The organism is Arthrobacter sp. NicSoilB11, assembly GCF_019977375.1.
Taxonomy (GTDB): Bacteria; Actinomycetota; Actinomycetes; order Actinomycetales; family Micrococcaceae; genus Arthrobacter.
Map to the genome: position 1 here is coordinate 3,820,286 of NZ_AP024657.1, position 113,299 is coordinate 3,933,584.

Here is a 113,299-nt window from a genome sequence, read left to right on the forward strand (position 1 = left end):
CCCGGGAGAGTGGAAGGACACAAGAATCCACCCCTGCTGAGAGAAGAAACAACGTGTTCCTGGCAATCCGCGATATCCGCTTCGCCAAAGGCCGGTTCGCCATGATGGGCGGCGTCGTAGCCCTGATCACCCTCCTGCTGGTCATGCTGTCAGGCCTGACAGCGGGCCTGGCCGAGCAGTCGACGTCGGCCATCGACAAGCTGGGCGCGGCCGGCACCAGGCCGGTGGATACCATCGTCTTCGGCGCTCCCGGTTCCGCCACCCCCAAGGCGTCCTACACGGAAAGCTCCGTGACGGCCGCCCAGGTGGAGCGCTGGAAGAACCAGCCCGGCGTCAGGTCCGCAGAGCCGCTGGGCATTACCCAGACCCGGGCCCAGACCGTCAAGGGGTCGGGCACGGCCAACGTGGCGGTTTTCGGCGTTTCCCCGGGAAGCCCGCTGGCACCCGTTGAGGTGTCCGCCGGCACCGCGGTGCTGGGTACCTCGGTTGCGGAGGCTCTGTCGGCCGGCCAAGGCGACAAAGTCTCCCTGGGCGGCGTGGAGCTTTCCGTCGCCGCGGTGGTGCCGGATCAGTGGTACGCACATACCAGCGTGGTGTGGACGGCCCTGCCGGCGTGGGCCAGGGCAGCGCACGTGTCCGACGGCGGACAGCTGGCGACCGTCGTCGCCGTCACCTACGCCCCGGGGGCCACGGTGGACGGCGCCGCCGTCGACGCAGCCGCGCATACGGTCAGCACCTCACGCGCCGGGTCCTTCCAGGCGCTGGGCTCCTTCAAGAGCGAGAACGGGTCCCTGACCCTGATGCAGGCGTTCCTGTACGGGATCTCGTCACTGGTGATCGTGGCATTCCTGACCGTATGGACCATCCAGCGGACCCGTGACATTGCCGTGCTGAAAGCCATGGGCGCGCCCGGTGCCTACATCCTCCGGGACGCCCTGACCCAGGCCGCGATCGTCCTCACCGCCGGTGCCGCCGTCGGTGGAGCCGTGGGCGTCGCGGCCGGTTCCCTTGCCGCCAAGGCTGCCCCGTTCCTGCTGAACGCGGGCACCACGGTGCTTCCCGTCGTCGGGATTGTTGCCCTGGGCCTGGCCGGCGCCGCACTGGCGGTCCGCCGCGTGACCAAGGTCGACGCGCTCCTGGCGCTCGGCGGCAACTAATCCACCCTTACGAAAGGAACGCCATCATGCCCTCCCCCACCCCCGCTCCCCTGAGCCTGGTCAACGTCACCCTCGAATATCCGGACGGCGGCGGAACCACCACCGCCCTGGACCGGGTCAGCCTCACGGCCCCGGCCGGCCAGCTGGTTGCCCTCGTGGGCCCTTCGGGCTCCGGCAAATCAAGCCTCCTGGCCGTCGCCGCCACCCTGGTCCGCCCCTCCCACGGGCAGGTCATGATTGACGGCACCGATACCGGTGGCCTCAGGGACAAGGAGCTCACCGCGCTGCGCCGGCACAAGGTGGGCATCATCTTCCAGCAGCCCAACCTGCTGCCCTCGCTCACCGCCGTCGAACAGCTCATCATCAGCGACCACCTGCGCGGAAAGCCTGCCAAGGCGGCTCGGACGAAGGCCGCGGAACTGCTGGACGTCGTTGGCCTCTCCGCAAGTGCGCGGAAACTGCCGCACCAGCTCTCCGGCGGCCAGCGCCAGCGGGTGAACATCGCCCGGGCACTCATGGGCAGCCCCAACGTGCTGCTGGTGGACGAGCCAACCGCCGCTCTGGACCAGGAACGCAGCGCCTCGATCATCGGGCTCCTCCGCCAGGTGACCACCGGGTTCGGGGTGGCCACCGTGATGGTCACCCATGACACCGAGTTCGTGCCGCTGACGGACGTGGTGGCCACCATGCGGGACGGCAGGCTGACGGCGCCGGTGCTGACGGGGGCGTAGGGGCCTCTGTCCTCACCCCTGTCCTCACCCCAGGTGGTGCACCGTAAACGCCGTCAGGAACCCCACGGCCGCGGTGAGTCCGGTCAGGTTGTGGTGCTCCTCGAAGGCCTCGGGAATCATCGTGTCCGCCAGCATGGCCAGGATGCCGCCGGCGGCAACGGAGGTGATGAATGCGACCAGCTCATCCGGGGCGTCCTCCAGCGCCACATATCCCAGCAGCGCTGCCACTCCGCTCAGGAGCGCAATGCCGCCCCAGAGCCCGAACACGTACCCCCTGCTCCGGCCCGCCTTCTTCATGCCGGCGGTGCCGGACAGGCCCTCCGGCACGTTGGAGATGAAGACGGCTGCCAGCATGGCAGGACTCACCGCTCCGCCGGCCAGCAGGCCGACGCCCAGGACCACCGATTCCGGGACGCCGTCCAGCAGTGCACCGACGGCGATGGCGGTGCCGCTGCCCGGATTGTCCTTTTCGGAGGGCTGCTGGTCCCCGGACCGCTTGCGGTGCTTGGCGCCGGCCCTGGCCAGGAGCACGTTGGCGCCCACGTACACCACTGCCCCCGCCAGGAAGCCCGCCACCGTGGGCCAAAGGCCACCGCCCTTGACCGCCTCGTCCACCAGTTCAAAGGCAAGGGCCGAGATCAGCACACCTGCGCCGAAAGCCATGACCGTCGAGACGATTTTGGAGGGGATGGACCACCGCCAGGACACGGCAGCTCCCAGGACCAGGGCAGCACCGGCACCGGTGCCCCATACAAGTGACATCAACCAGGTAGGCATACCTCTTCCGTCCCCAGCGCGGCGGCAATGAAACAAGGGGCAGCAGTGCACCCGGTCACCCTCCACGCGCAGAATTGATGGGATCTTGAGGCAAACCTTGCCATCCCTAGACATTGCAGGTCCACGCTTTAGCCATAGGACCAAACCAGCTTGTGGGGAGCAGGAAGTCATGGGAAGCAGAACAGCGTTGGACAACGAGGTCACAACCGTGGGAGGCGTGCTGACGGACAAGCAGCCGCTGGATTTCCACACGTTGGGACTGGCCGGGTGCATTGACCGGCTTACCGCCCCTCTGAGGCAGCGCGGGACCTCGGTCCACTGGGATACTCCGCACTGGGGCGTCGAGATCCCGGCGGACTGCGCGTCCCTCCTGTACCAGTCGGCCCGGGAGGCGCTCAGCAACGCGTTCAAATTCTCGTCCGCGTCCACGCTCAGCATCCAGCTGGCGGCTGTTGACCACGGCATCCGCTTGGTAGTGGCCGACGACGGCACGGGCTTCGACAGCATCCTCGCCAAGAGCGGGCGGCACCACGGCTACGGCCTGCGGCTCATGGCGGTCGCCGTGCAGGAAGCGGGCGGCGCTGTGGAGATCAGTTCCAGCCCCGGCCAGGGCACCAGTGTGACGGTGACGCTGCCGCTGGACTGACCCGCCGGCTCGCAATGCCGGCATAAAGACTCGGATGCCCGCCGTTGCTGGGACGGCGGGCATCCGTACGCCTTATGAAGACCCGCCAGGGAATCAGCGGGAAAGCTTGGCGGCGTCCGGTTCCAGGTCGCCGATGTGACCGGGCGCGTTGGCGGCCAGGACCCGTGCCACGAAGGCCGCATACTCTTCCATGTAGTGGCTGAGGAACTTGGCGGTGGACCCGTCCTTGACCTCGCCGTCGTCGCCGAAAACCTTGGGATCGTACTTGACGTAGGCCTCCGGCGCATTCAGCTGCGGTGCGTCCAGGAAGCTCAGGACGGCCCGCATGGAGGACTGCATCACGGCCGTCCCGATGCTGCCAGGTGAGGCGCCGATGATGCCGGTGGGCTTGCGGGCAAAGGAGTTGGTGCCCCAGGGCCGGGATCCCCAGTCGATGGCGTTCTTGAGGGCTCCCGGGATGGAGCGGTTGTATTCCGGGGACACGAAGAGGATCCCGTCCGCGGCCTCGATGGCTTCCTTGAGGGCCCGGCCCTCCGGCGGGAAGTCGGCGTCATAGTCGTAGCTGTACAGCGGGAGGTCCTTGATGGGGATCTCCGTGAATTCCAGTTCCCCGGGCGCGAGTTTGATCAGGGCCTTGGCCAGAACCCGGTTGATGGAACCGCTGGCCAGGCTGCCCACGAAATATCCGATCTTGTACGTTGCCATGAGTGGTCCTTTCCAACAGCCGGGCCGCGCCGGCTGGGTCGGTTTGGGTTGGAAATGGCGCCGTCCCAGCAGCCCGGAGGGGCGAAGAAACGGCGGTTGGTGCTCACTGCTTCACCAGTCCAGCACACAAGCCCTGCTGCGGCCAGAGTGCGTGGGAGGTCCTTGACACGTCATGGAGCGGAGCGCTGAATGAGGGGTACCGCGAACCAGCGCCACGAGGAGCAGCCATGACTGAAGATCGCTCACGGAACGACGACGACGACCGGGTCCACGCTGAATCGCCCGCCGAAGGCGATCCGGACGCCGACCCTGCCGACATCCGCGTCCACTCCCAGGACCCCGCCGAGGGAGCAGACGACGACGGGGACCCCGCCAGGAAATAGCCGCCCGGACGCCAGCCCCGGCCCAGCAGCCAACCGTCCCGCCTGGCAAAATCCCCTTGCACGCACGCCACCTGTCTACTACGTTGTAGGTCATCGAGAAAGCGCTTTCCCACTATCGGGACTTCCGCGCGCAGCAATCACCAGTGGAATTGGATGACATGACGGACAACACCCTCATCAGGTGGATCGACGGGCAGGCACCCGCAGAAATCAGCGGCGGAACCACGTGGGGGATGCCGTTCCCGCGCGGCACCGCGCAAGGTGTGGAGGCGTTGTCAGTTGCGGACGGCAGCGGCACGCCGGTCCCCAGCCAGGCCTGGCCCCTGGCCACCTGGCCGGACGGGTCCCTGAAGTGGGCGGGCATTGCGCTGCCAGCAACGGACACGCCCTCGGACACCTATCAGGTGAGGGCCGACGGCGGCACGGCCGCCGAACCCAGCCAGCCGTCGTCGGCCGGCGCGTCCGTCACGGTCACCGAAAGTGCGGACACCCTCACCGTGGACACCGGCGTCCTGCAGATGGTGATCAACCGCGGCGGTTCCACCCTGTTCAGCACCCTTTCCCGGAACGGGCGGGAAGTTGCCCGGGACGCCCGGCTGGTCAGCCTGCTGCAGGACAGCGTCCCCGAGGGCGCGGGAACGGTTGGCCGGGACGCCTTCACCGGCGGGGTCACCGCCGTCGTCCTGGAACAAAGCGGCCCCGTGCGGGCGGTGGTGCGGCTGGAAGGCAACCACCGTCCGGACACTCCAGAAAGCGGAAAGCGGGACTGGCTGCCGTTTGTGGTCCGCTTCTACTTCCATGCCAACGCCCGCAGCGTGCGGATGGTGCACTCTTTCATTTGGGACGGAGACGCGGACCAGGACTTCCTGGCAGGACTGGGCGTGCGGTTCACGGTGCCACTGGCGGCGGAGCTGCACAACCGGCACATCCGCATCGCCGGAGCCGACGGCGGGTTCCTCGCCGAGGCAGTCCGCGGCCTCACCGGACTCCGCCGCGACCCGGGCGGGGACGTACGGGAGGCGCAGATTAACGGCCGCCCCACTCCCCCGCCGGATACCTGGAACCCTGACGTCTCGACCCGCCTCCACCTGGTTCCCACGTGGGGCGACTACACCCTCAGCCAGCTCAGCGCCGACGGATTCGAGCTGCGCAAGCGCACCGCCGCCGGCCACGGCTGGGTGGGAATCACCGGCGGCACCCGCGCCGGCGGCTTCTGCTCCCTGAGCGATACCCGCGGCGGACTCGGGGTGGGCATCAAGGACTTCTGGCAGTCCCACCCGGGCCAGCTGGACATCCGCGGCGCCGCCACCGGAGAGGCCTCGCTCACGGCGTGGCTGTTCTCCCCCGAGGCCCAGCCCATGGACCTGCGTTTCTACCACGACGGCCTGGGCCAGGAAACGTTCGAGGAACAGCTCGACGGCCTGGAAATCACGTATGAGGACTATGAGCCGGGCTTCGGCAACCCCACGGGAATTGCCCGCACCCACGAGTTGACCCTGTTCGCCTACGATGCCACCGCGCCCACCGAAAGCCTCGCGGCCGACGCCGCCTCCGCTGCCACCCCGGCCCTGCTGCAGGCCACACCGGAGTATCTGCACTCGGCGGGCGTCTTTGGCGACTGGGATCCGGTGGACCGGAGCACTCCCGCGCGGGCCGTGCTTGAAGACCGGTTGGACTTCCTGTTCGATTTCTACGCCGGCCAGGTGGAACAGCGGCGCTGGTACGGCTTCTGGAACTACGGCGACGTGATGCACACCTACGACTTTGACCGGCACGTGTGGCGGTACGACGTGGGCGGCTACGCCTGGGACAATTCGGAACTGTCCCCCGACCTGTGGCTCTGGTACTCCTACCTGCGCTCCGGCCGGGCGGAAGTCTTCCGCTTTGCCGAGGCCATGACCCGGCACACGGGAGAAGTGGACGTTTACCACCTGGGTCCCTGGAAGGGGCTCGGCTCACGGCACAACGTCCAGCACTGGGGCTGCAGCGCCAAGCAGCTGCGGATCAGCACGCCGGCCTACCGGCGTTTCTACTACTACCTGACGGCGGACGAGCGCACCGGGGACCTGCTGACCGAACTGGTGGACAGCGACCAGAACTTCCTGGGTCTTGACCCCGTGCGCAAGGTCCGCCCGGATGCCGACACCTACCGCCCCAACCGCGGCGCACTTGGCGTGGGGCTGGGGACGGACTGGGGTTCCCTCGCCGCAACCTGGCTGACGGACTGGGAACGCACCGGCAACCCGCGTTCCCGCGACCGGCTGCTGGGCACCATGGCGGACATCGGGGCGCTCAAGTACGGCTTCCTCACCGGTGAAGCGCTGTATGACCTGGACAAGGGCCGGTTCGACTCCGGCCGCGAGCAGATCCAGGTCTCACACCTCAGCGCGGTGTTCGGCTTGGTGGAAATCTGCAGCGAGCTGGTGGACCTGGTGCCGGACCCGGAGTTCGAGCGGTCCTGGCTGCAGTACTGCCGGCTCTTTCTGGCATCGAAGGAGGAACAGGTGGAAGCCGTGGGCCAGCCGCTCGACGGCATCCATCTCACCCAGGCCCACAGCAGGCTGACGGCCTACGCGGCGGCAAGGTTGCAGGACCCAGAACTGGCAGCCCGGGCATGGGAAAGCTTTGCCGAAGGCGGGGAGCACCTGAACCACGAATCGGCCTTCACCCTGCGGAAAATCGAGCCGCCCCACGTGTTGGCGCCCGTGGACGAGGCGCCGACGGTGTCCACCAATGACACCGCCCAGTTCGGGCTGGCAGTCATCCAGAACCTGGCGCTCGTGGGCCGGTACCTGGACTGACACTCCTGCGTGGCACAAAACCGCGACGGCGGCACCTGGCCGGGTGCCGCCGTCGTCCGTTTTCCCCCATGACCAAGTTGGACTCTGGAAACATCCAAGATCAAAAGGTATGTTAGTAAGCATGCTGATGATTCTTCCCGAGTCATTGGTTTCCGGTAGCAAAGCGAAGGAGACGTTATGAGCACGAAGGTGGAAAAACGCATTCTGGTGAACGTACCGGTGAGCACCGCTTATAACCAGTGGACCCAGTTCGAGGAATTCCCGCACTTCATGGGCGGCGTCAAGAGCGTGACCCAGCTCAGTGACGACCGGCTGGAATGGGTGGCCGAGATCGGCGGCGTCCGCAGGCAATGGGAAGCCAAGATTTTGGAGCAGGTCCCGGACCGCAAAGTTGCGTGGGCCGCGACCGAAGGTGCCACGAACGCCGGCGCTGTGGAGTTCGAGGACGTGGGAGGCGGCCAGACCTCCACCCGGCTGAGCCTCGAATACGAGCCCGAAGGCCTGATCGAGAAGGTGGGCGACAAGCTCAACGTCGTGGACCGGCAGGCGGAATCGGACCTGCAGAAGTTCAAGGAATTTATTGAGGACGAAGGCTACGCCAGCGGCGCCTGGCGCGGATCCGTCAATGCCGGCTCAGCTGTGGGCACGCCCGGTGTTGAACATGCAGGGGGCTCCCGCGGCGATTCCGGCAAGGCCGGCGTCTCCGGCAAGGTTGCGGCCGGCGTCGGCATCGCAGCGGCTGCGGGCGCAGCAGCGGCCATGGCTGCCAGCGGCAACAAGGAAGACACCGAAACGCGTGACGTGACGGTTACGCAGACCACTCCCGCGGTCCCGGCAGAACCGGTTGTGCCCGCGGAGCCCCTCACCACCGGCGCCACCACCGGCAGCGCCTACCCGGGCACGGGGACAACTGACACCACAACCCCAGGCACGACGTCGGGGGCCGGCTCCACCGGCTCGGTCGCCGACCTGGGCGATGACAGGATCGGCCACGCTTTTGACCAGACCAACGGCCTCGTGGACACCACCGGCGAGTCCGATGACACGGTTGCCGGCGAAAACCTGAGCGCCGGCGAACGGCGCGAGGACGACCGCAACGCCGACGGCGGCCTTCCGCCTGTGGGTGGCAACCTCGGCGGCCACTGACCCGTCCCAACCGAAGAACCAGCGCCGCCCGCCTTTCCCCCAAAGGCGGGCGGCGCTTTGCCGTCACTGGTGGCGGCTTACCTGGCCTTGCCTGCGTAGAAGACAGCCGGTGAGGCCGGCGTCTGCATGCCCTCACCGATGAAGAAGCTGGGGTGCGGAGGCTGGTTGTAGCCGACCGTCTCGCGGGCCACGCCGGTCCGGTACATGGGGTCGTGCATCAGTGTGCGGAGCCGGACCTCGGTGGGCGAGGTGGTGGTGTAGATCCGCAGCTCGGTGCTGTCGGCGGAGGGGAACACCAGTTCCTCGCGCCAGTCACCCAGCAAGTCGGCCTGCAGTGACGGGTTGCCCTTGGTGCCGTTGTTGGTCCTAGCGCCGGTGGCTGTCAGGAGCCGGTCGCTGGTTTCGGTTTCCCAGTTCCACTTGGAGATGGTGGGTACGCCCACGCCTGCCTCGGCATTGAAGTCGTGGTCAACGATTTCCCGCAGCAGGTCGCCGTCCCACCAGGCCATGAAGTTGGCCGCCGGGATCTTGTCCGAAATCCGCTCGCCCTTGGCCGACATCAGGAACCCCGCCGGTGAGTTCCAGGCAGCGTCACCGCCCACGGCCCAGCTTTCCGAGCCTGGGAACCGGGGGTCGATGTCGCCGGTGGCGCCTCGGCCGGTGTCCTTGACAGCGGGAATGCTCCAGAGCACTTCACCGGTGGCGGAGTCGCGGAAGGTGGCACCGCGATTGCCGCTCGCGGACATGCTCTCGTGTACGGCGAACGTCTCAAAGCCCGGCCGCGAGGGGTCAAGGTCGCCGGTGTGGATGGCGTCGCCGTGGCCCAGCTTGGTGTTGTACAGCGGCGTGCCGTCGTCGTCGATCGTCATGGAGCCGAAGACGAACTCATCCTTGCCATCCTGGTCCACGTCCGCCACAGACAGGTTGTGATTGCACTGGCCCTTGTATTCGGCCCCGGCCACGTCGGAATCGAACTTCCACCGCTTGACCAGTTTGCCGTTGACCAGGTCGTAGGTGACCAGGACCGTGCGGGTGTAGTAGCCGCGGCTGAACATCATGGACGGGTGCTCACCATCGAGGTACGCCACTCCGGCAAGGAAACGGTCCACGCGGTTGCCGTAACTATCACCCCAGGCGGCTACGCTCCCGCGCGGCGGATCATAGGGAACCGTGTCCATAATGGTGCCGCTGGCACCGTTGAACACAGTGAGGAATTCCGGCCCTGACAGGACGTAGCCGGCGCTGTTGCGGTAGTCAGCCGCAGCATCGCCAATGACGGTCCCCGCCGCATCGGTGGTGCCGTCCGCAGTCTTGAAAGCCACTTCGCCTGTGCCGTCGCCGTCGAAGTCATAGGCCAGCATCTGGGTGTAATGGGCGCCGGCACGGATGTTGCGGCCAAGGTCGATTCGCCAAAGCTTGGTGCCGTCCATCTTGTAGGCGTCCACGTACACATTGCCGGTGTAGCCGGACTTGGAGTTGTCCTGGGCGTTGGACGGGTTCCAGAGCTGGATGATTTCGTAGGCCCCATCGCCGTCCAGATCCGCCACACTCGAATCGTTGGCCGTATAGGTGTACGGCTTGCCGTCCTTGCTGACGCCGTCGGCGGGCTTGTCCAGTTTGATGGGCAGGTAGTTCTGCGCCAGCGGACTGAATTCGGCACTGAGCTTGTCCTGCCCGTTGCCGTTCCCGACCGTCTTGATGACGTACTTCGAGGCCGCCGTTCCCGCAGGATCCACATAGGTGGTGGTGCTGCGGATGGGCTCGTCGGTGATCTGGACGCCGTCACGGATGACGTGGAAGCCCACGCTGTCCTTGTCCAGGCCGAGCATCCGCCAACCCAGGGTGACGCCCCGGTCCGTGAGCACAGCCACGGGGGCACGGTCCAGGGTTTCCACCTGGCGGGTGGGCCCGGACGGTGCCGGGGCGGCGGGGCTGGCCTGGGCGGCCGGCCCGGCCTGGCCGGGATCAGCAGCAGCAAGCGGGACGCCAGTGAAGGCCAGTGCTGCGGCGAGCGTTGCCGCCGCTGCGGCCGGCGCGGCCTTCCAGGCCCTGCCCGCTGGGGATTGCGGGGAACACATTGAGGGTTGTGCCAAAAGAACATCTCCTTTGATGCGGCGGCAGCTGAGTCTGCCGCACGTCAGTTTGGAACGTTTCATTCACGCCAAGGATCTCCCTCCCGAGTGATGTGGAGGAGGGATGGAAGCCGCGGGGAAACGCTTTCTGCCCTTTAGGTTTATCAGCGCATGACAAATATGGTCAATAGTGTGACGGAAGTAATTGGGAGATTTTGTTCCATTGCGTTTGTTTCCCACCTCGTTGGATTCACTGCTTCCCCGTCGCCGCCTGCAGCAGCGGCAGGGTGCGGGTGGGCATGACTTCCACCAGGGACATGGCCGTGCTGGTGCGGACGACGCCGTCAATCGCCAGCATCGCGTTGGTGATCCTGTGCAGGTCGGCGGGGTCCCTTGCGGCCACCTTGGCGAGCAGGTCCGCGTCCCCGGTGGTGGCATGCATCTCGATGATTTCCGGAATGGTCTGCAGCGCTGCCACGGCAATGTCGCTGGCGGACTGGCTGATGGAGATCGAGATGAAGGCAATCAGCGGCAGGCCCAGCGCTTCCGTTCGCACCCGCTGGCTGAAGGGCGCCAGGCTGCCGTCGTTGACCAGCCGGCGGAGCCGGGCGTGCACCGTATTGCGGGCAACGCCCAGCGTCCTGGAGAGGGACAGGACCGTGGCCTGCGGATCCCGGTCAAGTGTGAGGAGGATCTCAGCGTCAAGGGCATCAATGCGGTGCATACTGAGCATTTTGCCACCCCTGCAGTCCCTGCGCACCGGATCTGTCCTCCTGCACACAGTTGTGTTGCGCAAACGTCCTGCGCTCCGGGAGCATGCTCTCCATGACCAGCACCCTTCCCGAAACCCAGGCACCCGAGGTCCGTACCGCCGTCGCCCAACTTCCCGCCTACTTGGCCGGCAAGAGCGCGCAGTCTGACCTGACCGCCGCCCTGGCCTCGAATGAAAGCCACTTTGCTCCCCTGCCGTCCGTCATTGAGGCAATGTCGGCCGAGGCGGGCAGGATCCACCGTTACCCAAGCATGGGTGCGGTGGAGGCGCGGGACGCCATTGCCAGGCAGTTCGGCGTCAGCGCCGGGGAAGTCGCCGCCGGACCGGGGAGCTCCGGCGTCCTGCAGCAGATCATTTCCGCAGTCTGCGGCCAGGGCGACGAGGTGGTGTACGCGTGGCGCTCCTTCGAGGCCTACCCCATCCTGGTGGCAGTGGCGGGCGCCGTTTCGGTCCCCGTGCCGCTGCTGGCCACCGAGCAGCACGATCTCCACTCCATGGCCGCGGCGATCACGGACCGCACTCGCCTGGTCATCCTGTGCTCACCCAACAACCCCACGGGTGTGTCCATCAGCCCCGCGGACCTTGCGGAGTTCCTCCGCTCCGTTCCGCCGCGGGTGCTGGTGGTACTGGACGAGGCCTACGTCGAATTCCAGCGTGGACCAGGCGTCGACTCGCTCGATTTCTACCGCCGCTACCCCAACCTGTGCATTCTGCGCACCTTCTCCAAGGCATACGGGCTGGCGGGCCTGCGGATCGGGTACGCCATTGCCCGGCCGGAAATTGCTGAGGGCCTCCGCCGGACGGCCGTCCCCTTCGGCGTGAACAGGATGGCGCAGGCGGCCGCGGTTGCTTCGCTGGCCGCCGGGGACGAAATTCTTGAGCGGACCGAGGCGGTGGCCCGGGAACGCACCCGGGTCATCGGCGCGCTACGGGACTATGGCTGGGATGTGCCGGACAGCCAGGCCAACTTCTACTGGCTGCGTGCCGACGATGATGTGCGTGTGCAGCTCGTGGACGCGTTGGCCGACGCCGACATCCTGGTGCGCGGCTACGCCGTGGACGGGGTCCGCATCACGCTGGCGGACCGGGCCACCAACGACAGGGTCCTTGCTGTCCTGGCCAACCGCGGGCGGTTCCTGCGTGAGGCGGCCGCGGCCCAGTGAGCACCACAACAGAAACACCGGCTGCCGCAACCCCTGCCCCAGCCCGGCACATGGAAGGGCCGACGGCGGCACCTTCAGCGCCGCCGTCGGCCGTCCGTCATTCCGTGGTTGAGGACGTCCTGGGCATCCTGACCGGCACCTTCGCGGCGTCGCTGGGGCTGTTCCTGCTCAAGTCGAGCGGGGCCGTGACGGGCGGCACCGCCGGCCTCGCACTGCTGCTCAGCTATTCGGTCGCACTGCCGTTTGGCGTCATCTTCTTCGCAGTGAACCTGCCGTTCTTCGCCCTGGCGGTGTGGAAGAAGGGCTGGAACTTCGCCCTCCGCACCGGCGCCGCGATCTCCCTGGTGTCCGTGATGGCCAGCCTGCACCCGGCGGCCCTGGGGTCCCTGCACATTGACCCCGTGTATGGCGTGCTGGGCGGAAACCTGCTCGCCGGCGTCGGCCTCCTGATCCTGTTCCGGCACCAGTCAAGCCTGGGCGGCTTCAACATCCTGGCCCTGCTGCTGCAGGAAAAGCTGAAATGGCGCGCAGGGTACGTGCAGATGGTGCTGGACGTGGCCATCGTCCTGGCGGCCCTGGCACTCGTTCCGCCCCTGATGGTGCTGCTGTCCGCGGCCGGCGCCACCCTCCTGAACCTGGTCCTCGCCCTGAACCACCGGCCGGGCCGGTACCTGGGAAAGTAGGCGGCTAACCGCCTATTTATTCCCTGCAGGCCGCTGAAATATCTGCGCGGGGACCTGCGTTGCCGCCCATATGACAACAATCGGAATCATCGGTGCAGGACATATTGGCAGCCAGGTTGCACGGAAGGCCGTGGAGCTGGGCTACGACGTAGTCATCAGCAACTCCCGTGGGCCCGAAACCCTCCAGGAGCTGGTTTCGGAACTTGGCCCCAGGGCGCGGGCCGCCACGCCGGCTGAAGCAGCAGCGGCCGGCGACTTCGCCGTGGTCACGGTGCCGCTGAAGAACTACAAGGACATCCCGGTGGAGCCGCTGGCCGGCAAGATTGTGATCGATACCAACAACTACTACTGGGAGCGGGACGGCAGGATCCCCGCCCTGGACAACGGCGAAGCCACCACCTCCGGTCTGCTGCAGGAGCACCTCCCGCAGTCAAAGGTGGCCAAGGGCTTCAACCACATCATGGCAAAGGACATCACCACGGACGGAACTCCGGACGGCACGGAAAACCGGCGCGCCCTGGCCACCGCCAGCGACTACCAGGAAGCCGCGGACCTGGTGACCCGGCTGTACGACGAATTCGGTTTCGACACGGTTAACGTGGGGCCGCTGTCCGAGAGCTGGCGCGTGGAGCGGGACCGTCCTGCCTACGTGAAGAGGCAGAACGCCGTTGAGCTGAAGGACAACTTGGAAAAGGCTACTCGGACTCTCTGATTCGTCCCGTCCGACAACTGGCTGGCAGTGCCTACTGCCAGCCAGTTCTGTGTTTAACGGTTCCAGGCCGGTACCAGCACCACTTCGAACGGGCTGGGCGGCTGGTTGAACTGGGCGTTGACCGCGGCGAGCGTATTCCCGAACAAGGCGACCGTTGTAGGCACATTGAAGTCGCTGCTCTTGATCGTGTCCCGTACCTCGCCGGAAGCCAGGTCGCCGGAGAGGTCGATGCGCGCTATCTGGTTCAGCTGGTTCTGGACGGCCCAAAGGTTGTCGCCGCGCACCAGGATGCCGTCAACATAAGGAACCTTGACGCCCTTGATCGCAGCGCTATCCCCGGTCCTGGGGTCCACCGTGTAGAGGGCTCCGTTGAGGGAGTGGGCCACGATGAGCATTTTGCCGTCCCGCACGGCCGCAATGCCGTTGAGGTTGAACCCCTGTTTGACGTCCGCCGCCGGGCCACTGAGCTTGAGGGTCTTCACTTTGCCCAGTTCCCCGTCCCCGCCGACCGGCAGGAAGTAGAGCTCCGCGGCGGCTGAGTTGGTGAACCAGGCCCCGTCACTGGTGAGGGTGACGTCGTTGATGAATCCCTGGGCCAGGCGGATATCGGCAACCGGCTTGCCCGTGTCGGTGTTGTAGACGAATGCCTTGCCGGTGTTGGCGCCCGCCACAAACAGCAGGTGGTGGCAGGTATCGGCCTTCATCCCGGCGGCGGCGCGGCCTGCCGGTGCATCGATGAAGCGGGTTGCCGTGCCCTTGCGGATGTCGCCGCGGAAAATATCGCCCGTGGTGAGTTCCCCTGCATAGAAAGTCCTGCCCTCCCCTGCCGCGATGCCTTCGGCGGAGGTGGCGCCGTCGAGCACTATCTCCCCGGACGGTGGAGCAGCCGACGCCGGAAGGGCAGTGGGAAGAAGCAATGAAAAAGAGGCCACGAGCCCTGCGGCGGCACCGTGGCGTACTGGATGGCGCATGCTTGTTCCTTAGTCTGGGTCGATGCGCGCGGGGCCCATCTGCGGAAGCTCCGCACGATTGGTGCTGCCAGTTTAAGCGCATGTATTGGGCTTGCGAAGGCATCGGCCTACCCAATCTGCTTACAATCGAAACCTCTGACCACTACTGAGGGACCCATGAAGAAATTCGCCACAGCCCTGTTTGCCGCCGGCCTCGTTGCCTCCGCCACGGCCTGCTCCGCCACGCACCAACTGTCCACCGCTGAAACCTGCGAGCGGATCCAGGCCGTTGTGTCGAACCCCGCCAACAACGCCGGCAAGACGGGGATGAACAACCTCGCCAACCAGATCCGACCCATCCACGCCGTTGCCTCGGACGATCTCAAGCCCGCCCTGGCCTCGATCCTGGCGTACACGGACGAGCAGGCCAAGGAAAACCCGGACAAGGACAAGCTGGCCGATCTGCAGTCGGGCTACCAGGAAGCCGGCAGCACCTACAGCAAGTTCTGCGGCCAGGCCGGCGGCTAGACAATCTTCTGAAGGGACCGGCCGCCTGCGGGACAGGCGGCCGGTCCTTTCTCTGTCTCCGGCCTATCTCTGTCTCCGGCCTAGAGCGTGGCCGGATCCGTGTTGGCGCCGCAAAGGATGACGGCAACGCGTTCGTCCTTTCCGGGCACATAGGCGCCGGAGGCGAGCGCGGCGTAGGCGGCTGCGGCACCGTGCTCCACCACGATCCGGTAGTCGTTCCACAGCGCGGAGCGGGCGGCGATGATATGTTCATCGGAGACCAGGACGCTCCCGACGCCGCAGCGGACCGCGACGGAGAAGCCGATGTCACCAACGCTACGGGCACCCAGGGAGTCCGCGGCGACGCCCGATACCGGGACGTCCACCGGTTCCCCTGCCGCCAGGGCGGCGTGGAGGGTGGGCGCAGTTTCCGGTTCCACAGCCACCACTTTGGCCAAGCCTTCGACGGCGGCGGCTACTCCCGCCATCAGGCCGCCACCGCCCACGGCCACCAGGACGGTGTCCACGTCCGGCACCTGTTCCAGCAATTCGGAGCCCACCGTCCCGGCGCCGGCGGCAATTTCCGGCTGGTCGTAGGCATGGCAGTAGATGGCGCCGGTCTTCTCTGCGTGCGCAATGGCGGCCTGGTAGGCGGCCGCGTACTCTGAACCGCCCTGGACCACGGTGGCACCGATGGCCCTGAGCTTGCCGACTTTGACGGCCGGTGCCGCTTCAGGAACGAAGACCGTTGCAGGCACCCCGAGCTGGGCCGCCGCATAGGCGTTGGCCAGGCCCGCGTTCCCGCCGGATGCAACAACCACCCCCACGTCCGCCTGCAGTTCACCCCGTTCCTTGCTGGCCAGGATCCGGTTCAGCGCGCCCCGGGCCTTGAACGTGCCCGTGTGCTGCATGAATTCGCATTTGAACCAGACCGGGCCGGCGGCGGTGCCCGCATCCGCCTGCAGGACGGGCGTCCTGCGGACAAGGCCCGCTGTCCGCTGCGCGGCCTTGTCGATGTCAGCGCGGGTGATCATTGTCAGACTTCGTCATCCCAGGCGCCCGGCTCCGCCAGCGCCTCTTCGGGCTTCTGTTCCGGGTCGGCCTCTTCGCCGCCCACATACGATGCCGGGACCGTTCCGGCAGCATGGCCCTGCTGTTCCTCGCGGATGTTGGATGCTCCCGGCTGTTCCAGGTGCTGGCCGGACTGCGGGGCCTTGGTGACGTCGTCCTTGGTTTCGTCCTTGGCCCCGTCCGGGTCGCCCGGCCCGCGGAGGTCTGCGGTGTTCTGGGGATCGTCGCTGGAAACGGTCATGGTCCTGCCTTTCACCTGGGAACTGCTGTACCGGCCGGGGAACCCCCGACCGGCTTCCAGCCTACGGTCTGGAGGTAGTCGCCGGCCCGTTCCCGCGCGATTTCCAGCAGTGTTGAGTGGAAGGCAACCTCCGCCGTCGTATCCTGCTGTGGGTGGTGGCCGGCCTGGCCATCCTGGGTGTGATTGCCCTCGTTGCCGGCGGCATGTTCAACCAGGCGGCCGCCACGGACCCGGAGCCGACCATGACCGCTGTCCAGATCATCCCGCTGGTGATCCTCGTGGTGATGTTCGTCGTCGCCACCAAATGGCCGCTGAACATCGGGGTGATGGGACTCGTCGCGTCATTCGGCGTCGGCTATTTCATGCTCGGGATGTCTGACAAGCAGATCCTCGAGGAGTTCCCGGCCACCATCGTCCTCACCATCATCGGCGTCACCTACTTCTTCAGCATGGCCCAGCGCAACGGCACCATCGAGATCATCGTCAAGGGATGTGTGCGGATTGTCCGCGGCAAGACGATGCTGCTGCCGTGGGTGTTCTTCCTGGTCGCCGCCGCGCTGACCTCGCTCGGAACGTTCTCCCCGGCCGCCATCGCGCTGCTGGCACCGGCCGCGATCGGGTTCGCTTACGAATCGCGCATCCACCCCGTGGTCATGGGCGCCTTCATCATCAACGGCGCACACGCCGGCGGATTCTCCCCGCTGTCAGTGGCCGGCGTGCTGGTCCACAACATCGCACTGAAGAACGACTTCCCGATTTCCCAGGGCGGCCTGTTCATTGCCAGCTTCGCCCTGAACCTCATCCTCTCGGTGCTGACCATCGTCCTGTTCGCCCTGATCGGCAAACTGCGCGACGGTGCCAGCGGGCTGCACGTGGACATCGACACTTCCTCCGCCGGACGCCCGCACGGCCAGCAGATCCTGACGCTGGCGCTGATCGCGGCAATGCTGGTGTGCACCCTCGGCTTCCACATGCCCATCGGCTTCGTGGCCCTCTCCGCCGGCCTCCTGCTCGCGTTCATCAACATCAAGGAACACAAGACCTTCATCGGCGGCATCTCCTGGTCCACCGTCCTGCTGGTGGCAGGCATGATCACGTACGTATCCCTGCTGGAGCACGTGGGCGTCATCGACACGCTTGCCGAGCACGCCCTGGCCCTGGGGGCTCCGCTGCTGATCGCCCTGGTCCTCTGCTACGTGATCGGTGTCGGCTCGGCCTTCGCGTCCTCCACCGCCCTGCTGACCGCCTTCATCCCGCTGGCCGGCCCACTCCTGGCCACCAGCTCGCTCAGCGCCTCCGGAACCGTGGCCGCGCTGGCCATCGCAGCCACCGTCGTCGACGTATCCCCCTTCTCCACGGACGGAGCACTCGTAGTGGCCAACGCCCGCGACGACGACCGGCAGCGCGTCTACAAGCAGCTGATGTTCTACGCAGGCGGCGTGGTGCTGGTGGCACCGGTACTGGCGTGGGCCCTGCTGGTACCCACCGGCATCATGTAGGTCCTTTTCCACCATCAGGCGGCCCGTCAGCATCTAGCGGCCCGCTTTGCTGTTCACTTCCTTGACCTGCCGCCCCGGACTCTGTCCCCCAGCTGTGAATTGCAGCTCACCCGGGACGTTGCGCCCTCCCCCGGCGTTGAACAAGGCGGCGGGAGGAGGCCGGATGATCATTGTGCTGACGGGTATCGACGGATCAGGGAAGTCGACGGCGGCCCGCGCCTTGGCGTCGTCGGTGCGGGCGGAGGGCGGCCGTGCGCTGCTCCTGAGCAACCACGCGGGCCGGCGGGTCATGTCCCTGCTGTCCGCCAGGCTGGGAGTGCGCCTGCCCGCCAAACTGGCCGACGCCGTCGAAACCGCCCTCCGGGTGGGCAACGTACTGGTATCGCACCTGCGCGCCAGCCGGTTCGACGGCCTGGTAATCATGGACCGGCACCTCCACTGCCAGCTGGCACTGCGGACCGCCAACGGATTGCCACGCGGCCGGTTCCTTCCGTGGCTGCTGGCCCGCCTGCCGGAACCGGACGCCATCTTCCATCTGGACATCGACCCCGTCGAGGCGCACCACCGCATCATTGTCCGGGGCACTGACTCAGAGAGCCTTGATGACCTCGCCGCATTCCAGTCGGGATACCGGGACCTGCCGGAGTACGCGCGCTTCGTGAAGCTGGACGCCTCCGTCCCCGCACAGCAGTTGATGGCCGAGTTGCGCTCACGACTCGACGGGGTCGCAGTCACAAACACTATTTAACATTCCACATAGCGGAATTTGGTTTTCCTCTTGCGGAATTAGTGTGACGAGGATTACGTTGGAAACGGCCCCGAAAACGGGCTGTTCCCGATTGATAGGCAAAGGTCAATGAAGATCCCAAACCCTGAGGCACTGAAGGCGAGTTCGGTGCCCGCGAAGAGGAAGCCGCTGTACAAGTCGCTCTTCTTCCAGATTCTGATCGCCGTCGTGGCAGGTGTCCTCATCGGGCATTTCTGGCCGGACCTTGGATCACAACTGAGGCCGCTCGGAGATGGCTTCATCAAACTCATCAAAATGATCATCGCGCCGCTGATCTTCCTGGTGATCGTTACCGGAATTTCAGCCGTAGGCGACGTCAAGGCGGTCGGAAGGGTTGGGGTAAAGGCCCTGCTCTACTTCACGGGAGCAACCCTGTTCGCCCTGGTCTTCGGACTCATTGTGGGAAACATCGTCCAGCCCGGAGCCGGCCTGAACATCGACCCGTCGACGCTCTCCCAGGCAGACCTGGACGCAAAGACCGGGTCCGCGGCACCCAAGGATGCAGCGTCCTTCATTCTGGACATCATCCCGGCCAGCGTCATCGGCGCATTTGCCAGCAACAGCCTCCTGCAAGTGCTCTTCTTCTCAGTGTTTTTTGGTGCTGCCATCGTAGTGATCGGGCGCGAAAAGTGCCTGCCGGTCATCAACGTCATGGAAACCATCCTGGAACTGATCTTCAAGATCATGGCATGGATCATGAAGGTCGCCCCGCTGGGCGCCTTCGGCGCCATGGCATTCATCATCGGCCAGTACGGGCTGGATACCCTGAGCACCTACGCGGTCCTGATCGCAGCCTGCTACGGCGCCGCTTTGGTCTTCATCGGCCTGCTGTTCGTCGTGGCCTGGGGGTTTGCCCGGGTGCCGCTCTGGCAGTTCCTGAAGTACACGCGGGAGGAGTTCCTCCTGGCCCTGGGCACCGCATCAACCGAAGCGGTGATGCCCAGGATCATGACCAAACTGACCAACGCGGGCTGCTCCCGTGCCACCACCGGCCTTGTGGTGCCCACCGGTTACTCCTTCAACCTCGATGGGGCCGCGATCTACCTTTCGATCTCCCTGCTGTTCCTGGCCCAGGCCTTCGGCCACCACCTTGACCTTGGCCAACAGCTGGCCGCCCTTGGCGTACTGCTGCTGACGTCCAAGGGCATGGCGGGAGTTCCCGGCTCCTCGTTCCTCGCACTTTCCGCCACTGCTGCAGCACTGGGTATCTTCCCGGTGGCCGGCGTGGCACTGCTCCTTGGCGCAGACCGGCTCATGGACTCAATGCGCGTCGTAGTCAACCTGCTGGGCAACTGTGTTGCCACCTTCGTTGTCTCGAAGTGGGAAGGCCAGTTTGACCGCAGCGTCATGCTGCGCGCCTTCAAGGGTGAGATCACCAACCACGACTCTGCGATCCTGCTGGGCAAGGAAGAGGATTTTGAGGGGCAGGAGCTGCAGCGGCTTACAGCGGGACAGGACCCATCACCGAAGTTCCGGGGCGCACCAACACGGGAGGTCGTCTCCGAGTTGCCGGAAAACACAAGCGCCAGCGTCGGCTTGAGCGGCAAAGCCAAGTAGGGCGCCGGGCAACGAGAGAACGGGGCGGGCCAGGACAGTAATTGTCCTGGCCCGCCCCGTTTCAATATTGCGGAGTTGGTGCCGCTACCGCGACGCCGTCGGGGAGGCCGACGACGAGGAACCGCTGCCCGAGGTCATCGTCGCCGACGAGGTGGACGAGGCAGTGGACGACGCCGAGCTGCCCGGCGATGACGTGCCGGAAGAACCGGACGAGCTGGTGGAGGTGGGGCTGGACGTTGCGCCGCCTTCGGCCTTCTTCAACACGTCGTTAATGAGCTCCTCAAGCTCCTTCTGGTCCTTGTCGCCCAGATCGGTGCCGCCCTTGGTGGCAACCACCAACAGGCGCCCCTGGGCAGCGGAAACCTGCATCAGCTTCTGCTGGTTGTCGCCGCTGCGGGTGCTGACGGTTGCGAAGGTCTCATCAGCGTCAGTGTCCGCCTTCAGCTCCTGGCTGGAAACGTCGTACTTCTGGCCAAGGGCGGAGACCGAGAATTTGGCGCACTGGTTCATCTTGCCGCTGATGTCACTCAGTGTCTTGACGGCGTCGGGGCCCTGGCTGCCGGACTGTGCTGACAGCGTGCGCGGCTGGTTGCCCTCGGAAAGCGCCACGGCTACGTCGCCGCTTTCCACCTTGTCCAGCAAGCCGGCGGTGGCGATGTCCTTGCAGTCCTTGGGGTCGATGGTTGCCGTGCTCATGAGCAGGTTGGCAATGTTTCCGCCCTGGTCAACCTGCTCCTTGGAGTACAGCTTGAGTTCGTTGCCGTCAGCGTCCTTCATGCCCGAAATGAGGTCGCGGAGCTCGTCCTCCGAGTACACCTTGGCGTTGGCGGTTTGGCTGGCAGAGGCGGATGCCGACGTCGTTGCCGTGCCTGACGGGCTGGCAGTTCCGCCGCCTCCTCCCGAACAGCCGGCCAAGGCCAGCATCGCCGCAGTTACCACTCCAAGCGCAGAAACTTTTCGCATCAGGGTTAACCTCCGAAATAGACAGCATGCTTAGTAGTTTCAAGCGTAAAGGGTGAAAGGCGGGACGCAAATAACGGAACGGTCTCAAAACCGGCGGGATTGGCGAGCGCCGGGAGGACGCCAAGTGTCAGGCCGGGGGGTGGCCCGGCTCCTGGAGCTGCGGGTGCCGCCATGCTCCGCTGGCCTTCGCCTGGTGGCCGAGGCTTCGCGAGATGGCCCGCGCGGCGGCCCTGACCAGCGGCACCAGCTCATGCGCCGGCGTCTGGGCATCCGGGACCACAATGGACAATGCAGCCACTACATCGCCGGCAGCCCCATGAATGGGTGCGGCGACGGAGACAGTGCGGGAGGGATGGTCCCGCCGAACCACTGCGACGCCGGATTGCCTTACGTTTGCCAGGACACCGCGAAGCCGGGCCGCCGGGAGACTCCCGGCACCCGAAACACTGCCCGGCACCCCTGGGGGCGCCGGCTGCGAAAGCAGTTCCTGCAGCAGCTCCGGAGCGGCGTGGGCCAGCAGGACCTGCCCGACGGCGGTGGTCCCCAGCGGCATGCGTCCGCCAACCCGGTAAGCCACCTCCGTCGCGGTCCGGGAAGAGAGCCGATCGATCAGGACCGCGTCCGTGCCTTCGCGGACGGCAAGCAGCACGTGATGCCGGGTGACCTCGTACAGATCCTCAAGGTAAGGCAGGGCGATTTGCCGCACCCCGTGGCCCCGCGGCGAGAGCGAGGCAATTTCCCAGAGGCGCACACCCACCACGTAGCGGCCGTCCTCGAGGCGTTCCAGCGCGCCCCACTCCGTCAGGTGCCGCACCAGCCGCAGGGCCGTGGCAGGGGCAAGTCCGGCCTGGCGGGAAAGTTCGGACAGATTCAGGGCACGGCGCTGTTCCGTAAACTGGGCAAGAAGGCTCAGAGCCCGCACCAGTACGGGCGTGCCCGGAAGACCCGTGGCGGCCTCTGTGGGCGCGGCGGCTGCCGCCCTGCCCGCTCCCGCCATCTCTGCCTCCATCCGTTGCGTCCTTCAAGACTGGGCGGTGTGGGCCCCGCCACAAAGAGGCTTTTCACCCAGTGAAAAGACCGTTCGCAGGGCTGCTGCAGCAGGCCAAGCTGATGGACGTCCCGCAGGCATACAGCCAGCGTCCCTTGACCCGATTGGAATCAATGATGAACTCCAATGCCCCCAGCAAATCCCTGGCCGGTATCTTCGTGCTGTGCTGGCTTGGCCTGCTCGCCGACGGCTACGACCTCTACGTCTACGGCGCCACCCTCCCCGCCCTGATCGGGCAGCCGCCCTTCAATGTCACGCCCGCCGCGGCAGGCGCGGTGGGCTCGTTGGCGCTGGTGGGGATGCTGCTCGGTTCACTCATCGTGGGTACGCTCACGGACCGGCTTGGCCGCCGCCGGATCTTTGTGTCCGCCCTGGCGTTGTTCTCGCTGGCCATGCTCGCCTGCGCCATGGCACCCAGCTGGGAGCTCTTCGCAGCGTTCCGCTTCATCGCCTGCTTCGGCGTGGGCGGCCTGCTGCCGACGGCGGTAGCCCTCACCAATGAATTCGCGCCGCCGGGGAAGAAGTCACTGGTCCTCGGTGCGGTGCTGACCGGGCCGGCAACGGGTACTGTTGCCGCTTCGCTGACGTCCCTCGCTGTCCTGGAGTCCAGTGGTTTCCGCCCGGTGTACGCGATCGGTGCCGCAGGGCTGCTGATCGTTCCCTTCGCCTGGTTCCTGCTGCCGGAGTCACCGTCGTTCCTGCGGACCCGGTCCCGCACCGCAGAGGCCGACAGCATCGAGGCCGCCTACGGGCTGCCCCGCACCACGGAAGTCCCGGCCACAGCCGTGCGGGTCTCTCCCACGCGCGCCCTCTTCGCCAACGGCACCGGCAAGACCACAGTCCTGCTGTGGGGCATCACTCTCCTGAGCCTGCTGACCATCTTTGGCGTCAGCACGTGGCTGCCGCAGATCATGCGCACTGCCGGGTTCGGCGTCGGATCCTCTGTGTCATTCCTGCTGGCCTACTCGGTGGGTGCCGTGGTCGGCACCGTCCTGGCATCTGTGGCCAGCCAGAAGTTCGGGCCCGGGCCGCTGGTGGTGGTGGGGTTCGCCAGTGCATCGGCAGCCCTGCTCCTGATGTCCGCCAACCCGCCGGCCGCGCTCATGACGGTGCTCGCCGCCGTCGCAGGTTTCGGCGGCCTGGGCACGCAGAACATGATCAACGACTACATCGCCCAGTTCTACCCTGCCGCCACCCGCGCCACCGGCCTTGGCTGGGCACTTGCTGTGGGACGCATCGGAGCCATCGCAGGCCCAACCTACGGCGCACTGCTGGTGGGCTTAGGCGGCGGCGTCCCCGTAGCCGCCATTGCCTTCGCGGCGCCCGCCCTGCTGGGTGCGGTGCTCATGCTCGCACTGCGCACCAGGGCAGTACGGCAGCCTGCCGCGCCCCGCGATGCGGAACTGGTGCGCTAACGCCCGGCCCGGCAACAAAGGTGGCCGGGCGGCCCCCCGCGGCCCGCGCCTGTGGAATAATCCAAGCAGGTGGTCCGGACCGGACTTATCCAGCAGCAGGAGGGGCCTCAATTGTCCGCCACATCAAGGAGCACCGCCGGAGCGGCGGCCACGGCCATCAATAACACCCAGGTCCCCAAGCACGAGCAGCTGCGGTTGATCATACTCAAGCTCGCCAAAGAGGAACTGGAGCCCGGCGCCCGGCTTCCCAGCGAGCGGACGCTCATGGACTCCTACGGTGTCAGCCGCATTACAGTCCGCGCCGCCATCGGCCGCCTGGTCAACGAGGGGCACCTGGTCCGGGTTCCGGCGAAGGGTACTTTCGTGGCGGATTCCCCAGTGCAGTCAACACTCCACCTGGCCTCGTTCACGCAGGAAATGGAGGCGATGGGACACGTGCCCAGTACGGTGGTGCTGGTGGCCGAAGCGGGCGCTGCCCCCGCGGATACGGCAGAGGCGCTCAGCCTGCCGCCGGGCTCCGAGGCCATCCACTTGAAGCGCCTCCGCCTGGCAGACGGCCGGCCGGTCAGCGTGGATGACGCCTGGTACAACCCCGAACATGCCCGCGGCCTTCTGGACATCGACCTGACCGGCTCGGTTTACAAAGCCCTCGCCGCGCAGTTCGGGCACCAGATCGACAGGGCACGGCAGAGCGTGCGGTCCGAGGGCGCCCCCGCGGATGTGGGGGCGCTCCTCGGAACCGGCACGGGGGCGCCGGTGCTGGCCTTCGACCGGGTGTCCTATTCAGGCCCCCTTGCCATCGAACATTCACGTTCGTGGTACCGCTCCGACCGCTACTCGCTGAACATGGAAGTCCGGCTCTAGAAGCCAACCCCTAGTCCAGCGAGAACAGCTCCTGGCCGGCGGTGACCGTGCCGGCTCCAGTAAGCGTTGCCACGTCCGGCTTGGTATCGAGGACGACGACGGGACTCACCATCGAGTAACCTGCCGCAAGGGCGGCGGTGGGATCGACACGCATGACGGCAGCGCCGGCGTCGACAGTGTCGCCTTGGGCAATCAGAAGCTTAAAGCCTTCGCCTTTGAGCTTGACCGTATCGATGCCCACATGGGTGAGGACGCCGCGCCCCGAGGACTCAACCACAACAAAGGCGTGCGGCAGCAGCTTGACCACCTTTCCCGCTACGGGGGACACGACGTCGAACATCTCGCCCGCCGGCGGTTCCACTGCGGCCCCGGAACCCACCATCTGGCCGGCGAACACAGGGTCCGGGACTTCGGCAAGGCGAATTACGGTACCCGCGATGGGTGCCAGCACCACCAGGGACTGACCCACTAGAGGAGGTCCTCGATGTCTTCGGCCAGGTTGTCGGCCTCCGGGCCAACAATGACCTGGACAGCCGTGCCGGAGGTCAGCACGCCGTGGGCTCCGGCGGCCTTCAAGGAGGCCTCGTTCACGAGGGAACCATCTTTAACCTCCGTGCGAAGGCGGGTAATGCAGGCTTCAATCTCCACGATGTTGCCGGCGCCGCCCAGTCCTTCAATGATCTTTTCTGCTTTGGACATGGTTGCCCTTTCTGATGGTGCCCGCTGGGAGCACTGCTTCCTCACCGGGGCCGGCGGCCCAAGTGCGACCAATTATGGCTTCCACCACCGGCCTTTTGAATGGCCCGGCGGGATTTCCCATTGCCTTGACAGGTACTCGTGGGATGAATCACACTGAACTGGTCATAACCAGACAGTACCGGCTGGAACCCCTCCTTTACAAGCCCCACCCGAACCCGCAGAGGTGCAACCATGTCAACATCCGAGACCGCCGCCTTGGCTCCCGAAAAGAAGCCAAACAAGGCGTTTGCCACACTGCAGCGCCTGGGCCGCACCCTGATGCTGCCCATCGCCGTTCTTCCCGCCGCAGGCATCCTGCTGCGCATTGGCCAGGCCGACCTGCTTGGCGCCATTCCTGGATTCGAAGGCGGCGCCGCCGTCATCTCCGCAGCCGGCAATGCGGTCTTCACCTGGCTGCCGCTCATTTTTGCGGTGGGCATTGCCATCGGCTGGGCCAAGAAGGCTGATGGTTCCACTGCTTTGGCCGCCGTCGTTGGCTACATGGTGATCGACGGCGTCTTCAAGGCCATGTCCCCGCTGGTCCTGGCAGGACAGGTTGACCCGGCCGGCAAGCAGGCGATGATCAATTACGGCGTCTTGGCCGGCATTGTGGTGGGCCTGCTTTCCGCATCACTGTGGCAGCGCTTCTACCGCACAAAACTGCCGGACTTCCTTGGATTCTTCAGCGGCCGCCGCCTGGTGCCCATCCTGACCTCCGTTTCCAGCCTGGTAGCCGGCGTCGTCCTTGCCTTGGCCTACCCGCTCTTCAACGCCGGCCTTTCCGCGGTGGGCCAGGCCGTGGCCAGCAATGCTGTTGCCGGCGGCGGGATCTACGGCTTCGCCAACCGCATGTTGATCCCCGCGGGACTGCACCACATCCTGAACTCCGGCGTCTGGTTCCTCATCGGCGACTACACCGACGCCTCGGGCCACCTGGTCCGCGGTGACCTCAACCGCTTCTTCGCCGGAGACCCCAGCGCGGGCATCTTCATGACCGGCTTCTTCCCCATCATGATGTTCGGCCTGCCTGCAGCAGCGCTTGCCATCTGGCGCCACGCCAAGCCCTCGCAGAAGAAGATCGTCGGCGGCATCATGCTCTCCACCGCACTGACCGCCTTCTTCACCGGCATCACCGAACCGCTTGAGTACTCCTTCATGTTCGTGGCCTTCCCGCTCTACATCGTCCACGCCGTCCTGACCGGAACGTCCATGGCCCTGGTCAACGCGCTGGGAATCCATCACGGGTTCACATTCTCTGCAGGCCTGATCGACTTTGTCCTCAACTTCGGCAAATCACAGAACGGCTGGCTGCTCATCCCCATAGGACTTGGCTACGCGGCGATCTACTACTTCCTCTTCTCCTTCGTCATCAAGCGCTGGAATCTGCGCACCCCCGGCCGCGAGGACGACGAAGTCACCGTGGAGACCGACGCCGCCAAGTAGCGCCACCCCGTTTTCATCCCCATCTCCCGCAACTGCAACCGGAAGCACCCAGAGCGCATGGAAATCATCATCCTTCCCACCCCTGACGACGTGGCCCGCACGGCCGCTGATGCCATCGAGGACCAGGTCCGCCGCGGCCCGTCCGTCCTGGGACTGGCCACCGGGTCCACCCCGCTGGGCACCTACCAGGAACTTATCGAACGGCACCGCAGCGGCGGCCTGAGCTTCGCGCAGGCCCAGGCGTTCCTGCTGGACGAGTACGTGGGACTGCCTGCCGGGCATCCGCAGTCATACCACTCGGTCATCCGGGAGGAATTCACGACCAGCGTGGACTTCGGCGACGGCGCGGTCCGCGGACTGGACGGCATGGCCCGGGATCCGCAGGCGGAGGCCGCCGCTTACGAGGCCCGGATCGCCGCCGCGGGCGGCGTGGATATCCAGATTCTGGGCATCGGGACGGATGGCCATGTGGGCTTCAATGAACCCATGTCCTCGCTGGCCTCCCGTACGCGGATCAAGACGCTCACCCGGCAGACGCGCCTGGACAACGCCCGCTTCTTTGATGCACCGGAGGAGGTGCCGGACCATGTGCTGACCCAGGGCCTGGGAACCATCCGTGAGGCCCGGCACCTGCTGCTGCTGGCCACGGGGGAGGCCAAGGCAGAGGCTGTGGCTGCCGCCGTCGAAGGTCCCGTAGCGGCCATCTGCCCGGCGTCGGCCCTCCAGCTGCACCCGCACGTCTCGGTACTGGTGGACGAGGCCGCAGCCTCCCGGCTCGCCCACCGCGAGTATTACCACGACACCTTCGGCCGGAAGCCGGCATGGCAGGGACTCTGAGCGGCAGGCTTGTGTCCGTGGAAGGCACCGCGCCGCAGTTTGAGCTGGCCGTGGAGAATGCCGACGGCGTCCGGCTGGCCGCCGCCGTGGGCGCGGCCCGGGTTGAACTGTGCGCCGCCCTGGCGGAGACAGAGGGCGTCACGCCAAGCATCGGCACCATCGGGCAGGCGTGCGGCCTGGGCCTTCCCGTCCATGTCCTGGTGCGTCCGCGGCCGGGCAACTTCACCTATTCGCCCGGCGAGCTCGATGTCATTGAGCGCGATGCCGCTGCGGCTTTGGGTGCCGGAGCCGCGGGCGTGGTGGTTGGTGTCCTGGCATCCGACGGCGGCCCGGATGTCCAGGCAATCCGGCACATTGTGGCAGCAGCGCGGGCCGTGAGGCCGGATGCCGAAGTCACGTTCCACCGCGCGTTCGACGCAGCCCTGGCCGCCGGCCTGGACCCTGCCGGGGCGCTCTCCCGGCTGGAGCACGCAGGGGTGGACCGGGTCCTCACCAGTGGTGGGGCCCCCGACTGCGCCGCGGGGCTGGAGATGCTGCGCAGGATTGTGCGGCAGGGACGCCGGAGTGCTCCCTCGGTCCAGATCATGGCCGGTGGGGGTGTCACCCTGGCGCTGGTACCGTCGCTCCTTGAAGCGGGAGTCCATGCCGTGCACACGTCGGCGCGGCCCCGGCAAGGGGGCGGGGCGGGCGGGGACCGCGCCGGCGCCGCGGACCACGGACTGGCCGCCCGCATGGCTGCCGCCGTGGCGGCCGTGCCGCTGCCCCAACCGACGAACGAAGGACGGTAAACGATGGGCAAGGAACTGTTTCTTCGCGGCCGCATCGTCACCGCCTCGCTGGATATTGCGGACGGGGTGGTGGCGGCCGACGGCGGCCTGGTCACTTTCGCGGGCCCGGCGCAGGACTTCCCCGGGGTACTTCCGCCGGACGCACCCGGCGGACGCATCCTGGTGCCCGGACTGGTGGACGTGCACTGCCATGGCGCCTACGGTTCGGATTTCTCGGAGGGCGATCCCGACGGCGCCGAGCGGGCGGCACGCTACCTGCACAGCCGCGGGACCACCACGCTGCTGGCCAGCCTGGTTACCGGAGAGCCCGGGGACCTGGTCCGGAACCTGGAGATACTGCGGGAGCTGGCAGGCCTGGGGCTGATTGCCGGATCGCACCTGGAAGGTCCGTTCCTCTCAGGCCAGCAGTGTGGCGCGCACGATCCCGTCCTGCTCCTGGAACCGGATCCTGAGGTGGTGGCCCGCATGCTGGCCGCGGCAGGGCCAACCCTGGCCTCCATGACCTTGGCGGCCGAGCTGCCCGGCGCCTCCGAACTCGCCGCCCAGCTTGCGGCCCGCGGCATCATCCCATCCCTGGGCCACACCGCCGCGGACCATGCGACGGCGGCAGCCTTCCTGGCGCGCGCGGCCGCGGCTTTGGACTCGGCCGGCAATTCCACCGGCAGGAACCGCCCAACGGTAACCCACCTGTTCAATGCCATGCCTCCGCTTCACCACCGCTCCCCCGGGCCAGTATCGGCGAGCCTCAGCGCAGCCAAGGCCGGGCAGGCTGTGGTGGAGCTGATTGCCGATGGCGTGCATCTGGCACCGGAAACCGTGAAGTTGGTGTTTGACCTTGTGGGGCCGCACAACATCACGCTGGTGACCGATTCGATGGCCGCCACCGGGCTGGAGGACGGACAGTACAGGCTGGGGTCCCTCTCCGTCACAGTTGCCGGCGGCGTAGCCCGGGTTGACGCCACTGGCGCCATTGCCGGCGGCACCAGCACGTTGCTGGACGTCATCCGCTCCTGCGTTGCTGCCGGAGTTCCGTTGCGGGATGCCGTCACCTCCGCGTCGGCAGTCCCGGCATCGTTGCTGGGTCTCTCGGCGTATGCGGGCGACCTGCGCGCCGGAATGCAGGCCGACGTCGTCGTTCTTGACCAGGACCTGAACCTGAAGGCAGTGCTGCGAAGCGGCGAATGGGTCACCGCACCCGGCTGAGCTGCATTGCGGCGATGGGCGTCTGCTGCCGTGGCCTACCCACGACCTATTATTGTCAGTGCCTCGTAGGACGATGTTTTTATGGAAATCAGTACTGACCTGGCGGCGGTGATGGAGGGCGTTCGTGCCTCCGTTGCTGCGTTGGATGTACTGGTTCTGGAAGACGCTTCCCTCGATTCAGCTGGTTTGGGGGCCGTCGCAGGTGCCGCTGTTGATGTGTTGCAGCGGCGGTACGAGTTGTGTCTGGAGCGGTTGGCGGCCGTGTGGCGGTTGGAGGCTCAGCTCGCGGCGGTCAAAGCTCGTGATGCCGTGGAGTGCGTCGGTTTCCAGCAGGCACTCCTTGCCCCCGACGCCCCCGCCCAGGACCGCACCTACGCCGAGATGTCCGCGGTGGAGGAGATCGCCGGTGTCCTGACCGTCAGTTCCGCGGCCGCAGGCGGGTTGGTGGAACAATCCCGCCGGGTGTGTTCCCTGCCGCCGCTCCTGGGCGCCCTGTCAGCCGGTGACCTGTCGTGGCAGCATGCCAGGATTGTCGCCGACGAAACCGAAGGGCTCACCCCTGACGGGGCTGCTGCCTTGGTGGCGCACTTCTTCGACCCCGACGCCCCCAACCCCGCCCGCGGCGCCGCGCCCGGTGAACTCGTCCCCGCCCGGTTCCGCGCCAAGGTCCGCGCCTGGCGGGAACGCCACCACCCCGAAACCCTCGAAAAACGCCACGCCAAAGGCGTCGCGGACCGGCGGATGGAATACACCCCGGACCGCGACGGCATGGCCTGGCTCTCGCTCTACCTCCCCGGTGACACCGCCTGCGCCATCTGGAACCGCACCACCGCCACCGCCCGCGGCCTGCAGGGCCCTGACGAGCCCCGCACCCTCACCCAACTCCGCCCCGACATCGCAGCAGCACTCCTCCTCGGCACCGGAAACGCCACGGCCACCGGTGAGGCTGCTGTGGGTGGGGCTGCACGGGCTACTGGTGATGCTGCGGGAACGGGCGCAGGCAGCGTTTCCGGCATAGGGAGCACTGGTGGTGTTGGCAAGGTCCCCACCCCGCGGGCCGATGTCCTGGTCACCGTCCCGGTCTTCGCCCTGCTCGGACTCACCGATGAGCCGGCGGTGCTGGACGGCCTTGGCCCGATCCCGGCGTCGATGGCGCGGAGGCTTGTCGCGGACGGGGCGGAGTCGTTCTACCGCGTCCTGGTCGACCCCCGCGACGGGGCACCCCTGGAGATCGGACGCACCCGCTACCGGCTCCCCGAAACCATCAAACAATGGATCCGCATGCGGGACGGAAAATGCACCTTCCCCGGCTGCAGCAACCACACCCCCGACAACCACACCGACCATGGCACAGCCTGGGACCACGGCGGCAGAACAGACGTCCGGAACCTGGCGCAGCTTTGCCCCAAACATCACCGTTTGAAGCACGCCCGCGCCTGGAACCCGGATCCCGCGACGGAACACGGACCACCCGGCTGGACCTCACCCACAGGCCGCCACTACAACCCCGAACACCAAGACCCCCAACCAACCCACTGGCCGCCAGGCACCCTCCCGGGGCAACGAAGCCTCCTAGAGGAAGCGCTCCTGGAGCGCCTCGCCGTCTAAGACTGGCCACGTAGGTTGAGACTGACCGTCAGGCTGCGGCGGAGCAGCGGTTACGCATGCCTGGTTTACTGCCGACGCCCATGTGGCTATGCAGCCTCGGGCGCTCCCCCAAGGCGGCGACGAAGTGGAATCCGCAAGGCACGCTCCCTGGCGGCCAGGGCCCGGAGCCGGGGCACCACCCCCATGGCCAGGGGCGGTCCGTGCCCGGGTGCCAGCAACCGTGGGCCCAGCTCCGCCAGGCGCCTGGCTGATTCCATGGCCAGCTTCCAGTTCCACGTGGTGTACCAGGGAGGCCCGGACAGATCCTGTCTTCCCGGCAGGAGCCCGCGAATCGAGTTCAAGTTGACCGTCACAACAGCATCACCAGTGATCAGGACACCGTCGCGGGATCGCCAGTAGGCCACGTGTCCGGCGGTGTGGCCGGGCGTTGGGACGGCGACCCACTCGGGTAGACCTGGCATTTTTCCGTCCCGGGGCAGGCTCTGCACCACGTCGGTGATGTCGCCTGCGGCTTCAACCCGCCGGCGTGCACGGGCCGGCAGGGACCACAGGAACGGGGCGATGAGCCACCGGTCCAACGGCATGGAGAACTCAGGGATGTACCGCCCGGCAGCCATGGGCAATTCAGCCTGGTGGACGAACACCGGGATGTCCCACCGCCGTGCCAGGGCCCCGGCAGCGCCCGAGTGGTCGGGATGGATGTGCGTCAGGAAGATGGCTGCGGGCGCAGTCCCGGATCCGAGCATGTCTTCCACAGCCTTGCGGACCGGCTCCGCACTGGCCGCCCATCCGCAGTCAACCATCACCCACGCGGAACCTGACCTCACAAGGTAGAGATTTGAGGCCATGGGCCCTGAACCGGTGGTCATGAGGACCACTCCGGAGGCAATCTCCCGTGGTTCTGAAATCCGCACCATCATGAATCACACCACTGGGTGGCGAAGCAAAGTGCGCAGCTTTTCCGGTGCGCTGCGTCGCGGATCGCCGAGGTAGATCTCATGGTGCCGCCCCCGGACCTTCAATCCGGCGGCCGTGATGGCCGCGTCCAGAAGGGCGATGGTCTGGCCTTCATCCGCGTAGGGACCGATATGGAGCGCCTGCGCGCAGCGGCCCTCTTCCCAACGCTCGAAGCGGACCAACTCCAAACCGGGAAGCCCTTTGGGACGGGATTCTTCCACGGCCCGCTCAAGAAGGGCTTCATCGATCGGTTCAGGCTGCACCATCATGGCCTGCCAGCGCCATGACTCCCGGGCAAAGCCCCCGAGTCCCGTGAAGCCTGCGCTCACGGCTTCCGTCGGCTCCGTGTGGTCCGGGTCCTCGAACCACCACAAGGCTTCGAGGGGCATCACTTTTGTCACCTCACCGGACTGCTTCTTAAGACCAAAGTGTGCCGCGTAGCTAACGGTAAACAACGCCTGCACCGCCCCGGCGAATGCTGGCCCATCAGGGTCCCCTTGACCCTGGACGACAGCAAAGAGCAGCGGAGGAACGTCCACGAAGTCGACAGTTCCTTTGCGGGTTTTGTAGAGAGACGCAATGTCCTGCCGGAGGTCACTCACCGTACACGCAGCCAACCCATGGAGCCAGTTTTCCCCGGCGTGACAGCAGCCAGTAGGGCCGAATGTCCTTACTACCCGTCCGCCCGCACTACCCGTCGGCCCCGGGCAGGCACACTTCTACGGTGTCCCCGGTGACGCGCGTTTCGAAGACCGGCTGCCTGGACGTGGCGGGACCGGCCTTCACTTCACCCGTGCGCAGTGCGAACGTGCTCCGGTGCCAGGGGCAGACCACGCATGCGTCCCCGCCGACGTCCTTGATCTTGCCTTCGTGAAGCGGTCCGGAAAGGTGGCTGCAGACATCGGACAGCACATTGATGGTGGTGCCCTCGCGGTGGACCAGCAGCGGAATACCGGCCGCGACGCGCTTATGGAGGCCGCCCTCCGGCAGTTCAGCCAGCGGGGACAGCGGATGCCAGCCGGACGGAAAACGGTGCGGAATCTCCTCGCTGTGGTTGACCCCTGCGGCTTGGCGGTAGGTCAGGTGCCCGCCAAGGAACCCGCCGGCGCCCACGGTGGCGAGCCCCAGGTACGCAAGCACCTTGCCGCCGCCCTGGCCGCCCCTGGCCCGCTGGACGAGTGATGCAATGTAGAGGCCGGTTGCCGTGACGTTGGCCGCCGCGTGCACCAGGCCCACCCGCTGCTGCTGCGGGTGCAGCTGCGACCAGTCCATGAGCCCGGCCAGCGCGGACGGAAGCACGCTTGCGGTGCCCACACCGATCAACAACCTGGCAGCTTTTTCGCCACCGGGAACGGCATCGAGCACGCCCGCCGAGACCCAGGCGCCAATCGGCACCTGGACAGCGAGGGGGTGGACCGGGTGGCCGATGGGGACGCCGTGCAGGATGTCCCGGGCCCACTGGGGCTTGATGACTTTCTTGACGGCTTTCCGGACAGTCCTGGCCAACGGGTCAAGCCATTCGGCATCTTCGAAACGGGTGACAAGCTCAAGTGCGGGCAACGGTTTCATGTGTCCTCCCTTACCCCAATCGCCGCAATCCACTCATCACAGAACACCCTGTCCAGGAGACCCGTTTATTGGGCAGGCTGCCTCCGGCGCCGTCAGCGCAGGGGTGACCCCACAACGGCAAACCGGTGGCCTCCCATCTCCCCTGAGAGCAGCGGCATCGCCTCGGCGATTGCGGCGCGCGTGCTGGCCAGTTCCAGCGACGCCTGGTGCGCTTCCGCGGATTCCCAGAGTTCGGAAACAAAGACGGTGTCCGGCAGGTCATCGTTGATGCCCACCTCATAGAGAAGGCAGCCGGCTTCCTTCATCCCGGGCTTAGGCCGGAGCAGGATGGCCACGAGGGCGTCGCGCTGGCCTGGCTTGGTTCCAAGAAGTCCCACATTGGCAAACGTCATGGGGACATTGTGCAGCATGGGGCTGAAGGAGGTGGTGAACCTACGGGACCACCGCCGGCGCGGCGGGCTCCGCAGGGACGCCGCCTGACACGGCGCTTTGGTGGGCAGGCCCGACGGCGGAGCGCGGCGCTTCCTCTTGCGGCACCTTGGTGGGGGCTGGCTGCCCGGCCGCTTCCGCCGTCGTACCTTCACCGGCAAATGCACGCAACATGGCGGCGCGGTCGAACTGCCCTTCCCACTTGGCCACGACAAAGGTGGCCACGCAGTTTCCCAGCAGGTTCACCACGACGCGCATGGAGTCCATCAGCCGGTCGGCGCCCAGCAGCAGCGCGACGCCGGCCACCGGGAAGATGCCCAGCGCCCCGGCAGTGGCGGACAGGGCCAGGAAGGCGGAACCGGGAACGCCCGCCATGCCCTTGGATGTCAGCATCAGGACTCCCAGGGCCGCCAACTGCTGGCCCAGGTCCAGGTTGTAGCCAAATGCCTGCGCCAGGAAAAGCAGCGAGATGGAGAGGTACAGGGCGGCCCCGTCAAGGTTGAAGGAGTAGCCGGTGGGAACCACCAGCCCGGTGGTGGCACGCGAGCAGCCGGCGTTGGTCAGCTTGGTCATGATCCGGGGCAGTACGGACTCCGTGGACGCCGTCCCCAGCGCCAGGAGGAACTCCTCGCGCGTATATTTCATGAACTGCCACAGCGGCACCCGCGGGTAGGCCCACGCCACCATGAACAGCAGCCCGATGAATGCCACCGCGGCGCCGTAGCAGGCCGCAATCAGCACAGCGTACGTCCCCAGGGAATCGAGGCCGTACTGGCCGATGATGAAGGCCATGGCACCGAAGGCACCCACCGGCGCTGCCCGCATCACCCAGGCCATGATCTTGAAGAACAGTTCCAGCACCGTTTCCATCAGGGTGATCACCGGCAGGCAGCGTTCACGTCCGACGACGACGATCGCCGCCCCGAAGAACACGGAGAAGCACAGGACCTGCAGGAGGTTGTTGCCGGCGAAGGCGCCAATGACGCTGGTGGGGATGATGCCCAGCAGGAAGGCTCCGGCATCCTTGGGCGGGGCGGTGGCGGTTTTGGCATTGAGGGCATCCTGGGACAGGGTTGCGGGGTCGATGTTGAGCCCGGCTCCCGGCTGCACCAGGTTCCCCACCACCAGCCCGAAGACCAGCGCGAACAGGGTGGCACCCGTGAAGTAGGCCAGGGCCTTGATACCCACCCGGCCCACGGCCTTCACGTCGCTGACCGCGGCGATGCCGGTGACGATGACCAGGAAAATCAGCGGCGCGATGATCATCTTGATCAGCTGGATGAAGCCGTCGCCCAGCGGACGGAGCCCTGCGCCGAGGTCCGGCCAGAAGTGGCCCACCAGGATACCCGCCACCACCGCCGCGAGGATCTGGACGAAGAGGGACCTGTACAGCGGTTTCGTGCGTGGCGCGGATGCCGGAACTTGCGGCTGCGGTGCGGGCGCGGTGGTCTTCATGCGGGGTGCCTGTTCGTTAGGGAGGACGCCATCCAGGAGGACGCCTGCTTCGGACGGCGGCGCCATCGGACGCCGCAGGATCACCCCAACGGTAGGAAACGGATGTTTCCGGAAAGATAAATCCGTAATGCGGAACAATTAAAGATGAAGCGTGCTATCCAGGGGACGTGTGCGCTGTTGCGGCGCAATGCCCGCTCACTCCGCGGCACCCAGGCTTCCGGCATGCACGACGGCGCCACTCGCCGTCGTGTCTTCCTTCAGCATCCAGCCCACCCGCTTGACGGTGCGCAGCATCACCGCACTTTCCACGATCTCGATGCCCGGCACCTTCTGCTGCAGCGCCAGTTCGGCGGACATGACATCCGCCAGCGTGTGGAGCCACATGATGATGACAAAGTTGGTGGGCCCGGTGGTGGAGGCACTCAACCGGACATTGCTGATGGTGCGGATCCCGGCGGCAGCCGCCTCATGCTGGCCTGCTGGTACGTTGACAAACCACTGGCAGGTCACCGGAAACGACGAATACCGCTGGGCGATCTCGCAGCGGAACGACAGGATGCCGCTTGCCAGCACGCGGTTCAACTGACGCTGCACGGTTGCCGGGTGCCGTCCGAGGGAGCGGGCCATCCCAGCCGCCGTCGCGCGGCCGTCCCTGGCAAGGAACGGCAGCAGGTCGAGGTGGCTCTGCGGAAGGTGGCCGGGCCGAGCGGAATCCGGAACAGCCGGGGAGCCAAGCGTGCGCAGCGTGGCCAACTGTGAACGGCTCAGGACATTCAACCGCCAGTCGTCGCCACTGCTGTGCAGCCGGGTGCACAGGGCCACCTGGTATTTTGTGAGCCCCTCAACCGCTTTGAGGCGGGTAATGATCTTGTCGCTGAACTCCTCCAGTGAACGTGTGATGACGGTCAGCATCAGGTCGCGGTTGCTGGCCGCCTCCTCCACCGTCACGATCTCGGGAACAGCAGCCAGTTCCGCCGTGACACTGTCCCGGCGGTTCATCTCGCAGTCCACCGCCACGTAGGCCAGGAGCATCTGCTTCGGGTCACCCGCCAGGTGCGCCGTCACCCACGCCGCCCCGCTTTCCGTAAGGCGCTCCCAGCGGGCCGCCAGCGTGGTGGCATGCTCGTCCAGTACCTTGGCAGCGTCCGTCCACCCCAGGCGCGGCGCGGCCTGCAGGACCTGGATCAGGGCAAGGTCATCCTCACTGAGCTCCATCGGACCACCTTTCTTTGATGCGCGAATTCCGCCCGCAAACGGCATTCCACGAATAATTCCAGCGCTTTCGTCTGATGTGAACCACGCCACTTCAGAATAGTCCACAAGCCCTGATGCCTATTTCCAAGGAGTGACACGTGCCCATAACCGACGACGCCAAGGACCTGCAGGAAGACCTCATCCGGCTCCGCCACGACCTGCACCGGCAGCCGGAAATTGGCCTGCACCTCCCCCGCACCCAGGAGCGGGTCCTTCAGGCGCTGGACGGACTTCCCTACGAGATCACGCTGGGCAAGGACACGACGTCGGTCACCGCGGTCCTGCGCGGCGGGCACCCGGGCGGGGAGCAGGGGAACGGCGGCAGCAGTGCCGGGGACAGCCATGCCGGGGACAGCGCGGTCCGCCCCGCCGTCCTGCTTCGCGCCGACATGGACGGGTTGCCTGTCCAGGAGAAGACCGGCGTGGACTTCACCTCCCAGGCTGACGGTGCCATGCACGCGTGTGGCCACGACCTGCACACCTCCATGCTCGCCGGTGCCGCCACCCTTTTGGCCGAGAAGAGGCACCAACTCCGTGGCGACGTCGTCCTCATGTTCCAGCCGGGTGAGGAAGGGTTCGACGGCGCCAGCTACATGCTCCGGGAAGGTGTCCTGGACGCCGCGGGCACGCGCGTCCAGGCGGCCTACGGCATGCACGTGTTCTCCTCACTGGAACCGCATGGCACTTTCTGCACCAAGCCCGGCGTCATGCTCAGCGCCTCCGACGGGCTTGAAGTCACGGTGCTGGGCGCCGGCGGCCACGGCTCGGCCCCGCACTCGGCGAAGGATCCGGTGACCGTGGCGGCAGAGATGGTGACTGCCCTGCAGGTCATGGTCACCCGGCAGTTCAACATGTTCGATCCCGTGGTCCTGTCCGTGGGCGTGCTCCATGCCGGCACCAAACGGAACGTCATCCCCGAATCGGCCCGCATCGAGGCCACCATCCGGACGTTCTCCGAAGCATCGCGCCTGAAGATGATGGACGCCGTGCCGCGCCTGCTCAAGGGAATCGCCGCCGCGCACGGGGTGGAGGTCGCCGTCGACTACCTGCAGGAGTATCCCCTCACCATCACCAGCGAGGACGAAACCCACACCGCCGAAAAGGTGATCACCGAGCTCTTCGGCGAGCGCCGCCTCTCGCGCTGGGCCACCCCCCTCAGCGGCTCGGAGGACTTCTCCCGGGTCCTCGAAGAGGTACCGGGCACCTTTGTGGGGCTCAGCGCCGTGGCCCCGGGCGGCGATCCGGCAACCTCGCCGTTCAACCATTCACCCTACGCAACGTTCCACGACGGCGTGCTGGCTGACGGGGCCGCCCTCTATGCGGAACTCGCCATCTCCCGGCTGGCCGCCCTTTCGCAGGCCTCCTAGCCCGGCAGCACCGCCACCATGCCCCAACCCACCAGGAAGAAGACCATGTCCGTTGCAGCAACCAAGCCACAGACTGGACGCATGTCCACCGCCAAGACCGTCGTCGGCACCGGCATCGGCAACGCCGTTGAGTGGTACGACTGGGCCATCTACGCCACGTTTACCCCGTTCATTGCCAGCCAACTGTTCAGCAAAGCGGACCCGGCATCGGCCGTCCTGTCCACGCTGGCGATCTTCGCCGTGGGCTTCGTGGCCCGGCCCTTCGGCGGCTTCCTCTTCGGCTGGATCGGCGACCGGGTGGGCCGCAAGACGTCGATGACGCTCGCCGTCGGCCTCGCGTCGCTGGGCAGCCTGATGATCGGCGTCGCCCCCACCTTTGCCAGCGTCGGGGCGTTCGCTTCCCTGATGCTGCTGGTGGCCCGGCTGGTGCAGGGCCTGGCGCACGGCGGTGAGCTGCCGTCGTCGCAAACGTATCTGTCTGAGATGGCTCCCAAGGAGCACCGCGGCTTCTGGGCCACCCTGATCTACACGTCGGGGACGGTGGGCATCCTCTTCGGCACGCTGCTGGGAGCCGTGCTGAACATGGCCCTGAGCACCGAGGCGATGAACGCGTGGGGCTGGCGAGTGCCGTTCCTCATCGGTGCCGCCATGGGCCTGTACGCGCTGATCATGCGGTCGCGGCTGCACGAAACCGAGGCCTTCCAGGGCGAAGCCGTCACCGAAAAGCGCGCGCGGATCTGGCCGCAGATTGTCCGCTACCGCAAGCAGGCGCTGCAGGTCATCGGCCTGACCGTGGGCCTCACGGTGATTTACTACATCTGGGGCGTCGTGGCACCGAGCTACGCCACCACCGCCCTGAAGATCGACCGCGGCGAGGCATTGTGGGCCGGCGTCATCGCGAATATCGTCTTCATCGCCGCGCTGCCGGTATGGGGCAAGCTGTCCGACCGCATCGGCCGCAAGAAAGTCCTCTGGGCCGGCGCCATCGGCTCGGCAGTGCTGCACTTCCCCATGACCTGGCTCCTGAAGGATTCGGCCTGGCAGCTGGCGGTGTCCATGTCCGTGATGCTGGTGTTCATCGCCGCGAGCGCAGCCATCGTCCCCGCCGTGTACGCCGAGCTGTTCCCAACGTCCATCCGCACCGTAGGCGTGGGCGTCCCCTACTCCATCTGCGTGGCCCTGTTCGGTGGCACCGCCCCTTACCTGCAGCAGTGGCTGGGTTCCTCGCTTGGCGCGCCGCAGGTGTTCAATGCGTACGCAGTGCTGCTGCTGGTGGTCAGCGCGGCATTTGTGTTCACCATCCCTGAGACCAAGGGCAAGGACCTGACGCACTGACCGTCCCGCTGCCAAGAGGTCCCCGGCGAGCATTTGAACTGCTCCCCGGAAGTTGGACTGAGAAATTCAGTTCCGACTTCCGGGGAGCAGTTTTATGCATGCACGTAGTTCGTTGTCTGAGGTTCAGCGTGAGGCCGCTGTAGCGTGGTTTGAGAAGGGCATCGCGGATAGTGCGGCGGCGACGTTGCTAGGGGTGTCCCGCCCGCCGATAAGGGTTCTCTATCGGCGGTGGAAGATCCATGGTCGAGGAGCGCTGGTGGCCAAGCCGACGAAACAGGTGTACTCGTTCGAATTCAAGCTCGCGCTGGTTGAACGGTTTATCGCCGGTGAGACTGCCCCGGATCTCGCGGCGGAGGTGGGTTTGTCCTCGCCCACGCTACTGAAGACGTGGGCCCGGGCGTATCGCCGCGAGGGCCCGGACGCATTACGTCCCAAGTCCAAGGGCAGGCCTAAGGCACCTGATGCCCCGCAGCCGGCCGAGGTATCGGAACTGGAGCGGTTACGGCGGGAGAACGAACGGTTGCGGGCGGAAGTGGCTTACCTGGGAAAATTGCGGGCCTTGAGGGCGCAGGAACGACGGTGAAGGTCCAAGCCCTCATCGCTCTCAAGGCTGACTTCCCGCTTCCGGTCCTGCTGCAGGCAGCATCTCTTGCCAGATCGACGTTCTTCTATCATCAGGCACGCATCCAAGGCCCTGATCCGCAGGAGTCCATCAAGGCCGCTGTCAGGGAAATTTTCGAGAAGAACCATGGCCGGTACGGGCACCGGCGGGTCCACACCGAGATGGTCAAGCAAGGGTGGACGGTCGCGAAAAAGACCGTTCTGAAGCTCATGCGGTCCCTGAATCTGGTGTGCAAGGTCCGGCGGAAGAAGCGTTATAACTCCTACCAGGGCGGGCAGGGCCGGGTTGCTCCGAACGTGTTGAACCGGGAGTTCGAGGCTGATGCCCCGAACCGGAAGTGGGTAACGGATGTGACGGAGTTCAGCGTCGGCGACCGTAAGCTCTACCTTTCGCCGGTTATGGATCTTTTCGACCGGCAGATCATCTCCTACTCGATCAGCCCGTCTCCGAATCTGGAGCTCACCAATAATTCGCTGCGCCAGGCCCTTGCCTGCCTTGAGGATAACCAGCAACCACTCGTGCATTCGGACCAGGGCTTCCAGTACCAGCACGTCTCGTGGCGAAAACTCTTACAGGAAGCCGGCGCGAGCCAGTCGATGTCACGCAAGGGCAACTGCTACGACAACGCCGTGATGGAAAACTTCTTCGGCCACCTTAAGGAAGAGCTCTTCCACCACGTGCGATACCTCAGCACCGACGCCTTGGCAGGGGCACTGCACGAATACATCCGCTGGTACAACACCGAAAGAATCTCGACAAAGCTCAAGGGCCTGAGCCCGGTGCAATACCGGACCCAGACCCTCGCGGCTTAGGCTCTTATTTAGTCAGTCCAACTTCCGGGGAGCAGTTCACATTCCGGCGCCGGGGACCTCTTGTCGTTGTCAGCCGGCTTGTCGTTGTCAGCCGGCCGTTGGGGTGGCCCTGACGGCATTCGCGGCCCTGTCAGCGCTGATTTGGGCGTCAGTTCCGGAATCAAGGATGGTGTTCCGCGTTGACGCGGAATCGACCACGACGGCCGTCACGGCGAGGCCGTCGGCAGCGCCAGTGGCCAGCAGGGCGCCCACCTGGGCCTCGAAGCAGGAGTCACTCGACGAGGCATTAACGTCAAGGGCCACCACATGGTTGTTGGAAACGAAGTTGCCCGCCCCCTCCATCAGCCGGATGATGACCGGCGTGGCGCCGGCCGGCCGGACGCTGTGCGCGTCGATGACCTCGGAAAAGTGGTTCCCGATCACCGAGTTGCTGTTGCCGCTGACGCAGAGAAGCCCTGTGAGGTCGTCCAGTCCGTTCCCGACTCCCTGGAACGGGGTCCATGGCTCATGGTCGCGCAGGAAGTGGTTCGTGGCCACGAGGTTTTCCGAACTGTTCGCTTCGAGCACCACCATGCCGGGGTAGAACGAATGCAGGCGGTTGTTGGTGACGCTTGAGCGCGTGACGCCGTTGAAACGGATGCTGCTGGCACCCCGGGGGAAGACGTTGTTTGCGGTGACCAGGAGGCCGCCATGCTTCTCCGCGTAGATCGAGTGGCCCTTGAAGCCTGCCCCGATCAGGTTGTCAGTGATGTTTGACGCCTGCCCCCACCCGCGCAGTTCAATGCAGCTTCCGCATTCGGCGATGAAATTGTCGTGGATGGAAAGCGCATCAGCGTTGTAGATGGTCAGGGCGTTCTCGAGGTACACGAATCCCATGCCGTTGACGCGGAACGAGTCATTCGCGTTCGCCACATGGATGCCGGTCTTGCCGTTGACGTACGTGTTCTCCGGATGCATCCCCGAGCCGTCCGGGCTGAAGTGCAACCCGTCAATGCAGAAATTGGAGAACTCCACCGAGCTGATCCGCGGGCTCCCGGTTCGCTCCACGTAGAAGGCGGCGCCTTGGGATTCCCCGCTGCCGCCGCTGAGGGGAATGTCCACCAGGATGCGGCTGCCGCCGGGCCACAGCTCGTGCAGGTTGGGCCATTCGTCTTCGGGAACGTTGAACCGGATGCTGGAGGACGTAAACCCGTGCCCCGATCCCTGGATCTTGAGGAAGCTGATGTCGATCAGCACCTGGGTACGCAGCCGGTAGTCCCCCGGCGGTATGTAGATCACCGCGCCGGGTTTTCCTCCGCTGTTCGCATCGGTGGCGGCCTGCCGGTGCTTGATGTCATCGATGATGCTGTTGATGACTTCACCGACGTCCTCGAACGGGTCTCCGGCAGGCCACGTCGTCACGTCGTAGTAGTTGTTGCTGGACATGGCTTCTTCCCTTTGTGTTGTGGTGTTCATGGGGCCACCGGCTGATGCTCGGGAAGGTCCTCCCGCAGTTCCTCCAGTGTTGGAGGGTGGGCCCCTGGGCGGCGCACCGTGATGGCCGCTGCCTTGGATGCCATGCGGCCCAGGGACTCCAGCACCGACGGTGCCAGCCCGTCTGCTCCGCGCATAAGCAGTCCGTAGATGAGGGCAGCCATGTACGAGTCGCCGGCCCCGATGGTGTCCACCACCGCCGACCTGACGGACGGTACTTCCACCCGTGCGCCACCTGTTGAGAGCAGGGATCCTTCCGCGCCCATGGTGACGGCGACGAGACCGGCCCCAAGCCCAACGATTCGCTGTGCGATGTCATCCACGGCCAGCCGCGGATAGAGCCAGCGGGCGTCCTCATCGCTGAGTTTCACCACCTCCGTGAACGGAACAAGTTCCTCGAAGACGGTCTTTGCCTCAAAGTGGCTGCCGAGCAGGGCAGGGCGGATGTTGGGATCGTAGGTGACCACGCAGCGCTCGTGGGACTGCTCAAGGAGCTCCCTGACTCCTTGCGCTCCCGGTGCCAGGAAGGAGGCGATCGAACCGGTGTGCAGGATTTTGGGAAGGACCGCCGGGGCGGTCCGTGGGAGGTCCCACCGTATGTTGAAGTCGTACTGGGCGGAACCGTCGGACGCCAGAACCGCGGTGGCCGTAGAGGTTGCGCCGCGGACCCGGGAACCCGGCAGGAGTTGGACTCCCGCGCTTTGGAGGTGCTGTTCGATGGCGGAGCCGTGGTGGTCGTCGCCGATCGAGGTGAACAATGCCGTGCTTGCCCCCAGCCGCCCGAGCCCATAGGCCACGTTGGCCGGCGACCCGCCGGGGTGCTCCACGGTGCCCCGCGGCGTGACCACGATGTCCATGAGGGCTTCACCGACAACAACCACGTCGATGCCCTGCCTTGGGTCGGCAGTCTGCTGGACTGTTGGCATCTTTTTGGACCTTTCGTTGGGCGAGGGCGAACCGTTAAGCAAGTTCACTGACGGCGAGCTTGAGTATTGTTGCCGGGCCTCCGTCGATCGTCAGCCGGTTCTCCGTGTTGCCGGGGCCTGGGAAGATGAGATCGGTCAGGACCGTCCTGCCGCCCTGGGCGAAGACTTCGACCGAGCAGTGGTCCACGACAATCAGCAGCTTCAGGACACCGTTTTCAAGGTGGACCGGCGCGGACTCAACCGAAGCGAATTTCCCGTGAAAGCCAGTGTTTCCCGACTGCCCGCGGTCAAGGATGAGTTGGGCAGTTGCTGGGTCGTAACTGAGGATGGCGCCGGCGGTGCCGTCGCTGTTTCCGAAGAATTGGAACCCGATCCGGTCCGCCGTGCCGGGCAGTATGTCAGCCTCGATGACCTGGGCACTGCCGGGTACGGGGTCCGGCAGGCGGAGGGCTTCGTTCCGCAGCTCAACCGTTTCCACGGTCAGGTGCTCCCCTGCGGCGGGCAGTGCTCCCCCTGTGCCGGGTTCCGGCAGGACCGGCTGTTGGACCAGGCGGGCGCAGCCATCGACTGCGGTGAGACGCAGTTCGCGGGCCAGGGTCATGGAAGAGCGCCATGGGGCTGTGGGCAGTTCGTTGGCGTAGTCCCAGTTGTTCATCCAGCCGATGATGATGCGCCGGTTATCCGGGGCGTTGCTGAACGAAACGGAGGCGTAGCAGTCGCGTCCCCAGTCAAGCCACAGGCACTGCCGCAGCGCGGCCGAAGCCTCCGAGGGGTCCGGGACGGTACGCAGCCCGGCCGGAGCCACGAGGGAACCTGCGTCCGGAACGAACCGGGCGCCGTCGAACTGGCCCACGAAGTACTGGCCGCCGGATCCCCCAGCCACTGCGCCGGGGTTGACGTTGACGATCAGGACCCATTTGGTGTTGGCCGGGTCCCCGTCCACTGCGAGGGGAAAAAGATCGGGGCACTCCCAGTCACCGGCGTCGGCGTTGGCCGGGCCGAAATCACTCAGGAAATCCCACGACTTGAGGTCATCCGAACGGTAGAAGACCACCTGCTGGTGATGCGCTTCGACCGCGACCATGACCCAGTACGCGCCCAGCTCCCCTTGGTAGCGGAACACCTTGGGATCCCTGAAGTTCGCCGAATTCCTGGTGAGGACAGGGTTTCCGTCGTATTTCTGCCACGTCATGCCGCCGTCGGTGCTGTACGCGAGGGACTGGGCCTGCGTGCCGTTCAGTTCTGACGCGGCTTTGAAGGCACTGGTGTAGATGGCTACGAGGGCGGGTTGCTCCGCAGAGCCAAAGCCGGCCGTGTTGCCGCGGTCCACCACCACGCTGCCGGAGAAGATGTCCTCTGTCTCGTCGCACGCAATCGCCACCGGGTGTTCCGTCCAGTGCAGCAGGTCACGGGAGGTGGCGTGGCCCCAGGACATGTTGCCCCAGACGCTGCCATAGGGGTTGTTTTGGTAGAAGAGGTGGTACAGGCCGTCGTGGAACACCAGGCCGTTGGGATCGTTCAGCCAGGTATCCCTTGCCGTGAAGTGGATGGCAGGCCGGAACCTGGAGATTTCTGCCGGAGCTGTTTCCGGGCGGGCGGCATCAAGGCAACTGGACATGTCTGGTGTTCCCCTTGGGAAGTGGAAGGAGCTGGCTGCCTACTGGCGGGGCGCCGCGATGGAGTCGCGGCGCACCAGGGGGCAACTCAGGATGGTCGGGTGAAGGGCCATGAGGGAAAGGTCCGTCTTCCCCTCGACGGCGTCGATCAGGTGCTCGGTGGCCCAGGCACCCATCTCGTAGTGCGGCAGGGCCACGGTGGTGAGGCCCGGATAAAGGTTGGCGGCGATCAGTTCCTGGTCATCGAAGCCGACAATCGAAAGGTCGGCCGGGATGGACAGGCCCAGTTCGGCAGCGGCGCGATAGGCGCCCATGGCCATCCGGTCGTTGTAGCAGAACAGGCCCGTCGGCCGGTGGGCGCCTGCCAGGATGCGCCGGGCCGCTTCATAGCCGCCATGCACCTCGGAAACCTCGGACTCGACAGGTGCCGCGTCGCCGTCGAGCCCTGCTTCCGTCAGCGTGGCCCGGAAGGCCCGGAGCCGCTGACGGGTCGCGGGGACGTCGTCAGTGTTGTTGATGAATCCCACCCGGGTGTGGCCCGCTTCGAGGAGCGCGGTCACGGCCGCGCGGGCACCACCTTCCTCATCCGGGATCACTGCGGTGATGTTTCCGCCGGTGGCCACGGAGTCCACCAGCACGGAGGGCACGCTGCCGAGGTTGGGTGGCAGTTCCACGTTGCGGTGGTACATGGTGGCGTAGAGGATGCCGTCCACCCGGCGGTCCAGGAGGGCCTCGACGTCGGCCTCCCGGGACTCCAGGCTGGCCGAGCCGGAGGTGTTGATGATCATCAGGTTGTACCCGCGTGCTTTGGCGGCCTCGTCGGCGCCGAGGATGATCCGCCCGGCGTGCGGCGTGGTGGCGATATCCTCGCTGACCAGGCCCAGCATGCCGGTCCTCTGCGTGCGCAGCGCCTGGGCCAGGCGGTTTGGTCCGTACCCCAACTGCTCGGCGGCGGACCGCACCTTGTTCCGGGTTTCCGGACTCACCCTGGCGTATGAGACGTCATTGAGGACATGGGAGACGGTGGTGACGGACACGCCGGCGGCCACGGCCACGTCCTTGATGCCGATGTTCTTGTTGCTCATCTGTCTCCCACGTCCTTATGGTCAGTGATGCCCCTGGGGCTACCAGTAGGCTACTCGTTGCTGGTGATCTAGCCCTTGACGGCGCCGAGGGTCATGCCCGCCACGATCCTGCGCTGCAGGAGCAGCGTGAGGAGGATGACGGGGATGGAATACACGGCGGCGAGGGCCGTCATGGATCCCCAGTCCAGGCCAAACTGCGTCTGGAAGTTCGCGATCACCACGGGCGTTGTCTGGGAGCGGATGGCCGTCATCAGTAGCGCGAACAGGAACTCGTTCCAGGAGGCCAGGAAGGCGAAGATGGCTGTGACCGCGATGCCGCCGGACACCACCGGGATCACCACGCGCCACAGGGCTCCCAGCCGGCTGCACCCGTCCACGGTGGCCGCTTCCTCCAGGTCCTTCGGCACCGCTTCGAAGAAGCTGGACATGAGCCAGATCGAGAGCGGCAAGGAAATGGTGGTGTGGGCGATGGACAGTGCAATGGGAGTGTCGGCCAACCCCATTGAGGCCATCATGGACGCCAGCGGGATTCCGATGGCCACCGGCGGCACCATCCGGGTCACCAGCGCGGCCATGATGAAGATCCGGCCGCTGAGGGTCTTGTACCGGGTGATGCCGTATGCCGCCGGCACCGCCAGCACCAGCGAAAGCACGGTACTGATGATGGCCGTCTGGATGCTGTTGATGAACGACGCCGGCACGCCGCTGCGGCCCAGCGCATTGGCGTAGTTCTCCAGCGTCCACTCCCGGGGAAGGATGGTGGGCGGCACCGCGATGGTGTCGATCGGCGTCTTAAAGGACGTGAACAGCAGGTACAGGAACGGGAACCCGTACAGCACCATCGCTGCCGCCAGGAGGACCCACAGCAGGGTTCGGGTGCCGCGCCGGCCTGCTTCCAGCCCTTCCCGGTTCACACCGCGGCGCTTGCGTTCCTTGCCTGTGGCGACCGGCGCCGAAGGTGCCCCGGGCGCCATGGCCGTGGCCCCGCCGTCGTGCCTGACTCTTTCTGCGGTTCTCATCAGTTGTCCTTCCCTGGCCGCCAAATGGTCGATACCGCCACGAAGGCGACGGCAAGCATGGCCAGCAGGTAGAGGGTGCCCATGGCGCTTGCCAGCCCGGGGTCTCCGAACCGGATCATGGTCCGGTAAATCAGCAGGCTCATGGTTTCCGAGGCGGACTGCGGTCCGCCATTGGTTTGGATGAGGATGGTGTCAAAGGCGCGGGCTGCGTCGATGCCGCGGACCACCAGGGCGACGGCGATGACCGGCCGCAGCAGGGGCAGGATGATCCGGAACAGCAGTGCCGGTGCGCGTGCACCGTCCAGCCGTGCTGCCTCGATCAGGTCACCGGGGATGTTTTGCAGGCCTGCGAAGAGCACCAGGCACATGAACGATGTGGTCAGCCAGATGTCAGGGACGGCCACCGAGTAGAGCACGATGCCCGGGTCCGACAGCCAGCCGATCTGGTTGGGGTCGGACAGGATCCCCGCCTGGTGCAGGAGGGTTCCGATCAGGCCGAAGTTGTCGATCATCAGGAATTTCCACAGCAGGCCGGCCACGATGGGGGCGATCATCAGCGGATACATGAAGACGGTCCGCCAGATCTGGGAGCTCTTGCCCAGCATGGTGAACAGCAGCGCCATGCCCAGGCCCAGCGCGAATTCCAGCGTGACCACCACCAGGGTGTAGGCAAGTGTCCGCCACCCTGCGCCGGTGAAGGCCTCCGAGGCGAAGGCCCTGACGTAGTTGTCCAGGCCTACGAACTCGCGGGAGCCGCCGGCAATCGGGGAAATCTTGAAGAAGCTGTCCGCCACCAGGCGGAACAGCGGAAAGGCCACAAAAACTGCCAGGAACAGCGCCGCTGGTGTCATCAGGAACAATGCGAAGCGGCGATCGGAGATACGCACGGTTTTCTCTTCCGCTGGTTGGGGCCGCGGCCGGCGCCGGTGAGTCAGGCGCCGGCCGCGGGGGTCTTACTTAAGGAGGTCCTCGATCTGCTTTTTGGCATCGGCGAGGAGAGTTGCGGAGTCACCGCCGGCGACAGCCTTCTGGAGCATGGGCACCAGCACGGTGTCCACGATCTGCTGCCACTTTTCGGTAGCGGGGCGCGTGGCCGTGGCCTTGCCGTTGAGGGTCTGGATCAGGGGCTTGAAGCTCTCATAGCCTGGCTTGTCCTGGTATTTCTCGAAGGCGGAGATGCGTGCGGCCAGGCCAAGATTCGACTCGATGCCCTTGTCGTTGTAGTCGTAGGCGCACTTGACGAACTTCTTGGCGGCGTCCGCGTTCTTGGTGGCTTTCGGTACGGACAGGTACCAGGGGCCTGGCACGCCGCCGACGCCGGCTGAACCGGCGATCATGGGTGCAGCACCAACCTTGCCGGCCACTGCCGAGTCCTTGGGGATCTGGCGGTAAGCGTGGGCCCAGAAACGGGTCATGGCCGTCTTGCCCTGGTTGAACAGGTTCTGCGCGGCAGCCCAGTCAACCTGTGCGGCACCCGAGGGCGCGTCCTTGACGAGGCTGGTGTAGAAGTCCAGGGCTTCCTTGTGGGCGGCGTTGTCGATGACCACCTTGTTGTTCGCATCCAGGACCATGGGCGAGCCGGCCTGCAGGACGTGGGCAAGCCATTCGGTTTCCACACCGCCCTTGACGTCGGTTCCGTACATGCCGTCCTTGGTGAAGAACGCGGAAATGTCCTGGTACTGCTTCCATGTTGTAGGGGCGGCGAGCCCGTAGCCGTACTTGGCCTGGAAGTCAGCCTTGTTCTTGGCGTCCTCGAACAGATCCTTGCGGTACAGGATGATTTCCGCGTTGGTCCAGGCGGGCATCCCGATGAAATGGCCGTCCACGTTGGCTTCCTTGACCAACGCCGGGAAGATGTCCTTCTTTGCCTCATCGGTAAAGAGTTCGTCAATGGGCTGGACGGCGTCCTTGAAGCTGGGCAGCCAGACGGAGTCCAGGGCGGCGACGTCGAAGGAGACGGTGCCGGAGGAAAATTCGCTGGAGAGACGGTTGAACATGCCGTCGTAGGGCAGTTCGACGAAGTTGACGTCGACGCCGGTTTCCTTCTTGCATTGTTCCGCGACGCCCGTCAGCTCGGCGTGGCCGCCGGCTTCCACCAGGACGTTTACGGTGCTGGTGCCGGCGCTCCCGGACGATGATGCCGGGCCCCCTGCGCCGCACCCGGAGGCAGCCAGGGCGACGACGGTGCAGATACCGCCGATGGTGGCGAGCCTGTTGATGTTTTTACGAGTGGACATCGCTGTCGACTCACTTTCTCTTGAACGGAAACGGAGAGACTATCGGGGTGAAAAATCGTTTTGCCAAAACGACTTGGCATTTACTTTAGGTTTCACCGGGGAAAGGTGTCAAGTGTCACAGCGGAAGAACCGTCCAGGGAAAGAAATCCCAAGAAAGAAGTCCCGGGAAGCCGCCCGCAGGTTCAGGCAGTGACCGGCAGCACCAGGAGATAGCCGGTGGGGAGCCCGCTGCTCCAGCGGCGCGGCTCCCGCACCACGAACTGGGTGGCCAGCTCCTCGGGGGTCAGCAGGCTGTTGGGAACAGGCGACGGGCCCCACTGTCCACTGCCGTACGGGTACAGCGGATCCAGGACGCGGATGCCGGTCACGGCGAAGTCGGAGAATTGCCGGGGGTCGCCGAGGGATTCGAACCCGCTCATCACCCAGGCGTGCCTGCCGCTCCACATGACCAGTCCCACCGGCCGGCCCGTGTCGGTAATGGCCCGGGCCGCCGTCCTCACCGCTTCCGGATAGTCGGGAATGCTTACCACCCGGTACGGTCCCATTCCCGATTCGGTGAGCACCTGGGCCCAGCCAAAGGGGTTGGCACCGTTGAACGAATCAGAGGAACGGGCGCGCGCCATCTCCCACAGTTCATTCTGCTGCGCACGGTCAGCCCAGGTGCCCCCGCCCGTATCGTCAATAAGGTTGTGCGCCATCTGGATGCTCGCGGCAACGCACCAGTCAAAGGTGTACTGCGGAACGAAGTCACCCTCCCGGTAGAGGTTCAGGGCGAACGGCTGCGGCACCGGGGCAGGGACGGGTGCCGGTGCCGGCGAAGGCTCCGAGGCGGGGAGGGAAGCCTGGACCGGAGCCGCCGGATCACTGGAAACAGGCGGGGCAGTAAGGGCCGCACCACCTGCAGCGCCCCCCGGCAGGCCAGTCTCCGCGGAGGCCGAAGCCGGAGCGGGAGCCGTGGCGGCCTCCTGCAGGCCCGCCACGGGAACACAGGCCGCAAGGAATCCGGCCAGGGCAACGAGCCAGGCCAGGAGACGCAGGCGGGCACCGGTGGTCATCGCTCGAGTCCATTCCTGTTGAGCGGGCTTACCTCATACCAGTCTCCTGCCCCCGGCTCGCCTTGACTACCCCACCCCACCTTCCCTACACTTTTCATAAAGCAGAATCTAAATTCCACAAAGCGGAAACCGCAAGGGAGCCGGAAGCAAGGGAAGATAGATCAAAGCCCCTCCTCGGAAGGACCTACGATGACGTACACAGTGAACTGCTCCATCCTCCTCACGGAGCTTCCCCTGCTCGAGCGCCCTGCCGCGGCAAAGGCAGCCGGCTTTGACGCCGTCGAGTTCTGGTGGCCTTTCGAGACCTCCGTTCCGGCGGACAGCGAGATCACCAAGTTCGAGAACGCCATCACGGACGCCGGCGTCCAGCTCACCGGGCTGAACTTCAACGCCGGCAACATGCCCGGCGGCGACCGGGGCCTGGTCTCCTGGAAGGGACGCTGCTCGGAGTTCAAGGACAACGTGGACGTTGTTGCCGGCATCGGCGGGCGCCTGGGCTGCAAGGCCTTCAACGCCCTCTACGGCAACAGGCAGGACGAATTCACCCCTGAAGAACAGGACGAACTGGCTGTCAGGAACCTGGCGGCAGCGGCAGAAGGGGTTGCCCGCATCGGCGGCACCGTCCTCCTGGAACCGGTCAGCGGCGCACCCAGGTACCCGCTCTTCACCGCCGACGACGCACTCAGGGTCATTGCCCGCGTCAAGGCCGAGGCCGGCGCCGGCAACATCAAGCTCCTCGCCGACTTCTACCACCTGGCCGTCAACGGCGACGACGTCCCGGCCGTGATCGAAAACCACGCCAAGGACTTCGGCCACATCCAGATCGCCGACAACCCCGGCCGCGGCGCCCCCGGCACCGGCACCCTCCCGCTCGGCGAATGGATCGCCCGCAGCCGCGAACTCGGCTACGAGGGCTACATCGGTCTGGAGTACAAGGAACCGCAGGAGACGGCCTTCAGCTGGGCCATCCGCGAACGCATCGCCAAGTAGTCCCCACCCGCCCAACTAACTCGCAGTAGTTGTCGTTATGAGCGTTCAAAACGACAACAAATGCGAGTCAGTTGGGAAACCACGAACAGACTTTTCAGGAAAGAGAACCATCATGAGCAACGTTGCAGTCATCGGACTCGGAATCATGGGCCTGCCCATGGCCATCAACCTGGTCAAGGCCGGCCACACCGTCACCGGCTTCAACCGCAGCCAGGACAAGATCGACAAGCTGGTCTCCGAAGGCGGCAAGGGCGCCACCAGCATCGCGGACGCCGTCAAGGATGCCGACGTCGTCATCACCATGGTGCCGGACTCCCCCGACGTCGAGGGCGTGGTCAGCGGCAAGGATGGTGTCTTCGCCAACGCCAAGCAGGGCGCCCTCTGGATCGACGCCTCCAGCATTCGCCCCGACGTCGCCGTCCGCCTCGCGGCAGACGCCAGGGAAGCAGGCATCCGCCCCCTCGACGCCCCGGTTTCCGGCGGCGAACAGGGCGCCATCGACGCCGTCCTTTCCATCATGGTGGGCGGGGACAAGGCTGACTTTGACGACGCCCAGGACGTCCTGAATGCCGTCGGCAAAACCATCGTCCACGTGGGCCCCTCCGGATCCGGCCAGACCGTCAAGGCAGCCAACCAGCTGATCGTTGCGGTCAACATCGAAGTCCTCGGCGAGGCCATCGCCTTCCTCGAGGCCTACGGCGTGGACACCGACGCCGCCCTCAAGGTCCTCGGCGGCGGCCTGGCCGGTTCCAAGGTCCTGGAGCAGAAGGGCCAGAAGATGCTGGACCGCAACTTCGATCCCGGCTTCCGCCTGGCCCTGCACCACAAGGACCTGGGCATCGTCACCTCCGCCGCCCGCGAAGCCAACGTGGCCATCCCGCTCGGCGCCGTCGTCGCCCAACTCGTCGCCGCCACCGTCAGCCAGGGTGACGGCGCACTGGACCACTCCGGACTCTTCAAGCAGGTCCTCCAGCTCAGCGGCCGCAAGTAACCCTCACGCAGCCCAGCCGGCCGCCCCGAAAACGGGGCACATTGACACGGACACGCCGGCCGCCGTCGTAATTTACGACGCCGACACTCCCAAAGTGCCCCGCGACCGCCGGGCCTTCCTTCAGCACACCCAAAAACAGACTTCCCAAGCTTTCAAGGAGCACCCCATGAGCAAGATGCGTACCGTTGATGCAGCGGTGGCCATCCTGGAAAAGGAAGGCGCCATCGAGGCGTTCGGCCTGCCAGGCGCCGCGATCAACCCCTTCTATTCCGCAATGCGCGCCCACGGCGGCATCCGCCACACCCTGGCCCGCCACGTTGAAGGCGCCAGCCACATGGCCGACGGCTTCAGCCGCGCCAAGGACGGCAACATCGGCATCTGCATCGGCACCTCCGGCCCTGCCGGCACCGACATGATCACCGGCCTCTACGCCGCCTGGGCAGACTCCATCCCCATGCTCTGCATCACCGGCCAGGCCCCGGTTGCCAAGCTGCACAAGGAAGACTTCCAGGCCGTGGACATCGAGTCCATCGCCAAGCCCGTGACCAAGATGGCCATGACCATCCTGGAGCCGGGCCAGGTTCCGGGCGCCTTCCAGAAGGCCTTCCAGCTGATGCGCTCCGGCCGCCCCGGCCCGGTTCTCCTGGACCTGCCCATCGACGTTCAAATGGCCGAGATCGAGTTCGACATCGATACCTACGAGCCCCTTCCCGTCGAAAAGCCCAAGGCCTCCCGCAAGCAGCTGGAAAAGGCCCTGGACATGCTGACCGCGGCCAAGCACCCGCTGATCGTGGCCGGCGGCGGCATCATCAACGCCGGCGCCTCCGCGCAGCTGGTGGAACTGGCCGAAACCCTCAACATTCCGGTCATTCCCACCCTGATGGGCTGGGGCACCATCCCGGATGACCACCGCCTGATGGCCGGCATGGTGGGCCTGCAGACCAGCCACCGCTACGGCAACGAGAACTATTTGCAGAGCGACTTCGTGATCGGCATCGGCAACCGCTGGGCCAACCGCCACACGGGCGGCCTGGACACCTACACCGCCGGCCGCAAGTTCGTGCACATCGACATCGAGCCCACCCAGATCGGCCGCGTGTTCTCCCCGGACCTGGGCATCGCGTCCGACGCCGGCGCGGCGCTGGCAGGGCTGGTTGAGCTCGCCAAAGAGCGCAAGGCGGCAGGGTCCCTGCCGGACTACACCGCCTGGGTTGCCGAGTGCCAGGACCGCAAGGCCTCCCTGCACCGCAAGACGCACTTCGAGAACATCCCCATCAAGCCGCAGCGCGTGTACGAGGAGATGAACAAGTCCTTCGGCCGCGACACCATCTACGTGTCCACCATCGGCCTGTCCCAGATCGCCGGGGCCCAGATGCTCCACGTGTTCGGTCCCCGCAAATGGATCAACGCCGGCCAGGCAGGCCCGCTGGGCTGGACCGCCCCGGCAGCGCTTGGCGTGGTCCGTGGCAAGCCGGATGAGACCGTGGTGGCCCTCTCCGGCGACTACGACTTCCAGTTCATGATCGAGGAACTGGCTGTGGGCGCCCAGTTCAACCTCCCCTACATCCACGTGGTGGTGAACAACTCCTACCTGGGCCTGATCCGCCAGTCCCAGCGCGGGTTCAACATGGAGCAGAACGTGTCCCTGGCGTTCGAGAACATCAACAGCGCACACCTGTCCGAGGACACCCGCGGCTACGGCGTTGACCACCTCAAGGTGGCCGAGGGCCTGGGCTGCAAGGCCGTCCGTGTGGAGGACCCCAACGACCTCGCCGCCGCGTTCGACAAGGCCAAGGCGCTCATGGGCGAGTTCCAGGTTCCCGTGGTGGTGGAAGTGATCCTGGAAAAGGTCACCAACATCTCCATGGGCGTGGAAATCAACGCCGTCAACGAGTTCGAGCCCCTGGCCGAGACTGCCGCAGACGCACCCACCGCCATCCTGGCCCTGCAGGCATAACCATGCGCGTGGTTATCGCCCCGGACAAGTTCAAGGGTTCGCTGTCCGCGCCGGAGGTCTGCAGCCACCTGGAGCGGGGCCTGCAGCGCGGGGCCGGCGGGAACCTTGACGTGGTCCGGATTCCGGTGGCCGACGGCGGCGAGGGCACCCTCGACGCCGCCGTCGGCTCCGGCTTCACCCGCCGGAGCGCAACGGTCACCGGTCCCAGCGGGCAGCCCGTGGATGCGGACTTCGCCGTCCGCGGGCACGAAGCCGTCATCGAGATGGCCACGGCATCCGGGCTCGCGCTGATGCCGGGCGTCCGGAACGGCGGCAGGCCGGGCTCGGCTGACGCCACCACAGCCACCAGCCTGGGCACGGGCCAGCTCATCAGGGCCGCCCTGGACGCCGGCTGCCGGCGGATCATCCTGGGCGTGGGCGGCAGCGCCAACACCGACGGCGGCGCGGGGCTCCTGCAGGGGCTTGGTGCCAGGTTCCTGGACAGCAGGAACAACGAACTTCCACCGGGCGGGGCTGCGCTGGCAAACCTGCACAGCATCGACTTCACCGATTTCGAGCCCCGGCTGGTGGACACCCGCTTTGTGCTGGCATCCGACGTCGACAACCCGCTGCTGGGCGCCCAGGGCGCCCCGGCGGTTTTCGGCCCGCAAAAGGGAGCCACACAACAGGACGTCGGCATGCTCGACGCCGCCCTGGCCAGGTTTGTCGAAGTCCTGGCCAGGGAAATCGGATTCCGCGCCGTCAAGGCTGCCGAGGCTCCCGGAGCCGGGGCAGCCGGCGGCGTGGGCTACGCCGCCATCGCCGTCCTGGCCGCCACGCGGCGGCCGGGGATCGACGTCGTCCTTGAATTCACGGAACTGGAGCAGCGGCTGGCCGGCGCCGACCTGGTGATCACCGGCGAAGGCAGCCTGGATGAGCAAAGCCTGCTGGGCAAGACCCCCATGGGTGTTGCCCGGGCTGCTGCGGCGCAGGGCGTTCCGGTCATCGCCGTCTGCGGCCGGACCACCCTGGACCAGGGCCAGGCAGCGGCCGCAGGATTCGAGGATGTTTACGCTTTGACGGCGCTCGAAACCGATGTAAACAGGTGCATAGCAGAGGCAGGGCCGCTGCTGGAGCAGCTGGGCACCCAAATCAGTGCGGGGCTGGCAGCCAACAGGCCTGCCGCCGCAAGTACCAAGGAGGACCTCCGTGTCTGAAGAACGTTTCGACCTCGTCATCCGGGGCCGGCGCATCCTGACCACCGCCGGCATCGCGCCACGCGAGGTGGGCGTCCGCAACGGCAAGATCGTGGCCCTCGAACCGCTCGGCAACGGCCTGGCCGGCGCCGAGATCATCGACCTCGCCGACGACGAGACGCTGCTCCCGGGCCTGGTGGACACCCACGTCCACGTCAACGAGCCCGGCCGCACCGAGTGGGAGGGCTTCGCCTCTGCCACCCGGGCCGCGGCAGCGGGCGGCGTGACCACCATCATCGACATGCCCCTGAACTCCGTTCCGCCCACCACCACGGTGGAAAACCTCAAGCTCAAGCGCGAGGTGGCCGAAGACCAGGCGTTCATCGACGTCGGGTTCTGGGGCGGTGCCATCCCCGGCAACAAGGCCGATCTGCGCCCCCTGCATGATGAGGGCGTCTTCGGCTTCAAGTGCTTCCTCCTGCACTCCGGCGTGGACGAGTTCCCGCACCTGGACGCGGACGAGATGGAGGAGGACATGGCCGAGCTCAAGTCCTTCGACTCCCTCATGATCGTCCACGCCGAGGACTCGCACGCGATTGACCGCGCCCCGCACCCCGGCGGCGACCACTACTCCACGTTCCTTGCCTCCCGCCCCCGTGGCGCCGAGAACAAGGCCATCGCCGAGGTCATCGAACGGGCCCGCTGGACCGGTGCGCGTGCGCACATCCTGCACCTGTCGTCGTCGGACGCGCTGCCCATGATCGCCAGCGCAAAGCGCGACGGCGTCAAGCTCACCGTGGAGACGTGCCCGCACTACCTGACCCTGATGGCGGAAGAGATCCCGGACGGTGCCACCGCCTACAAGTGCTGCCCACCCATCCGGGAGGCCTCCAACCGGGAGCTGCTGTGGCAGGGCCTCCTGGACGGCACCATCGACTGCATCGTCTCGGACCACTCCCCCTCCACGCTGGACCTGAAGGATCTGGAAAACGGGGACTTCGCCGTGGCCTGGGGCGGCGTCTCCTCGCTGCAGCTGGGCCTGTCCCTGATCTGGACCGAGGCTCGGCACCGCGGCATCCCGCTGGAACAGGTGGTGTCCTGGATGGCGGAGAAGCCCGCCGGACTGGCCCGCCTCACCAACAAGGGCCAGCTGGCGCTGGGCTACGACGCCGACTTCGCCGTCTTTGCGCCCGACGAGGCCTTCGTGGTGGACGTGTCCAAGCTCAAGCACAAGAACCCCATCACCCCGTACGACGGCAAAGCCCTGTCCGGCGTGGTGCGCAAGACCTTCCTCCGCGGCGCCGTAGTGGACGGCCAGACCCCCACGGGCAGGCTGATCCGCCGCGGCGGCGTCTAGGGAGACGCCATGGCAGTGGAAGCGCACTATCCGGGGGCGGGGGCGCGGCCGGGATTTCCTTCACGCAAGGCCGCCGCCCGCGGTCTCGCCGTGTGGGTGGTTCCGGCCGAAGGAACCAGCCCGGAACTCCTGCGCCACGCCGCCCAAATGGTCCTGGCAAGGGCCCTCGAAACTGCTCCGGAGGCGGAAGTCCATTGGCCTGCCGCCGGAGCCCCCACGTCCGCCGCGGAAGGAGCCGCAGCCGACTCCTCTCCGGTTCCCTCCGCGGCGGAGAACCCCGGCGCAACTGATGACGACGGCGGCACCCGCCTGCCGCCGTCGGCCGGCCCCGTCAGCCGGGTCGCCGTGGACCTCGCCGCCGACACCGTCCTGCTGGACGGCAGGCCCGTGGCCCTGACCGGCGTCGAATACAAAGTGCTGCGCTACCTGGTGACCCACCTGTCACGGACGGTGGGCCGCGAGGAACTGCAGGAGTTCCTGGAGTCCCTCGATTTCCCCGGCGCCACGGCACGCTCCATCGACGTCTACGTGGGCAGGATCCGCAAGAAACTGGGCAACGCCCGCCATGCCGTGGCAACTGTCCGCGGCGGCGGGTACCAGTTTGTGCCGGGTCCGCACGCTGCAGTTCGTGGACCGGCGGAATACTGCATATGACGCGCTGGTTTGTATCAGTAAGCGGCAACCCGCTTCACTTGATGTTTGGCCATCACTGACCGAGTCTTACAAAGGAACGCCATGAGCCCCACCCTGACCACCAAGCTTCAGCCCGGCACCCCGGCTCCTGAATTCACCCTCCGGGACGCCCAGGGCCGGGAGACCTCCTTGGCCGATTACCGTGGCAAGAACGTCATTGTCTACTTCTACCCGAAGGCCGCCACCCCCGGCTGCACCACCGAGGCCTGCGACTTCCGCGACAGCCTCGCCTCCCTCCAGGGCAAGGGCTACGAAGTCATCGGGGTTTCCCCGGATGCCCAGGAAGCCCTGGCCGGCTTCAGCGGCGACTTCTCCCTGACCTTCCCCCTGCTCTCGGACCCCGACCATGCCGTTGCCCTGGCCTATGGCGCCTGGGGCGAGAAGCTGGTCAAGGGCGAAATCCACGAAGGCATTGTCCGCTCCACCGTTGTGGTGGACCCCGAAGGCAAAGTCACCCTGGCCCAGTACCAGGTGCAGGCCGACGGCCACGTCGCCCGCCTCAAGGAGGCCCTGGGCGTCTAGGACGATCCATCACCTGCTGCGGGTTTTCCCGGACGCTTCCGCACGTGCTGCGGGAGCGTCCGGGCGTTTAACCACCTGCCTTCGCCTCCGCCGCCACGTGGGCATACGAAGCCGAAACCCGGCGGTAAACGGGAGTCAGGAAGGCCAGCAGGGCGGCCGCGATCATGATGATGCCAGCCACCAGGAAAACCAGGGCGATTCCGCGGGAGGTGCCCCCGCCAAGCAGCGGGTCCAGTCGGGCTGCACCTTCCGCTGACCGTGCGTACGGGATGATCCAGAACTGGGCAATGGGCGCGATGACGAACGCGGTGACCGGTGCGGCAGCGGACTCGAATGCCATGGCGAAGCCAAAAACGCGCCCCTGCCGCTCCAACGGCACCACCCGTTGGATGACGGTCTGCTCGGCCGCCTCCACGAACGGGACCAGCACCAGGTACAGCCAGATCCCCAGGATGTAGAGCCACGCCCACTCCCGCAGCGTGAAGACCGCACCCAGCACTCCCATGGCCGCCACCGCAACCAGCAGGGTGCGCAGGGGGTTGGCGCCGAGCCCGAACTTGCCGATCAAGGCGCCGCCGATGATGAACCCGGTGGATCCGACCGCAAAGACAGCACCCCACATCTGCACTGAGAACATTTCCAGCCCGTACGGATCCATCAGCGCCATGTACACGCCGCCGATGAAGTTGTTGAACGTGGAGAACAGGATCAGCGCGAACAGCCCCGAAATGGCCAGCACTGCCGCGATCGAGCCCCTCAGGTCGAACCCGCCGCGGGCGTCTGTTGCCGCGGGCCGCACCTCCTCGGGCATCCGCAGGGTCAGCAGGTGGGCGAAGGCCAGCGCCGTGAGCACCAGCGCGACGGCGATGGTCCAGCCCATGCCCAGCAGACCGACGGACAATCCGGACAGCAGGGAGGTGACAATGAACATCAGCCCCTGCACCATCCCCACTAGCCCGTTGGCATTGGCACGGCGCTCCGGTTCGATGAGGATGGTGACGGTGGTGGACAGGGCAATGTTCCGCAGGTTCTCCACCACGGCGCCGACCAGGATGACCAGAGTGAAGATCCAGAACCATGCCTGCCCCAGGTCCAGCAGTGACGCGGCAGGCACCAGCAGGAACATCACCCCGGACAGCACAAACATGACCAGCGTGAAGCAGGCAGCGAAGCGCATCACGGCCAGCTTGCGGCAGCGGTCCACGAAGGTGCCGAAGCTGATGCTGGAGAGGGCAATCAGCAGCATGTACGCGCCGCCCACCACCCCGGTGGCAATCACGTTCCGCGTCTCCAGGTACAACCAAAAAGTCAGCGCGAACCACAAATAGCTGGTGGTGATGTTGGCCAGGGCTGTGTTCACCAGGATGCCGGTGAAGGTGCGGGAGCGCTCTGCCGGGCTCCGCAGGAAGGTGCCGGTGGAGTCGGAATCCGCAGCCGCCCTGCCCGGTTCCTGCTCGGTCATGCGTCCCAGTGTAGTGACGGCGCCCGCCTTTTGGTCCCCCCTGTTTCGCGCGTGGGTGTCAGGATAGTTCCATGGCGATCGAGGTTCGTCCGGCAACAATTTTCGAGGACGTGAAGACACTGGTGGGGCCCAAACGGCCGGATGCCACCGTCTGCTGGTGCCTGAGCTACCGCATCCCGTCCCGCCAGAACGTCTCCCTCCGTGGCGGGGAACGCGGGGAGCTGGTCCGCCAGTTGGTGGCCCAGGATCCCCCGCCCGGCATTGTGGCGTACGACGGCGGCGAACCCGTTGGGTGGGCAGCGGTCCATCCGCGGGCGGACACGGCCTTTGCCCGCAACAGGAAGATCCCGCATGTGGACAACCAGGACGTGTGGTCGGTGTGGTGCCTGCGCGTCCGTCCCGGCCACCGCGGCAAAGGCATCTCGCACGTTCTGCTGGCAGGCGCCGTGGAGATGGCCCGCTCCTATGGGGCCCCGGCCATCGAGGGTTATCCGGTGGACAACAACGGCCGCAAGGTGGACCTCACCATGGCCTACGTGGGCACCCGGAAGCTGTTCGAGGATACTGGCTTCACCAAGGCTGCGGACACCACCTCGGTGCTCAACGGCTTCCCCCGGGTGCTGATGCGGCTGCAACTGGAATAACTGCGCTACTTCCGGTGCCAGTACTTTCGCCAATCGACTTCCATGGCCCACAGCGCCAGCAGCATCGCGTCCATGGTCATGAGTCCAGCCATCAGGTACGACCAACCGACAAACAAACTCACAGCAATCTCCTGACTATCCCCAGCCAATCGATTGCTGCTAAGTGTGGCACCTAGAGCGCCGCTACGGAATGCCCTCCACCCGCAGTCTTGAAAAGGATTCCCAGCCTGTGGTGCGCCTCGGTCTCGAGCTTGAGCCGGCGGGTCAGTTTCTCCACGTGCCGGGACATCTCCTCCCCCACGGGGAGCCGGTCTCCGGGCCAGCTGGAAACTTCCCGCGATTCGGCCAGCGCGTTCTCCAGTTCCCTGGCCGCTGCCCGCACTTTTCGTGAGTGGAAATAGAGGCGAAGCAATGCCTTGGCCTTGTCCGCTCCCCTCTTTTTGACTTGTTCCATGCCGCTTCCCCGCTCTCCGCAAACCATGCAGCCCGCCGCGTGGCCCGTCGTCGGGCTTTTCCGCCTGCACGCTGCTGCGTTCCTTCGAGTGTGACGTCCGTTCCTCAACGTCCCGGCAAGCAGATGCCAAGATTTCCGCAAGATCTGCTGAGGGGGCCGCATACAACGTTTCTGTCAGCGAAGTCACCGGAAACTGTGGAGCCTAAGACATGCCCCGTGCGCCTTAATACTGTAGAAGTAGAGCTATGGTCTCTCCCCCCGAAACCCGCCGTGCCGTGGTCATCGAAGACGACCCCGACATCCGCGGGCTCCTGGTCCGCGTCCTGGTGAAGCAGGGTTTCGACGTCACCCAGGCCGGGGCAGGGCTCCCGGGGGTGGAGGAAGTCCGCCGCACCAGGCCGGACCTGGTAACCCTGGACCTGAACCTGCCGGACCTTGACGGGCTGGAGGTCTGCAAGCTCCTTCGTGAGTTCTCGGACGCGTTCATCGTGATGCTCACCGCCCGTGCGGACGAACTCGACAAGCTGACCGGCCTGGACAACGGCGCCGACGAATACATCAGCAAGCCGTTCAGCCCCCGGGAACTGCAGTCCCGGATCAATGCACTGTTCCGGCGCCGGCCCTCAGCCGCGGCGGAGTCCGCCGCCCGGGGCGAGCTGGAACGCGCCACCGAAGTGCAGCAAAGCCTCCTGCCCAAGGAAGACATCCGGGTTGACGGTTACGACGTGGCGGGCCTCTTCCGCCCGTCCCGAAGCGTGGGCGGCGACTTCTACGATTGGTACCAGACGCCGGACGGGCTCCACCTCACTTTCGCCGATGCCATGGGCAAAGGCATGGGGGCGGCGCTGATCGCGGCAACAGTCCGCGCAGTAATGCGTTCCACGGGCCTGCGGCAGGACCTCGACGCCGGGTTCGGCGCCGCCAGCAAGGCGATCGCCGCCGACCTGGACTCCTCCAACTCATTTGTCACCCTGTTCCATGCCCGCCTGGACGCGGCATCAGGCAAGGTCAGCTATGTAGACGCCGGGCACGGCCTTGCGCTGCATGTCCAGCCGGCCGGACCGGCGGACCGCCTCCCCTCCGGCGGACCACCGGTTGGCGCCTGGCCGGGGACCCAGTGGCCGCAGGCGGGCCTGGAGCTGGCCCCGGGCGACTCGCTGGTTGTGGTCAGCGACGGAGTGCTGGATGTGTTCGGGTCAGTGGAGGACTTCACCGAGGCAGTGCAGCACGCAACGCAGTCCGCAGGTACGGCGCAGGAAGCAAGCAACTCCATCCTGGCCCTGGCCCCCGCAGAAACCGCCGAAGACGACGTCACGGTGGTTGTGGTCCGCCGCCTGCCCGTGGAGGTGCCGGCTTGACCCGCTTCTGGACCCGCGTGGTGGTTGTCCTGACCGTCCTGACCGGCCTGAACTACATCGCGTGGCGCTGGATGGCGTCCCTCAACTGGGACGCCTGGTGGATCGCCCTGCCGTTGGTGGTGGCCGAAACCTACAGCCTCATCGACGTCATGCTCTTCGGCATGACCGTGTGGAAACTGAGGATCCGCAAAGGCGCTCCCGCGCCGCCGCACGATGCAACCGTGGACGTCTTCATCACCACCTACAACGAAGACCTGGACATGGTCCTCACCACCGCACTGGCGGCCCAGAAGATCCGGCACCCGCACAGCACCTGGATCCTGGACGACGGCGCCCGGCCCGAGCTCAAGGCCCTGGCCGAACAGCATGGCCTGGGCTACGTCACCCGCAGCGAAGACTGGACCAAGGACCTCCCCCGCCACGCCAAGGCCGGGAACCTGAACAACGCCCTCATGGTGACCCACGGCGAGTTCCTGCTGATCCTGGACGCGGACCAGATCCCGGAGCCGGACATCCTGGAAAAGACCCTGGGCTACTTCAACAACCGCCGGGTGGCCCTGGTCCAAACCCCCCAATACTTCAGCAATGTGCCGGCCGATGATCCGCTAGGCAGCCAGGCGCCCCTGTTTTACGGTCCCATCCAGCAGGGCAAGGACGGCTGGAATGCCGCCTTCTTCTGCGGCTCCAACGCCATCCTTCGCCGCGAGGCCCTGATGCAGCTGGGCCTGGTGGGCTACGTCAAGGAAACCGAGAAGAGTATCCGCCGTGCCCTGGCCGCATCCCGGGCAGCCATCAAGCAGGCCCGCAAGTCAGCAGACGTGGATTCTCCCCTGGTGGCCGAGGTCCTCGACGAGGTGGAGGCAGCCACCCGCGAGGCCCAGGAGGAAGTGGACGCCGGCAGGCCACTCAGCGAGGTCACGTACCGCGTCCGCCGCCGCGTGGATGCCGCCGTCCAGATTCTGGTCCAGGCCGACGTCGCCGCCCTGCAGGCCGACCTCGAAGAGATCGCCGCCATGGAACTGGCCCACGTGGGCGAGTCCGGCGTCCCGGTGGTGACGGACGACGCCGTCCAGCGCATGTCCGCCCGTGACTGGTCGCCGCTGGGCGCCCTGGAATCCGTCCAGGCCGTCCTGGATGCGCTGACCGTGGAGCGCAGCGACGAGGCCCAGCCGGTAATGCCGCTGGCCACCATCTCCGTCACCGAGGACATGGCCACCGCCATGCGCATGCACGCCATGGGCTGGGAGAGCGTCTACCACCACGAGATCCTGGCCTACGGCCTGGCGCCGGAGGACCTGAAGACCATGCTCACCCAGCGCCTCCGCTGGGCGCAGGGCACCATCCAGGTGCTGCTCCGCGAAAACCCGCTGGTCCAGAAGGGCCTCAAGCTCGGCCAGCGCCTGATGTACTTCGCCACCATGTGGACCTACCTCAGCGGGTTCGCCGCGGTCATCTACTTCGCGGCCCCCATCATCTACCTGCTGCTGGGCATCCTGCCGGTCAGCAGCCTGAGCTGGGACTTCTTCATCCGCTTCATCCCGTTCATGGTGGTCAACCAGCTGCTGTTCGCCGTGGCCGGCCGCGGAATCCCCACCTGGCGCGGGCAGCAGTACAGCCTGGCGCTGTTCCCCACCTGGATCAAGGCATGCACGACGGCGGCCCGTAACGTGTGGTTCGGCCGTCCCCTTGGGTTCGCGGTCACCCCCAAGGCGCGGCAAAGCGGCGGACCCAGCTGGAGCCTCATCCGGCCCCAGATCGTGGTGTCCATCCTGCTTGCCGTCGCCGCCGTCGTCGGAATCATCCGCCTTGCCGCCGGGCTGGCGGAACCGCTGGGCACCCTGGTCAATGTTGTCTGGGTGGTTTTCGACCTGGTGGTCATGAGCATCCTGGTCCGCGCCGTGCTCTACAAGGGGTACGAACCGGCCGCAGAACCTGCAAACAGAGAGGAACCCTGATGGAGTTCAGTTACGAGGTCAAAGATTCGTACGCGGAAGTCAAGGCGGACGGGCGGCTCAACATGGTCTCCGCGCCCAAGCTGCGCGAGTTCGTCACGGATGTCATTGTCGGCGGGTCCAACCGGATCGTGGTGAACCTGGAAAACACCGCCTTCATGGATTCCTCCGGGCTGGGCGCGCTGATCGGCTGCCTCAAGGCGGCCCGCCAGGCCGGCGGCGACCTGCGGATCGCGGCGGTGCAGCCCCAGGTGAACATGGTCCTGAAGCTCACCAGCATGGACAAGGTCCTTACGGCGTATGCCACAGCCGAAGAGGCGTTCGGCAATGACTGAGGTCCTGGCCTCGCGCAGCTTCCGGGGGCCTGCTGCCGAGGACGCCATCGAAGCGGTCCACAACGACCTGGACAGCCTCTGGCTGGACGTTCCGTTCGTCAACGACATGGACCAGATGACGTTTACCACCGCAGTCATCGAGTCCGCCTCCAACATCGTCCAGCACGCAAGGCCCGCCGGGGACCGGGAGGTGGAACTGGGGGTGGAGACCACCGTGCAGCCCACGCTGCTGCAGGCCCGGGTGAGTGCCTACAACGCCAAGCCACCGTACGGCCCCATGGAGCCGGCCACGCCCGGCGACGACGCCGAGTCGGGCCGCGGCCTGGCGCTGATCGAGGCGCTGGTCACCACGGTGACCTTCGAGCGCCAGGGTGCCACCAACACCTGGGTCCTTTCCAGGACGTCCTCCAAGGATTAGGACTGCCCCTGCCGGAGCTGCGCGCCGCCGCTTGACACGGCCACGCGGCTGTTCTTGAATATTACGTATGCTGAAATAACAGTTCCATGATGCGGAAGCCTTGTTTGGGGAAATCCCCGAACAGGCGCCGGGTTCTCCGGCATCCGCATAGCCGTCACCATGGATGCCAGCATGACCATCGAGGAATACGCCAGCATGAAGCTTGCCGAATTCAACGCCGCCGGCTCCGCCGCGGCCCAGGCCACCCTCCGGCCCTGCATCGACGTCAGCCGCTGGGTGGAGGCGGTGGCAGCAGCCCGGCCGTTCGCCAGCCGGGACCAGCTGCTGGAGTTCGCCGCCCAGGCAGCCAACCCCTTCACTCCTGCGGAGGTTGACGCCGCCATGGCCCACCACCCCAGGATCGGGGAACGTCCGACGGCGGCCAGCACCGAGGCGTCCATGTCCCGTTCCGAGCAGGCCGGGGTGGATCCGGCCGATGCTGCGGCAGCAGAAGCCCTGGCCCGGGGGAACCGCGAGTACGAGGAGAAGTTCGGCCGCGTCTTCCTGATCCGGGCCGCCGGACGCACCGCTCCGGAAATCCTGCAGGCCCTGAACCAGCGGCTCGGCAATTCCCCGCAGGAGGAAGACACCATCGTGGCCCAGCAGCTGCGCGAAATCGCCGTACTGCGGCTTGAAGGACTGATCAGCGAATGAGCGTTTCCCACGTGACCACCCACATCCTCGACACCGGCGCCGGGCGCCCGGCGGCGGGGGTCGCCGTCGTCCTTTTGAAGAACGACGGCGGTACCTGGCGCGAGCTGGCCACCTCCAGCACGGACGCCGACGGCCGGGCGAAGGACCTGGGGCCTGAACAGCTGGAGCCCGGGCACTACAAGTTGAACTTCGCCACGGGCACGTACTACGCCGGCCTGCAGACCGCGACGTTCTTCCCTGAAGTGGACCTGGTCTTCGAAGTCACCGGCCCGGAGCATTACCACGTTCCTTTGCTCCTGAGCCCGTTCGCGTACTCCACCTACCGCGGCAGCTAGGCCGGCCTGGGGGCGCCCGGGTGTCAAGCGCGTTAACCCAATGTCACCGCCGTCACAGTTTCCGGCATAGGATCAGGAAGTATGGCTTCGAATAGAGACCCTGAATCCGATACCGATGCCGAAGGCGGCCAGTCCGGCGGCGTGCAGTCCGTGGAGCGCGCCCTGACCGTCCTGGAGATCCTCGCCCGGGAAGGGCACGCGGGCGTGAGCGAAATAGCCGAGGAAATGGGGATCCACAAGTCCACCGTCTCCCGGCTGATGGGATCGCTGGTGACCCGCGAGATGGTGCACCAGAACAGCGAGCGGGGCAAGTACCAGCTCGGTTTTGGAATCCTGCGCCTGGCCAGTTCCATCCCCGGGCGGCTCAGCCTGGTCCGCGAGGCACGGCCCGTCCTGGAAAGCCTGGCCGACGAATTCAAGGAAACCGTCAACCTCGCGGTCCTGCGCTCGAACTACGCGGTGAATGTGGACCAGGCCATGGGCCCGTCCACCCTGGCCACCTACGACTGGGTGGGGAGCCTCACCCCGCTGCACGCCACGTCCAGCGGCAAAGTCCTCCTGGCTGCCCTGGAGGCGGACGACCGGGACCGTATCCTCAAGGAGACGGGCCTTGCTGCCCGGACTGCCCGCACCATCACCAGCCGCAAGGAACTGGACGCACAGCTGCTCGAGGTAGCCGCCAAGGGGTACTCCGTGGTGCACGAGGAGTTCGAGATCGGCCTGAATGCCGTGGCGGTGCCGGTCTACAACCACCAGGGCACCGTGATTGGCGCCCTCAGCATCTCCGGCCCGGCCTTCCGGTTCGACCCCGAGAAGATTCCTGGCCTGCTCGAATCGCTCAAGGAAGCCGGGCTCCAGGTCAGCGCCAATATGGGGTACACGCGGAAATGACACAACAATGGCCCCGGGCAGTGCCCGGGGCCATTGTTGTGTCCCCGAACGGTTGGCCTGCCCTTTCGCCTATGCGGGAGCCGCTGCCGGCGCACTGAACCCGGACGCTGGAGCGCAACAACAAGCGCACTATGCAACAGCTCGGTCCGGCGACACAATGCGCCCCAAGAGGTTCACGCTGCCTGGCATCCTTGACTTTCAAAGTGACGTACAGCACTCTTGTTGCTTAGCGCGAACTCTGTTGATCTTTGCGGAACACCTCCCCCATGGGGCTCAAGGCCCTGCCACCGCTGGCGAACGGCCACGCGGCAATTCACCCCCGGATTGCTCTGCCCGATTCCCAGCACTAAACGCAAGCCCATGGACTAGCCAAAGGACCCGCTTTCATGGCCATTAATAGTGATCTAACCTCCGCCAAGCCAAAAGTGCCGCCTTCAGATGGCGCTCCCCCCGAGCCTCTGGACACCGACCAAGAGGAATCGACAGCCGCCCTTCCCGCCGTCAACGAACACAAGCAGATTCTGGCCGAACTGCGGCTGAGTAACAGGGAGCAGGCCGTCTCCCAGCGCCGCGACCGGAAGCTGACGCTGGACAAGGCCACGTTCGGCATCACCGGCGCCATTGCCCTTGCCTTCGTGGTGTGGGGATTTGCCGACAAGGACAGCCTGGCCACCACTTCCAAGGACGCCCTGGACTGGGTCATGGAATACACCGGCTGGCTCTTCATGGTCCTGGCGTCCCTGTTCGTCGTGTTTGTCCTGTGGCTGGCCATGGGCAAGTTCGGCAACATTCCGCTGGGCAAGGACGGTGAGAAACCCGAATTCCGCACGGTGTCATGGATCGCCATGATGTTCGCCGCCGGAATGGGCATCGGCCTGATGTTTTATGGGGTGGCCGAGCCGCTGTACCACTTCGTTTCTCCCCCGCCCGGAACGGTTGACGGGCGCACCCCGGCAGCCATCCAGACTGCCATGGCCACCTCGATTTTCCACTGGACCCTGCACCCCTGGGCCATGTATGCGGTGGTGGGCATTGCCATGGCCTATGGCACCTACCGGCTGGGACGCAGGCAACTGATCTCCGCCGCCTTCACCTCGTTGTTCGGCATCAGGACCGTTGAGGGGCCGGTGGGCAAGGTCATCAACATCCTGGCCATCTTCGCCACCCTCTTCGGTACCGCCGCGTCACTGGGTCTTGGCGCCCTGCAGATCGGCAGCGGCTTCACCTCGAACGGCTGGACAGGCGAGATCGGAACACCCGTGCTCGTGGCCATCGTGGCCATCCTGACAGCGTGCTTCATCGCCTCCGCCGTGTCCGGCATCAGCCGTGGAATCCAGTGGCTGTCCAACGTCAACATGGTCCTTGCAGTGGTCCTCGCCGCCATCGTCTTCGTGGCGGGCCCCACTCTTTTCATCCTCAACCTCATCCCCTCGGCGGTGGGCGACTATCTGCGCGACCTGGCCGAAATGTCCTCCCGCACCGAGGCCGTTGGCGACGAGGCGCTGCGGACCTGGATGTCCGGCTGGACCATCTTCTATTGGGCCTGGTGGATTTCCTGGACGCCCTTCGTGGGCATGTTCATCGCCAGGATCAGCCGCGGCCGGACCATCCGGCAGTTCGTCACCGGCGTACTGCTGGTCCCCAGCATTGTCAGCGTCATCTGGTTTGGCATCTTCGGCGGTACGGCCTTCCACATCCAGCAGGAAGCTGACAAAGCCGGCACGCCGGGCCTAATGACCGTCACCGACGGCAAGGCAACCATCGATTTTGACGGCGCCCTGTTCAACCTGGTGAAGAACCTCCCCCTGCCGGAGTGGATGATTGCGGCCGTAATTGTCCTGGCCATGGTCCTGGTGGCAATCTTCTTCATTACCGGTGCTGATTCCGCCTCCCTGATCATGGCGTCGCTGAGCTCCAACGGCAGCTCCGACCCCAAGCGTGCCCTGGTCATCTTCTGGGGCGCCCTCACCGGCGCCGTGGCCGCCGTCATGCTTTTGGCCGGCGGTGACCAGCCCTCCGAAGCGTTGTCGGGCCTGCAGCGGATCACCATCGTCGCTGCCCTGCCCTTCGTGATCGTCATGCTGTTGCTTTGTTTCGCCATCACCAAGGACCTGCGCAGGGACCCCCTTTCCCTGCGCCGCCGGCTGGCGGACTCTGTGGTGGAACGGGCTATCCGGGCGGGCGTGGAGCAACACCGGGGCGCGCAGTTCGACCTTGTGACAAAGCACGAGTGCGCAGAAGAGTGCGCCGATGGCCAGAGGTGCCCGGGCAAGGGGCAGGATCTGGAGAAGGCAGCCACACGTTAGGTAAACACCCGAATTTGGCCCCGGCGCATCATGCGCCGGGGCCAAATCCTTTAATGGCCCTGCGGCTAGGCCACCACCATGCAACCCTGCAGCTGGTAACCGGCCTCAGGCACCGGCTGCACTTGCCTGTCCGCGCACAAACGCCCCACGGTGGCCAGCACCTCACCGAAAACAGGGTCCGGCTGGAGGCGGCGGAGTTCTTCGGCGAGGCATTCGCTGAGGCTGCGGCGTGGGAGCGGGATCCGCTGGGCAGGGTGGCCGGGTTGGGTGAGTTCGGCGACGAAGCCTCCGGGGCGGAGAAGCTGAATCCGACCGTCGGCCAGCGTGAGGCTCACTCGGCCAAGGCCCGATCCTGCCGGTCCTGCAACCTTGTTCACAGGTACGTCCAGCGCGAGCTTGAGCCAGGCAGCCATCAGCAGCGGGCTGGGGGAATCCGGGGCGCCCTCCACCTCGGCGGCAAGCACCAAGGATGGGTCGACCTGGTCCAGGGCTGCTGCGAGCTGGATCCGCCAGTTGGTCAGTCGGGTCCAGGCGAGGTCGGTGTCGCCGGCCTTGTAGGTGCGGTGGATCCGTTCCAGTGCGGCCTGGGGGTCGGGTTCGTTCGCGGAGTCGGTGATCCTGCGGTGCGCGATCGCGCCGATGGAGGTCTCGCACGCGTTCGCGGGGGCGCCGTGCGGCCACCAGGCCACGATCGGGGCGTCCGGAAGCAGCAGCGCGGCCATCAGGGACCCGGACTCGTGGGCCAGTTGGCCATAGCCGCGCAGCACGATCACTTCCGAGGCGCCGGCGTCCCCGCCGACCCGGATCTGCGCGTCGAGCCGGTCTTCGGCGTACTTCCCGGCGTCGGCGAGGACGATGATCCGGCAGGGGTGTTCCCGGCTGGCGTCGTTCGCGGCCTCGATCGCTTCTTCCTCGAGCCCGGACTTGGTCACGACCACCAGGGTCAGGACCCGGCCCAGCGCGATCACGCCGCCCTGCTCGCGCAGGGCCATGAGTTTCTTGGACACCTTCGAGGTAGTGGTGTCGGGCAGGTTAACGATCATGGCCTTCTCCAGGTTCGTCCGCCACGGAATGGGCTCGATGAGGGCATGGCACAGCGGCGGCCCCACCCCGGTCCAGGTGGAGCCGCCGCCGTATGCCAGGGCCTAGTTGATGGCAGCCTGGAGTTCCTTGGCGGCCAGAGCCGGATCTGCGGCGCCGTAGATGGCGCCGCCGGCCACCGCCACGTCGGCTCCTGCGGCCTGGACGGCTGCGATGGTGCTGACGTTCACGCCGCCTGCCACGGAGAAGGGCACCTGCGATTCTTCGCCCGCGCGTAGCAGTCCAGTCAGGTCGAACCCGGGCTTTGCCTGCTCGTCCAGGCCCGCGTGCATCTCGACGAACTTCGCACCCAGGGCGCGCACTTCCCTGGCCCGGGTGGCCTTGTCCGCGATGCCGATCAGGTCAACGACGACGCCCTTGCTGTGTGCCTTTGCGGCCTTGACGGCGCCCGCGATCGTGGAGTCATCGGCGGAGCCGAGCACGGTGACCAGGTCGGCGCCCGCCTTGAAGGCGATGTCGGCTTCGAGTTCGCCGGCGTCCATGGTCTTCATGTCGGCGAAAACCAGCTTGTCCGGGTGGGCTTCCTTGATGGCCGTAACGGCGGAGAGGCCCGCAGCCTTGATGAGGGGCGTGCCCAGTTCGATGATGTCCACGTATTCAGCGACCTTGCCGGCCAGCTCGAGGGCGTCCTCGACGGTGAGGAGGTCAATGGCTACCTGAAGTTTCATTGCTTCTTCTTTCTGTTGGGGTTTTGTCCAAAGGACTGGAAAGTCGGGAAAGGTCTATTCGAGGTTGGCGTGGCGCAGCCACAACTGCTCGGCGGGGACGTCGGCGTTGTCCCAGAGTGTTTGGAACACCGCCTCCGTTGCCACGAAGAGCACCTGTTCGAAGAGGCTCCCGGAGTACTGGCGGGAGACGCCCGAGCCGTGGTCGGTCTTTTGCTGGGCCGGGAGCAGCACGACGGCGTCAGCCAGTCCTGCGAGTGCCGAACCGGGGTTGGCAGTGAAGGCGACGATCCGGGCCCCCGCCTTGGCGGCGGTCTCGGCGGCCTTCACGATCCCCGACGTGCTGCCGGAGCCCGATGCGACGAGCAGAAGGTCACCCTTCCGGATGGCGGGGGTGGTGGTGTCCCCGGCCACGTGGACCACGAGGCCGAGGTGCATCAGCCGCATCGCTGCCATCCTCAGCACCAGGCCGCTGCGGCCTGCCCCGGCCACAAAGACGCGGTCGGCGTTCTCCAGCATCGAGACCGCCTGGCGCAGCCTGTCCGGGCTGATGCGGGCCGCGGTGTCTGCGATCTCCCTTAACACCAGGGAGATATTGCCCGTGATGGCCCCGCCGGTTGCTTCCACCGCGGGAGCGGTCAGAACGGTTGAGTCCATATCTCCTCCTTCATCGTGTACCTGGCATCCATCGTGCCGAAACGGGCGGGTAGGTGATACGCCAATTCGGGATGGTTTTAACCACCCGTTCGGGTAGTTCAGGACGGGATTCTTCGCGTAATCTGTCGAGATGATTGAGAGCACCCCGCCCGTTCGGCTGGTTACGGACTTCCCCGAAACCGCCCTTCCCTGGCCCCTGCTCCGCGCGGTGGCCCGGATCGCGGAGGCGCCCCTCTCCGCCATTGCCGAACGGCTGCACGAAGCTGTCCGCCCCTACACTGGCGGCGACGCCCTGGTGATCTTCACCGAGGAATGCACAGGACGCCCGCAGAAGAAGTCAGGCGACGGGGAGGTGGTGGCCCGGGTATCGATCAGCGAACTCCAGCAGCTGCGCGAGCAGGTGGCCGCTGAGGGGCCTTGGGCGGGAACGGCACAGATCGCAGGCAGGCAACGGCAGGCCTTCGCCCTGAGGTACGCTCCCAGCAACGCTTTGCTGGTCATTACCTATCCCGGGACGGCCGGGGGCCGGCAGCAGGCCGGGGACATGGAGAACCTGGACCTCGTGTCCTATCTCTGGGTAATGGCAGCACGCCGGATCCAGGAGAAGGTGAAGGATGCGCCGCCGTCCTACCTGCTGGAGTCACGGGCAGCATCCGCGGAACGGATCAGGGTCACGGGCGAGCTGGTGGACCTTCATTCCACAACCCTGGAAACCATCCTGGCGGCCGCACGGTCAGGCTCCCTGGATGACGCAACGGCACGGGCCACCGTCAGTGACGCCGCGGCCAAGGCGCTGGTGGAACTGCGCACGCACAATGACCAGACGGCAGAACTGGTGAAGGAACCGGTGGCCACCGCCTTCGAACGGCTTCGCGAGGATCTGCGTCCGCTGACCCGGTTCAGTGGGATCGACGTGCAATTCATCGAACCCCCCTTGAATGGCCGGGCGCTGCCCGGCGAGGTAGCCATCGCGGCGCGGGCCATCGTGCGCGGGCTGCTGTTGGCCATGATGGAGCAACCGGAAGTCCGCAGGGTGCGGACCCAGTGGGACTGCGACGGCGAAAACCTGCTGATCAATGTCCGGGACGACGGACGGGGCGGACTCTCGGCTGACGCCCCGAACATGGAACGGCTGCAGCGCAGGGTCCAGGCACTGGACGGCCGCATGGAAGTCGATCTCATGCCGGGGTGGGGCGCGGACATTTCCGTCACGCTGCCCCTGGACCCGCCTGCTTCTCCGGCAGACGTCTCGGGCTGGAACCTCGCGGCCCGGGAACTCGAGGTCCTCCAACTGCTGGCTGCGGGCCAACGCAACCGAAGCATAGCCGCCGCGCTCAACATCAGCGAGAACACGGTCAAGTTCCACGTGCGGAACCTGTTCAGGAAGCTGGGCGTGGCTTCGCGGACCGAAGCCATTGCGCTGACCCACAGCCACGGACTGCGTTAGGACCTGCAGCGTCGAGGGCTAAGAACAGTCACACCCAGATCTGGTAGCCCGATTGCTTGTCGAAGATGCGCCGCGTGCTGATGCCCTCGGCGGCTATCCAGAGCACCGATCCATCCTCCGCAGCCTGGTCCACCACCCCGCTGGCCACGCACTCCCCCAGTAGCCACACCTCGACATTGCGGCCAGGCAGGCGCGCCCAGTCAGTCCGGAGGCCAAGGGCCTTTTTCGACGTGCCGCCGCCCTGGCCACGTTGTTGACGGTCAAGGCCGGTGGCTCTCCGCGGGGCTTCAAGGGTTGCCTGGGAATTCACTGGTCGCTCCGTTCGCCGGCGCCATCGCCGCTCATGGGAATCCAACTCTGATATTTGATTGATATATCAATCTGGATTCAGAGTATGGTGCAGGTCACACCCGATGTCAACAGACGCGCAGACCGGCCGGGACTAAGCCTTGAAGAGGGCCTCCCGGACCGCATGCTCGAATCCACTCACGTGGGCCTTGGCAAGCTCGGAGGCCCGCTCCTCATCCCCGTCAATGACGGCGCGGAGCAGATCGAGGTGTTCGCGCACGTGGTGGGACAGGTCCGGCAGGCGGTCGATGACCATGCACCAGATCCGCGTTGCCAGGTTGTCATAGCGGATCAGGATGTCCTCCAGGTGAGGGTTGGCAGCGGCGGCGTAAATGCCCTGGTGCACCCGGGCATCCAGCTGCAGCGTCTCGGTTACGGTTGCTGCGGCAACATCGAATGCCTCGACCTTCTCGAGCGTGGCACGCAGCCCGTCCCGAACCGCCGGGGATGCCACCCGGGCAGCACGTGCGGCAGCAAGGGGCTCGAGCTGGGCCCGGATTTCCGAGATGAAGGAAAGGTCGGTCACGTCCACCCTGGTGGCGAAGGTACCCCGCCGGGGGTAGGTCTTCACCAGCCGGTCCAGCTCCAGCCGCTTCAGCGCTTCGCGCACCGGAGTCCGCCCCACGCCCAGGTTCTTGGCAAGGAGCTCGTCATTCAGCAGCTCGCCGGGCTTGATTTCAAGGGTCAGCAACCAGTCGCGGATGCTCTCGTACGCGACGTCTGCCAGCGACTTCCTGCCGGCGTCGTCCGCCACCGCCAAAGCTTCGAATGCCATGCTGAGCCCCTTCTTCCCAACCAGAAAAAAACTATTGACCTCGCCTCGAGACCAGTATACGCTGACACCCAATCTAATATATCAGTCCGCAGCTTTTGAATATATCTAGAAGGAGGAGGGACATGACCCTCATTGAAACAGCTTCAGCAACCGCTACCCTGCCGGCGCTCAAGGAAGAGCAGGCGCAGAAGTTCGTGCTGACCTTGTCCTGCCGCGAGCAGGCAGGGATTGTGCAGGCCGTGACCACGTTCCTCTTCGAGCGTGGCTTCAACATCGAGGAACACCAGCAGTTCGATGACAGCCTGCGTGAGACCCTGCACCTGCGCACAGCGTTCTCCGGCTCCCCCAACTACACGCCGGCGATGCTCGAGGAAGAATTTGCGTCCATTGCAGGCCGGTTCGACATGAGTTTCAGCTTCCACGACAAGACCCAGCCGCGCGTTCTGGTGATGGTGTCCAAGTTCGGGCACTGCCTGAATGACCTGATCTTCCGCTGGCGCGGCGGCAGCCTTGGCGGCGAACTGGTAGCGGTCGTTTCCAACCACGAGACCCACCGTGCAATGGCGGAAGCCGCAGGGCTCCCCTTCATCTACGTCCCCGTCACACCGGACACGAAGGCCGACGCCGAACGCAGGCTGCTGGAGCTGGTGGAGGAGTACGAGGCCGACCTCGTGGTCCTGGCCCGTTACATGCAGGTGCTCTCCGACGATCTCTGCCGGGCGCTGGAGGGCCGGGCCATCAACATCCACCACTCCTTCCTCCCTGGCTTCAAGGGCGCACGCCCCTACCACCAGGCCTACGACCGCGGAGTCAAGCTGGTGGGCGCCACCGCCCACTACGTCACGGCGGACCTGGATGAGGGTCCCATCATCGAGCAGGAAGTCATCCGCGTGGACCACAGCTACGGCCCGGCGCAGCTGTCCACCGTGGGCCAGGACGCCGAGGCACTGGCCCTCTCCCGCGCCGTCCGCTGGCACTGCCAGCACCGCGTGCTGCTGGACCAGACCAGCACCGTGGTGTTCCGGTAAGCAGCCCTCGTCCGCAGACCTAACCCGTAAAGCAGCAGGAGAGACTTCCTTGGAATCGTCACCACGCATTGTCATTATCGGAGCCGGCATCGTCGGCACCAACCTCGCGGATGAACTCGTCACGCGCGGCTGGAACAACATCACCGTCCTGGACCAGGGACCCCTCAACATGCCCGGCGGCTCCACCTCGCACGCCCCGGGACTGGTCTTCCAGACCAACCCCTCCAAGTCCATGGCGCTGTTCGCCAAGTACACCGTGGAGAAACTGCTGTCCCTCACCGAAGACGGCGTCAGCTGCTTCAACCAGGTGGGCGGCCTGGAGGTTGCCACCACCGAGACCCGCCTCGCGGACCTGAAGCGCAAGCTCGGCTATGCGCAGGCATGGGGCATCGAAGGCTCCATTCTTTCCCCGGCAGAATGCAAGGAGCTTTACCCGCTCATCAACGATGAGGACATCCTCGGCGGCCTGCACGTCCCGAGCGACGGCCTGGCCAGCGCGGCGCGGGCGGTGCAGCTGCTGATCAAGCGCACCGAAGCGGCCGGCGTCAAGTACTTGGGCAACACCACTGTGACCGGCATCGAACAGTCCGGCAGGCAGGTCACCGGCGTCCAGACGCCCGACGGCGTGATCCCGGCAGACATCGTGGTCTCCTGCGCCGGCTTCTGGGGTGCAAAGGTGGGCGAGCTGATCGGCATGTCCGTGCCGCTGCTGCCCCTGGCCCACCAGTACGTCAAGACCACCCCGGTTCCGGCACAGCAGGGCAAGAACGAACTGCCCAACGGCGCCCGGCTGCCCATCCTCCGGCACCAGGACCAGGACCTCTACTACCGCGAACACGGCGACCGCTACGGCATCGGCTCCTACGCCCACAAGCCCATGCCCGTGGACCTCGACGAACTCGGCAGCTTCAAGCCGCATGAGATCAGCGAGCACAACATGCCGTCCCGGCTGGACTTCACCCTCGAGGACTTCCTCCCCGCGTGGGAAGCCACCAAGCAGATCCTGCCCGCCCTGCGCGAAAGCGAGATCGAGGACGGCTTCAACGGCATCTTCTCCTTCACCCCCGACGGCGGATCCCTCGTTGGCGAGTCCAGGGAACTCGACGGCTTCTTCGTGGCCGAAGCCGTCTGGGTCACCCACTCCGCCGGCATCGCGCGCGCTGTGGCCGAACTCCTGGTGGACGGCAAGTCCTCCATCGACCTGGGCGACTGCGACATCCACCGCTTCGAGGACGTGCAGCTGACCCCCGAATACGTCAGCGAAACCTCGCAGCAGAACTTCGTGGAGATCTACGACGTCCTGCACCCGCTGCAGCCCAAGCTCTCCCCGCGCAACCTGCGCGTCAGCCCCTTCCATGCCAGGCACAAGCAGCTGGGCGGCTACTTCCTGGAAGGCGGCGGCTGGGAACGGCCCTACTGGTTCGAGGCCAACGCCGAGCTCCTCAAGGAGATGCCCGCTGACTGGCAGCCGCCGGCCCGTGATTCCTGGTCCGGCATGTTCAGCTCGCCTATTGCCGCGGCCGAGGCATGGAAGACGCGCACCGCCGTCGCCATGTACGACATGACCCCGCTCAAGCGCCTCGAAATCTCCGGACCGGGCGCCCTGAAGCTGCTGCAGGAACTGACCACCGCGGAAATGAACAAGAAGCCCGGAGCCGTCACCTACACGTTGCTCCTGGACGAGCAGGGCGGGGTCCGCAGTGACATCACCGTGGCCCGCCTCAGCGAGGACACCTTCCAGCTCGGTGCCAACGGCAACATCGACACCGCCTACTTCGACCGGGCAGCCCGGCACCAGACAGCAAGCGGCAGCGCCGACGACTGGGTCCAGGTCCGCGACACCACCGGCGGCACCTGCTGCATCGGCCTGTGGGGCCCGCTCGCCCGCGACCTCGTCGGCACCGTCAGCAGCGATGACTTCTCCAACGATGGCCTGAAATACTTCCGCGCCAAGAAGGTGGTCATCGGTGGCGTCCCCGTTACCGCCATGCGCCTGTCCTACGTCGGTGAGCTGGGCTGGGAACTGTACACCAGCGCCGACAACGGACAGCGGCTCTGGGATGCCCTGTGGAAGGCCGGCCAGCCGTTTGGCGTCATCGCTGCCGGGCGGGCCGCGTTCAGCTCGCTCCGCCTGGAAAAGGGCTACCGCTCCTGGGGCACGGACATGACCACCGAGCACGACCCCTTCGAGGCCGGCCTGGGCTTCGCGGTGAAGATGGCCAAGGACAACTTCGTCGGCAAGGCGGCCCTGGAAGGCCGCACGGAGGAGAACTCCGCGCGGCGCCTGCGCTGCCTCACGGTCGACGACGGCCGCAGCCTGGTGCTCGGCAAGGAACCGGTGTTCTACAAGGACCAGGCAGTTGGCTACGTGACCAGCGCCGCCTACGGCTACACGGTCAGGAAACCGATCGCCTATTCCTACCTGCCCGCCGAAGTTTCGATCGGCGACTCCGTGGAGATCGAGTACTTCGGACGCCGGATCGTTGCCACGGTGACCCAGGACCCGCTGTACGACCCCACCATGACCCGGCTCCGCGGGTAGTGCCATGATCAGCTCAGAGACAGTCAGCAGCTACCTCACACGCCTGGCCGCAAAACAGCCCACGCCGGGCGGCGGTGCAGCCGCGGCCCTGCATGCGGCCCAGGGGGCAGCCCTGGTGGCCATGGTGGCGCGTTACACCACAGGCGCCAGGTACGAACAGCACGCACCCCAGGTGCAGCGCATTACCCAGGCAGCAGACAATCTCATTACCGAGGCACTGCGCCTGGCCGACGCGGACGAACAGGCCTTCCAGGCAGTCATCGACTCCTACAGGCTGCCGTCCGACACGGATGAGTCCAAGGCCGCGCGCGCGGCCGGGATCCAGTCGGCACTCATCCAGGCTGCACAGACACCCGCCCAGCTCATCAAGGTCTCAGGCGACATCGTGGACCTCGCCACGGAGCTGTTCGACGTGGCCAACGCGAACGTCATCAGCGACGTGGCAGCGGCTGCCGATGCCGCCCGCGCAGCTGCCGCCACCGCGCGCGTCAACATCGACATCAACGTCGTGGCGGTCAAGGACCCGGAGGCACGCGCGCTGCTTGCTCGGCAGACGGACGGTATTGAGGAAAAGGTAGTCCTGGCGGCTGAGGCCCTCTCGGCCCGCGTGCGGGAAAGGATCCTTGGTTGAGCACCGCAGTACTTTCCGGAAAGCCTTTGGCCGGTTTGTTCCACAAGGAAGTGCAGGAGCAGGTCCGGTCGCTTGAACTGGACGGCGTCCGCCCGGTCGTGGCGGTGGTCATGGCGACCGCCGATGAGTCAACGCACTGGTACGTCCGCTCCATCGAGCGGGCAGCGGAGCGGGCAGGAGTGGGTTGCCGGATCATCGACCTGGGCCATGACGCAACGGAACCGGTGCTGGCCAGCGTCCTGCGGGACCTGAGCGCCGAACCGTCCGTGAACGGCATCATCCTGCAAACTCCACTGCCGCCCGGTGTCCGGACGGACAACCTGGTGGGCCTTATCGCCCCGGAAAAGGACATTGACGGCGCAAATCCGTTGAGCCTGGGTCGCCTTGCCGTGGGGCAGCCGGCCTTTGCGCCCGCCACCGCGCGCTCCGTCGTCGAAATCCTGGATCATTACCAGGTTCCCCTGGCGGGCAAGGGCGTGGTGGTCGTGGGCCGGTCCGCCGTGGTGGGCAAGCCACTGTCCCTCCTGCTGCTGGCACGCGATGCCGCCGTGACGGTCTGCCATTCCAGGTCGGGCCCTCTTGAGCGCTACACGAAGGATGCCGACGTCGTGGTGGTCGCCGCCGGACGCGCCGGCCTGCTGACCGGCAGCCATGTCTCCTCCCGGACGGTAGTGGTCGACGTCGGCACGAACGTCCTTCCCGACGGCTCGCTGGTGGGTGACGTGGACGAAGCCGGCGTCACCGGGACGGCAGCGGCGCTCACCCCGGTTCCCGGCGGCGTGGGCTCAGTGACCACGGCATTGCTGCTGCTTCACACCGTGGAGGCTGCACGCAGGCAAGTGTCTTCCCTGCCGCTGGCGGCCGGGCCCCTGGAGTCCCAGGTCCTGGAAGCCGCGGGCTAGGAAAGGCACAGCGTTAGCAACGGGCGTCCCGTTTTCCGTGAAAGGTGCTTCGATGGGCCTAAGACCTGGGGAGGTATTCCTCATCGAAGCACCGTTTTCGGAAAACGGGACCCCGCAACCGGCATGGTGCCGGTGACTTAACAAGGAGGGGCCCCGGATGCCTGCCAATGGATTGACAGCCAGCGTTTCAAGGAGCACGGCTGCGCCGGGTCCCGTCCCGGAACGCGGGTGCATACCGTGGTCCGAAGCGCGCCATGTGGCCTTCGGTTCCGCCGGTCCGCTCCCGCCCGTGGCAGTCCCGCTCGCTGAAGCCAATGGACGCACGCTGAGCCGGGATGTCACCGCCCTCCAGGACCTCCCGCATTATGCCTCGTCCGCCATGGACGGTTGGGCCGTGAACGGGCCTGGTCCATGGCTGCTGGCCGGAGCCGGCCAGCATGGATCCCTGCCCGGTGAGGGCAACAGATTTTTATCCGCAAACAGTGCCGCCGTGATTGCCACCGGCGGCCTGGTACCGCACGGCGCCGACGCCGTCCTGCGCAAGGAAAGCGGCCTGGCCGTGCGGGACCCCAACGGCAACCACATCCTGGCGCTGCGTGCCGATGCGAAGCCCGGTGAGCCGTGCAGCGGCCAACACATCCGCCCTGCCGGGCAGGAAGCCCGGTCAGGGGACGTACTCATCCCTGCCGGCACCGTCCTTAATCCCGCGCACGTGGCCCTGGCTGCGGCGGCAGGGCACGACACCGTCCAGGTCCGCGCCCGGCCCGCTGCCGCCGTCGTACTCACCGGCGCCGAAGTGGTGACGCAAGGAATTCCGGGCCCGGGACAGGTCCGGGACACCTTTGGCCCGCAGCTCGGACACGTGGTTTCCCTGCTCGGCGGTGTTGCGGACAGCCCGCAAAGAATCGGTGACTCGTTCAGCGATTGGCTGGCTGCCCTGGCGAACCCGGTGATGCCCCATGGCGGGCACGCAGACGTGCTCATCACCACCGGCGGCACCGGAAAATCCGGCACCGACCATTTCCGTGCCGCCGTCGACGCCATGGGCGGGCAGTTGCTGGTGGACGGCATCGCGATGCGTCCCGGCCATCCGGCCGTGCTCGCCGGGCTTCCGGACGGGCGGTTCGTGATCGGTCTTCCGGGCAATCCGCTGGCGGCCGTGATGGCCCTTCTCACTGTCGGCGCACCCCTGATCGCCTCGCTTGGGGGCGCGCAGCTGCCTCCGTTGCAGCTCGTGATGTCCGGCTGCGACCTCGAGGGCGATCCGGGAAGGACACGCCTGGTCCCCTGCCGGTTCCTGTCCGGCCTTGCGTTCCCAGTCCAGCACACCGGGCCCGGCATGATGCGCGGGCTTGCCTGGGCGGACGCGGTCATGGCCGTTCCACCCCAGGGTGTTGACTCGGGAGGACCCGTTCCCGTGCTCCCGCTTCCGTGGGCAGCACCAGAAACCACAAGGACACCCGGAGCGGAGGCCACCATCCCACCCTGACGCACAGGTTTGCCCTGTTTACCCCCTCACCAGGCACTCGATATGGCAGAGGTCTCCCTGTCCCAGCGGTCAGGGCCTTTGGTGTGACCCGGAGTCCCCAGCAGGAGCGCCTACACACTTTGCCTTTAGGGGGTCACACTCTTGACATTGAATGTGAGCTAGCGCACGATTTTGTTGCATACAGCGAAGGTTGTTGATCATCACGGAACGAGGCACGCCCGGATACGCTCCTCCCGTCCCCCGGCTCCACCCGTGATGACTTTGGGGAACAGACGAACGAATTCATGATGGCCGATCCGAAAGGGGCCCTGGCCCGTGCATCGGCCGCACAACGCTGCCAGTATCCATGCGGCAGCGCCAGATCACCAAAGGAAACTGTCTATGACTATCAGGGATGGCAGCACCATCGATCAAAGCAGCGCGGGGCGCCGGAACCGGGGAACGACGCCGAAGCCTGTCCGTGGGTCCAGGAAACAGCGCTCTGGCACCTTCAGCGGTTTGCGCTGAAGCCGGAAGGGAACGAATCTCAATGATCAATCCAACCAAGACGACGGCCCCCGTCGACACCTCCTCATCAAAAGAGACCAGCTCCAAGTTCAAGCGCCGCTTCATGATGCGGCTTGTAGCGGTCTTCATAGGCGGGATGTTCCTCGACGGTTACATCCTCGGAATCATCGGCCCGGTCACCGGATCCATGCGGTCAGATCTCCAGCTCGACGCACTATCGCTGGGCATGATCGCTGCAGGCCCGCTGGCTGGTATATTCATCGGCTCCCCGCTGGCTGGCTGGGCTACTGACAAGTTCGGACGCAAGCCAATGTTCCTGGTGGACATGGGCCTGTTCCTGGTCGCCTCAGGAGCCCAATTCTTCGTAACCTCTGGAGACGGCGCCGTGATCCAGTTGGCCATCATCCGATTCATGATGGGCGTCGCGATCGGCGGCGAGTACTCAATCGGTGGGCCACTGCTGTCAGAGTTCTCCCCACCCAAGCTCCGCGGGCGGTTGCTCGGGCTGACCCTGATCGCCTGGTACGTCGGTTTCATGATGGCATTCATCATCGGCACGCTCCTGCACGACGCCGGCACCCCATGGCGCCTAGTACTCGGCACGAGCACGATACTGGCATTCGTTCTGTTCCTCGCCCGCATGGGCCTCCCCGAATCGCCGAGCTGGCTCATTACTAAGGGACGGCACAAGGAAGCACTCGAGATCGCACACCGATATGTCGAATCGCCGCAGATGCACGACAGCATCACCGGAGAGATGGATCTGAGGATGCTCCAGGAGGCCCAAGCCGCGGAGAGTGGGACCAAAATCAAGAACGCCTCCTTCGGAATGCTGTTCTCGAGGCAGTACTGGCGCGCCACTGTCTTCACTGCAGGTTTTTGGTTCTGCGCGGTCACTCCGTACTTCGCGATCGCGACCTTCGCCGACGAGGTACTCAACCAATTCGGCTTCGGCGGCGGCTGGGCCGGTGGAGTCGGCCTGTCCGCACTTGCGGTCGCGGGCGTTGTCACCAGCGTACTTCTGATTGATAAGCTCGGCCGCCGAATCCTCACTGTGCCCGGGCAGTGGCTCTGCGCGGGCATCCTGCTGGTCATCGGAGTATGGGGGAACGCACCAGCGATCCTCGTGCTCGTCCTGTTTCTCGCCTTCTCCTACTTCAATGCCGGCTACACCACGATGACCCAGGTCTATCCGGCCGAGGTATTCCCCGGCCACCTGCGCGGCGTCGGTATGGGCTTCGCCGCGTCCTTCAGCCGGATCGGAGCCGCACTCGGCACCTTCGCCCTGCCATGGGCGATCGCCAACATAGGCATGGGCGCAACCATGGTCGTAGCCGCCGCCGTCGCATTACTCGGCGCAGTCCTCTCGCAATGGCTCGCGCCTGAGACAAAAGGGCGCACCCTCGCCGAGATTTCAGCAGACTTCTCCCACTGACACCGGGACCGCACGGACACACGCCGCCGGATAACCGGAGCTGCACCAAAGAGGCCTTCGCCGCACCAGCGGCGGGGGCCTCTTTGCCGCCTGTGATCACAGCACCGCCCATCCCCGCAACAAAGCAGGAAACCCTTGACATCCTATGTGAGCTGAGACACCCTGTTGCATATAGTGATGCGCGTTGCTCATAGCGAAGCGAACTCCATCACCCCGGCCAGGCGGATTTCAGCACCAACCAGGAGAACCAAGAATTATGAGCGCATCACCCCGCGTCGTCATCATCGGAGCCGGCATCGTCGGCACCAACCTCGCCGACGAGCTGGCAAGCCGCGGCTGGAACGACATCACCGTCGTCGAGCAGGGCCCGCTGGAGCTCGCAGGCGGCTCCACGTCGCACGCCCCTGGCCTCGTGTTCCAGAACAACCCGTCCAGGACCATGACGGAATTCGCAACCTACACCGTTAACAAACTGCTCGCCCTGACCAAGGACGGCCAGTCCTGCTTCAACCAAGTGGGCGGCTTGGAACTGGCAACCACCCCAGAGCGCCTGGCCGACCTCAAGCGCAAGATGGGCCTGATGACCTCCTGGGGCGTCGAAAGCCGGATCGTGGACGCCGACGAATGCGAAAAGATCTACCCGCTGCTGAACACCGGCAAGCTTACCGGCGGCCGCGAGGTCCTGGGCGGCCTGCTTATCCCCACCGACGGTATCGCCCTGGCGGCCCGGGCCGTGCAGCTGCTGATCGAGCGGACGCGCGAACTCGGTGTCACCTACCTCGGCTCCACCACCGTCACCGGCATCGCACGGGAGGGCAGCAAGGTCACCGGCGTCGAGACCTCCTCCGGTGTGATCCCAGCCGACATCGTGGTGTCCTGCGCAGGGTTCTGGGGCCGTGAGCTCGGCCGGATGGTGGGCCTGGAGGTGCCGCTGCTGCCGCTGGCCCACCAGTACGTGGTCACCACGCCCCTTGCCGAACTTGAGGGCGTCAACGAGCTTCCGAAGGGTGCCAGCAAGCCGATTCTGCGCTACCAGGACAAGGACCTGTACTACCGCGAGTGGGGCGACCGCATTGGCATCGGCAGCTACGCCCACCGTCCCATGCCCGTGGACATGGCTGCACTGCCCAAGGTCCCGGCCGGGGAGATGTCCGACCACCGCATGCCCTCCCGCCTGGACTTCACCCTTGAAGACTTCGTGCCCGCGTGGGAGGACAGCCAGGACCTGCTGCCGGCACTGCGCAGCACCGGAATCCAGGACGGCTTCAACGGCATCTTCTCGTTCACCCCTGACGGCGGCCCGCTCATGGGCGAGGCGCCGGACCTCGACGGCTTCTTCGTGGCCGAGGCAGTGTGGGTCACGCACTCGGCCGGCGTCGCCAAGGCCATGGCCGAACTGCTCGTCGACGGCCAGCCGCAGACCGACCTGCACGGCTGCGAGCTGACACGCTTCGAGAAGGTGCAGACCTCCGACGCGTACGTCAGCGAGACGTCGCAGCAGAACTTCGTGGAGATCTACGACGTCCTGCACCCGCTGCAGCCCCGCGAATCCCCGCGCGACCTGCGCGTCAGCCCGTTCAACGTCCGCCAGAAGGAACTCGGGGCCTTCTTCCTGGAGTCCGCCGCCTGGGAGCGCCCGCACTGGTTCGAAGCCAACCGCGGACTCCTGGCCGAACTGCCGGAAGAATGGCGGGCTCCTGGGCGCGACGAATGGTCCGCCATGTTCCACTCCCCCATTTCCGCCGCCGAAGCGTGGAAGACGCGCACCGCCGTCGGACTTTTCGACATGACGCCGCTGAAGCGCCTCTCCGTCGCCGGCCCCGGCGCCCAAGCACTGCTGCACCGCCTGAGCACGGGCAATATCGCCAAAAAGCCGGGTGCCGTGACGTACTGCCTGCTGCTGGCGGACGACGGCGGCATCCGCAGTGACGTGACCGTCGCCAGGCTCGCCGAGGAGGAGTTCCAGCTGGGCGTCAACAGCAACGTTGACTTCGACTACCTCCGGGTGGAGGCCCGGAAGCAGTCGGCCGCTGATCCTGCCCAGTGGGTCCACGTCACCGACATCACGGGCAGCACCTGCTGCATCGGGCTCTGGGGCCCGCTGGCCCGCGAGGTCATCGGCAAGGTCAGCGGGGACGACCTCAGCAACGACGGCCTCAAGTACTTCCGCACCAAGGAAATCTCCGTTGGGGGCATCCCCGTTACGGCCATGCGGCTCTCCTACGTGGGCGAGCTCGGCTGGGAGCTCTACACCACGGCCGAATATGGGCTGAAGCTCTGGGACCTGCTGTTCGAGGCGGGCCAGGAGCACGGCATCGTCGCCGCCGGCCGCGGTGCCTTCAACAGCATGCGCCTTGAGAAGGGCTACCGGCTGTGGGGCACGGACATGACGTCCGAGCACCACCCCTACCAGGCCGGCCTTGGCTTCTCCGTGGCCAAGGACAAGACGGGCTTTGTTGGTGCCGAGGCCCTGGCGTCGCTCCGCGAACAGCCGGCGGCCAAGACACTGCGCTGCCTGACGGTCGACGACGGCACGTCCGTGGTGCTGGGCAAGGAACCGGTGTTTGTGGCTGGGGAAGCCGTTGGGTACGTCACGAGCGCGGCGTACGGCTTCACCATCCGCAAGCCCATCGCCTACGCCTGGCTGCCCTCGTCAGTGTCCGAAGGGGACGCCGTGGAGATCGAGTACTTCGGCCGGCGGGTGGCCGCCACCGTCACTGCGGAGCCGCTCTTTGACCCGGGCATGGAACGCCTCCGCGGCTGACCAGCCCCGCCCAAAGGGTGGGTGGACCTGCTTGAGACCGGCAGGACCACCCACCCTTTTTGGTGCCTCGGGGAGGGCACTGATTCGCGCGGCAAAACCGTGTCGTAGACTCACCGGAGCAACAACAAATTTGAGGGAACAGGTGTTTGGGGGAACAGCGTGCTGACCAGGGTGTGGCCAGATGACATTCTGGCGTCACTGCCGTGATTCAGCAGCGCCCGGGCCGCCGCCCTTGGACGGTCGCCGCGGTCTGCGTGATGGTGACCTCGCTGACGCTCCTGTTGTTCGGCCCGTCCCTGGGTCCTCCCGCTCGCCGTCGACATACGCGGGAGGGGCAGCGACGGCAGGACTCATGATTGCGTACTGGGCCTGGCGCCTCCCCCGCCGTTCCCGCCGGGTGCAGCGCCATGACGGAGCCGTCGTTTAGCTCCGATCTCCCCTGCCGGTGAAAGGTCCGGCCGCTCCTCTTAATGTCAGACCCTCCCCCGATGATTAGTTCATGGGGAAAGCAGCGGTGGCCAAGGCATATGCGGATATCCGTGGTGCCCTTGCTGTGCTTCATGCCGAGGTGGAGGGGCACGGTCCCGAGCCGTTCTCGCCGGCTGATCCCTTGGCGGGGCTCGCCGATGGTTGCCTTGATATTCTTGCCGGGGCCCGTCAAGTGGAGGCAGGGTTCGCGGCGATAAAGGCGAAGGCCGCGGTGACGTACTCGGACAGCGCCCATCGTGTTGCCGGGCCGGATGCTTCGGTGCAGGCGCAGGAGATGGCTGTCGCGGCTGAGGTCGGGTGTGTGCTGTCTCTGGGGCCGCGGGCCGCGTCGTCGTTCCTGGCCGCCTCCCACGCCCTGGCCACCACGCTGCCCCGGACGCTGTCGGCACTGGAAGCCGGGGACCTGTCGTGGCAGCATGCCCTGGCCATGGTTGACGAGACGGCCAGCCTTGATGCCGCCGGTGCCGCCGCACTGGAAGGGCACTTCCTGGACCCGGGCGCCCCGGACCCGGCACGGGGCTGCCCGGCCGGGCAGATGCCCGCGCACCGGTTCAGGGCCAAGGCAAGGATTTGGCGGGAACGCCACCATGCCGAGAGCATCGGAAAACGCCACGCTAAGTCCGTGGCGGATCGGCGGGTGGAGTTCCGGCCGGACCAGGACGGCATGGCCTGGCTCTCCGCACACCTGCCCGCCCATCAAGCCTTGGCCGGCTGGAACCGGCTCACCGCCCTCGCCCGGAGCATGCAGGGCCCCGACGAGCCCCGCAGCATGCCCCAGCTCCGGGCCGACACCTTCGCCGACGCGATTCTGGGCAGCGGCACCGCAACCGGGGATGTTGAAGTCGGTGAAGCAGCACATGTCCCATCGCCACGGATCCAAGCGCAGGTGCTGGTCACCGTCCCGGTGTCCTCGCTGATGGGATTGACCGATGAACCAGCCATGCTCGACGGCTACGGGCCCATCCCGCCGTCCATGGCCAGGCAACTCGTCGCCAACGGCGCCAGCTCGTTCTACCGGGTGTTGGTGGATCCGCGGGACGGGGCGCCGCTGGAGATCGGGCGGACCAGCTACAGGGTCACGGGCGCGATGCGGGCCTGGCTGCGGCTGCGGGACGGAAAATGCCCGTTCCCCGGTTGCAGCAACAATTCACTCGACAACGACGCCGACCACATCCTCGCCTGGAACAACGGCGGCACCACCGGGATCTCCAACCTGGGACAACCCTGCCGAAAACACCACAAACTCCGGCACAGCACCGGCTGGACACCCACCCCGGCCACCAGGAACGAACCACCCGGCTGGACCTCACCCACCGGCCGCCATTACACGTCCGAACACCAGGATTGGGAACCACCATGGTGGCCCCAGTGGTTCAAACGGATAGTGGGACCCCCCGGAAGGTCACTCGGCGGCCCACCGGACCTTGCGTTCATTCCGCTGTCCCCGGGAGAAGAAGCCTTGGAACGGTTCCTCCACGCCCCCGTATGAGGACTGCTGCACCCCGGTCTGCTTTGGACGTGCCCCACGGTTCTACTGGGCGGACTGTATGCCGGGAGCATGGCCGGAACGCGGCCCACGTTTACCCCTTGCCGCCGTTATGACCCAAGTGTTTGGTTGTTGGCATGGCTGATGAAGAGGTATCCAAGAACGTTCCTTCCGACGAGCACCTGCGGCAGGATGTCGCACCCGGGTCGGAGGGGGAAGCCCAGGACCCACAGGACGGGCAGTTTGCCCCCGGTCAAACGAACGCCGGCCAGCAGGTGTCGGGGCTTGCCTCGGCCAGCGGTTATGGCAAGGACCTGGATCCGGAGGCCGAGCCCCACGGAAACAACCCTGTTTAGGCCGTAAACGACGGAAGAGCGCCCCCGCCTCCCCGCTGTTATCCAGCCGGGGACGCAGGGGCGCTCTGTCGCGCCATCTACACGCTGGCCTGCAGCAATCCTGCCTCTTCGGCCACCGCGTCCTCGCCCTTGTGGGGTTCGAAGCGGACGAACATGGCCTTGAAGCCGGGGGTGTTGGAGATGCGGGCCACGTTCTCCTTATGGACCAGGGCGTTGGCCTCGGGGAAGTACGCCGCGGCGCAGCCCTTGGCAGTCGGGTAGGCCACCAACCGGAACTTGTCCGCGCGGCGGTCCACGCCCTGGAAGGTGCTGACCACGTCCACGAGCTCCCGGTCCTGGAAGCCGGATTCGGCGAGGTCGTCGGGGTGGATGAGGATCACGCGGCGGCCGCCGGAGATGCCGCGGTAGCGGTCATCCAGGCCGTAGAACGTGGTGTTGTACTGGTCGTGGCTGCGGATGGTCTGCAGCACCAGGTGCCCCGGCGGCGGGGTGAGGTATTCCAGCGGGCTGACCGTGAACCGGCCGCGGCCGATGTCCGTGGCGAAGGAGCGGGTGTCGCGCGGCGGGTTGGGCAGCACGAAGCCGTTCTTGGTCCGGACCCGGGCGTTGAAATCCTCGAAGCCGGGCAGCACGCGGGCAATGTGGTCGCGGATCACGTCGTAGTCCTCGGCCATGGCCTTCCAGTTGACGGGGTGGTCCGGGCCGAAGGTCGCCTCGGCCATCCGCGCCACGATGACGGGCTCGGCCAGCAGGTGCTCGGAGACAGGGGTCAGGCGGCCCTGGGTGGAGTGGACCACGGACATGGAGTCCTCCACCGACAGGAACTGTGCGCCGTTGGGGTGCTTGTCGTCCTTGTCGGTCCGGCCCAGGGTGGGCAGGACCAGCGAGGTGCGGCCGTGCACGATGTGGGAGCGGTTGGGTTTGGTGCTGATGTGCACGGTCAGGCCGATCCGCTGCATCCCGGCTTCCAGGGCCTTGGTGTCCGAGCAGGCGAGCGAGAAGTTGCCGCCCATCGAGACGAACACGTCCACCTCGTCGCGCTCGAACGCCTCCATGGATTCCACGGCGTCGTAGCCGTGGTGCCGGGGGGAGGTGATTCCAAACTCGCTGTCCAGGGCCTGCAGGAGCCATTCCTTGGGTTTCTCCCAGATGCCCATGGTCCTGTCGCCCTGGACGTTGGAGTGCCCGCGGACCGGGCAGGCGCCGGCGCCGGGCTTGCCGAAGTTGCCCTGCAGCAGCAGCACGTTGACCATCTCCTTGATGGTGTCCACCGAGTGTGGCTGCTGCGTCACGCCCAGCGCCCAGCAGAAGATCGAGGCCTTGGACGCCACCAGCATCGACGCCACTTTCTCGATCTGCCCACGGGACAGGCCGGTGGCCCGCTCGGTCTCGTCCCAGTCCAGAGTCCGGCGGGCTTCACGGTAGGCGTCGAATCCGTCCGTCTGCGCGGCGATGAAGGAATGGTCGACGACGGTGCCCGGGTTGGCTTCTTCAGCCGCCAGGAGCAGGTGGCCGAGCGCCTGGAACAGCGCCAGGTCCCCGCCCACCTTGATCTGCAGGTATTCGTCCGCGAGCGGGGTGCCGCCGCCCACCACGCCGGAGACGGTCTGGGGGTCCTTGAAGTTGAACAGGCCCGCCTCTGGCAGCGGGTTCACGGCCACTACCTTGCCGCCTTTGTCCTTGCATTCCTTCAGCGCGGACAGCATGCGGGGGTGGTTGGTGCCCGGGTTCTGGCCGACGACGAAGATCAGTTCGGCGTCGTGGATGTCGTCCAGGGACACCGTGCCCTTGCCGATGCCGATGGTCGGGTTCAGCGCCGAGCCGGAAGACTCGTGGCACATGTTGGAGCAGTCGGGCAGGTTATTCGTCCCGATGGACCGGGCGAACAACTGGTAGAGGAAGGCTGTCTCGTTCGCGGTGCGTCCGGAGGTGTAGAAGACGCAGCGGTCCGGGGTGCTGGCCCGGATGTGCTCCCCGATCAGCTCGAACGCGTCATTCCAGGAGATGGGCGAGTAGTGCGTCTCGCCCTCCCGGATCACCACCGGTTCGGAAAGCCGGCCCTGGTTGCCCAGCCAGTACTCGGTCTTGGTGGACAGCTCGGCAATGGAGTGCCTGGCCCAGAACTCCGCACCTACGGTGCGCAGGGTGTTCTCCTCGGCCACCGCCTTGGCGCCGTTCTCGCAGAACTCGGCCGTCTTGCGCTTCTTGTCCGATTCCGGCCACGCGCAGCCCGGGCAGTCGAAGCCGCCACGCTGGTTCAACCGCAGCAGCGACTGCGCCGTGCGGGCCACCCCTGCCTGGGCGACTGCACGCTCCAGGGCAACCATGACGGCCTTGACGCCGGCGGCCTCGGTCTTAGGCTTGTGGACCTCAAGGTTGTCCTCATTGATGTCCGCGACGGGGGCGGGCTGCTTACCGAACTTCATCGTTCCAACTTCCTTACCGGCCTGTGTTGTTCGAAGGTGAGTGTTGTTCGAAGGCGAGTGGTGTTCGAGGGCCAGTGAAAGGCGCGCCGGGCCTCCCGGCGCGCCTTTCTCCGGCACGTCACCTTACTGAATGTCGCGCGCTACTGGGCTACCTTCGCCAGCGTTTCCTGCTCGGCGGCGATGGTGGTGTTCCCGCCGTGGCCGGTGCGGACCACGGTGTCGGCCGGCAGGGTCAGCAGCTTCCCCCGGATGGACGCCAGGATGGTGGGGTAGTCGCTGTAGGACCGTCCGGTGGCGCCTGGGCCGCCGTTGAACAGCGTGTCCCCGGTGAAGACCGTCCCCTCGCTTTCCAGGTGGAAGCAGGTGGACCCGGGCGAGTGGCCGGGCGTGTGGATTGCCTTCAGGGTTGCCCCGCCCACCTGGAACACGTCACCGTCGGAGTGGTAGTGGTCCGGTGTGGCGTCCGGGTAGACCTGCTCCCAGAGCACCAGGTCCTCCTTGTTCAGGTGGATCGGAGCGCCCAGGGCATCGGCGACCTCGCGTGCGGCACCGATGTGGTCGTTGTGCGCGTGCGTGAGCAGGATGGCCTTCACCTTCCGGCTGCGGACCTGGGCGATGATCGCGGCGGCGTCGTGCGGCGCGTCGATGATGATGCATTCCTCGTCATTGCCCACGATCCAGACGTTGTTGTCCACGTCCCAGGTGCCGCCGTCGAGCGAAAATGTGCCGGAGGTGACCAGGTTTTCGATGGTGACGCTCATGCGGACGCCCCCGCCGGCTGGACCTCGACGACGGAGCGCAGCACCTTGCCCTCGTGCATCTTGCCGAACGCTTCCTCCACCTGGTCGATGGTGATCCGCTCGGACACGAACGCGTCGAGGTCCAGGTTGCCCTGCTTGTAGTGCGAGACGAGCATCGGGAAGTCGCGGGAGGGCAGGCAGTCGCCGTACCAGGAGGACTTCAGCGATCCGCCGCGGCCAAAGACATCCAGCAGCGGCAGTTCAAGCGTCATCTCCGGCGTCGGCACACCCACAAGGACCACGCGGCCGGCAAGGTCGCGGGCGTAGAAGGCCTGCTTGTAGGTTTCAGGGCGGCCGACGGCGTCAATCACCACGTCCGCTCCGTGGCCTCCGGTGAGGGCACGGATGGCCTCCACGGCGTCCTCCCGGCGCGAGTTCACGCCATGGGTGGCACCGAGCGACTTGGCCATGTCGATCTTGTTGTCGTCGATGTCCACGGCGATGATCGTCGTCGCACCGGCCAGCCTGGCCCCGGCGACCGCAGCGATGCCCACGCCGCCGCAGCCAATGACGGCCACGGATTCCCCGCGCTTGACCTCGCCGGTGTTGATCGCGGCGCCGATGCCGGCCATGATGCCGCAACCCAGCAGGCCCACCGCGGCTGCGTCAACGTCCGGGTCCACCTTGGTGCACTGCCCGGCGGCGACCAGCGTCTTCTCGGCGAAGGCGCCGATGCCCAGGGCCGGCGAAAGCACGGTTCCGTCCTCCAGGGTCATCTTCTGCGTGGCGTTGTGCGTGTTGAAGCAGTACTGCGGCTGGCCCTTGGCGCACGCGCGGCACTGCCCGCAGACGGCACGCCAGTTAAGGATGACCCGGTCACCCGGGGCCACCGAGGTCACATCCGGGCCAACGGCACTGACCACACCGGTGGCTTCATGGCCCAGGAGGTACGGGAAGTCGTTTCCGATACCGCCCTGCTTGTAGTGCAGGTCGGTGTGGCAGACGCCGCAGGTCAGGATGTCCACCAGGGCTTCCCCCGGCCCCGGATCCGGCACCAGGATGGTCTCCAACGACACAGGGGCGTCCTTCTCCCGGACAATGACAGCTTGAACCTTGTGGACCATTGTTCTTGTGTTCCTTTCCTGGACCTTGGCAGTCCGGTAAGTCGGCGACGTGTGCCAATCTAGCTGACGCAGCTGTTCAAGGACGGGGTCTTGGGCCTACCAACCCCTGAACAATTGCGTAATGCACAACAGAATGCACATAGCGCTACCTAGCAATATGACAGCGGCCACACCTCGTGTCAATAGATATATCAGTTGCAGGGCAGCGGGGCGATAGGCGTCCGGCATTGGCCGCCTGGGCGTTTTTGGTCGCCCGGGGCGCTCAATGGCGGCGTACGCCCCGTTATGTCCCCAAAATCTCCGGCAGTACGCTTGATGGCATGGCTTTTGAAGAATCCGCTGCCGAGCGGCGCGAAGTAACCGTCCGCCGGGCACCCAAGTACGTTCCCTTCCTGGTCCTGGGTGCGCTGGTGGGTGTTGCTGCAGCCGCAGTGGTTGCCTACGCGGTACCGGGCGATGCAACGTTCGACCCCGGCGCTGTCTTCGGATTCTTCCTGGTGATGTTTGCCGCGTGCGGCGCAATCCTGGGCGCCGCACTGGCGCTGGTCCTGGACCGCCGCAGCCTGAAGCGGCAGGACCGGGCCGTCGTGGAGGCCGTTCCCGACTCGGAGCCGGACACCGATCCCCAGGCGTAGCAAGTCACAAACGGGCGGCCGGAAAAGTCATACCCCATATCGTGAGATAATCGACCAGTGGCACGCGGCGATGGAAAACTTTCCCATGATCTTCTCCCCGGCGAAAAAGGCCCGCAGGACGCTTGCGGCGTCTTCGGCGTCTGGGCCCCAGGCGAAGAGGTAGCAAAACTTACCTATTACGGGCTGTATGCACTGCAGCACCGCGGTCAGGAGTCGGCTGGCATAGCAACCAGCGACGGCAAGCGGATCAACGTCTACAAGGACATGGGCCTCGTGTCCCAGGTCTTCGACGAGACCACGCTGAACACCCTGACCGGGCACCTGGCCGTGGGCCACTGCCGCTACTCCACCACCGGCGCCAGCCACTGGGCCAATGCGCAGCCCACCCTTGGCGCCACCGCCACCGGCACGGTGGCCCTGGCACACAACGGCAACCTGACCAACACCGCCGAGCTCAATGCCATGATCACCGAACGCAACGGCGGCCACCTCACCGGCGAAATGAAGCAGGGCAACACCTCTGACACTGCCTTGGTCACCGCCCTGCTGGAGGGCGAGCCCGGCAAGACCCTGGAAGAAACCGCCACCGAACTCCTGCCCAAGATCAAGGGCGGCTTCTGCTTCGTGTTCATGGACGAGGGCACGCTCTACGCTGCACGTGACACCTTCGGCATCCGCCCGCTGGTCCTGGGCCGGCTGGAGCGCGGCTGGGTGGTTGCCTCCGAGCAGTCCGCCCTGGCCACCGTGGGCGCCAGCTTCATCCGGGAGATCGAGCCGGGCGAGTTCATTGCCATCGACGAGGAAGGCGTGCGGTCCAAGCGGTTCGCGGAGCCGACGCCGGCAGGTTGCGTTTTCGAGTACGTCTACCTCGCGCGCCCGGACGCGGCCATCGCCGGCCGCTCCGTGTACGAGTCCCGCGTGGAGATGGGCCGCCAGCTGGCCCGCGAAAACACGCAGCAGGCGGACATCGTCATCCCCGTGCCGGAATCCGGCACCCCCGCGGCTGTTGGCTACGCCGAAGAATCCGGCATCCCGTTCGCGCACGGCTTCGTCAAGAACTCCTACGTGGGCCGTACCTTCATCCAGCCCTCCCAGACCCTGCGCCAGCTGGGCATCCGGCTCAAGCTCAACGCCCTTGAATCCGTGATCCGCGGCAAGCGTGTTGTGGTGGTGGATGATTCGATCGTCCGCGGCAACACCCAGCGCGCCATTGTGCGGATGCTCCGGGAAGCCGGCGCCGCCGCAGTGCACGTGAAGATTTCCTCCCCTCCTGTGCAGTGGCCGTGCTTCTATGGCATCGACTTCGCTTCCCGGGCCGAACTGATTGCCAACGGCGCCACCATTGAGGAGATCTCCCAAGCCATCGGCGCAGACTCGCTGGCCTACATCTCCGAGGACGGCATGATCGGTGCCACCCGCCAGCCGCGCGAACGCCTCTGCACCGCCTGCTTCACCGGCAAGTACCCCATCAAGCTCCCGGATGCGGACAAGCTGGGAAAGAACCTCCTGGAACGCACCGACCTGGGCGGCCTGAAGCCCTCCCCGTCCGCGCTTCCCGGCCAAACCGCCGCCCTGGCCGTTGACGCCACCGAGGACCCCGCTGAGAAGGCCGGGGCTACCGGCTGTGATCCGGGCCCGGACTCAGAATTCGAGAACCTGCTGACCGAAGCCGACCTTGTGCCCGACGTACCCGCCGCCACCAGCGCCGATAAGAAAGAGTCCGTATGACTTCCGTTAGCCCCGCCGCAAACAACTCCGGCATCACCTACGCCTCCGCAGGCGTGGACGTTGAAGCCGGGGACCGCGCCGTCGAGCTCATGAAGGATGCCGTCAAGGCAACCCACAACTCCTCGGTGATCGGCGGGGTGGGCGGCTTCGCCGGCCTTTACGACGTTTCCCGGCTGCTGACCTACAAGAGGCCGCTGCTGGCCACGTCCACCGACGGCGTGGGCACCAAGGTTGCCATCGCCCAGGCCATGGACATCCACGACACCATCGGGTTCGACCTTGTGGGCATGGTGGTGGATGACATCGTGGTGGTAGGCGCCGAGCCGCTCTACATGACCGACTACATCGCCTGCGGCAAGGTGGTCCCGGAACGCATCGCGGGCATTGTCCGCGGCATCGCGGCCGCCTGCTCCGTGGCCGGCACCGCCCTGGTGGGCGGCGAGACTGCCGAGCACCCGGGCCTGCTGGGCGAGCACGAATACGACGTTGCCGGCGCAGCCACCGGCGTGGTCGAGGCCGATGCCCTGCTGGGACCGGACCGCGTCCGTGCGGGCGACGTCGTGATCGGCATGGCCTCTTCCGGCCTCCACTCCAACGGCTACTCGCTGGTCCGCCGCGTCATCAACCACGCCGGCTGGGCCCTGGACCGCCAGGTGTCCGAACTGGGCCGCACCCTGGGTGAGGAACTCCTGGAACCCACCCGCGTCTACGCGGCCGATTGCCTGGACCTGGCCCGCACCTTCCCGGTCAGCGCCGAAGCGGCTGTTCACGGCTTCAGCCACGTCACCGGCGGCGGCCTGGCCGCCAACCTGGCCCGCGTCCTCCCCCAGGGCCTCGTGGCCACCGTGGACCGCGCCACCTGGGAACTGCCGGCCATCTTCAAGCTGGTCTCGGAGCTGGGCAACGTGCCCCTGGCGGACCTCGAGCGCACCCTGAACCTTGGCGTGGGCATGGTGGCCATCGTGTCGCCCCAAGCTGCCGACGCCGCCGTTGCCCGCCTGAACGACCGGGGCCTGCCGTCCTGGATCATGGGCACGGTCACCGAGGATTCGGACTCCATCCTGAAGTCCGGCCCGGATTACGTCCAAGGCGCCAAGGGCGTGGACGGCGGCGCTGTCCGCCTGGTCAACGCCTACGCCTAGCCAACTGCTGGAGGCTCCCCACTGCACGCGGTGGGGAGCCTCCACTTTCAAGCGACCTGGATGAGGTTCAGCACACCGCCCTGCGGGTCCTCGATGGTGGCCAGTGATCCCACCGTGGGACGGTCATCCGGCTCCACCAGGACTTCGCCGCCTGCTGCCAGGGCGGCCGCTGCCGCCGCGGCAATATCTGCCGCGCCAAAGTAGATCTGCCAGTCCGCTTCCTCGCCTTCGTCGGCAGGAACGATGCCGGCCACCTCGCTGCCGTCGATGAGCAGCGTGCTGTAGCTGCCGCCGTCGTCCTGGGGGTACTCGGTGACTTCATGGCCGAAAAGCTGCTGGAAGAAGCCGATGGCGGCCTGCGGCTCGGGTGTAAAGAGCTCAGCCCAGGCCAAGGCGCCCGGCTCGTTGAAGAGCCGGCTGCCGAAGTGGGTACCCGCCTGCCAGATCCCGGTGGTTCCGCCGCCGGGAGGGGCCAAAAAGCCCAGCACCCCGGTGTCGCCCACCGTCTCAGGCCCGAACTGGGCGGTTCCGCCGGCATGGCCCGCTTCCTGGAGCAGGTCCGCGGCATCTGCGGCCGCAAAGTAGACGTTCCACTCGGCAGCGGTGCCGGCCTCAAGCTGCAAGGGATTTTGCGGCGCAATGGTGGCCACCAACTGCCCGCGGACAAAGGCCTGCGCGTAGCTGCGGCCGTCCGGAGTGGGGAAGTCCTGGTAGGTCCAGCCGAACAGGCGGCCGTAGAAATCTTTGGCGGCATCAACATCGGGGGTCTGGAGATCCGCCCAGCAGGGCTCGCCGCTGGCGTACGTCGTCCGAACAGTCATGCGGTCAGGTTACCAACCAAACACGGAAAGCCCGTTGCCCTGCCGGTAATTCGGTGGGGCAGCGGGCTCCATGACGTAAGCGGCGCCACAGCAGCCGGGCCGGGGGCCACAGCAGGCTTGCGACAACTAGCCGATGCGACGGTTGTCTACCTCGTCGTCATCGTCATCCAAATCATCCGCGTACTTATCCACATAAGCCGAATAGTCCGGTTCGACCGGTTCATTCGAGTAATGGCTCGTTGAACGACTTCCAGGGCCCGTCAGCTCACGCTGAAGTGCCGAGTAGTCAGTGTTCGGGGAGTAGTACTTAATGTCCCGAGCCTGCTTGGTAGCTTTTGCCTTTTGACGGCCGCGCCCCATGGCGTGACCCCCTTTTGTACTTGGACCGGAGGTGGTCACCTTGGCGATCGGTGAGGCCCCGGAATGTTTGGTCAATTTGTCGTACACCTAGATTACATGCTTTCGGCGGGCCCCGCTTGCCGCCCGGCGCCCCGGACGGCCGGGTGGGGTACCATGATGCACCTCCTCCCGCGGGATTCCGGCATTTTTCTTCGGTAGAGTCGCTTAAGAACTGCCGATTTTATCTGGCCGTTGGCGAGCCGTGGCACCAAAACCCAGGAGGATGCGCACCCGTGAACCACCAGGACATCCCGCCGAAACCCGCTTCGCCTCCGCGGACCGGAAGCCTGCCGAAGATCCACAGTGGGACCGGTCCAGCCCCCGCCCCGGAATCCGTTACCTGGTCCCAGCCGCGCCATGATCCTGCGCCGGAAAAACACACCAACAGGAAGCCTGCCCTGTGGAAGGCGTTTCTGGTCGTCGTTATCCTTGCCGTTGCCGGCTCACTGGTGTGGCTTGCCGTCTGGTTGAACTCCTCGCCTGGCACCGATGCGGCAAAGAATGACGCACAGGGCGTGCTGCAAACCGCGGTCACGCCGCCGGCCACTCCCCAACCCCTTCCCCGCGAAGGGGTCGCACCCCCGGCGTACGCACTGGGTGACTGCTTCAAGGATTTCGATCCCCAGGCCCTGACGTCCACGCTGGTGCCCTGCGATACGGGCCATTCGGCCCAGCTGGTGGCCACCTTGACATATCCGGAAAGCGCCAAGTACCCGGGGGCGGAGCCGCTCAAGGCCAAGGCACTGGAAGTCTGCCAGGCGGCGAAACTCGGCCCGGCGGCGAAAAACTTCCAGCTCAACTACCAGCGCAGCTTCCCCAGCAGCACCAGTTGGGAATCCGGCGACCGCAGGGTTGATTGCTACGTCACGGCAGACACCGGCAATGTGATTAACGCGAGCGTGCTGCCCTGACGGTCAGCCCGCCAGGGCAGCACGGCCCGCTTCAGAGGCCCTGCGGCTAGTCCTTCCGCCGCACCGACAGTCCGGAACTGGGGGCGCCCGTCAACGCGTCCACGATGCGCTCCGTCAGTTCCCCAAAGTCCGGCGCGGTATCAACCAGGACGGTGTCGCCGTCGCTGATTTCACCGGCGAGGATGGACTTGGCCAGCCGGTCGCCGATCTCGCGCTGCACCAGGCGGCGCAGCGGCCGGGCGCCGTAGGCGGGGTCGTAGCCGGACAGGGCCAGCCAGGCCTTGGCGCTGTCGGTCACATCGAGGGTGAGCCGGCGCTCGTGCAGCCTGCGGCCCAGTTCCGCCACGTGCAGTTCCACAATGTGCGCCAGCTCCTCCACCGTGAGGGCATCGAACAGCACCACTTCATCGAGCCGGTTGAGGAACTCCGGCTTGAAGGACGCGTTCACCGTGGCCATGACCGCATTGCGCTTGGCCTCGGCGTCCAGCGTCTGGTCCACCAGGAACTGGCTGCCCAGGTTGGAGGTGAGCACCAGGATCACGTTGCGGAAGTCCACGGTGCGGCCCTGCCCGTCGGTGAGGCGGCCGTCGTCGAGCACCTGCAGGAGGATGTCGAACACCTCGGGGTGCGCCTTCTCCACTTCGTCCAGCAGCACCACCGAGTAGGGACGACGGCGCACGGCCTCGGTCAGCTGCCCGCCTTCCTCGTAGCCCACGTATCCCGGAGGCGCCCCGACCAGCCGGGCGACGCTGTGCTTCTCGCCGTACTCGGACATGTCGATCCGCACCATGGCGCGTTCGTCGTCGAACAGGAAGTCCGCCAGGGCCTTGGCCAGCTCGGTCTTGCCTACGCCGGTGGGGCCCAGGAACAGGAAGGAACCCGTGGGCCGGTTGGGGTCACTGATGCCCGCCCTGGCGCGCCGGACGGCGTCTGAGACTGCGGCTACAGCCTTGCCCTGGCCGATGAGGCGCTTGCCGAGCTCCTCCTCCATGTGCAGCAGCTTCTGGCTTTCACCTTGCAGCATGCGGCCGGCCGGGATGCCGGTCCACGCGGAAATGACCTCCGCGATGTCTTCTGCCGTCACTTCCTCCGCCACCATCTGCGCGGACTTGTCCGTCACGGCGGCCTCCGCTTCGGCAGCGGCGTTCAGCTCGCGTTCCAGCGCCGGAATTTCCCCGTAGAGGATCCGCGAGGCGGTCTCCAGATCACCCTCGCGCTGGGCCTTGTCCGCGGCGGACCGCAGCTCATCGAGCTTGGCCTTCAGGTCACCCACCCGGTTCAGGCCGGCCTTTTCAGCCTCCCAGCGGGCGTTGAGCGCGGAGAGCTCCTCCTCCTTGTCCGCCTTGTCGGCCCGGAGCGCAGCCAGCCGCTCCACGGAGGCAGCGTCGGTCTCGCCCTCCAGCGCGAGCTCCTCCATGGTGAGCCGGTCCACCTGGCGCCGCAGCTGGTCGATCTCCTCCGGGGCGGAGTCGATCTCCATGCGCAGCCGGGACGCGGCCTCGTCCACCAGGTCGATGGCCTTGTCCGGCAGCTGGCGGCCCGAAATGTAGCGGTTGGACAGCGTGGCTGCCGCCACCAGCGCGGAGTCGGCGATGGAGACCTTGTGGTGCGCCTCGTAGCGCTCCTTCAGGCCACGGAGGATGCCGATGGTGTCCTCCACGCTGGGCTCGCCAACGTACACCTGCTGGAAGCGGCGTTCCAGGGCTGCGTCCTTCTCGATGTTCTCCCGGTACTCGTCCAGCGTGGTGGCGCCGATCAGCCGCAGCTCGCCACGGGCCAGCATGGGCTTGAGCATGTTGCCGGCGTCCATGGAGGAATCGCCGGTGGCGCCGGCGCCCACCACGGTGTGGATCTCGTCGATGAAGGTGACAATCTGGCCGTCTGAGCCCTTGATCTCCTCGAGGACCGCCTTCAGCCGCTCCTCGAATTCGCCGCGGTACTTGGCGCCGGCCACCATGGAGCCGAGGTCAAGGGAGATGAGGGTCTTGCCCCGCAGGCTCTCCGGGACGTCGCCGGCCACCATCCGCTGGGCCAGGCCTTCCACCACGGCGGTCTTGCCCACGCCGGGTTCGCCGATGAGCACCGGGTTGTTCTTGGTGCGGCGGGACAGGACCTGGACAACGCGCCGGATTTCGGCGTCCCGGCCGATCACGGGGTCCAGCTTGCCGGCGCGGGCCATGGCGGTGAGGTCGGTGCCGTACTTCTCGAGCGCCTGGAAGGTGTTTTCGGGGTCCGGGCTGTCCACCTTGCGGTCGCCGCGGACGCCCGGCAGGGCGGCGAGGAGTGCCTCGCGGGAGGCGCCGGCGTCGCGCAGCAGGCGGGCGGCGGCATCGTTGCCGGTGGAGAGGCCCACCAGGAGCACCTCGGTGGAGACAAAGCTGTCGCCCAGACGGTCCGCTTCCTCCTTGGCGTGCTGGATGGCCTGCAGTGCGGGCCGGGACAGCTGCGCCTGCTGGCTGGAGCCGCCCGACGTGGCGGGCAGTGCCTTGATGGCACTGCTGGCCTGGACGCTGACGGCATCGGGATCGGCGCCGGTTGCGCGAAGCAGGGCGACGGCGACGCCCTCACGCTGGTCCATCAGCGCCTTGAGGAGGTGGGCCGGTTCCACCTGGGGGTTGCCGGCCGTCGAGGCGTTCATTGCCGCGGCGGAAAGAGCCTCCTGGCTCTTGGTGGTGAATTTGACGTCCAAAGAGAGCTCCTTTCGGGGGCTTGTTGACTAAGTTGAGTCTACTACGCTCAACTTTGGACGGCGACGTCCACTAGCCATGTTTGCCCACGGCGAAACGGCTGTCCAGAGCCGGAGGTCCCGCCGGGCCTGCTTGGACAATTGGCTGCCGGGACATACTCCGCCTAGGTCCCGTACACGGACACGGCCGCGGCCTTGACCACGAAGTGCACCGTCATGCCGGGGACAAGGCCCAGGTCGGCGGAGGCAGCAGGGGTGATGTCCGCGGCCAGGCCGCCGGCCCGGACGCGGATCTGGTCGCCGTGCGGCTCGAGGTCCGTGATGGTGACGGCAAACGAGTTCCGCGGGCTGCCGTGCGCATCGTCGAGGAACACGGAAACGGCCGACGGCGGGAACACGGCGACGCCGGGACCGCCCGCCCTGGGCAGCGGGCCAGGCTCCCCGGACGCCGCGGCGGGGACGGCTTCCTCGTCGTGGCCGGCAATCCGCAGGCCGTGGCTGGTCCGCACCCCGGCCCCGTCGAGGATGCCCGGAATGAAGTTCAGCCCGGCGAGCCCGGCGGCAAAGGAGCTGCGCGGCCGCTCCAGCACCGCCCGGGTGGGGCCTTCCTCCGCGATCCGGCCGTTTTCCAGGATGACCACCCGGTCCGCGAGCACCAGCGCGTCCAGTACGTCGTGGGTCACGATGATGGCCTGCCGGCCTGCGAGGACGCGCTTGAACAGGCGGCGCAGCAGCGGCGCGGAGTGGATATCCAGGGCTGCCAGCGGCTCGTCGAGCAGGAGGAGGGCGGGGTCGGCGGCGAGCGCACGGGCCACGGCCACGCGCTGGGCCTGGCCGCCGGACAGCTGGGCGGGACGCCGCCCGGCCAGTTCTCCGGCCTCCACCTCGGCCAGCCAGTGCAGCGCCTGCTCCTCCGCATTCCGCTTGGAAACTCCGGCGCTGCGGGGCCCGAACGAGACATTGTCCAGGGCATTCAGGTGGGGGAAGAGCAGCGGTTCCTGGGCCAGCAGGGCGGTGCCGCGGCGGTGCGGAGCCGCCCACGTACGTTTTCCGCCGTCGAGGTCAAAGAGGGTCCTGCCGTTGAGTTCGGCCCGGCCGCTGTCCGGCCGCAGGAGGCCCGCGATGCCGGCCAGCAGGGTTGATTTACCGGCACCGTTGGGCCCCATGACGGCCACGGTTTCGCCCGGTCGGACGCTCAGGGCCACGTCGAAGCTGCGCCCGGCCACCACTGCGTGGAAGGACAATGTCACCGGACACCCCCTCCTGCCGGGGCCGGCGCCGTCGTCCTTTTGCCTGACCCGGAACGGCCCGGTGCCGGGCGCCGGTATGCAAGGGCAACCACCGCCACGGCGACGGCCACGAGTACCAGGGACAGGGCGACGGCGGCGTCCGGGTCCGTTTCGCGCTGCAGGTAGATTTCCAGCGGCAAAGTCCGCGTCACCCCCTGCAGGCTGCCCGCGAACGTCAGCGTGGCGCCGAACTCGCCCAGGCTCCGCGCGAAGGCGAGGACCGCGCCGGACGCCAGCCCCGGGAGCACCAGCGGAAGCGTGACGCGACGGAACACCGTGCCGGGCCGGGCACCCAGTGTCGCCGCCACCGCCTCATACCGGGAGCCCGACGTGCGCAGGGCACCCTCAAGGCTCACCACCAGGAACGGCAGGGCCACGAACGTCTGCGCCAGGACCACCGCGGTGGTGGAGAAGGCGATCTGTAGGCCGAGCACGTTCAGCGTCTGCCCCAGCAGCCCCTGCCGGCCGAACGTGTAGAGCAGCGCGATGCCGCCCACCACAGGAGGAAGGACCAGCGGCAGGAGCACCAGCGAGCGCAGCAGCCCCTGCAGGCGGAAGGTGTCCCGGGCAAGGACCAGAGCCAGCGGTACGCCCAGCACAATGCACAGCAGGGTGCTGGCGGCCGAGGTCCGCAGGCTCAGCCCCAGCGCGGTCAGCGACGGCCCGGAGGTCACCAGCGGGAGGAACCGTGGCCAGTCCACGCGGAGCACCATCGCCAGCAGCGGAAGCACGACGACGACGGCGGCCAGGACGGCCAGCACGCGGACCCAGCCGGGGATGCCGGAGTAGGCCGGACTTGGGGTGCGTCGCCGCACCATGGGCAGAAAGGGCTGCCGACTGCCTGCCTGCTCCCGGGTCACTTGACGCTTCCGTCACCGATTCCGGCCGGCCCAAACCCCGCTGCAGCGAGGACGCGCCGGCCTTCCGGACCGGTGACCAGGTCCAGGAAAGCCCGGGCGGCGGCCTTGTTCCGGCCGCCGGCGACGCCGGCGATCGGGTAGGTGTTGACCGCACTCCCTGATTCCGGGAACTGGATCCCGGCCACCTTGGACCCGGCGGCCTTGATGTCCGTGCCGTAGACCAGCCCGGCGTCGGCCTCCCCGGAGGCCACCTTGCCCAGGACGTCCGTGACCGCGTTCTCCTCGCTGACCGGATTCAGCGCCACTCCGGCCGCCTCCGCGGCCGTGGCCGCGGCAGTCCCGCAGGGAACCTGCCTTGCGCAGGTGACCAGTTTGAGGCCCGGCCGGGCAAGGTCCTTCAGTGCGGTGATTTCTGCCGGGTTGCCCGGCGCTACTGCGATGGCGAGGGTGTTGGTGGCGAAGTTCCTGGCGGCGCCGTCCACCAGCCCGGCGTCCTGCACCTTCTTCATGTTGGCCAGGTCCGCCGGCGCGAAGACATCCGCCGGCGCCCCCTGGCTGATCTGGCTGGCCAAGTCCGAGGACCCTGCAAAGCTCAGGGCAACCGTGGTGCCGGGGTTTTCCGCCTCGAAGGTGCGGGCGAGTTCGGTGAAGGTGCCTTTGAGGGAGGCGGCCGCGAAAACGGTGATGGTGCCTTCCGGCTTGGCGCCTGAGCCGGCTGCGCTGTTGCCTGCGCTGTTGCCCGCGCTGTTGTCCTCGCCAGGGCCTGTGCCCTGGGCCGCTCCGCCCGCAGCGCAGCCGGTGAGGACGGTCAGCAGCAGCACGGCGGCCGGCAGGACAGCAAGCGAAAGGAGCCGCGCCAGGGAGGCGGACACCGCGGTACGCGTGGAGGTCCGGGTCATGCGGTGGCCCTGCCCTTCGGGGATTCGATGATGACCGTTGTTGCCTTGACCACCGCCGTGGCCACCGAGCCCGGTTCCAGGCCCAGTTCCCGCACGGCCTCGCTGCTCATCAGCGAGACCACCCGGAACGGCCCGCACTGCAGTTCCACCTGTGCCATCACCTTGTCCGTGATGACGTTGGTGACCAGGCCCACGAACCGGTTCCGGGCGGAGCTGCTCCCGCTCTTGGGGTCATCGGGCAGCAGGGCCAGCTTTTGCGCATGCGTCGCCAGCTCGAGTCCATCGACGGCGAGCCGGCCGGAACCGTCCCGGAGCGGGGTAAGTGTTCCGTGCTCCGTCCAGCGGCGGACGGTATCGTCACTTACGCCCAGGAGACGGGCAGCTTCAGAAACGCGGATAAGGGTCATTTCTTGATTCTAGTCCGCAGATGCGGATTAGGCCTCCGCTTCTGGGAGCATATGCAAAATGACTGCGTGCCCCGTGGCTGCGCGTCCCCTGCCCGAAGGGCGGCACTAGACTCCTTCCATGGCCATCTACATCGACCCGCCGCTGTGGCCTGCACACGGAACACATTTCTCGCACCTGGTCTCGGACTCTTCGCTGGATGAGCTGCATGCGTTCGCAGCTGCCGCGGGGATCCCGGAGCGGGCGTTCGACGGCGACCATTACGATGTGCCGGAACGCCGCATTGAGGAGCTGGTGGCGGCAGGCGCGGTCCGGGTGGAGGGCAGGGTGCTGGTCCGCAAACTCATCGCCAGCGGGCTCCGGATCCCGGCACGCCGGCGGAACAAGTCGCTGAAGGTCCCGCTGCTGACCCGCTGGGAAGCCATCATGCCGGGCCGTGACGCACTGTTCCTGGACCTGCTGGACCGGTGGAGCGAACCACACCGGCATTACCACGGCTGCACCCACCTGCTCTCCGTCCTGGAGGCACTGGACCTGCTCACCGAACCGGGCCAGGCGCCGCGGACCGTGCTGCTGGCGGCCTGGTTCCACGATGCCGTGTACCGCGGCGCGGCGGGCAGGGACGAGGAGGAGTCCGCCCGGCTGGCGGAAAGCCGACTGGCCGGGACCGGGCTGCCGCCGGACGAGGTGGCGGAAGTGGCGCGGCTGGTCCGGCTCACGTCGGACCACCAGCCCGAACCAGGGGACCACGACGGCGCCCTCCTCTGCGACGCGGACCTCTCGGTCCTCGGCGGCGATCCTGAGGAATACGCCCGCTACCTTGCCGCTGTCCGCAAAGACTACGCGCACATCGGTGACGCCGACTTCGCAGCCGGCAGGGCCGCCGTCGTGCGCCACCTGCTGGAACTGGACCCGCTCTTCCACCACCCGCGGGCCCGGGAACTGTGGCAGGACGCCGCGCACCTGAACCTGAAAGGTGAACTGGCATGAACGCCCCGGGCTCCGGTTCACGGCACACGCACTCCGCCAATGCCGCGCACCGCCAGCTTCCGTTCACGGTCAGGCTGGACTGGGGCCTTGATGGAGCCGGGACCGTGGCGTCCGGCGCCGACATTGCGGTGGTGGTGGATGTCTTTTCCTTCAGCACCTGCGTCAGTGTGGCGCTGGACCGCGGCGCGGAGGTGTTTCCCTACCCGTGGCGGGACACCAGCGCCGAAGACTTCGCCGCCCACCACCAGGCGCAGCTGGCCGGCCCGCGCGGCGGTGGCGGGCTGAGCCTCTCCCCCGCAAGCCTCCGCGCGGCAGAAGCCCTGGGAAAAGTGGTCCTGCCCTCCCCCAACGGGTCGGAACTTTGCCACGCGCTGGCCGGGGACGTACCGCTGGTGGCCGCAGTGTGCCTCCGGAACGCCGCAGCCACGGCCGACTGGGTGGCGGCGAACCTTCCGGAGGACGCGGTACTGGCGGTGGTTGCTGCCGGGGAGCGCTGGCCGGACGGCACGCTGCGGCCTGCGGTGGAGGACCAGATCGGGGCGGGCGCGTTCATCGCCGGGCTGGCGGCCGCCGGCAGGGGCGGCTACGAAGCCGGGGACGGCAGGCACGGCTACGCGCCGGAGGCGGTAGCTGCCATGGCCGTTTTCGAAGCCGCCGAACCTCGGCTGCGTGAGATGCTCCAGTTGTGTTCCAGCGGCCGCGAGTTGACCGGGGCCGGCTACCCAGAGGACGTGGACATCGCCGCGGAACTGGACCAAAGCGGTTCGGTGGCCCTCCTGCGCAACGGGGCGTTCCGGCCGCTCTAAGGGGCTGCGGCTTCCACGGGTTTACGGATGCCGGAACCGGATGCAAAACTGCACGGATGAGCCTGCGCATCCAAGCCCTTGCCATTGATTCCACCGACCCCCGGGTTCCTGCTGCCTTTTGGGAAAAAGCGCTTGGCTGGCGCCGCACCCATGAAGAGGACGACGAGATCGTGCTGGAGCCGCCGGCAGGCAGCGCCGGGGACGGCGTGTTGCCGGACCTGCTTTTCCTCAGGGTCCCGGAGCAGAAGGAACTCAAGAACCGCCTTCACCTGGACCTCCGCCCGGAGGACCAGGACGCGGAGGTGGCCAGGCTGGAAGAGCTGGGCGCCCGGCAAATCTCGGTGGGACAGAGGGCAGCGGCAACCTGGGTTGTCATGGCTGATCCCGACGGCAACGAGTTCTGCGTGCTGCGGGCGATGCGCCCGGACGGATCCGCCTAGCGGTAGCGGCTGACGGGGTAGTTGCTCACAAACGGCGTATTGGTGGGCACGATCTGCTTGCCCAGCGGCATAAGGGACACCGGGATGAGCTTGAGGTTGGCGATGGCCAGCGGGATCCCGATGATGGTCACGGCCATGGCGAACGCGGTCACCACGTGGCCGATGGCGATCCAGATGCCGGCCACGAGCAGCCAGATCACGTTGCCCAGCAGCGAGAAGACACCGGTGCCGCCGGGCTTGTCCACCACCATCCGGCCGAACGGCCACAACGTGTAGGCGGCGATCCGGAACGAGGCGATGCCCCAGGGGATGGTGACGATCAGCAGGCAGCAGACCACGCCCGCGAGGAAATAGCCCAGGGCCAGCCACAGGCCGCCGAAAACCAGCCAGATGATGTTCAGAAGTGTCTTCATGCACCCATTCTGCCCCCAGCCCCTGCCACACGGCGCTGGGGGACTCCCCTGATCCTGCCCTGATCCCCGGCCGGGCTGCGGCACCTACACCGTGGCGGCCGACTTTGCGGCGTGGACAAAGGCGCGGATCTTGGCAGGGTCCTTCACGCCCCGGGATGCCTCCACGCCTGAGGAAACATCCACCCCCCAGGCATGCGCGGCCGCTGATGCCTGGCCAACATTGGCAGCGTCCAGTCCGCCGGCGAGCAGCCAGTTCCGTCCCTGCAGCACCGGCAGGTCCGCCACGGAGGCGTAGTCCCAGGATTCCCCTGAGCCCGGCACCGCGGCGTCAATCAGGAGCAGGTCCTCGCCCCAGTCGTCGAACTCATCCTGGCCGGCACCCATGGTGACGGCCCTGACCAGCTTCATGCCGGCGTCGTGCACTGTTGCCACGTCCGCACGCGACCGCTGGCCGTGCAGCTGGATCCATTCCAGGCCTGCGGCCCGGGCAATGGCGATGGCGTCCGCCACGGGCTCATCCCGGAAGACCCCGATCGGGGAAACACCCTTGGGGACCCCTGACAGCAGGGAGGCCACCTGCGACGGCGAGACAACGCGGGGGCTTGCGGTGAGGACGAACCCCACGGCGTCCGCGCCGGCATCCACCGCTTCACGCACCGATTCGGGCGTGCTGAGACCACACACTTTAACGAACATTCCCGGCTCCTTCAGGCTGTTTTCGTGATGACCCCCCGCAGGAGAGTAGCAGGGACAGGGTACGGGCTGCGACGCGTGACCACCGCAGCGAACTAGGCTGGGCTGATGCAGATCATCCGCTTCGCTGAACTCAAGGCCGAACCATGGCGCAACGGCGGCGGGGTGACCAGGGAAATCGCCCGCCAGGGCGCGGCCGACGGCGGCTGGGACTGGCGTGTGAGCATCGCAGACGTGGCCAAGGCCGGGGACTTCTCCGCGTTCCCCGGCATGGAGCGGGTCCTGACGGTCATCGAGGGGGAATTGCTGCTGCTCACCGTGGACGGGGCGGAACAGCCCCTGGAGAAGTACCGTCCCTTCAGGTTCGACGGCGGCGCCGCCACCGTGGCCAAACTGCCCACCGGTGACATCCGGGACCTGAACGTCATCACGCGAACGGCCGCCTTCAAGGGCTACACGTCCATCATCGAGCTGTCCAAGAAGCGCGCCCACCCAGTGTTTGAGGGCCAGCTTGCGGTGCTGCTGCAGGGGCAGGCGACGGTCAGGGACAGCGGAACCGAGCCGCTGGAGCTGGGCAGGTACGACGCCGTGGTGGGTTCCGACGCCGACTCGCCCGAGGTCTTGGGCCGCGGCTTCCTGGCCGTGGTGTCGCTCGATCCGGTTACAGCCGTGAACTGAACCCTTCCACCGGTACCACGGCGCCCCTCCGGCGCGCCTCCTCAGCCGCGAAAACCACCGCATGGCTGACCAATGACTCCTCCAGCCCCGACACCACTCCGGACCAGTCACCGCCGGCCAGGGCAGCGACCCAGGCCTGCACGAGTCCCCGGTCGCCGCCTTCATGCTTTTCGCCGGGCACCGTGGGGGCAGCGGCGGGGGCGGGGTAGGCGGTGGTGGTCCCGGTCAGGAAGTCATGGACCGAGATGCTGCCTGCCTCGATGGAGATTTCTCCGTGGCTCCCGAAGATCCTGGTGCGGCGCGGGCCTGCGGCGGTGAAGGCCGTGGCGGTGAAGGCGGCGGTGGTGCCGTCCTCGTAGTCGATGTTCACCACCTGGTGGTCCACCACGTCGTTGCCTCCTGAGTAGACGCACCGCCCGTAGGGCCCCGTTGCCAACGCCTTCCACAGCGATTCCGGTGTGCCGCCCGGGTCCACCACGTCGGCAAAATAGGCCCTGCCGGGGTCCGCAGGGGCACCGTCCGGCGGCCGGCCCGGCGCGTAGATGCGCAGGGCCGAATAGGGGCAGCGGGCCTCCGCCGGGCAGTCCGTGCAGCGCCCTGACGCGCCTTCCGGCGCTTCCTCCGGACGGAAATGCGACAGCCTGCCAAAGGAGGACACCCGAAGGGGCCGGGTTCCAATGATGAAGGAGAGCCAGTCGACGTCGTGCGTGCACTTGGCCAGCAGGAAGGGGCTGGACTCTGCCTCACGCCGCCAGTTCCCGCGGACGTAGGAGTGGGCGAAATGCCAGAAGCCCACGGGTTCCAGGTGCTGGACGGAGATGACCCGGCCCACTGCCCCGGCGGAGAGAAGTTGCCGCAGCAGGGTGGTCAGCGGCGTGTAGCGCAGGACGTGGCAGACGGCTGCCCTGATTCCCGATTCCTGCTGCAGGCGCGCCAGCTCCGCGCAGCCGGCAGGGTCGGGCGCGATGGGCTTCTCCAGGAGGACCGGGTAGCCGTGGGCTGCGGCGGCCGCAAACGGCCTTCCGTGGTCGCGGTCCGGGGTGGCAATGATGATGCCGTCGGCAGGCAGCCGGGTGCGGAGCATGGCCTGCCAGTCCTCGAAGACACGCTCCGCCGGCACGTGGAGCTCCGCCGCGATGGCTTCGCGCAGGTGCCGTCGCGGCTCCGCGATCCCCACCACGGCGGCCCGGCCGGTGTCCACGGCAAGACGGGCATAGGCGGAACCCCGTGCACCGGCGCCGGCAATGAGGAGGCGCACCGGTGGTGCGGTTACTGGAAGGGACGACGGCGGCGCCTCCACGGGTCAGCCGGCGTCAGGATCGGCGAGCCATTCCAGGGCAACGGCCGCCGTCCAGGACTGGTCCATGCTGCCAAGCGGCTCGCCGGTAAACGGTTCGTAGTACTCGGCGAAATGGCCCTCCATCAGCTGGGCAAGGGAAGCGTCCCGCAGCCGCAGGTACCGTTCCCCGTCGCCGCGCCTGCGCAGGCAGCCCGCCAGGAACCAGTTCATCACCGGCCAGACCGGTCCGCGCCAGTACTGCCGGGGTTTGAGGCCCTCATAAGTGGTGGAGGTTGATGCCGGCAGCGGGAAGGCCAGGCGCGGGTCGCCTGTCCAGTCCGGTCCTTCGAAGATGTCCAGCTGCCGCCGCAACAGGGAGTCATCCGCCGTGGAGATGAGCGGCGCGAACCCGGCCATCGTGGGCAACCCGATCCATTCACCGGCCAGCACATCGCGGTCCCGCGCCAGCCCGGTTTGGTCATCCACGGTGGCGTCCACGCCCTCCCGGAACTCCACCGCCCACTCGCGCAACCGGGCCACATCCCCGCGCAGGCCGATGTGTTCAGCCAACACGGCCAGGTCCTCGTTGGCCGCGGCGAAGATCGCCGACATGAAGACGTCCTTGACCTGGAAGTCCATCACTTCGGGCAGCCGGGCGTCGTCAAACCGGACATCGGCCATCTGCTGCACCAGCCAGAGGTAGCGGCTGTATTCCTCGTCGCTGGGCCGCTGGCTCCGGTCGGTGACCTTTTGCGTGTCCGTCCGGACAAAGGGCTCCATCGGCCCGGGATGGACCCTGGAGTATGGTCCGTCGAACCGCGGCGAGTTATCCATGCCGGACTCCCAGCCATGGTAGATCGTGAGCAGGCCCGAGCCGTCGCCACCGCGGCTGGTGCGCAGCCACGCATGCCAGCGGATCCACTGGGGCAGCGTCCGCCGGGTGAACTCTTCGGCGAGCCGGGCGTCCTCGCCGCCCGCCGCCGTCGCGCGCTCCACGATGCGGCGCAGCAGCGTCGCGTGGACGGGCGGCTGGCAGATGCCGCTGGACTGCACCCCCTCGGGCGATGCTCCGCGCGTTCCCCACCGCTCCACGTCCGGGAAGTAGCCGGGGACGTCGGAGAACACGATGTGCGGAATCATCCCGCTTTTCCACTGCGCCGCGAGAAGGTAGTCCAGCTCCTGCAGCGCCCGGGCCACGCTCACCGTGGACAGGCCGGTGGCCACGAAGGCCGCGTCCCAGCTCCACATGTGCGGGTAGAGATTCGGTGCGGCGGTGACCATGGTGCCCAGGTCATTGGCGGCCAGGACATCCCTGGCCCGCTGCCTCATGTCCGCCAGGTCCCGAAGCGGAAAACCAGTCGCGTCCGCTTCCGCGCTCACGCCGTCAGCCCCAACTGGGTTTCCGTGTCGAAAAAGCGGAGGGCGCTTTGCTCGAAACGCAGTCCCACCGTGTCCCCCGCCGAAACCCGCGCTGTTGAGGGAACCTGGACCTTGACGGTCTGCCCACCCAGGTCTACGGTCAGCAAGGTGGCGTGTCCGAGCGGTTCCACCACCTCCACGGCCGCATCCAGGGAACCCTCCGCGCCCCGCTGCTCCAGCGAAATGTTCTCGGCCCGGATGCCCACCATGACCGCCGTGCCGCCGGTACGGGCCGCTGCCCGGGCCAGGAATTCGGGCGCCGCGATGCTCTGGCCGCCCACTTCCAGGCCACCTTGCGGGGTGATCCGGCCGTCCAGGAAATTCATGGGCGGGGATCCGATGAAACCGCCCACAAAGCGGTCGGCCGGCTCCTCGTACACCGTGATCGGGTGGCCGAGCTGGGCGATCTGGCCCTTCTTCATCACCGCCACCCGGTCCGAGAGGCTCATCGCCTCCACCTGGTCGTGGGTGACGTACAGCGTGGTGGAACCGAGCTGCTGGACGATCTTCTTCAACTCGGCGCGGAAGTCGAGGCGAAGAAGGGCATCCAGGTTGGACAGGGGCTCATCCATCAGCAGCACATCGGCGTCCATGACAATGGCCCGGGCCACGGCGACACGCTGCCGCTGGCCGCCGGAGAGGTTGGCGGGGTAGCGGTCCAGGTACGGGCTCAGCTGCAGCAGGTCCGCCGCCCATTTCACCTTCCGCTCCAGCTCTTCCCGGCGGACCTTCTTCATCATCAGCCCAAACGCGATGTTGGTGCGGACGTTCCGGTGCGGGAAGACGGCGTAGGACTGGAAGACCATGGACAGGTTGCGGTCCTGCGGGGGCAGGTAGGTCACGTCCCTCCCGCCGATGGAGATGCTGCCCTGGTCCGGGAAGTCCAGGCCCGCCACCATGCGCAGCAGGGTGGTCTTCCCGCAGCCGGAGGGTCCCAGCAGCACCATGAACTCGCCCTCGGCAACCTCGAGGGAGACGTTGTTCGTGGCCAGCTCGGTGCTGCCCGGGTAGGTCTTGTGCAGACCCTTGATGGAGATGTCAGCCATGGGACGGCCTCTCTGGGACGCAATCAGCGGATGGTGGAGCCCCACATGTTGGTGAGGTAGCGGCGCATGAAGAAGATGAAGACCAGGGCCGGGACAACCAGCAGGAAGCCGCCGGCGAAGCGGTAGGCAAGTGGCGATTCGGCGAGGGAGCTGAGGACCTGGGCAGGGAGGGTGCGCTGGTTCAGGGTCAGGATCGACGCGCCCAGGACCTCGTTCCAGGACATGACGAACGTGAAGATCGAGGCCGCCGCGATGCCGGGTATGGCCATGGGCAGCACCACTTTGAGGAAGGCCTGCACCGGGCTGCAGCCGAAGATCCGCGCCGCTTCCTCCACGTCCCGCGGAACACCGAGGAACACCGAGGCCGTAATCAGGATGGTGGTGGGCAGGGCCAGCGCCGAGTGGAGCAGGACGACGGCGAGCGCACTGTCGTACAGCCCCGTCTGCAGGAAGAGCTGGGCCAGCGGCACGGACAGCACCACGATCGGCAGGGCGCGGGTGAACAGCAGGAAGAGCTGGTACGGCTCCCTGCCCCGGAAGGCAAAGCGCGCCACGGCGTATCCTGCCGGAACGCCGATGAGCAGCGACAGCACAAGCGTGAACACGCCCACCTGGACGGAGTTGATGAGGCCGCCCAGGATGCCGGTGGACTGCAGGAAGGTCTGCATGGTCTCGGTGGAGAAGTTGTCCGGGATGAAGCTGAGCGGGAACTTCTGCAGCGATTGCCGGCTGGACATCGCGGCCAGGGCGATCAGGTAGATGGGCAGTGCCATGAAGAGCGTGATCAGGATGCAGGCCACCTGGAGGAGCACCCGGTTGCGGCGCTGCCGGGCCAGGGGCCGGCGGTCCACCGCGGGTTCGGGCCGGTCGGCACCGGCAGTGGTCCTGGCCGTCGTTGCATGGCTCATCGCGCCGCCTCCGTCTGGTCCCTCAGGAGTTTCAGGTAGCCCACGGCCGTGACCATGGAGACGAACATGACCACCAGCGCCAGCGCCGATGCCACGTTGGGATCCTGCAGGCCTGTGTACCAGCGGTAGGTCTCGCCCACCACCAGCGGAAAGTTCTGGCCGGTGAGGGCAAGGGCAACGGCGAATGTCTGGAAGGCCAGGATGGTCCTCAGGATCAACGCTGTTTGCAGGCTGGGACGCAGCAGCGGCAGGGTCACGTGCCACAGCCGGTTCCAGAAGCTGGCCCCGAAGACCCCGGCAGCTTCCTCGTAATCCTTGGGAATGGACTGCAGGCCGGCCACGACAATCACGAACACCAGCGACGTGGCACGCCACACCTCCGCAATGAGCACCGCCGCGAACATGGAGGGGTAGTTGTCATAGGCGAGCCAGGAGACGGGCTGCTGGCCCATGGATGCAAGGAGCGAGTTGAGGTAGCCGCGGTCCGTGAAGACCGTCAGCCACACCAGGCCGGCGGCGAGGTCGCTGACCGCGAGCGGGATGGCCCAGATGTAGAAGTAGGCAGACGCCCCCCGGGGCTTGGCCCGGATCAGCAGGGCCATCGCCAGGGCGAGGACGAACTGGATGGGGATCATCACCACGATGAGCAGGAGGGTGTTGCCCACCGAGGACCAGAAGTACGGGTCTTGGGACATCCGGGTGAAGTTGGCCGTCGTCAAGCCTTCGGGGCCGCCGAATGCCTGCAGGACGCCGCTGACCATCGGCCAGCCAAAGAGCAGCGTCATGAACACGATCGACGGGGCGATCAGGAGCAGGGCCGCGGAGCTTCCCCTCCTCCTGGGGGCACGGACCTTGGGCCCCGCAGGGGGAACGTGCGGCCTGGCTGCCGCCGGCGCGTCCGGTGCGGCCATCACGCGACCTTGCAGGGG

The 113,299-nt window shown here is 66.5% G+C and carries 108 protein-coding genes (1 of these 108 only partly in view); 58 read left to right on the top strand and 50 right to left on the bottom strand.

All coding sequences use genetic code 11. The annotated features are described in order from the left end of the window. The first annotated feature begins 53 nt into the window (after positions 1–53). Entirely contained in the window at positions 54–1,157 is a 1,104-nt protein-coding gene (locus LDO14_RS17830) for an ABC transporter permease (RefSeq protein WP_223992776.1), read from the top strand. 26 nt (positions 1,158–1,183) lie between these two features. Continuing rightward, the gene (locus LDO14_RS17835; RefSeq protein WP_223992778.1) at positions 1,184–1,888 is read left to right on the top strand and encodes an ABC transporter ATP-binding protein; all 705 of its coding nucleotides are present in this window, start codon (positions 1,184–1,186) and stop codon (positions 1,886–1,888) included. A 24-nt stretch (positions 1,889–1,912) separates the two neighbouring features. Here the strand turns inward: LDO14_RS17835 and LDO14_RS17840 are convergent, their stop codons facing one another. Further along, a complete protein-coding gene (locus LDO14_RS17840; RefSeq protein WP_056391631.1) occupies positions 1,913–2,665 on the bottom strand; it encodes a hypothetical protein in 753 nt (250 codons plus the stop codon). A gap of 169 nt (positions 2,666–2,834) precedes the next feature. Here LDO14_RS17840 and LDO14_RS17845 point away from each other — a divergent pair, with 169 nt between their 5' ends. Beyond that, a complete protein-coding gene (locus tag LDO14_RS17845; RefSeq protein ID WP_018770693.1) occupies positions 2,835–3,311 on the top strand; it encodes an ATP-binding protein in 477 nt (158 codons plus the stop codon). A gap of 93 nt (positions 3,312–3,404) precedes the next feature. On the opposite strand, the gene LDO14_RS17850 is transcribed toward LDO14_RS17845, so the two are convergent. Further along, positions 3,405–4,016, bottom strand: coding sequence for an NADPH-dependent FMN reductase (locus LDO14_RS17850; RefSeq protein ID WP_018770694.1), 612 nt, complete (start codon positions 4,014–4,016; stop codon positions 3,405–3,407). Between the two features lie 227 nt (positions 4,017–4,243). Between LDO14_RS17850 and LDO14_RS17855 the strand changes: the two genes are divergently transcribed. The 3 genes from LDO14_RS17855 to LDO14_RS17865 all read left to right on the top strand — a co-directional run bounded on the left by LDO14_RS17855 (position 4,244) and on the right by LDO14_RS17865 (position 8,346). Further along, positions 4,244–4,399, top strand: coding sequence for a hypothetical protein (locus tag LDO14_RS17855; protein ID WP_018770695.1), 156 nt, complete (start codon positions 4,244–4,246; stop codon positions 4,397–4,399). Positions 4,400–4,542: 143 nt separating this feature from the next. Further along, positions 4,543–7,200, top strand: coding sequence for a Tat pathway signal sequence domain protein (locus LDO14_RS17860; RefSeq protein ID WP_223992780.1), 2,658 nt, complete (start codon positions 4,543–4,545; stop codon positions 7,198–7,200). A gap of 177 nt (positions 7,201–7,377) precedes the next feature. Continuing rightward, entirely contained in the window at positions 7,378–8,346 is a 969-nt protein-coding gene (locus LDO14_RS17865; protein ID WP_223992782.1) for an SRPBCC family protein, read from the top strand. A 77-nt stretch (positions 8,347–8,423) separates the two neighbouring features. Here LDO14_RS17865 and LDO14_RS17870 read toward each other — a convergent pair whose 3' ends face one another. Both LDO14_RS17870 and LDO14_RS17875 read right to left on the bottom strand, forming a co-directional pair. Further along, entirely contained in the window at positions 8,424–10,424 is a 2,001-nt protein-coding gene (locus tag LDO14_RS17870; protein ID WP_223995311.1) for a rhamnogalacturonan lyase, read from the bottom strand. Positions 10,425–10,668: 244 nt separating this feature from the next. After that, positions 10,669–11,151: an Lrp/AsnC family transcriptional regulator gene (locus LDO14_RS17875; RefSeq protein WP_026265990.1), complete on the bottom strand. Its 483-nt coding sequence runs from the start codon at positions 11,149–11,151 to the stop codon at positions 10,669–10,671. Between the two features lie 83 nt (positions 11,152–11,234). Between LDO14_RS17875 and hisC the strand changes: the two genes are divergently transcribed. The 3 genes from hisC (at position 11,235) to LDO14_RS17890 (ending at position 13,748) form a co-directional block, all read left to right on the top strand. After that, positions 11,235–12,353 carry a histidinol-phosphate transaminase gene (hisC, locus tag LDO14_RS17880; RefSeq protein WP_223992784.1) on the top strand — a complete coding sequence of 373 codons (1,119 nt, stop codon included), beginning with the start codon at positions 11,235–11,237 and terminating at the stop codon, positions 12,351–12,353. Positions 12,354–12,403: 50 nt separating this feature from the next. Beyond that, positions 12,404–13,036 (top strand): YitT family protein, encoded by a 633-nt coding sequence (locus LDO14_RS17885; RefSeq protein WP_018770708.1) that lies wholly within the window; start codon positions 12,404–12,406, stop codon positions 13,034–13,036. Positions 13,037–13,106: 70 nt separating this feature from the next. Further along, positions 13,107–13,748 carry an NAD(P)-binding domain-containing protein gene (locus LDO14_RS17890; protein ID WP_056391642.1) on the top strand — a complete coding sequence of 214 codons (642 nt, stop codon included), beginning with the start codon at positions 13,107–13,109 and terminating at the stop codon, positions 13,746–13,748. A gap of 53 nt (positions 13,749–13,801) precedes the next feature. On the opposite strand, the gene LDO14_RS17895 is transcribed toward LDO14_RS17890, so the two are convergent. Continuing rightward, complete coding sequence (locus LDO14_RS17895; protein WP_223992786.1) at positions 13,802–14,719, bottom strand: SMP-30/gluconolactonase/LRE family protein; 918 nt, start codon at positions 14,717–14,719, stop codon at positions 13,802–13,804. 156 nt (positions 14,720–14,875) lie between these two features. On the opposite strand from LDO14_RS17895, the gene LDO14_RS17900 reads away from it, so the two are divergent. After that, entirely contained in the window at positions 14,876–15,226 is a 351-nt protein-coding gene (locus LDO14_RS17900) for a hypothetical protein (RefSeq protein WP_018770711.1), read from the top strand. 80 nt (positions 15,227–15,306) lie between these two features. Here the strand turns inward: LDO14_RS17900 and LDO14_RS17905 are convergent, their stop codons facing one another. Together LDO14_RS17905 and LDO14_RS17910 are read right to left on the bottom strand one after the other, a co-directional pair. Beyond that, positions 15,307–16,239, bottom strand: coding sequence for a threonine/serine dehydratase (locus tag LDO14_RS17905; RefSeq protein WP_223992789.1), 933 nt, complete (start codon positions 16,237–16,239; stop codon positions 15,307–15,309). Between the two features lie 2 nt (positions 16,240–16,241). After that, positions 16,242–16,517 (bottom strand): hypothetical protein, encoded by a 276-nt coding sequence (locus LDO14_RS17910; protein WP_018770713.1) that lies wholly within the window; start codon positions 16,515–16,517, stop codon positions 16,242–16,244. A 116-nt stretch (positions 16,518–16,633) separates the two neighbouring features. Here LDO14_RS17910 and LDO14_RS17915 point away from each other — a divergent pair, with 116 nt between their 5' ends. From LDO14_RS17915 to LDO14_RS17925, 3 genes are all read left to right on the top strand, one after another. After that, complete coding sequence (locus LDO14_RS17915; protein ID WP_223992790.1) at positions 16,634–18,016, top strand: SLC13 family permease; 1,383 nt, start codon at positions 16,634–16,636, stop codon at positions 18,014–18,016. A gap of 163 nt (positions 18,017–18,179) precedes the next feature. Then, complete coding sequence (locus tag LDO14_RS17920; RefSeq protein WP_056391648.1) at positions 18,180–18,764, top strand: AAA family ATPase; 585 nt, start codon at positions 18,180–18,182, stop codon at positions 18,762–18,764. Between the two features lie 108 nt (positions 18,765–18,872). Further along, a complete protein-coding gene (locus tag LDO14_RS17925; RefSeq protein WP_018770716.1) occupies positions 18,873–20,360 on the top strand; it encodes a C4-dicarboxylate transporter DctA in 1,488 nt (495 codons plus the stop codon). Positions 20,361–20,444: 84 nt separating this feature from the next. On the opposite strand, the gene LDO14_RS17930 is transcribed toward LDO14_RS17925, so the two are convergent. Further along, positions 20,445–21,323, bottom strand: a complete 879-nt coding sequence (locus LDO14_RS17930) for a hypothetical protein (protein WP_223992792.1) — start codon at positions 21,321–21,323, stop codon at positions 20,445–20,447. Between the two features lie 127 nt (positions 21,324–21,450). Next, positions 21,451–22,332, bottom strand: coding sequence for an IclR family transcriptional regulator (locus LDO14_RS17935; protein WP_082581751.1), 882 nt, complete (start codon positions 22,330–22,332; stop codon positions 21,451–21,453). Between the two features lie 59 nt (positions 22,333–22,391). On the opposite strand from LDO14_RS17935, the gene LDO14_RS17940 reads away from it, so the two are divergent. Both LDO14_RS17940 and LDO14_RS17945 read left to right on the top strand, forming a co-directional pair. Next, the gene (locus tag LDO14_RS17940; RefSeq protein WP_223992794.1) at positions 22,392–23,786 is read left to right on the top strand and encodes an MFS transporter; all 1,395 of its coding nucleotides are present in this window, start codon (positions 22,392–22,394) and stop codon (positions 23,784–23,786) included. Between the two features lie 111 nt (positions 23,787–23,897). Continuing rightward, entirely contained in the window at positions 23,898–24,650 is a 753-nt protein-coding gene (locus LDO14_RS17945; RefSeq protein WP_018770720.1) for a GntR family transcriptional regulator, read from the top strand. A gap of 10 nt (positions 24,651–24,660) precedes the next feature. On the opposite strand, the gene LDO14_RS17950 is transcribed toward LDO14_RS17945, so the two are convergent. Both LDO14_RS17950 and LDO14_RS17955 read right to left on the bottom strand, forming a co-directional pair. Continuing rightward, positions 24,661–25,119: a glucose PTS transporter subunit IIA gene (locus tag LDO14_RS17950; protein WP_018770721.1), complete on the bottom strand. Its 459-nt coding sequence runs from the start codon at positions 25,117–25,119 to the stop codon at positions 24,661–24,663. Beyond that, positions 25,119–25,349 (bottom strand): PTS glucose/sucrose transporter subunit IIB, encoded by a 231-nt coding sequence (locus LDO14_RS17955; protein WP_018770722.1) that lies wholly within the window; start codon positions 25,347–25,349, stop codon positions 25,119–25,121. Before LDO14_RS17955 ends, LDO14_RS17950 begins: the two co-directional genes overlap by 1 nt. Positions 25,350–25,580: 231 nt before the next feature. Here LDO14_RS17955 and LDO14_RS17960 point away from each other — a divergent pair, with 231 nt between their 5' ends. From LDO14_RS17960 to LDO14_RS17980, 5 genes are all read left to right on the top strand, one after another. Further along, a complete protein-coding gene (locus tag LDO14_RS17960; protein ID WP_018770723.1) occupies positions 25,581–26,831 on the top strand; it encodes a PTS transporter subunit EIIC in 1,251 nt (416 codons plus the stop codon). A 57-nt stretch (positions 26,832–26,888) separates the two neighbouring features. Beyond that, complete coding sequence (gene nagB, locus LDO14_RS17965) at positions 26,889–27,668, top strand: glucosamine-6-phosphate deaminase (RefSeq protein WP_018770724.1); 780 nt, start codon at positions 26,889–26,891, stop codon at positions 27,666–27,668. After that, positions 27,653–28,456, top strand: a complete 804-nt coding sequence (locus tag LDO14_RS17970) for a copper homeostasis protein CutC (RefSeq protein WP_018770725.1) — start codon at positions 27,653–27,655, stop codon at positions 28,454–28,456. Before nagB ends, LDO14_RS17970 begins: the two co-directional genes overlap by 16 nt. Positions 28,457–28,459: 3 nt before the next feature. Then, positions 28,460–29,659 carry an amidohydrolase family protein gene (locus tag LDO14_RS17975; protein WP_018770726.1) on the top strand — a complete coding sequence of 400 codons (1,200 nt, stop codon included), beginning with the start codon at positions 28,460–28,462 and terminating at the stop codon, positions 29,657–29,659. An 81-nt stretch (positions 29,660–29,740) separates the two neighbouring features. Continuing rightward, positions 29,741–31,267, top strand: coding sequence for an HNH endonuclease signature motif containing protein (locus LDO14_RS17980; RefSeq protein ID WP_223992797.1), 1,527 nt, complete (start codon positions 29,741–29,743; stop codon positions 31,265–31,267). A gap of 86 nt (positions 31,268–31,353) precedes the next feature. Here the strand turns inward: LDO14_RS17980 and LDO14_RS17985 are convergent, their stop codons facing one another. The 6 genes from LDO14_RS17985 to LDO14_RS18010 form a co-directional block, all read right to left on the bottom strand. Then, positions 31,354–32,187, bottom strand: a complete 834-nt coding sequence (locus tag LDO14_RS17985; protein WP_018771738.1) for an MBL fold metallo-hydrolase — start codon at positions 32,185–32,187, stop codon at positions 31,354–31,356. Positions 32,188–32,190: 3 nt separating this feature from the next. Beyond that, on the bottom strand, positions 32,191–32,763 hold the full coding sequence (locus LDO14_RS17990) for a GyrI-like domain-containing protein (protein ID WP_018771739.1): 573 nt from the start codon (positions 32,761–32,763) through the stop codon (positions 32,191–32,193). Positions 32,764–32,914: 151 nt separating this feature from the next. Continuing rightward, positions 32,915–33,793, bottom strand: coding sequence for a Rieske 2Fe-2S domain-containing protein (locus LDO14_RS17995; protein ID WP_223992801.1), 879 nt, complete (start codon positions 33,791–33,793; stop codon positions 32,915–32,917). Between the two features lie 92 nt (positions 33,794–33,885). Continuing rightward, positions 33,886–34,185: a putative quinol monooxygenase gene (locus LDO14_RS18000; RefSeq protein ID WP_026266145.1), complete on the bottom strand. Its 300-nt coding sequence runs from the start codon at positions 34,183–34,185 to the stop codon at positions 33,886–33,888. Between the two features lie 40 nt (positions 34,186–34,225). Further along, the gene (locus tag LDO14_RS18005; protein WP_043425556.1) at positions 34,226–35,677 is read right to left on the bottom strand and encodes a cation:dicarboxylase symporter family transporter; all 1,452 of its coding nucleotides are present in this window, start codon (positions 35,675–35,677) and stop codon (positions 34,226–34,228) included. A 195-nt stretch (positions 35,678–35,872) separates the two neighbouring features. Beyond that, entirely contained in the window at positions 35,873–36,892 is a 1,020-nt protein-coding gene (locus LDO14_RS18010) for an Lrp/AsnC family transcriptional regulator (protein WP_018771743.1), read from the bottom strand. Positions 36,893–37,029: 137 nt separating this feature from the next. Between LDO14_RS18010 and LDO14_RS18015 the strand changes: the two genes are divergently transcribed. The 4 genes from LDO14_RS18015 to LDO14_RS18030 all read left to right on the top strand — a co-directional run bounded on the left by LDO14_RS18015 (position 37,030) and on the right by LDO14_RS18030 (position 41,067). After that, entirely contained in the window at positions 37,030–38,298 is a 1,269-nt protein-coding gene (locus tag LDO14_RS18015; RefSeq protein ID WP_018771744.1) for a M20 family metallopeptidase, read from the top strand. Positions 38,299–38,343: 45 nt separating this feature from the next. Then, a complete protein-coding gene (locus LDO14_RS18020; protein WP_026266147.1) occupies positions 38,344–39,633 on the top strand; it encodes an MFS transporter in 1,290 nt (429 codons plus the stop codon). Positions 39,634–39,889: 256 nt separating this feature from the next. Then, positions 39,890–40,216 (top strand): transposase, encoded by a 327-nt coding sequence (locus tag LDO14_RS18025; RefSeq protein WP_018772270.1) that lies wholly within the window; start codon positions 39,890–39,892, stop codon positions 40,214–40,216. Continuing rightward, positions 40,213–41,067, top strand: coding sequence for an IS3 family transposase (locus LDO14_RS18030; RefSeq protein ID WP_056388138.1), 855 nt, complete (start codon positions 40,213–40,215; stop codon positions 41,065–41,067). Before LDO14_RS18025 ends, LDO14_RS18030 begins: the two co-directional genes overlap by 4 nt. Before the next feature lie 87 nt (positions 41,068–41,154). On the opposite strand, the gene LDO14_RS18035 is transcribed toward LDO14_RS18030, so the two are convergent. The 8 genes from LDO14_RS18035 to LDO14_RS18070 all read right to left on the bottom strand — a co-directional run bounded on the left by LDO14_RS18035 (position 41,155) and on the right by LDO14_RS18070 (position 50,478). After that, positions 41,155–42,492 carry a NosD domain-containing protein gene (locus tag LDO14_RS18035; protein WP_026266148.1) on the bottom strand — a complete coding sequence of 446 codons (1,338 nt, stop codon included), beginning with the start codon at positions 42,490–42,492 and terminating at the stop codon, positions 41,155–41,157. Positions 42,493–42,518: 26 nt separating this feature from the next. Continuing rightward, positions 42,519–43,466, bottom strand: a complete 948-nt coding sequence (locus LDO14_RS18040; RefSeq protein WP_018771747.1) for a carbohydrate kinase — start codon at positions 43,464–43,466, stop codon at positions 42,519–42,521. Positions 43,467–43,500: 34 nt separating this feature from the next. After that, entirely contained in the window at positions 43,501–45,084 is a 1,584-nt protein-coding gene (locus LDO14_RS18045) for a glycoside hydrolase family 32 protein (RefSeq protein ID WP_018771748.1), read from the bottom strand. Positions 45,085–45,123: 39 nt separating this feature from the next. Further along, on the bottom strand, positions 45,124–46,167 hold the full coding sequence (locus tag LDO14_RS18050) for a LacI family DNA-binding transcriptional regulator (RefSeq protein ID WP_018771749.1): 1,044 nt from the start codon (positions 46,165–46,167) through the stop codon (positions 45,124–45,126). Between the two features lie 68 nt (positions 46,168–46,235). Next, positions 46,236–47,186 carry a carbohydrate ABC transporter permease gene (locus LDO14_RS18055; protein ID WP_018771750.1) on the bottom strand — a complete coding sequence of 317 codons (951 nt, stop codon included), beginning with the start codon at positions 47,184–47,186 and terminating at the stop codon, positions 46,236–46,238. Next, positions 47,186–48,073: a sugar ABC transporter permease gene (locus LDO14_RS18060; RefSeq protein ID WP_026266149.1), complete on the bottom strand. Its 888-nt coding sequence runs from the start codon at positions 48,071–48,073 to the stop codon at positions 47,186–47,188. The genes LDO14_RS18055 and LDO14_RS18060 overlap by 1 nt, the downstream gene beginning before the upstream one ends. A 66-nt stretch (positions 48,074–48,139) precedes the next feature. Next, on the bottom strand, positions 48,140–49,423 hold the full coding sequence (locus LDO14_RS18065; protein ID WP_018771752.1) for a sugar ABC transporter substrate-binding protein: 1,284 nt from the start codon (positions 49,421–49,423) through the stop codon (positions 48,140–48,142). A gap of 182 nt (positions 49,424–49,605) precedes the next feature. Beyond that, positions 49,606–50,478, bottom strand: a complete 873-nt coding sequence (locus LDO14_RS18070; RefSeq protein WP_223992802.1) for a hypothetical protein — start codon at positions 50,476–50,478, stop codon at positions 49,606–49,608. A 189-nt stretch (positions 50,479–50,667) separates the two neighbouring features. Here LDO14_RS18070 and LDO14_RS18075 point away from each other — a divergent pair, with 189 nt between their 5' ends. The 7 genes from LDO14_RS18075 (at position 50,668) to bcp (ending at position 58,163) form a co-directional block, all read left to right on the top strand. Continuing rightward, positions 50,668–51,468 carry a TIM barrel protein gene (locus LDO14_RS18075; RefSeq protein ID WP_223992803.1) on the top strand — a complete coding sequence of 267 codons (801 nt, stop codon included), beginning with the start codon at positions 50,668–50,670 and terminating at the stop codon, positions 51,466–51,468. A 112-nt stretch (positions 51,469–51,580) separates the two neighbouring features. Then, complete coding sequence (locus LDO14_RS18080; RefSeq protein ID WP_263422486.1) at positions 51,581–52,459, top strand: 2-hydroxy-3-oxopropionate reductase; 879 nt, start codon at positions 51,581–51,583, stop codon at positions 52,457–52,459. A gap of 166 nt (positions 52,460–52,625) precedes the next feature. Continuing rightward, entirely contained in the window at positions 52,626–54,416 is a 1,791-nt protein-coding gene (gene gcl / locus LDO14_RS18085) for a glyoxylate carboligase (RefSeq protein WP_223992805.1), read from the top strand. Between the two features lie 2 nt (positions 54,417–54,418). Further along, on the top strand, positions 54,419–55,612 hold the full coding sequence (locus LDO14_RS18090; protein ID WP_018771756.1) for a glycerate kinase: 1,194 nt from the start codon (positions 54,419–54,421) through the stop codon (positions 55,610–55,612). Further along, positions 55,605–56,948 (top strand): allantoinase AllB, encoded by a 1,344-nt coding sequence (gene allB / locus LDO14_RS18095; protein WP_056391695.1) that lies wholly within the window; start codon positions 55,605–55,607, stop codon positions 56,946–56,948. Before LDO14_RS18090 ends, allB begins: the two co-directional genes overlap by 8 nt. Positions 56,949–56,957: 9 nt before the next feature. After that, the gene (locus LDO14_RS18100) at positions 56,958–57,602 is read left to right on the top strand and encodes a winged helix-turn-helix domain-containing protein (RefSeq protein WP_223992806.1); all 645 of its coding nucleotides are present in this window, start codon (positions 56,958–56,960) and stop codon (positions 57,600–57,602) included. A gap of 81 nt (positions 57,603–57,683) precedes the next feature. Next, positions 57,684–58,163, top strand: coding sequence for a thioredoxin-dependent thiol peroxidase (gene bcp, locus LDO14_RS18105; protein WP_018771759.1), 480 nt, complete (start codon positions 57,684–57,686; stop codon positions 58,161–58,163). A 67-nt stretch (positions 58,164–58,230) separates the two neighbouring features. Here bcp and LDO14_RS18110 read toward each other — a convergent pair whose 3' ends face one another. Next, a complete protein-coding gene (locus tag LDO14_RS18110; RefSeq protein ID WP_134165092.1) occupies positions 58,231–59,625 on the bottom strand; it encodes an MFS transporter in 1,395 nt (464 codons plus the stop codon). Between the two features lie 71 nt (positions 59,626–59,696). Between LDO14_RS18110 and LDO14_RS18115 the strand changes: the two genes are divergently transcribed. Then, entirely contained in the window at positions 59,697–60,269 is a 573-nt protein-coding gene (locus LDO14_RS18115; protein WP_018771761.1) for a GNAT family N-acetyltransferase, read from the top strand. A gap of 172 nt (positions 60,270–60,441) precedes the next feature. Here the strand turns inward: LDO14_RS18115 and LDO14_RS18120 are convergent, their stop codons facing one another. Then, complete coding sequence (locus LDO14_RS18120) at positions 60,442–60,723, bottom strand: hypothetical protein (RefSeq protein ID WP_223992807.1); 282 nt, start codon at positions 60,721–60,723, stop codon at positions 60,442–60,444. Between the two features lie 245 nt (positions 60,724–60,968). On the opposite strand from LDO14_RS18120, the gene LDO14_RS18125 reads away from it, so the two are divergent. The 8 genes from LDO14_RS18125 to LDO14_RS18160 all read left to right on the top strand — a co-directional run bounded on the left by LDO14_RS18125 (position 60,969) and on the right by LDO14_RS18160 (position 69,011). Beyond that, positions 60,969–62,081, top strand: coding sequence for a SpoIIE family protein phosphatase (locus LDO14_RS18125; RefSeq protein WP_134165090.1), 1,113 nt, complete (start codon positions 60,969–60,971; stop codon positions 62,079–62,081). After that, positions 62,078–64,036 carry a glycosyltransferase gene (locus LDO14_RS18130; RefSeq protein ID WP_134165089.1) on the top strand — a complete coding sequence of 653 codons (1,959 nt, stop codon included), beginning with the start codon at positions 62,078–62,080 and terminating at the stop codon, positions 64,034–64,036. Before LDO14_RS18125 ends, LDO14_RS18130 begins: the two co-directional genes overlap by 4 nt. Continuing rightward, entirely contained in the window at positions 64,036–64,368 is a 333-nt protein-coding gene (locus LDO14_RS18135) for an STAS domain-containing protein (RefSeq protein WP_134165088.1), read from the top strand. The genes LDO14_RS18130 and LDO14_RS18135 overlap by 1 nt, the downstream gene beginning before the upstream one ends. Continuing rightward, a complete protein-coding gene (locus tag LDO14_RS18140) occupies positions 64,361–64,786 on the top strand; it encodes an ATP-binding protein (RefSeq protein WP_223992810.1) in 426 nt (141 codons plus the stop codon). The genes LDO14_RS18135 and LDO14_RS18140 overlap by 8 nt, the downstream gene beginning before the upstream one ends. A gap of 195 nt (positions 64,787–64,981) precedes the next feature. Beyond that, positions 64,982–65,479, top strand: coding sequence for a 2-oxo-4-hydroxy-4-carboxy-5-ureidoimidazoline decarboxylase (uraD, locus tag LDO14_RS18145; RefSeq protein ID WP_056392068.1), 498 nt, complete (start codon positions 64,982–64,984; stop codon positions 65,477–65,479). Next, positions 65,476–65,814: a hydroxyisourate hydrolase gene (gene uraH / locus LDO14_RS18150; protein WP_018771769.1), complete on the top strand. Its 339-nt coding sequence runs from the start codon at positions 65,476–65,478 to the stop codon at positions 65,812–65,814. Before uraD ends, uraH begins: the two co-directional genes overlap by 4 nt. Positions 65,815–65,895: 81 nt before the next feature. Next, positions 65,896–66,705, top strand: a complete 810-nt coding sequence (locus tag LDO14_RS18155; RefSeq protein WP_134165087.1) for an IclR family transcriptional regulator — start codon at positions 65,896–65,898, stop codon at positions 66,703–66,705. A 386-nt stretch (positions 66,706–67,091) separates the two neighbouring features. Next, positions 67,092–69,011, top strand: coding sequence for a BCCT family transporter (locus LDO14_RS18160; protein ID WP_056391711.1), 1,920 nt, complete (start codon positions 67,092–67,094; stop codon positions 69,009–69,011). A gap of 65 nt (positions 69,012–69,076) precedes the next feature. Here the strand turns inward: LDO14_RS18160 and LDO14_RS18165 are convergent, their stop codons facing one another. The 3 genes from LDO14_RS18165 to hxlB all read right to left on the bottom strand — a co-directional run bounded on the left by LDO14_RS18165 (position 69,077) and on the right by hxlB (position 71,434). Next, a complete protein-coding gene (locus tag LDO14_RS18165; RefSeq protein WP_223992812.1) occupies positions 69,077–70,054 on the bottom strand; it encodes a glucose-6-phosphate dehydrogenase assembly protein OpcA in 978 nt (325 codons plus the stop codon). Positions 70,055–70,156: 102 nt separating this feature from the next. After that, positions 70,157–70,780: a 3-hexulose-6-phosphate synthase gene (hxlA, locus tag LDO14_RS18170; protein WP_018771773.1), complete on the bottom strand. Its 624-nt coding sequence runs from the start codon at positions 70,778–70,780 to the stop codon at positions 70,157–70,159. A gap of 54 nt (positions 70,781–70,834) precedes the next feature. Then, positions 70,835–71,434, bottom strand: a complete 600-nt coding sequence (gene hxlB / locus LDO14_RS18175) for a 6-phospho-3-hexuloisomerase (protein ID WP_134165085.1) — start codon at positions 71,432–71,434, stop codon at positions 70,835–70,837. A gap of 130 nt (positions 71,435–71,564) precedes the next feature. Here hxlB and LDO14_RS18180 point away from each other — a divergent pair, with 130 nt between their 5' ends. Further along, positions 71,565–72,881, top strand: coding sequence for a response regulator transcription factor family protein (locus tag LDO14_RS18180; RefSeq protein ID WP_223992814.1), 1,317 nt, complete (start codon positions 71,565–71,567; stop codon positions 72,879–72,881). Between the two features lie 28 nt (positions 72,882–72,909). On the opposite strand, the gene LDO14_RS18185 is transcribed toward LDO14_RS18180, so the two are convergent. After that, the gene (locus LDO14_RS18185) at positions 72,910–73,191 is read right to left on the bottom strand and encodes a hypothetical protein (RefSeq protein WP_134165083.1); all 282 of its coding nucleotides are present in this window, start codon (positions 73,189–73,191) and stop codon (positions 72,910–72,912) included. Positions 73,192–73,323: 132 nt separating this feature from the next. Beyond that, the gene (locus LDO14_RS18190) at positions 73,324–74,004 is read right to left on the bottom strand and encodes a GntR family transcriptional regulator (protein ID WP_018771777.1); all 681 of its coding nucleotides are present in this window, start codon (positions 74,002–74,004) and stop codon (positions 73,324–73,326) included. A gap of 122 nt (positions 74,005–74,126) precedes the next feature. Here LDO14_RS18190 and purU point away from each other — a divergent pair, with 122 nt between their 5' ends. The 9 genes from purU to LDO14_RS18235 all read left to right on the top strand — a co-directional run bounded on the left by purU (position 74,127) and on the right by LDO14_RS18235 (position 87,633). Further along, positions 74,127–75,032 carry a formyltetrahydrofolate deformylase gene (purU, locus tag LDO14_RS18195; protein ID WP_018771778.1) on the top strand — a complete coding sequence of 302 codons (906 nt, stop codon included), beginning with the start codon at positions 74,127–74,129 and terminating at the stop codon, positions 75,030–75,032. A gap of 49 nt (positions 75,033–75,081) precedes the next feature. After that, a complete protein-coding gene (locus LDO14_RS18200; protein ID WP_134165082.1) occupies positions 75,082–77,574 on the top strand; it encodes an FAD-dependent oxidoreductase in 2,493 nt (830 codons plus the stop codon). Between the two features lie 4 nt (positions 77,575–77,578). After that, positions 77,579–78,205: a cyclodeaminase/cyclohydrolase family protein gene (locus tag LDO14_RS18205; protein ID WP_134165081.1), complete on the top strand. Its 627-nt coding sequence runs from the start codon at positions 77,579–77,581 to the stop codon at positions 78,203–78,205. Further along, the gene (locus LDO14_RS18210) at positions 78,202–79,107 is read left to right on the top strand and encodes a bifunctional 5,10-methylenetetrahydrofolate dehydrogenase/5,10-methenyltetrahydrofolate cyclohydrolase (protein ID WP_018771781.1); all 906 of its coding nucleotides are present in this window, start codon (positions 78,202–78,204) and stop codon (positions 79,105–79,107) included. Before LDO14_RS18205 ends, LDO14_RS18210 begins: the two co-directional genes overlap by 4 nt. 157 nt (positions 79,108–79,264) lie before the next feature. Then, positions 79,265–80,596, top strand: a complete 1,332-nt coding sequence (locus tag LDO14_RS18215) for a molybdopterin molybdotransferase MoeA (protein WP_134165080.1) — start codon at positions 79,265–79,267, stop codon at positions 80,594–80,596. A gap of 529 nt (positions 80,597–81,125) precedes the next feature. Further along, positions 81,126–82,538 (top strand): MFS transporter, encoded by a 1,413-nt coding sequence (locus tag LDO14_RS18220; RefSeq protein ID WP_018771783.1) that lies wholly within the window; start codon positions 81,126–81,128, stop codon positions 82,536–82,538. 256 nt (positions 82,539–82,794) lie between these two features. Then, positions 82,795–85,302 (top strand): FAD-dependent oxidoreductase, encoded by a 2,508-nt coding sequence (locus LDO14_RS18225; protein WP_134165079.1) that lies wholly within the window; start codon positions 82,795–82,797, stop codon positions 85,300–85,302. A gap of 499 nt (positions 85,303–85,801) precedes the next feature. Continuing rightward, positions 85,802–87,280, top strand: coding sequence for an HNH endonuclease signature motif containing protein (locus LDO14_RS18230; protein ID WP_223992816.1), 1,479 nt, complete (start codon positions 85,802–85,804; stop codon positions 87,278–87,280). 134 nt (positions 87,281–87,414) lie between these two features. Continuing rightward, the gene (locus LDO14_RS18235) at positions 87,415–87,633 is read left to right on the top strand and encodes a hypothetical protein (RefSeq protein ID WP_056391747.1); all 219 of its coding nucleotides are present in this window, start codon (positions 87,415–87,417) and stop codon (positions 87,631–87,633) included. Positions 87,634–87,710: 77 nt separating this feature from the next. Here the strand turns inward: LDO14_RS18235 and LDO14_RS18240 are convergent, their stop codons facing one another. The 3 genes from LDO14_RS18240 to LDO14_RS18250 all read right to left on the bottom strand — a co-directional run bounded on the left by LDO14_RS18240 (position 87,711) and on the right by LDO14_RS18250 (position 91,923). Beyond that, on the bottom strand, positions 87,711–90,059 hold the full coding sequence (locus LDO14_RS18240) for an FdhF/YdeP family oxidoreductase (protein WP_223992818.1): 2,349 nt from the start codon (positions 90,057–90,059) through the stop codon (positions 87,711–87,713). 140 nt (positions 90,060–90,199) lie between these two features. Then, a complete protein-coding gene (locus LDO14_RS18245; RefSeq protein WP_223992820.1) occupies positions 90,200–90,820 on the bottom strand; it encodes an MBL fold metallo-hydrolase in 621 nt (206 codons plus the stop codon). After that, positions 90,817–91,923 carry an S-(hydroxymethyl)mycothiol dehydrogenase gene (locus LDO14_RS18250; RefSeq protein ID WP_223992822.1) on the bottom strand — a complete coding sequence of 369 codons (1,107 nt, stop codon included), beginning with the start codon at positions 91,921–91,923 and terminating at the stop codon, positions 90,817–90,819. The genes LDO14_RS18245 and LDO14_RS18250 overlap by 4 nt, the downstream gene beginning before the upstream one ends. Positions 91,924–92,243: 320 nt before the next feature. Between LDO14_RS18250 and LDO14_RS18255 the strand changes: the two genes are divergently transcribed. From LDO14_RS18255 to purM, 3 genes are read left to right on the top strand one after another with little or no spacing between them, the layout of a single operon-like run. Beyond that, on the top strand, positions 92,244–92,558 hold the full coding sequence (locus LDO14_RS18255) for a hypothetical protein (protein WP_018772123.1): 315 nt from the start codon (positions 92,244–92,246) through the stop codon (positions 92,556–92,558). A gap of 57 nt (positions 92,559–92,615) precedes the next feature. Further along, positions 92,616–94,286, top strand: a complete 1,671-nt coding sequence (gene purF, locus LDO14_RS18260) for an amidophosphoribosyltransferase (RefSeq protein ID WP_018772124.1) — start codon at positions 92,616–92,618, stop codon at positions 94,284–94,286. Further along, on the top strand, positions 94,283–95,428 hold the full coding sequence (gene purM / locus LDO14_RS18265; RefSeq protein ID WP_018772125.1) for a phosphoribosylformylglycinamidine cyclo-ligase: 1,146 nt from the start codon (positions 94,283–94,285) through the stop codon (positions 95,426–95,428). Before purF ends, purM begins: the two co-directional genes overlap by 4 nt. 47 nt (positions 95,429–95,475) lie before the next feature. On the opposite strand, the gene LDO14_RS18270 is transcribed toward purM, so the two are convergent. Then, positions 95,476–96,249, bottom strand: a complete 774-nt coding sequence (locus LDO14_RS18270) for a VOC family protein (RefSeq protein WP_223992823.1) — start codon at positions 96,247–96,249, stop codon at positions 95,476–95,478. A gap of 126 nt (positions 96,250–96,375) precedes the next feature. Then, positions 96,376–96,609 carry a DUF3073 domain-containing protein gene (locus tag LDO14_RS18275; RefSeq protein WP_018772127.1) on the bottom strand — a complete coding sequence of 78 codons (234 nt, stop codon included), beginning with the start codon at positions 96,607–96,609 and terminating at the stop codon, positions 96,376–96,378. 272 nt (positions 96,610–96,881) lie between these two features. Between LDO14_RS18275 and LDO14_RS18280 the strand changes: the two genes are divergently transcribed. Next, positions 96,882–97,559 (top strand): septum formation family protein, encoded by a 678-nt coding sequence (locus tag LDO14_RS18280; RefSeq protein ID WP_144600165.1) that lies wholly within the window; start codon positions 96,882–96,884, stop codon positions 97,557–97,559. Between the two features lie 46 nt (positions 97,560–97,605). On the opposite strand, the gene clpB is transcribed toward LDO14_RS18280, so the two are convergent. The 5 genes from clpB to LDO14_RS18305 form a co-directional block, all read right to left on the bottom strand. Further along, entirely contained in the window at positions 97,606–100,248 is a 2,643-nt protein-coding gene (clpB, locus tag LDO14_RS18285; protein ID WP_223992824.1) for an ATP-dependent chaperone ClpB, read from the bottom strand. Positions 100,249–100,409: 161 nt separating this feature from the next. Then, complete coding sequence (locus LDO14_RS18290; protein ID WP_018772130.1) at positions 100,410–101,495, bottom strand: ABC transporter ATP-binding protein; 1,086 nt, start codon at positions 101,493–101,495, stop codon at positions 100,410–100,412. Continuing rightward, on the bottom strand, positions 101,492–102,352 hold the full coding sequence (locus LDO14_RS18295) for an ABC transporter permease (RefSeq protein WP_223992825.1): 861 nt from the start codon (positions 102,350–102,352) through the stop codon (positions 101,492–101,494). The genes LDO14_RS18290 and LDO14_RS18295 overlap by 4 nt, the downstream gene beginning before the upstream one ends. 38 nt (positions 102,353–102,390) lie before the next feature. Beyond that, positions 102,391–103,293: a molybdate ABC transporter substrate-binding protein gene (gene modA, locus LDO14_RS18300; RefSeq protein WP_223992826.1), complete on the bottom strand. Its 903-nt coding sequence runs from the start codon at positions 103,291–103,293 to the stop codon at positions 102,391–102,393. Then, positions 103,290–103,700, bottom strand: a complete 411-nt coding sequence (locus LDO14_RS18305; protein WP_223992827.1) for a TOBE domain-containing protein — start codon at positions 103,698–103,700, stop codon at positions 103,290–103,292. Before LDO14_RS18305 ends, modA begins: the two co-directional genes overlap by 4 nt. A gap of 118 nt (positions 103,701–103,818) precedes the next feature. On the opposite strand from LDO14_RS18305, the gene LDO14_RS18310 reads away from it, so the two are divergent. From LDO14_RS18310 to LDO14_RS18320, 3 genes are read left to right on the top strand one after another with little or no spacing between them, the layout of a single operon-like run. Beyond that, positions 103,819–104,688 (top strand): DUF4031 domain-containing protein, encoded by an 870-nt coding sequence (locus LDO14_RS18310; RefSeq protein WP_223992830.1) that lies wholly within the window; start codon positions 103,819–103,821, stop codon positions 104,686–104,688. Further along, positions 104,685–105,494 (top strand): 2-phosphosulfolactate phosphatase, encoded by an 810-nt coding sequence (locus LDO14_RS18315; RefSeq protein ID WP_144600159.1) that lies wholly within the window; start codon positions 104,685–104,687, stop codon positions 105,492–105,494. The genes LDO14_RS18310 and LDO14_RS18315 overlap by 4 nt, the downstream gene beginning before the upstream one ends. A 56-nt stretch (positions 105,495–105,550) precedes the next feature. Then, complete coding sequence (locus LDO14_RS18320) at positions 105,551–105,934, top strand: VOC family protein (protein WP_223992832.1); 384 nt, start codon at positions 105,551–105,553, stop codon at positions 105,932–105,934. Here the strand turns inward: LDO14_RS18320 and LDO14_RS18325 are convergent. Further along, on the bottom strand, positions 105,931–106,347 hold the full coding sequence (locus LDO14_RS18325) for a YccF domain-containing protein (RefSeq protein ID WP_134165067.1): 417 nt from the start codon (positions 106,345–106,347) through the stop codon (positions 105,931–105,933). The genes LDO14_RS18320 and LDO14_RS18325 overlap by 4 nt on opposite strands. A gap of 84 nt (positions 106,348–106,431) precedes the next feature. Then, complete coding sequence (locus LDO14_RS18330; RefSeq protein ID WP_018772138.1) at positions 106,432–107,043, bottom strand: phosphoribosylanthranilate isomerase; 612 nt, start codon at positions 107,041–107,043, stop codon at positions 106,432–106,434. A gap of 105 nt (positions 107,044–107,148) precedes the next feature. On the opposite strand from LDO14_RS18330, the gene LDO14_RS18335 reads away from it, so the two are divergent. Continuing rightward, positions 107,149–107,718: a HutD family protein gene (locus tag LDO14_RS18335; protein WP_223992833.1), complete on the top strand. Its 570-nt coding sequence runs from the start codon at positions 107,149–107,151 to the stop codon at positions 107,716–107,718. Here LDO14_RS18335 and LDO14_RS18340 read toward each other — a convergent pair. The 6 genes in view from LDO14_RS18340 to LDO14_RS18365 are tightly spaced (at most 45 nt apart) and all read right to left on the bottom strand, a layout consistent with a single transcriptional unit that may run on beyond the window. Further along, complete coding sequence (locus LDO14_RS18340; RefSeq protein WP_223992834.1) at positions 107,702–108,976, bottom strand: Gfo/Idh/MocA family oxidoreductase; 1,275 nt, start codon at positions 108,974–108,976, stop codon at positions 107,702–107,704. The two genes, LDO14_RS18335 and LDO14_RS18340, sit on opposite strands and share 17 nt — an antisense overlap. Positions 108,977–109,021: 45 nt before the next feature. Continuing rightward, entirely contained in the window at positions 109,022–110,377 is a 1,356-nt protein-coding gene (locus LDO14_RS18345; RefSeq protein ID WP_144600156.1) for a glycogen debranching protein, read from the bottom strand. Further along, positions 110,374–111,462: an ABC transporter ATP-binding protein gene (locus tag LDO14_RS18350; RefSeq protein ID WP_223992835.1), complete on the bottom strand. Its 1,089-nt coding sequence runs from the start codon at positions 111,460–111,462 to the stop codon at positions 110,374–110,376. Before LDO14_RS18350 ends, LDO14_RS18345 begins: the two co-directional genes overlap by 4 nt. 23 nt (positions 111,463–111,485) lie before the next feature. After that, the gene (locus tag LDO14_RS18355; protein ID WP_018772143.1) at positions 111,486–112,370 is read right to left on the bottom strand and encodes a carbohydrate ABC transporter permease; all 885 of its coding nucleotides are present in this window, start codon (positions 112,368–112,370) and stop codon (positions 111,486–111,488) included. After that, the gene (locus LDO14_RS18360) at positions 112,367–113,281 is read right to left on the bottom strand and encodes a sugar ABC transporter permease (protein WP_018772144.1); all 915 of its coding nucleotides are present in this window, start codon (positions 113,279–113,281) and stop codon (positions 112,367–112,369) included. Before LDO14_RS18360 ends, LDO14_RS18355 begins: the two co-directional genes overlap by 4 nt. Beyond that, positions 113,281–113,299, bottom strand: the final stretch of a protein-coding gene (locus LDO14_RS18365) for an ABC transporter substrate-binding protein (RefSeq protein ID WP_018772145.1). The gene runs 1,310 nt beyond the window's last position; the window shows 19 of its 1,329 coding nt (coding positions 1,311–1,329); its start codon lies beyond the right edge, outside the window; it ends in the stop codon at positions 113,281–113,283. Before LDO14_RS18365 ends, LDO14_RS18360 begins: the two co-directional genes overlap by 1 nt.

Bases quoted from the DNA above. Each gene is read 5' to 3' on its own strand.
- LDO14_RS17835 (WP_223992778.1), top strand. From the start codon at position 1,184: ATGCCCTCCCCCACCCCCGCTCCCCTGAGCCTGGTCAACGTCACCCTC.
- LDO14_RS17840 (WP_056391631.1), bottom strand. From the start codon at position 2,665: ATGCCTACCTGGTTGATGTCACTTGTATGGGGCACCGGTGCCGGTGCT.
- LDO14_RS17845 (WP_018770693.1), top strand. From the start codon at position 2,835: ATGGGAAGCAGAACAGCGTTGGACAACGAGGTCACAACCGTGGGAGGC.
- LDO14_RS17850 (WP_018770694.1), bottom strand. From the start codon at position 4,016: ATGGCAACGTACAAGATCGGATATTTCGTGGGCAGCCTGGCCAGCGGT.
- LDO14_RS17855 (WP_018770695.1), top strand. From the start codon at position 4,244: ATGACTGAAGATCGCTCACGGAACGACGACGACGACCGGGTCCACGCT.
- LDO14_RS17865 (WP_223992782.1), top strand. From the start codon at position 7,378: ATGAGCACGAAGGTGGAAAAACGCATTCTGGTGAACGTACCGGTGAGC.
- LDO14_RS17870 (WP_223995311.1), bottom strand. From the start codon at position 10,424: ATGTGTTCCCCGCAATCCCCAGCGGGCAGGGCCTGGAAGGCCGCGCCG.
- LDO14_RS17875 (WP_026265990.1), bottom strand. From the start codon at position 11,151: ATGCTCAGTATGCACCGCATTGATGCCCTTGACGCTGAGATCCTCCTC.
- hisC (WP_223992784.1), top strand. From the start codon at position 11,235: ATGCTCTCCATGACCAGCACCCTTCCCGAAACCCAGGCACCCGAGGTC.
- LDO14_RS17885 (WP_018770708.1), top strand. From the start codon at position 12,404: ATGGAAGGGCCGACGGCGGCACCTTCAGCGCCGCCGTCGGCCGTCCGT.
- LDO14_RS17890 (WP_056391642.1), top strand. From the start codon at position 13,107: ATGACAACAATCGGAATCATCGGTGCAGGACATATTGGCAGCCAGGTT.
- LDO14_RS17895 (WP_223992786.1), bottom strand. From the start codon at position 14,719: ATGCGCCATCCAGTACGCCACGGTGCCGCCGCAGGGCTCGTGGCCTCT.
- LDO14_RS17900 (WP_018770711.1), top strand. From the start codon at position 14,876: ATGAAGAAATTCGCCACAGCCCTGTTTGCCGCCGGCCTCGTTGCCTCC.
- LDO14_RS17905 (WP_223992789.1), bottom strand. From the start codon at position 16,239: ATGATCACCCGCGCTGACATCGACAAGGCCGCGCAGCGGACAGCGGGC.
- LDO14_RS17910 (WP_018770713.1), bottom strand. From the start codon at position 16,517: ATGACCGTTTCCAGCGACGATCCCCAGAACACCGCAGACCTCCGCGGG.
- LDO14_RS17920 (WP_056391648.1), top strand. From the start codon at position 18,180: ATGATCATTGTGCTGACGGGTATCGACGGATCAGGGAAGTCGACGGCG.
- LDO14_RS17925 (WP_018770716.1), top strand. From the start codon at position 18,873: ATGAAGATCCCAAACCCTGAGGCACTGAAGGCGAGTTCGGTGCCCGCG.
- LDO14_RS17930 (WP_223992792.1), bottom strand. From the start codon at position 21,323: ATGCGAAAAGTTTCTGCGCTTGGAGTGGTAACTGCGGCGATGCTGGCC.
- LDO14_RS17935 (WP_082581751.1), bottom strand. From the start codon at position 22,332: ATGGAGGCAGAGATGGCGGGAGCGGGCAGGGCGGCAGCCGCCGCGCCC.
- LDO14_RS17955 (WP_018770722.1), bottom strand. From the start codon at position 25,349: ATGTCCAAAGCAGAAAAGATCATTGAAGGACTGGGCGGCGCCGGCAAC.
- LDO14_RS17960 (WP_018770723.1), top strand. From the start codon at position 25,581: ATGTCAACATCCGAGACCGCCGCCTTGGCTCCCGAAAAGAAGCCAAAC.
- nagB (WP_018770724.1), top strand. From the start codon at position 26,889: ATGGAAATCATCATCCTTCCCACCCCTGACGACGTGGCCCGCACGGCC.
- LDO14_RS17970 (WP_018770725.1), top strand. From the start codon at position 27,653: ATGGCAGGGACTCTGAGCGGCAGGCTTGTGTCCGTGGAAGGCACCGCG.
- LDO14_RS17975 (WP_018770726.1), top strand. From the start codon at position 28,460: ATGGGCAAGGAACTGTTTCTTCGCGGCCGCATCGTCACCGCCTCGCTG.
- LDO14_RS17980 (WP_223992797.1), top strand. From the start codon at position 29,741: ATGGAAATCAGTACTGACCTGGCGGCGGTGATGGAGGGCGTTCGTGCC.
- LDO14_RS17985 (WP_018771738.1), bottom strand. From the start codon at position 32,187: ATGATGGTGCGGATTTCAGAACCACGGGAGATTGCCTCCGGAGTGGTC.
- LDO14_RS17995 (WP_223992801.1), bottom strand. From the start codon at position 33,793: ATGAAACCGTTGCCCGCACTTGAGCTTGTCACCCGTTTCGAAGATGCC.
- LDO14_RS18000 (WP_026266145.1), bottom strand. From the start codon at position 34,185: ATGACGTTTGCCAATGTGGGACTTCTTGGAACCAAGCCAGGCCAGCGC.
- LDO14_RS18005 (WP_043425556.1), bottom strand. From the start codon at position 35,677: ATGAAGACCACCGCGCCCGCACCGCAGCCGCAAGTTCCGGCATCCGCG.
- LDO14_RS18010 (WP_018771743.1), bottom strand. From the start codon at position 36,892: ATGGAGCTCAGTGAGGATGACCTTGCCCTGATCCAGGTCCTGCAGGCC.
- LDO14_RS18020 (WP_026266147.1), top strand. From the start codon at position 38,344: ATGTCCGTTGCAGCAACCAAGCCACAGACTGGACGCATGTCCACCGCC.
- LDO14_RS18035 (WP_026266148.1), bottom strand. From the start codon at position 42,492: ATGTCCAGCAACAACTACTACGACGTGACGACGTGGCCTGCCGGAGAC.
- LDO14_RS18040 (WP_018771747.1), bottom strand. From the start codon at position 43,466: ATGCCAACAGTCCAGCAGACTGCCGACCCAAGGCAGGGCATCGACGTG.
- LDO14_RS18045 (WP_018771748.1), bottom strand. From the start codon at position 45,084: ATGTCCAGTTGCCTTGATGCCGCCCGCCCGGAAACAGCTCCGGCAGAA.
- LDO14_RS18050 (WP_018771749.1), bottom strand. From the start codon at position 46,167: ATGAGCAACAAGAACATCGGCATCAAGGACGTGGCCGTGGCCGCCGGC.
- LDO14_RS18055 (WP_018771750.1), bottom strand. From the start codon at position 47,186: ATGAGAACCGCAGAAAGAGTCAGGCACGACGGCGGGGCCACGGCCATG.
- LDO14_RS18065 (WP_018771752.1), bottom strand. From the start codon at position 49,423: ATGTCCACTCGTAAAAACATCAACAGGCTCGCCACCATCGGCGGTATC.
- LDO14_RS18070 (WP_223992802.1), bottom strand. From the start codon at position 50,478: ATGACCACCGGTGCCCGCCTGCGTCTCCTGGCCTGGCTCGTTGCCCTG.
- LDO14_RS18075 (WP_223992803.1), top strand. From the start codon at position 50,668: ATGACGTACACAGTGAACTGCTCCATCCTCCTCACGGAGCTTCCCCTG.
- LDO14_RS18080 (WP_263422486.1), top strand. From the start codon at position 51,581: ATGAGCAACGTTGCAGTCATCGGACTCGGAATCATGGGCCTGCCCATG.
- gcl (WP_223992805.1), top strand. From the start codon at position 52,626: ATGAGCAAGATGCGTACCGTTGATGCAGCGGTGGCCATCCTGGAAAAG.
- LDO14_RS18090 (WP_018771756.1), top strand. From the start codon at position 54,419: ATGCGCGTGGTTATCGCCCCGGACAAGTTCAAGGGTTCGCTGTCCGCG.
- LDO14_RS18100 (WP_223992806.1), top strand. From the start codon at position 56,958: ATGGCAGTGGAAGCGCACTATCCGGGGGCGGGGGCGCGGCCGGGATTT.
- bcp (WP_018771759.1), top strand. From the start codon at position 57,684: ATGAGCCCCACCCTGACCACCAAGCTTCAGCCCGGCACCCCGGCTCCT.
- LDO14_RS18110 (WP_134165092.1), bottom strand. From the start codon at position 59,625: ATGACCGAGCAGGAACCGGGCAGGGCGGCTGCGGATTCCGACTCCACC.
- LDO14_RS18115 (WP_018771761.1), top strand. From the start codon at position 59,697: ATGGCGATCGAGGTTCGTCCGGCAACAATTTTCGAGGACGTGAAGACA.
- LDO14_RS18120 (WP_223992807.1), bottom strand. From the start codon at position 60,723: ATGGAACAAGTCAAAAAGAGGGGAGCGGACAAGGCCAAGGCATTGCTT.
- LDO14_RS18125 (WP_134165090.1), top strand. From the start codon at position 60,969: ATGGTCTCTCCCCCCGAAACCCGCCGTGCCGTGGTCATCGAAGACGAC.
- LDO14_RS18135 (WP_134165088.1), top strand. From the start codon at position 64,036: ATGGAGTTCAGTTACGAGGTCAAAGATTCGTACGCGGAAGTCAAGGCG.
- LDO14_RS18140 (WP_223992810.1), top strand. From the start codon at position 64,361: ATGACTGAGGTCCTGGCCTCGCGCAGCTTCCGGGGGCCTGCTGCCGAG.
- uraD (WP_056392068.1), top strand. From the start codon at position 64,982: ATGAAGCTTGCCGAATTCAACGCCGCCGGCTCCGCCGCGGCCCAGGCC.
- uraH (WP_018771769.1), top strand. From the start codon at position 65,476: ATGAGCGTTTCCCACGTGACCACCCACATCCTCGACACCGGCGCCGGG.
- LDO14_RS18155 (WP_134165087.1), top strand. From the start codon at position 65,896: ATGGCTTCGAATAGAGACCCTGAATCCGATACCGATGCCGAAGGCGGC.
- LDO14_RS18160 (WP_056391711.1), top strand. From the start codon at position 67,092: ATGGCCATTAATAGTGATCTAACCTCCGCCAAGCCAAAAGTGCCGCCT.
- LDO14_RS18165 (WP_223992812.1), bottom strand. From the start codon at position 70,054: ATGATCGTTAACCTGCCCGACACCACTACCTCGAAGGTGTCCAAGAAA.
- hxlA (WP_018771773.1), bottom strand. From the start codon at position 70,780: ATGAAACTTCAGGTAGCCATTGACCTCCTCACCGTCGAGGACGCCCTC.
- hxlB (WP_134165085.1), bottom strand. From the start codon at position 71,434: ATGGACTCAACCGTTCTGACCGCTCCCGCGGTGGAAGCAACCGGCGGG.
- LDO14_RS18180 (WP_223992814.1), top strand. From the start codon at position 71,565: ATGATTGAGAGCACCCCGCCCGTTCGGCTGGTTACGGACTTCCCCGAA.
- LDO14_RS18190 (WP_018771777.1), bottom strand. From the start codon at position 74,004: ATGGCATTCGAAGCTTTGGCGGTGGCGGACGACGCCGGCAGGAAGTCG.
- purU (WP_018771778.1), top strand. From the start codon at position 74,127: ATGACCCTCATTGAAACAGCTTCAGCAACCGCTACCCTGCCGGCGCTC.
- LDO14_RS18205 (WP_134165081.1), top strand. From the start codon at position 77,579: ATGATCAGCTCAGAGACAGTCAGCAGCTACCTCACACGCCTGGCCGCA.
- LDO14_RS18215 (WP_134165080.1), top strand. From the start codon at position 79,265: ATGCCTGCCAATGGATTGACAGCCAGCGTTTCAAGGAGCACGGCTGCG.
- LDO14_RS18220 (WP_018771783.1), top strand. From the start codon at position 81,126: ATGATCAATCCAACCAAGACGACGGCCCCCGTCGACACCTCCTCATCA.
- LDO14_RS18225 (WP_134165079.1), top strand. From the start codon at position 82,795: ATGAGCGCATCACCCCGCGTCGTCATCATCGGAGCCGGCATCGTCGGC.
- LDO14_RS18230 (WP_223992816.1), top strand. From the start codon at position 85,802: ATGGGGAAAGCAGCGGTGGCCAAGGCATATGCGGATATCCGTGGTGCC.
- LDO14_RS18235 (WP_056391747.1), top strand. From the start codon at position 87,415: ATGGCTGATGAAGAGGTATCCAAGAACGTTCCTTCCGACGAGCACCTG.
- LDO14_RS18240 (WP_223992818.1), bottom strand. From the start codon at position 90,059: ATGAAGTTCGGTAAGCAGCCCGCCCCCGTCGCGGACATCAATGAGGAC.
- LDO14_RS18245 (WP_223992820.1), bottom strand. From the start codon at position 90,820: ATGAGCGTCACCATCGAAAACCTGGTCACCTCCGGCACATTTTCGCTC.
- LDO14_RS18250 (WP_223992822.1), bottom strand. From the start codon at position 91,923: ATGGTCCACAAGGTTCAAGCTGTCATTGTCCGGGAGAAGGACGCCCCT.
- LDO14_RS18255 (WP_018772123.1), top strand. From the start codon at position 92,244: ATGGCTTTTGAAGAATCCGCTGCCGAGCGGCGCGAAGTAACCGTCCGC.
- purM (WP_018772125.1), top strand. From the start codon at position 94,283: ATGACTTCCGTTAGCCCCGCCGCAAACAACTCCGGCATCACCTACGCC.
- LDO14_RS18270 (WP_223992823.1), bottom strand. From the start codon at position 96,249: ATGACTGTTCGGACGACGTACGCCAGCGGCGAGCCCTGCTGGGCGGAT.
- LDO14_RS18275 (WP_018772127.1), bottom strand. From the start codon at position 96,609: ATGGGGCGCGGCCGTCAAAAGGCAAAAGCTACCAAGCAGGCTCGGGAC.
- LDO14_RS18295 (WP_223992825.1), bottom strand. From the start codon at position 102,352: ATGGTGCGGCGACGCACCCCAAGTCCGGCCTACTCCGGCATCCCCGGC.
- modA (WP_223992826.1), bottom strand. From the start codon at position 103,293: ATGACCCGGACCTCCACGCGTACCGCGGTGTCCGCCTCCCTGGCGCGG.
- LDO14_RS18305 (WP_223992827.1), bottom strand. From the start codon at position 103,700: ATGACCCTTATCCGCGTTTCTGAAGCTGCCCGTCTCCTGGGCGTAAGT.
- LDO14_RS18310 (WP_223992830.1), top strand. From the start codon at position 103,819: ATGGCCATCTACATCGACCCGCCGCTGTGGCCTGCACACGGAACACAT.
- LDO14_RS18315 (WP_144600159.1), top strand. From the start codon at position 104,685: ATGAACGCCCCGGGCTCCGGTTCACGGCACACGCACTCCGCCAATGCC.
- LDO14_RS18320 (WP_223992832.1), top strand. From the start codon at position 105,551: ATGAGCCTGCGCATCCAAGCCCTTGCCATTGATTCCACCGACCCCCGG.
- LDO14_RS18325 (WP_134165067.1), bottom strand. From the start codon at position 106,347: ATGAAGACACTTCTGAACATCATCTGGCTGGTTTTCGGCGGCCTGTGG.
- LDO14_RS18330 (WP_018772138.1), bottom strand. From the start codon at position 107,043: ATGTTCGTTAAAGTGTGTGGTCTCAGCACGCCCGAATCGGTGCGTGAA.
- LDO14_RS18335 (WP_223992833.1), top strand. From the start codon at position 107,149: ATGCAGATCATCCGCTTCGCTGAACTCAAGGCCGAACCATGGCGCAAC.
- LDO14_RS18350 (WP_223992835.1), bottom strand. From the start codon at position 111,462: ATGGCTGACATCTCCATCAAGGGTCTGCACAAGACCTACCCGGGCAGC.
- LDO14_RS18355 (WP_018772143.1), bottom strand. From the start codon at position 112,370: ATGAGCCATGCAACGACGGCCAGGACCACTGCCGGTGCCGACCGGCCC.
- LDO14_RS18360 (WP_018772144.1), bottom strand. From the start codon at position 113,281: ATGGCCGCACCGGACGCGCCGGCGGCAGCCAGGCCGCACGTTCCCCCT.